Source organism: Brevibacterium pityocampae (assembly GCF_039541555.1).
Classification (GTDB): domain Bacteria; phylum Actinomycetota; class Actinomycetes; order Actinomycetales; family Brevibacteriaceae; genus Brevibacterium; species Brevibacterium pityocampae.
In genome coordinates this window covers 55,603-169,728 of sequence record NZ_BAABGL010000003.1, presented here as the reverse complement: position 1 = coordinate 169,728, position 114,126 = coordinate 55,603, and the positions used below count along the sequence as shown (strand labels likewise).

Annotated in this window: 106 protein-coding genes, 4 tRNA genes, 1 pseudogene and 1 riboswitch (2 of these 112 cut by a window edge); of the genes and pseudogenes, 86 read left to right on the top strand and 25 right to left on the bottom strand. The window is 70.4% G+C overall.

Features of this window, described 5'->3' with window-relative positions; all coding sequences use genetic code 11:
• Positions 1–143: the end of a class I SAM-dependent methyltransferase gene (locus tag ABD883_RS04080; protein WP_345030048.1), read on the top strand. Its footprint begins 679 nt before the window's first position; 143 of the gene's 822 nt are visible here — the last part of the coding sequence; the start codon falls outside the window, past its left edge; its stop codon occupies positions 141–143.
• Between the two features lie 200 nt (positions 144–343).
• Here the strand turns inward: ABD883_RS04080 and ABD883_RS04075 are convergent, their stop codons facing one another.
• From ABD883_RS04075 to ABD883_RS04060, 4 genes are all read right to left on the bottom strand, one after another.
• Positions 344–1,123 carry an energy-coupling factor transporter transmembrane component T family protein gene (locus tag ABD883_RS04075; protein ID WP_101652287.1) on the bottom strand — a complete coding sequence of 260 codons (780 nt, stop codon included), beginning with the start codon at positions 1,121–1,123 and terminating at the stop codon, positions 344–346.
• The gene (locus ABD883_RS04070) at positions 1,120–2,655 is read right to left on the bottom strand and encodes an ABC transporter ATP-binding protein (protein WP_345030044.1); all 1,536 of its coding nucleotides are present in this window, start codon (positions 2,653–2,655) and stop codon (positions 1,120–1,122) included. Before ABD883_RS04070 ends, ABD883_RS04075 begins: the two co-directional genes overlap by 4 nt.
• An 8-nt stretch (positions 2,656–2,663) precedes the next feature.
• Positions 2,664–3,410, bottom strand: a complete 747-nt coding sequence (locus ABD883_RS04065) for an ECF transporter S component (protein ID WP_295689885.1) — start codon at positions 3,408–3,410, stop codon at positions 2,664–2,666.
• Between the two features lie 28 nt (positions 3,411–3,438).
• Positions 3,439–3,543, bottom strand: a riboswitch (TPP riboswitch).
• Between the two features lie 315 nt (positions 3,544–3,858).
• Positions 3,859–4,404, bottom strand: coding sequence for a DUF4916 domain-containing protein (locus ABD883_RS04060; protein WP_137318037.1), 546 nt, complete (start codon positions 4,402–4,404; stop codon positions 3,859–3,861).
• A 224-nt stretch (positions 4,405–4,628) separates the two neighbouring features.
• Between ABD883_RS04060 and ABD883_RS04055 the strand changes: the two genes are divergently transcribed.
• The 8 genes from ABD883_RS04055 (at position 4,629) to proC (ending at position 12,807) form a co-directional block, all read left to right on the top strand.
• Positions 4,629–6,125, top strand: a complete 1,497-nt coding sequence (locus ABD883_RS04055) for an MmgE/PrpD family protein (RefSeq protein WP_247618263.1) — start codon at positions 4,629–4,631, stop codon at positions 6,123–6,125.
• Between the two features lies 1 nt (position 6,126).
• The gene (gene prpB, locus ABD883_RS04050; protein WP_247618264.1) at positions 6,127–7,032 is read left to right on the top strand and encodes a methylisocitrate lyase; all 906 of its coding nucleotides are present in this window, start codon (positions 6,127–6,129) and stop codon (positions 7,030–7,032) included.
• Positions 7,029–8,153, top strand: coding sequence for a bifunctional 2-methylcitrate synthase/citrate synthase (locus ABD883_RS04045; protein ID WP_247618265.1), 1,125 nt, complete (start codon positions 7,029–7,031; stop codon positions 8,151–8,153). The genes prpB and ABD883_RS04045 overlap by 4 nt, the downstream gene beginning before the upstream one ends.
• Before the next feature lie 5 nt (positions 8,154–8,158).
• Positions 8,159–8,929, top strand: a complete 771-nt coding sequence (locus tag ABD883_RS04040; protein WP_247618266.1) for an enoyl-CoA hydratase/isomerase family protein — start codon at positions 8,159–8,161, stop codon at positions 8,927–8,929.
• 291 nt (positions 8,930–9,220) lie between these two features.
• Positions 9,221–9,688, top strand: a complete 468-nt coding sequence (locus ABD883_RS04035) for a DUF3592 domain-containing protein (protein ID WP_345030035.1) — start codon at positions 9,221–9,223, stop codon at positions 9,686–9,688.
• Positions 9,689–9,892: 204 nt separating this feature from the next.
• Positions 9,893–10,873, top strand: a complete 981-nt coding sequence (locus tag ABD883_RS04030) for a Ppx/GppA family phosphatase (RefSeq protein WP_345030033.1) — start codon at positions 9,893–9,895, stop codon at positions 10,871–10,873.
• Between the two features lie 147 nt (positions 10,874–11,020).
• Positions 11,021–11,995 carry a sugar phosphate isomerase/epimerase family protein gene (locus ABD883_RS04025; RefSeq protein WP_345030031.1) on the top strand — a complete coding sequence of 325 codons (975 nt, stop codon included), beginning with the start codon at positions 11,021–11,023 and terminating at the stop codon, positions 11,993–11,995.
• Positions 11,992–12,807: a pyrroline-5-carboxylate reductase gene (proC, locus tag ABD883_RS04020; protein ID WP_345030029.1), complete on the top strand. Its 816-nt coding sequence runs from the start codon at positions 11,992–11,994 to the stop codon at positions 12,805–12,807. The genes ABD883_RS04025 and proC overlap by 4 nt, the downstream gene beginning before the upstream one ends.
• 175 nt (positions 12,808–12,982) lie before the next feature.
• On the opposite strand, the gene ABD883_RS04015 is transcribed toward proC, so the two are convergent.
• From ABD883_RS04015 to dctP, 4 genes are all read right to left on the bottom strand, one after another.
• Complete coding sequence (locus ABD883_RS04015) at positions 12,983–13,915, bottom strand: hypothetical protein (RefSeq protein ID WP_345030026.1); 933 nt, start codon at positions 13,913–13,915, stop codon at positions 12,983–12,985.
• Between the two features lie 366 nt (positions 13,916–14,281).
• A complete protein-coding gene (locus ABD883_RS04010; RefSeq protein ID WP_175406789.1) occupies positions 14,282–14,977 on the bottom strand; it encodes a potassium channel family protein in 696 nt (231 codons plus the stop codon).
• Positions 14,970–16,373: a TrkH family potassium uptake protein gene (locus ABD883_RS04005; RefSeq protein WP_254668845.1), complete on the bottom strand. Its 1,404-nt coding sequence runs from the start codon at positions 16,371–16,373 to the stop codon at positions 14,970–14,972. Before ABD883_RS04005 ends, ABD883_RS04010 begins: the two co-directional genes overlap by 8 nt.
• A gap of 131 nt (positions 16,374–16,504) precedes the next feature.
• On the bottom strand, positions 16,505–17,791 hold the full coding sequence (dctP, locus tag ABD883_RS04000; RefSeq protein WP_345030022.1) for a TRAP transporter substrate-binding protein DctP: 1,287 nt from the start codon (positions 17,789–17,791) through the stop codon (positions 16,505–16,507).
• 328 nt (positions 17,792–18,119) lie between these two features.
• Here dctP and ABD883_RS03995 point away from each other — a divergent pair, with 328 nt between their 5' ends.
• The 14 genes from ABD883_RS03995 (at position 18,120) to ccsB (ending at position 32,636) form a co-directional block, all read left to right on the top strand.
• Positions 18,120–19,322, top strand: a complete 1,203-nt coding sequence (locus tag ABD883_RS03995) for an acetoin utilization protein AcuC (protein WP_345030019.1) — start codon at positions 18,120–18,122, stop codon at positions 19,320–19,322.
• Positions 19,323–19,543: 221 nt separating this feature from the next.
• The gene (locus ABD883_RS03990; protein ID WP_003792170.1) at positions 19,544–19,642 is read left to right on the top strand and encodes a 30S ribosomal protein bS22; all 99 of its coding nucleotides are present in this window, start codon (positions 19,544–19,546) and stop codon (positions 19,640–19,642) included.
• 90 nt (positions 19,643–19,732) lie between these two features.
• A complete protein-coding gene (locus ABD883_RS03985) occupies positions 19,733–19,990 on the top strand; it encodes a glutaredoxin family protein (RefSeq protein ID WP_137318026.1) in 258 nt (85 codons plus the stop codon).
• Positions 19,991–20,069: 79 nt separating this feature from the next.
• Positions 20,070–20,789, top strand: coding sequence for a redox-sensing transcriptional repressor Rex (locus ABD883_RS03980; RefSeq protein ID WP_345030016.1), 720 nt, complete (start codon positions 20,070–20,072; stop codon positions 20,787–20,789).
• Positions 20,786–23,284: a glutamyl-tRNA reductase gene (hemA, locus tag ABD883_RS03975; protein WP_345030013.1), complete on the top strand. Its 2,499-nt coding sequence runs from the start codon at positions 20,786–20,788 to the stop codon at positions 23,282–23,284. Before ABD883_RS03980 ends, hemA begins: the two co-directional genes overlap by 4 nt.
• The gene (locus ABD883_RS03970) at positions 23,277–24,923 is read left to right on the top strand and encodes a bifunctional uroporphyrinogen-III C-methyltransferase/uroporphyrinogen-III synthase (RefSeq protein ID WP_345030010.1); all 1,647 of its coding nucleotides are present in this window, start codon (positions 23,277–23,279) and stop codon (positions 24,921–24,923) included. Before hemA ends, ABD883_RS03970 begins: the two co-directional genes overlap by 8 nt.
• A 1-nt stretch (position 24,924) precedes the next feature.
• Positions 24,925–25,923 (top strand): porphobilinogen synthase, encoded by a 999-nt coding sequence (gene hemB / locus ABD883_RS03965; RefSeq protein ID WP_345030007.1) that lies wholly within the window; start codon positions 24,925–24,927, stop codon positions 25,921–25,923.
• On the top strand, positions 25,920–26,414 hold the full coding sequence (locus ABD883_RS03960) for a MarR family winged helix-turn-helix transcriptional regulator (protein ID WP_265809117.1): 495 nt from the start codon (positions 25,920–25,922) through the stop codon (positions 26,412–26,414). The genes hemB and ABD883_RS03960 overlap by 4 nt, the downstream gene beginning before the upstream one ends.
• 28 nt (positions 26,415–26,442) lie before the next feature.
• Complete coding sequence (gene hemL / locus ABD883_RS03955) at positions 26,443–27,789, top strand: glutamate-1-semialdehyde 2,1-aminomutase (RefSeq protein ID WP_345030003.1); 1,347 nt, start codon at positions 26,443–26,445, stop codon at positions 27,787–27,789.
• Positions 27,786–28,445 (top strand): histidine phosphatase family protein, encoded by a 660-nt coding sequence (locus tag ABD883_RS03950; protein ID WP_247618277.1) that lies wholly within the window; start codon positions 27,786–27,788, stop codon positions 28,443–28,445. The genes hemL and ABD883_RS03950 overlap by 4 nt, the downstream gene beginning before the upstream one ends.
• Positions 28,442–29,026, top strand: a complete 585-nt coding sequence (locus ABD883_RS03945; RefSeq protein ID WP_137318019.1) for a TlpA family protein disulfide reductase — start codon at positions 28,442–28,444, stop codon at positions 29,024–29,026. The genes ABD883_RS03950 and ABD883_RS03945 overlap by 4 nt, the downstream gene beginning before the upstream one ends.
• A 3-nt stretch (positions 29,027–29,029) precedes the next feature.
• Positions 29,030–29,806, top strand: a complete 777-nt coding sequence (locus ABD883_RS03940) for a cytochrome c biogenesis CcdA family protein (protein ID WP_137318018.1) — start codon at positions 29,030–29,032, stop codon at positions 29,804–29,806.
• Positions 29,807–29,840: 34 nt separating this feature from the next.
• On the top strand, positions 29,841–31,415 hold the full coding sequence (gene resB, locus ABD883_RS03935) for a cytochrome c biogenesis protein ResB (RefSeq protein WP_247618278.1): 1,575 nt from the start codon (positions 29,841–29,843) through the stop codon (positions 31,413–31,415).
• 63 nt (positions 31,416–31,478) lie between these two features.
• Positions 31,479–32,636 (top strand): c-type cytochrome biogenesis protein CcsB, encoded by a 1,158-nt coding sequence (gene ccsB, locus ABD883_RS03930; RefSeq protein WP_137318017.1) that lies wholly within the window; start codon positions 31,479–31,481, stop codon positions 32,634–32,636.
• A gap of 412 nt (positions 32,637–33,048) precedes the next feature.
• Here ccsB and ABD883_RS03925 read toward each other — a convergent pair whose 3' ends face one another.
• On the bottom strand, positions 33,049–33,510 hold the full coding sequence (locus tag ABD883_RS03925; RefSeq protein ID WP_345029994.1) for a PLD nuclease N-terminal domain-containing protein: 462 nt from the start codon (positions 33,508–33,510) through the stop codon (positions 33,049–33,051).
• A gap of 51 nt (positions 33,511–33,561) precedes the next feature.
• On the opposite strand from ABD883_RS03925, the gene ABD883_RS03920 reads away from it, so the two are divergent.
• Positions 33,562–34,092, top strand: a complete 531-nt coding sequence (locus ABD883_RS03920; protein ID WP_345029992.1) for a DUF4229 domain-containing protein — start codon at positions 33,562–33,564, stop codon at positions 34,090–34,092.
• Here the strand turns inward: ABD883_RS03920 and ABD883_RS03915 are convergent.
• The 3 genes from ABD883_RS03915 to ABD883_RS03905 all read right to left on the bottom strand — a co-directional run bounded on the left by ABD883_RS03915 (position 34,060) and on the right by ABD883_RS03905 (position 37,668).
• Positions 34,060–34,995: a 1,4-dihydroxy-2-naphthoate polyprenyltransferase gene (locus ABD883_RS03915; RefSeq protein ID WP_345029989.1), complete on the bottom strand. Its 936-nt coding sequence runs from the start codon at positions 34,993–34,995 to the stop codon at positions 34,060–34,062. The genes ABD883_RS03920 and ABD883_RS03915 overlap by 33 nt on opposite strands.
• A 232-nt stretch (positions 34,996–35,227) precedes the next feature.
• Entirely contained in the window at positions 35,228–36,556 is a 1,329-nt protein-coding gene (locus ABD883_RS03910) for an AMP-binding protein (protein WP_345029987.1), read from the bottom strand.
• Positions 36,557–36,738: 182 nt separating this feature from the next.
• A complete protein-coding gene (locus ABD883_RS03905; protein WP_345029984.1) occupies positions 36,739–37,668 on the bottom strand; it encodes a 1,4-dihydroxy-2-naphthoyl-CoA synthase in 930 nt (309 codons plus the stop codon).
• A 70-nt stretch (positions 37,669–37,738) separates the two neighbouring features.
• Between ABD883_RS03905 and ABD883_RS03900 the strand changes: the two genes are divergently transcribed.
• Positions 37,739–38,884 carry an o-succinylbenzoate synthase gene (locus ABD883_RS03900; RefSeq protein WP_345029981.1) on the top strand — a complete coding sequence of 382 codons (1,146 nt, stop codon included), beginning with the start codon at positions 37,739–37,741 and terminating at the stop codon, positions 38,882–38,884.
• Here the strand turns inward: ABD883_RS03900 and ABD883_RS03895 are convergent.
• A complete protein-coding gene (locus ABD883_RS03895) occupies positions 38,793–40,442 on the bottom strand; it encodes an alpha/beta hydrolase (protein ID WP_345029978.1) in 1,650 nt (549 codons plus the stop codon). The genes ABD883_RS03900 and ABD883_RS03895 overlap by 92 nt on opposite strands.
• A 273-nt stretch (positions 40,443–40,715) precedes the next feature.
• On the opposite strand from ABD883_RS03895, the gene ABD883_RS03890 reads away from it, so the two are divergent.
• Positions 40,716–42,434 carry a thiamine pyrophosphate-binding protein gene (locus ABD883_RS03890; RefSeq protein ID WP_345029975.1) on the top strand — a complete coding sequence of 573 codons (1,719 nt, stop codon included), beginning with the start codon at positions 40,716–40,718 and terminating at the stop codon, positions 42,432–42,434.
• A 10-nt stretch (positions 42,435–42,444) separates the two neighbouring features.
• Here the strand turns inward: ABD883_RS03890 and ABD883_RS03885 are convergent, their stop codons facing one another.
• Positions 42,445–43,902: an isochorismate synthase gene (locus ABD883_RS03885; RefSeq protein ID WP_345029972.1), complete on the bottom strand. Its 1,458-nt coding sequence runs from the start codon at positions 43,900–43,902 to the stop codon at positions 42,445–42,447.
• Positions 43,903–43,983: 81 nt separating this feature from the next.
• Here ABD883_RS03885 and ABD883_RS03880 point away from each other — a divergent pair.
• The 3 genes and pseudogenes from ABD883_RS03880 to ABD883_RS03870 form a co-directional block, all read left to right on the top strand.
• A pseudogene (locus ABD883_RS03880) lies at positions 43,984–44,676 on the top strand (demethylmenaquinone methyltransferase); the annotation flags it as partial.
• A 224-nt stretch (positions 44,677–44,900) separates the two neighbouring features.
• Positions 44,901–46,208, top strand: a complete 1,308-nt coding sequence (locus ABD883_RS03875; protein ID WP_137318010.1) for a geranylgeranyl reductase family protein — start codon at positions 44,901–44,903, stop codon at positions 46,206–46,208.
• Between the two features lie 74 nt (positions 46,209–46,282).
• Positions 46,283–47,344, top strand: coding sequence for a polyprenyl synthetase family protein (locus tag ABD883_RS03870; protein ID WP_345029968.1), 1,062 nt, complete (start codon positions 46,283–46,285; stop codon positions 47,342–47,344).
• A 228-nt stretch (positions 47,345–47,572) separates the two neighbouring features.
• Here ABD883_RS03870 and rarD read toward each other — a convergent pair whose 3' ends face one another.
• Complete coding sequence (gene rarD, locus ABD883_RS03865) at positions 47,573–48,496, bottom strand: EamA family transporter RarD (RefSeq protein ID WP_254668840.1); 924 nt, start codon at positions 48,494–48,496, stop codon at positions 47,573–47,575.
• A 123-nt stretch (positions 48,497–48,619) separates the two neighbouring features.
• Here rarD and ABD883_RS03860 point away from each other — a divergent pair, with 123 nt between their 5' ends.
• Entirely contained in the window at positions 48,620–50,026 is a 1,407-nt protein-coding gene (locus ABD883_RS03860; RefSeq protein WP_137318009.1) for an FAD-dependent oxidoreductase, read from the top strand.
• Between the two features lie 109 nt (positions 50,027–50,135).
• On the opposite strand, the gene ABD883_RS03855 is transcribed toward ABD883_RS03860, so the two are convergent.
• Entirely contained in the window at positions 50,136–50,627 is a 492-nt protein-coding gene (locus tag ABD883_RS03855; RefSeq protein WP_247618288.1) for a YajQ family cyclic di-GMP-binding protein, read from the bottom strand.
• Positions 50,628–50,752: 125 nt separating this feature from the next.
• On the opposite strand from ABD883_RS03855, the gene ABD883_RS03850 reads away from it, so the two are divergent.
• The 9 genes from ABD883_RS03850 to ABD883_RS03810 all read left to right on the top strand — a co-directional run bounded on the left by ABD883_RS03850 (position 50,753) and on the right by ABD883_RS03810 (position 60,612).
• Positions 50,753–50,834, top strand: a tRNA-Tyr gene (locus tag ABD883_RS03850).
• Between the two features lie 182 nt (positions 50,835–51,016).
• Complete coding sequence (gene glsA / locus ABD883_RS03845) at positions 51,017–52,810, top strand: glutaminase A (protein WP_345029965.1); 1,794 nt, start codon at positions 51,017–51,019, stop codon at positions 52,808–52,810.
• Positions 52,807–53,604 carry a glycerophosphodiester phosphodiesterase gene (locus ABD883_RS03840; RefSeq protein WP_137318006.1) on the top strand — a complete coding sequence of 266 codons (798 nt, stop codon included), beginning with the start codon at positions 52,807–52,809 and terminating at the stop codon, positions 53,602–53,604. The genes glsA and ABD883_RS03840 overlap by 4 nt, the downstream gene beginning before the upstream one ends.
• 143 nt (positions 53,605–53,747) lie before the next feature.
• Positions 53,748–56,057 (top strand): hypothetical protein, encoded by a 2,310-nt coding sequence (locus ABD883_RS03835; RefSeq protein WP_345029962.1) that lies wholly within the window; start codon positions 53,748–53,750, stop codon positions 56,055–56,057.
• 7 nt (positions 56,058–56,064) lie between these two features.
• On the top strand, positions 56,065–57,396 hold the full coding sequence (locus ABD883_RS03830) for a hypothetical protein (protein ID WP_247618291.1): 1,332 nt from the start codon (positions 56,065–56,067) through the stop codon (positions 57,394–57,396).
• Positions 57,397–57,500: 104 nt separating this feature from the next.
• A tRNA-Thr gene (locus ABD883_RS03825) sits at positions 57,501–57,573 on the top strand.
• A gap of 26 nt (positions 57,574–57,599) precedes the next feature.
• Positions 57,600–57,673 (top strand) — tRNA-Met (locus ABD883_RS03820).
• 166 nt (positions 57,674–57,839) lie between these two features.
• Complete coding sequence (locus ABD883_RS03815) at positions 57,840–59,342, top strand: phosphotransferase (RefSeq protein ID WP_345029958.1); 1,503 nt, start codon at positions 57,840–57,842, stop codon at positions 59,340–59,342.
• Between the two features lies 1 nt (position 59,343).
• Entirely contained in the window at positions 59,344–60,612 is a 1,269-nt protein-coding gene (locus ABD883_RS03810; RefSeq protein WP_345029956.1) for an acyl-CoA dehydrogenase family protein, read from the top strand.
• Between the two features lie 89 nt (positions 60,613–60,701).
• Here the strand turns inward: ABD883_RS03810 and ABD883_RS03805 are convergent, their stop codons facing one another.
• On the bottom strand, positions 60,702–62,318 hold the full coding sequence (locus ABD883_RS03805; protein WP_345029954.1) for a class I adenylate-forming enzyme family protein: 1,617 nt from the start codon (positions 62,316–62,318) through the stop codon (positions 60,702–60,704).
• Positions 62,318–63,268 (bottom strand): cyclase family protein, encoded by a 951-nt coding sequence (locus ABD883_RS03800; RefSeq protein WP_345029952.1) that lies wholly within the window; start codon positions 63,266–63,268, stop codon positions 62,318–62,320. Before ABD883_RS03800 ends, ABD883_RS03805 begins: the two co-directional genes overlap by 1 nt.
• Positions 63,269–63,419: 151 nt before the next feature.
• On the opposite strand from ABD883_RS03800, the gene ABD883_RS03795 reads away from it, so the two are divergent.
• From ABD883_RS03795 to rplA, 10 genes are all read left to right on the top strand, one after another.
• Positions 63,420–64,277, top strand: a complete 858-nt coding sequence (locus tag ABD883_RS03795; protein ID WP_345029949.1) for a TetR-type transcription factor C-terminal domain-containing protein — start codon at positions 63,420–63,422, stop codon at positions 64,275–64,277.
• A 169-nt stretch (positions 64,278–64,446) separates the two neighbouring features.
• On the top strand, positions 64,447–64,899 hold the full coding sequence (locus ABD883_RS03790) for an FAS1-like dehydratase domain-containing protein (protein ID WP_137317998.1): 453 nt from the start codon (positions 64,447–64,449) through the stop codon (positions 64,897–64,899).
• Positions 64,896–65,396, top strand: a complete 501-nt coding sequence (locus ABD883_RS03785) for a MaoC/PaaZ C-terminal domain-containing protein (protein ID WP_345029945.1) — start codon at positions 64,896–64,898, stop codon at positions 65,394–65,396. Before ABD883_RS03790 ends, ABD883_RS03785 begins: the two co-directional genes overlap by 4 nt.
• On the top strand, positions 65,393–66,466 hold the full coding sequence (locus tag ABD883_RS03780; protein WP_217494873.1) for a UDP-N-acetylmuramate dehydrogenase: 1,074 nt from the start codon (positions 65,393–65,395) through the stop codon (positions 66,464–66,466). Before ABD883_RS03785 ends, ABD883_RS03780 begins: the two co-directional genes overlap by 4 nt.
• Entirely contained in the window at positions 66,463–68,139 is a 1,677-nt protein-coding gene (locus ABD883_RS03775; RefSeq protein WP_295689788.1) for a metallophosphoesterase family protein, read from the top strand. Before ABD883_RS03780 ends, ABD883_RS03775 begins: the two co-directional genes overlap by 4 nt.
• A 144-nt stretch (positions 68,140–68,283) precedes the next feature.
• A tRNA-Trp gene (locus ABD883_RS03770) sits at positions 68,284–68,356 on the top strand.
• Positions 68,357–68,432: 76 nt separating this feature from the next.
• The gene (gene secE, locus ABD883_RS03765; RefSeq protein WP_137317994.1) at positions 68,433–68,711 is read left to right on the top strand and encodes a preprotein translocase subunit SecE; all 279 of its coding nucleotides are present in this window, start codon (positions 68,433–68,435) and stop codon (positions 68,709–68,711) included.
• Between the two features lie 77 nt (positions 68,712–68,788).
• Positions 68,789–69,715: a transcription termination/antitermination protein NusG gene (gene nusG / locus ABD883_RS03760; RefSeq protein WP_425548415.1), complete on the top strand. Its 927-nt coding sequence runs from the start codon at positions 68,789–68,791 to the stop codon at positions 69,713–69,715.
• Between the two features lie 205 nt (positions 69,716–69,920).
• The gene (gene rplK / locus ABD883_RS03755; RefSeq protein ID WP_137317993.1) at positions 69,921–70,358 is read left to right on the top strand and encodes a 50S ribosomal protein L11; all 438 of its coding nucleotides are present in this window, start codon (positions 69,921–69,923) and stop codon (positions 70,356–70,358) included.
• A gap of 71 nt (positions 70,359–70,429) precedes the next feature.
• On the top strand, positions 70,430–71,125 hold the full coding sequence (gene rplA / locus ABD883_RS03750; protein ID WP_137317992.1) for a 50S ribosomal protein L1: 696 nt from the start codon (positions 70,430–70,432) through the stop codon (positions 71,123–71,125).
• 216 nt (positions 71,126–71,341) lie between these two features.
• On the opposite strand, the gene ABD883_RS03745 is transcribed toward rplA, so the two are convergent.
• Positions 71,342–71,947 (bottom strand): DedA family protein, encoded by a 606-nt coding sequence (locus tag ABD883_RS03745; protein ID WP_137317991.1) that lies wholly within the window; start codon positions 71,945–71,947, stop codon positions 71,342–71,344.
• A 311-nt stretch (positions 71,948–72,258) separates the two neighbouring features.
• Between ABD883_RS03745 and rplJ the strand changes: the two genes are divergently transcribed.
• The 3 genes from rplJ (at position 72,259) to ABD883_RS03730 (ending at position 74,270) form a co-directional block, all read left to right on the top strand.
• Complete coding sequence (gene rplJ, locus ABD883_RS03740) at positions 72,259–72,801, top strand: 50S ribosomal protein L10 (protein ID WP_137320282.1); 543 nt, start codon at positions 72,259–72,261, stop codon at positions 72,799–72,801.
• A 63-nt stretch (positions 72,802–72,864) separates the two neighbouring features.
• On the top strand, positions 72,865–73,254 hold the full coding sequence (gene rplL / locus ABD883_RS03735; protein ID WP_101652197.1) for a 50S ribosomal protein L7/L12: 390 nt from the start codon (positions 72,865–72,867) through the stop codon (positions 73,252–73,254).
• Between the two features lie 284 nt (positions 73,255–73,538).
• On the top strand, positions 73,539–74,270 hold the full coding sequence (locus ABD883_RS03730; protein ID WP_345029936.1) for a hypothetical protein: 732 nt from the start codon (positions 73,539–73,541) through the stop codon (positions 74,268–74,270).
• Positions 74,271–74,394: 124 nt separating this feature from the next.
• Here the strand turns inward: ABD883_RS03730 and ABD883_RS03725 are convergent, their stop codons facing one another.
• Entirely contained in the window at positions 74,395–75,153 is a 759-nt protein-coding gene (locus ABD883_RS03725; protein WP_345029934.1) for an MBL fold metallo-hydrolase, read from the bottom strand.
• Positions 75,146–78,394: a hypothetical protein gene (locus ABD883_RS03720; RefSeq protein ID WP_345029932.1), complete on the bottom strand. Its 3,249-nt coding sequence runs from the start codon at positions 78,392–78,394 to the stop codon at positions 75,146–75,148. The genes ABD883_RS03725 and ABD883_RS03720 overlap by 8 nt, the downstream gene beginning before the upstream one ends.
• Positions 78,395–79,019: 625 nt before the next feature.
• On the opposite strand from ABD883_RS03720, the gene ABD883_RS03715 reads away from it, so the two are divergent.
• The 3 genes from ABD883_RS03715 to ABD883_RS03705 all read left to right on the top strand — a co-directional run bounded on the left by ABD883_RS03715 (position 79,020) and on the right by ABD883_RS03705 (position 88,053).
• Positions 79,020–80,342 (top strand): GNAT family N-acetyltransferase, encoded by a 1,323-nt coding sequence (locus tag ABD883_RS03715; protein WP_345029930.1) that lies wholly within the window; start codon positions 79,020–79,022, stop codon positions 80,340–80,342.
• 295 nt (positions 80,343–80,637) lie between these two features.
• Positions 80,638–84,123 carry a DNA-directed RNA polymerase subunit beta gene (rpoB, locus tag ABD883_RS03710; RefSeq protein WP_345029927.1) on the top strand — a complete coding sequence of 1,162 codons (3,486 nt, stop codon included), beginning with the start codon at positions 80,638–80,640 and terminating at the stop codon, positions 84,121–84,123.
• A 57-nt stretch (positions 84,124–84,180) separates the two neighbouring features.
• Complete coding sequence (locus tag ABD883_RS03705; protein WP_345029925.1) at positions 84,181–88,053, top strand: DNA-directed RNA polymerase subunit beta'; 3,873 nt, start codon at positions 84,181–84,183, stop codon at positions 88,051–88,053.
• Positions 88,054–88,232: 179 nt separating this feature from the next.
• Here the strand turns inward: ABD883_RS03705 and ABD883_RS03700 are convergent, their stop codons facing one another.
• The 3 genes from ABD883_RS03700 to ABD883_RS03690 all read right to left on the bottom strand — a co-directional run bounded on the left by ABD883_RS03700 (position 88,233) and on the right by ABD883_RS03690 (position 91,314).
• Positions 88,233–88,997 (bottom strand): zinc-binding dehydrogenase, encoded by a 765-nt coding sequence (locus ABD883_RS03700; protein ID WP_425548417.1) that lies wholly within the window; start codon positions 88,995–88,997, stop codon positions 88,233–88,235.
• Positions 88,998–89,426: 429 nt separating this feature from the next.
• Positions 89,427–90,452, bottom strand: a complete 1,026-nt coding sequence (locus ABD883_RS03695) for an ATP-dependent 6-phosphofructokinase (protein WP_345029923.1) — start codon at positions 90,450–90,452, stop codon at positions 89,427–89,429.
• A gap of 163 nt (positions 90,453–90,615) precedes the next feature.
• A complete protein-coding gene (locus ABD883_RS03690) occupies positions 90,616–91,314 on the bottom strand; it encodes a DUF1707 SHOCT-like domain-containing protein (protein WP_295686742.1) in 699 nt (232 codons plus the stop codon).
• Positions 91,315–91,724: 410 nt separating this feature from the next.
• Between ABD883_RS03690 and rpsL the strand changes: the two genes are divergently transcribed.
• The 31 genes from rpsL (at position 91,725) to map (ending at position 113,830) form a co-directional block, all read left to right on the top strand.
• A complete protein-coding gene (rpsL, locus tag ABD883_RS03685; RefSeq protein ID WP_102161472.1) occupies positions 91,725–92,099 on the top strand; it encodes a 30S ribosomal protein S12 in 375 nt (124 codons plus the stop codon).
• A complete protein-coding gene (gene rpsG, locus ABD883_RS03680; RefSeq protein WP_137317982.1) occupies positions 92,099–92,569 on the top strand; it encodes a 30S ribosomal protein S7 in 471 nt (156 codons plus the stop codon). Before rpsL ends, rpsG begins: the two co-directional genes overlap by 1 nt.
• A gap of 69 nt (positions 92,570–92,638) precedes the next feature.
• The gene (gene fusA / locus ABD883_RS03675; protein WP_295686754.1) at positions 92,639–94,741 is read left to right on the top strand and encodes an elongation factor G; all 2,103 of its coding nucleotides are present in this window, start codon (positions 92,639–92,641) and stop codon (positions 94,739–94,741) included.
• Between the two features lie 108 nt (positions 94,742–94,849).
• Positions 94,850–96,043: an elongation factor Tu gene (gene tuf / locus ABD883_RS03670; RefSeq protein WP_247618314.1), complete on the top strand. Its 1,194-nt coding sequence runs from the start codon at positions 94,850–94,852 to the stop codon at positions 96,041–96,043.
• Between the two features lie 249 nt (positions 96,044–96,292).
• Positions 96,293–97,531: an extracellular solute-binding protein gene (locus tag ABD883_RS03665; RefSeq protein WP_345029915.1), complete on the top strand. Its 1,239-nt coding sequence runs from the start codon at positions 96,293–96,295 to the stop codon at positions 97,529–97,531.
• The gene (locus ABD883_RS03660; RefSeq protein WP_345029913.1) at positions 97,528–98,514 is read left to right on the top strand and encodes a carbohydrate ABC transporter permease; all 987 of its coding nucleotides are present in this window, start codon (positions 97,528–97,530) and stop codon (positions 98,512–98,514) included. The genes ABD883_RS03665 and ABD883_RS03660 overlap by 4 nt, the downstream gene beginning before the upstream one ends.
• A 3-nt stretch (positions 98,515–98,517) precedes the next feature.
• Positions 98,518–99,369 (top strand): carbohydrate ABC transporter permease, encoded by an 852-nt coding sequence (locus tag ABD883_RS03655; RefSeq protein ID WP_345029909.1) that lies wholly within the window; start codon positions 98,518–98,520, stop codon positions 99,367–99,369.
• Positions 99,370–99,420: 51 nt separating this feature from the next.
• Positions 99,421–100,809, top strand: coding sequence for an ABC transporter ATP-binding protein (locus tag ABD883_RS03650; RefSeq protein ID WP_345029907.1), 1,389 nt, complete (start codon positions 99,421–99,423; stop codon positions 100,807–100,809).
• 486 nt (positions 100,810–101,295) lie between these two features.
• Entirely contained in the window at positions 101,296–101,604 is a 309-nt protein-coding gene (gene rpsJ / locus ABD883_RS03645; protein WP_009379191.1) for a 30S ribosomal protein S10, read from the top strand.
• Positions 101,605–101,622: 18 nt separating this feature from the next.
• On the top strand, positions 101,623–102,288 hold the full coding sequence (gene rplC, locus ABD883_RS03640) for a 50S ribosomal protein L3 (protein WP_345030129.1): 666 nt from the start codon (positions 101,623–101,625) through the stop codon (positions 102,286–102,288).
• A gap of 5 nt (positions 102,289–102,293) precedes the next feature.
• Positions 102,294–102,980 (top strand): 50S ribosomal protein L4, encoded by a 687-nt coding sequence (gene rplD, locus ABD883_RS03635; protein ID WP_247618318.1) that lies wholly within the window; start codon positions 102,294–102,296, stop codon positions 102,978–102,980.
• Positions 102,977–103,276 carry a 50S ribosomal protein L23 gene (gene rplW / locus ABD883_RS03630; protein WP_101652159.1) on the top strand — a complete coding sequence of 100 codons (300 nt, stop codon included), beginning with the start codon at positions 102,977–102,979 and terminating at the stop codon, positions 103,274–103,276. Before rplD ends, rplW begins: the two co-directional genes overlap by 4 nt.
• A gap of 31 nt (positions 103,277–103,307) precedes the next feature.
• A complete protein-coding gene (gene rplB / locus ABD883_RS03625) occupies positions 103,308–104,144 on the top strand; it encodes a 50S ribosomal protein L2 (protein WP_137317975.1) in 837 nt (278 codons plus the stop codon).
• Positions 104,145–104,159: 15 nt separating this feature from the next.
• Positions 104,160–104,441: a 30S ribosomal protein S19 gene (gene rpsS, locus ABD883_RS03620; RefSeq protein ID WP_101652155.1), complete on the top strand. Its 282-nt coding sequence runs from the start codon at positions 104,160–104,162 to the stop codon at positions 104,439–104,441.
• A gap of 44 nt (positions 104,442–104,485) precedes the next feature.
• A complete protein-coding gene (rplV, locus tag ABD883_RS03615; RefSeq protein WP_137317974.1) occupies positions 104,486–104,872 on the top strand; it encodes a 50S ribosomal protein L22 in 387 nt (128 codons plus the stop codon).
• Positions 104,872–105,693 carry a 30S ribosomal protein S3 gene (rpsC, locus tag ABD883_RS03610; RefSeq protein WP_345029903.1) on the top strand — a complete coding sequence of 274 codons (822 nt, stop codon included), beginning with the start codon at positions 104,872–104,874 and terminating at the stop codon, positions 105,691–105,693. Before rplV ends, rpsC begins: the two co-directional genes overlap by 1 nt.
• A gap of 3 nt (positions 105,694–105,696) precedes the next feature.
• A complete protein-coding gene (gene rplP / locus ABD883_RS03605) occupies positions 105,697–106,113 on the top strand; it encodes a 50S ribosomal protein L16 (RefSeq protein WP_101652149.1) in 417 nt (138 codons plus the stop codon).
• A gap of 2 nt (positions 106,114–106,115) precedes the next feature.
• Entirely contained in the window at positions 106,116–106,367 is a 252-nt protein-coding gene (gene rpmC, locus ABD883_RS03600; protein ID WP_137320279.1) for a 50S ribosomal protein L29, read from the top strand.
• Complete coding sequence (gene rpsQ / locus ABD883_RS03595; RefSeq protein WP_345029901.1) at positions 106,367–106,657, top strand: 30S ribosomal protein S17; 291 nt, start codon at positions 106,367–106,369, stop codon at positions 106,655–106,657. The genes rpmC and rpsQ overlap by 1 nt, the downstream gene beginning before the upstream one ends.
• Positions 106,658–106,802: 145 nt before the next feature.
• On the top strand, positions 106,803–107,171 hold the full coding sequence (rplN, locus tag ABD883_RS03590) for a 50S ribosomal protein L14 (RefSeq protein ID WP_137317971.1): 369 nt from the start codon (positions 106,803–106,805) through the stop codon (positions 107,169–107,171).
• 2 nt (positions 107,172–107,173) lie between these two features.
• Positions 107,174–107,542 (top strand): 50S ribosomal protein L24, encoded by a 369-nt coding sequence (gene rplX / locus ABD883_RS03585; protein WP_101652141.1) that lies wholly within the window; start codon positions 107,174–107,176, stop codon positions 107,540–107,542.
• Positions 107,542–108,114: a 50S ribosomal protein L5 gene (rplE, locus tag ABD883_RS03580; protein WP_137317969.1), complete on the top strand. Its 573-nt coding sequence runs from the start codon at positions 107,542–107,544 to the stop codon at positions 108,112–108,114. Before rplX ends, rplE begins: the two co-directional genes overlap by 1 nt.
• Before the next feature lie 70 nt (positions 108,115–108,184).
• Entirely contained in the window at positions 108,185–108,583 is a 399-nt protein-coding gene (rpsH, locus tag ABD883_RS03575) for a 30S ribosomal protein S8 (protein ID WP_101652137.1), read from the top strand.
• Between the two features lie 17 nt (positions 108,584–108,600).
• Positions 108,601–109,137, top strand: a complete 537-nt coding sequence (gene rplF / locus ABD883_RS03570; protein WP_137317968.1) for a 50S ribosomal protein L6 — start codon at positions 108,601–108,603, stop codon at positions 109,135–109,137.
• Between the two features lie 2 nt (positions 109,138–109,139).
• The gene (rplR, locus tag ABD883_RS03565; protein ID WP_137320278.1) at positions 109,140–109,520 is read left to right on the top strand and encodes a 50S ribosomal protein L18; all 381 of its coding nucleotides are present in this window, start codon (positions 109,140–109,142) and stop codon (positions 109,518–109,520) included.
• The gene (rpsE, locus tag ABD883_RS03560) at positions 109,517–110,179 is read left to right on the top strand and encodes a 30S ribosomal protein S5 (protein ID WP_265809092.1); all 663 of its coding nucleotides are present in this window, start codon (positions 109,517–109,519) and stop codon (positions 110,177–110,179) included. Before rplR ends, rpsE begins: the two co-directional genes overlap by 4 nt.
• Complete coding sequence (gene rpmD, locus ABD883_RS03555) at positions 110,179–110,361, top strand: 50S ribosomal protein L30 (RefSeq protein ID WP_101652129.1); 183 nt, start codon at positions 110,179–110,181, stop codon at positions 110,359–110,361. Before rpsE ends, rpmD begins: the two co-directional genes overlap by 1 nt.
• Before the next feature lies 1 nt (position 110,362).
• Positions 110,363–110,815: a 50S ribosomal protein L15 gene (gene rplO / locus ABD883_RS03550; protein WP_137317966.1), complete on the top strand. Its 453-nt coding sequence runs from the start codon at positions 110,363–110,365 to the stop codon at positions 110,813–110,815.
• A gap of 242 nt (positions 110,816–111,057) precedes the next feature.
• Positions 111,058–112,359: a preprotein translocase subunit SecY gene (gene secY, locus ABD883_RS03545; protein WP_247618321.1), complete on the top strand. Its 1,302-nt coding sequence runs from the start codon at positions 111,058–111,060 to the stop codon at positions 112,357–112,359.
• Positions 112,360–112,429: 70 nt separating this feature from the next.
• Positions 112,430–112,999: an adenylate kinase gene (locus ABD883_RS03540; RefSeq protein ID WP_247618322.1), complete on the top strand. Its 570-nt coding sequence runs from the start codon at positions 112,430–112,432 to the stop codon at positions 112,997–112,999.
• Positions 113,000–113,830, top strand: a complete 831-nt coding sequence (gene map / locus ABD883_RS03535; RefSeq protein ID WP_345029893.1) for a type I methionyl aminopeptidase — start codon at positions 113,000–113,002, stop codon at positions 113,828–113,830. It begins immediately after the preceding gene.
• A 117-nt stretch (positions 113,831–113,947) separates the two neighbouring features.
• Here map and ABD883_RS03530 read toward each other — a convergent pair whose 3' ends face one another.
• Positions 113,948–114,126 carry the 3' portion of a hypothetical protein gene (locus tag ABD883_RS03530; protein WP_247618323.1) on the bottom strand. 88 nt of this gene lie beyond the right edge of the window, so 179 of the gene's 267 nt are visible here — the last part of the coding sequence; its start codon lies off the right edge, out of view — the gene reads right to left on this strand; the stop codon is at positions 113,948–113,950.

The following is a 114,126-nucleotide window of genomic DNA, read 5'->3' as shown; positions in this document are numbered from 1 at the left end:
CCGCGCTCGCCGAGGACATCGTGGCCTACGGGTTCGCCTCCCAGGAGGAGCTCGAGCGGATCGCCGACGGCTGGCGCAGCTGGTGCGAGGGCCCCGACGCCTGGTTCACCGTCGCCCACAGCGTCGCCCTCATCACCCGCTAGGTCGAACGCGCCCGCCACCCGGGGACCCGCGCCCTCACCTGGCCGCTCACTCGCGCGCCCTCACTGTCGAACTGCGGAGTATCCAGAGCGCAACGCGCAATTGCGCGCCTGTTTTCGGATACTCCGCAGTTCGGTCAGCCGCGCCGCACCGCCCGCGCCGCACCGCCCGCGCCCCCACGCCCCCGCGCCCCGGGCGCATCTCACACGATGAGGTTCCAGGAGCCCGTCGCGATCGCCGCGCCCACGGCGGTCGCGGCCATGAGCAGTGCCCCGGCGAGGAGCCCGAGGTCGCGCGCGGCGAAGCGCGAGGTCCTGGCCCAGGTGCGGCCCGGGGCCCCGAACGCGCGCCCCTCCATCGCCATCGCCAGGCGGGTGCCGCGACGGATCGCCTGGACCAGGAGGGCGAACATCACCGGGAAGAACGCGCCGAGGTGGGACAGCGGCCCGGAACCGCCGACCCCGCGCGCCCGCCGCGCCATCCGCAGCACCTGCCACTCCGCGATCCACAGGGAGACGAGCCGCCCGGCCGCGAGCGCCGCGAGCGCGAAGCGCTCCGACACGCGGAGCTTCTGGATGAGCCCGTCGGCCAGATCCGTGGGGTCGATCGTGGCGAGGAGCACGACCGCCGGCAGCGCGAGCGCCATGGTGCGCAGGCCGATCGCCGCCCCGGCCGTGAGCGAGTCCGCGGTGAGGAGCACCGGACCGAGGTCGACGACGGTCGCCCCGGTCTTCTCCGCCAACAGCGCAGTGCTCCAGCCGCCGGTGAGCGCGATGATCGGGAGGAACCACGTCCGGCCCACGACGGTGCGCCACGGCAGGCCGGCGAGCGGCAGGAGCGCGAGCTCGAGCAGGAGGAGCACCCCGGCGGACACGACGTCGACGCTGAGCAGGACGGCGAACATGAGGATGAACCCGGCCGCGAGCTTGGTTACCGGGTTGCAGCGCACGAGCGGCGTGGCCCGGGGTGCGAGTGTGCTCATGCCGCGCCCACCGCCGTGCGCGCCCTGACGGGGTGCTCGTGCGCCCCGAGCGCTGCGATGAACGGCTCGTCGTGGGACACGAGGAGGATCCCGGTCCCGCGGTCGAGCTCCGCGGTGAGCAGCAGGCGCAGCCCCTCCCAGGTCGCGGCATCCTGCCCGAACGTCGGCTCATCGAGGACGAGCAGGGGTGGGGAGCAGGCGAGCATGCACGCTACGGACAGCCGCCGCTTCTCCCCACCGGACAGGGTGTGGGGGTGGGCGCGGGCGAGGTGCGCGAGGCGCAGCACGCCGAGCAGCTCATCGACCCGGTCCCGGATCCGCGCCTCGGGGAGCCTGGCCCGGTGGAGTCCGAAGGCGAGCTCGGAGGCGACCGAGTCGGTGAGGAACTGGTGCTCGGGCTCCTGGAACACCGAGCCGATGCGGGTGACGAGCTCGCGCGAGCGCCACGCGGCCGGTTCCCGGCGGCGGGGGACCGGCCGGTGGGTGCGGAGCAGCGCGTCGGTCGCCCAGACCGCGCCGGCCGCCGGGCGCAGCAGCCCGCCGAGGGTGAGCGCGGTCGTCGACTTCCCCGCTCCGTTCGGCCCGACGAGCGCGGTCGCCGTGCCGGCGCAGAGCGTGAGGTCGATGCCGCCTGCGACGGGTTCCCGCCGGCCGGGACGGGTGACGGCCAGGTCGCGGGCGGTGAGCAGCGCCTCCCCTCCGGCGGCGGGCCGTCGTGCCGGTGGCGGGGGAGTGCCGGGGATGCGGACGCCTGCGGTGCGCAGCAGGTCGCGGAGCCCGGGGTCGGTGAGGAGGTCCGGGGTGCCATCGGCGACGATCCGCGACCGGTCGAGGACGACGACGCGGTCGACGTGATCGCACCACAGGTCCACCCGATGGTCGACGACGAGGAGCGTGGCCCCGGTGACCGCCTGCGCGCGGAGCGCGGCATCGCGCAGCACCGGAGCCGAGGCGGGGTCGATGTTCGCCGTCGGCTCGTCGAGTGCGATGAGCCCCGGTTCCATCGCGAGCACCCCGGCGAGCGCAAGGCGCTGCTTCTGCCCGCCGGACAGGGTGCGGGTGAGCCGGGCCCGCGCCTCGGCAGCGGCGGCCCCGCCCGGACCGAGGCCGACGGTGTGCAGCGCGGCGTCGACGCGCGGCCAGATGTCCTCGGGGTCGACCCCGAGGTTCTCCATCCCGAAGGCTGCGTCGTCCCCGGCCCGGGCGAGGATCACCTGGGATTCGGGGTCCTGGAGGACGAGCCCGGAGCGGCCGCGAGCCGGATCGGGGCGACGGCCGTCGACGAGCAGCTCCCCGGTGCGGTGCCCGGAGTCGGCCGGCAGCACTCCGGTGAGCGCGTGGAGGAGCGTCGACTTCCCCGAGCCCGATGCGCCGACGAGGAGCACCCGCTGACCGGCGGGCACGGCGAGGTCGATGTCGGTGAGGGCAGGCGCCTTCCGGCCGGCGTGCCGCCAGCCGTAGCCGCGGGCGGTGATGACCGCAGGCCCCCGAGCGGAGCTCACTGCCGGGGCCGGACGGCCGGTGGTGCGCATCGGCCGGCTCACACCTCGGCGGCGGTGCGGCCGGAGGCGAGCGGGGCGAGCACCCCGGTGCGGCGCAGCGCCCGGACCGCCAGCAGGGTGCCGCCCCCGGCGAGCACGAGCCCGGAGACGCCGGCCGCGGCGAGGTAGACGAGCTGCCAGGCCGGCTGCCATTCGGTGTTGTACATGAGGTTCTCGCCGAGGCCCAGGAACAGTCCGGCGCCGAGTCCGGAGAGCAGGGTGACGACCGGGCCGAAGCGGCGGTAGAGCAGGAGGAGGACGACGAGCTCGGCGCCGAGGCCCTGGAGCGCGCCGGAGATGAGGACCTGCATGCCCCACTGGGTGCCGAGCACGGCGGACACGGCGGCGGCGAGGATCTCGCAGTAGAGCGCGGCGCCGGGTCGGCGGATGATCATCGCGCCGAGCGGCCCGGCGAGCACCCACACGCCGGTGAGCAGGCCCGCGGCGGGCGGGAAGGCGAGGAACGGCAGCGAGAGCGTCGACCAGGCCGTCGACCACACCCAGAACACGACGCCCACCGCGACGCCGAGCACCGAGGCGACGACGATGTCGACGACCCGCCAGCGCAGACGGCTCGGCGGCGCGGGGTCCGGTTCCGGGGTGGGCGGATGCGCGTCTGCGCCCGAGGCCGAGGCCGGGGACGGAGCCGTGTCCGCGGGAACTCGGTCGGAGGAGACGGAGTCCGCGGGAGCAGTGTCCGCGGGAACCCGGTCCGCGGGTTCGGGGAATGACGATGACGGTGCCATGGTGGATCCTCCTGTGAATGGCAGGAGGGGATGAAGAGACTCGACTTCCTCCGGCGGTATGAACCGCGTCAGGTTCGAGGGTCTGCGATGCTCGCACTCTCAGCGCCCTGGTGGCGCTCCCCTGTCGTGAGGACGAGCATAGCGCAGAGGTGGGGTCCGTGCAGTCCGTGGGGGACTCGTGGACGGGGGGACCCGTGGACGAGAAGGCCCATGGACGGGAGGACCTATGTATGGGATGACGCATGGACGAACTGCGCGGTATCCGGAACGTGACGCGCAATTGCGCGCTCGGTCTCGGATACCGCGCAGTTCGAGGGGCGGGCTGCGCGCGAGGGCGCCGGGACCTCAGTGCTCAGGCCTCCAGACCACCAGACCTTCAGGCGTTCAAACCTTCAAGCCTTCAGGTCCAGGCGCCTCGGAACCCCAGGCTTCTCAGAACCTCAGAACCTCAGGGAAGGATTCCGAGGTGGGCCAGGGCGGCGCGCACGATGTGCTCCTGGCCGTGGCACATCTCTGCGACGACGTCCTCGCGGATCGCCTCGGCCGGGGTCAGCCAGTCGAGGCTGAGCGCATCGCGGCGCGGGGAGCACTCGCCCTGCACCGGCAGGATGTAGCACAGGGCGACCGCGTGCTGGCGCGGGTCCTGATAGGGCGAGGGCCCCATCTGCGTGGGGAAGTACTCCGCGACGTGGAACGGGGTCAGCGCCGGGGGGATCTGCGGCAGCGCGAGCGGGCCGAGGTCCTTCTCCACATGGCGAACGAGCGCCGAGCGGAGCGGCTCGTGGTAGCGCACCCGGCCGCCGACGATCTCCCGGCCGAGCGAGCCGTCGTCCTCGAGCGTGCGCAGCAGCAGGCCCACCTTCGTCACCTGACCGTGGTCGCCGAGCTGCACCGGCACCGCGTTGACATAGGTGATCGGCATGCGGCGGCGGATGCTCGCGAGCTCGTCCGGTTCGAGCCAGTTGTCGTCGTAGTCGAGTGCGGTGCGCGTCATGGTTTCATGCTGTCACACGCGACCGCCGCGGGGAAGGAAGGCGGTTCCCCTGGGCCCCGGCGGGGTTGCCGAGTCGCCCGCGCACCAAGTATCTTGATATCGAGATACATTGTTGCCCGGAGCACACCCGCCTGCACCCAGGGCATAGAGTGGAAGGGACGGCCGCTCGCCGAACACCCGCGCCCGCCCTGTCCGCGGTCGACGTCGACACGAGGAGAATCTCCATGATCAATCACGAAGTCCGGACCTACAAGAGCTCCGAGGACCTGCCGCGCGAAGAGCAGCTGGCCTGGAAGATCGCCGAGGTCGCCTCCGACCCGGTCGCGGTCGACGCAGACGTCACCGACATGGTCATCAACCGCATCATCGACAACGCCTCCGTCGCGGCCGCCTCGGTTCGGCGCGGTGCCCCCACCCACGCGCGCGAGCAGGCGCAGACTCACCCGACGAAGCCCGGTGCCCCGGTCTTCGGCCTGCAGCTGAGCGAGCGCGTTTCACCGGAGTGGGCCGCATGGGCCAATGGCGTGGCCGTGCGCGAGCTCGACTTCCACGACACCTTCCTCGCCAAGGAGTACTCGCACCCCGGCGACAACATCCCGCCGATCCTCGCCGTCGCCCAGCACGCGGGCATCGGCGGCAAGGACCTCATCAACGGCATCGCCACCGGCTACGAGATCCAGGTCGACCTCGCCAAGGGCATCTGCCTCCACGAGCACAAGATCGACCACGTCGCGCACCTCGGCCCGTCCGCCGCGGCCGGCATCGGCGCGCTCCTCCACCTGCCCACCGAGGTGACCTTCCAGGCCATCCAGCAGGCGCTCCACGTCACCACCGCCACCCGCCAGTCCCGCAAGGGCGAGATCTCGACCTGGAAGGCCCACGCCCCGGCGTTCGCCGGCAAGATGGCCGTCGAGGCCGTCGACCGGGCGATGCGCGGCGAAGGCGCCCCGAGCCCGATCTACGAGGGCGAGGACGGCTTCATCGCCTGGATCCTGTCCGGTCCCGAGGCCCGCTACACCGTGCCGCTGCCGGGCCAGGGCGAGGCCAAGCGCGCGATCCTCGACACCTACACCAAGGAGCACTCCGCGGAGTACCAGGCGCAGGCGCTCATCGACCTCGCCCGCCGGATGGGAGCGCAGATCGAGGACAAGTCGAAGATCCGCAAGATCACCATCCACACCTCGCACCACACCCACAACGTCATCGGCACCGGGGCGAACGACCCGCAGAAGATGGACCCGAAGGCCTCGCGCGAGACCCTCGACCACTCGATCATGTACATCTTCGCCGTCGCGATGGAGGACCAGGGCTGGCACCACGAGAAGTCCTACGCCCCCGAGCGCGCCGGCCGCCCGGAGACCGTCGAGCTGTGGCGCAAGATCGTCACCACCGAGGATCCCGAGTGGACCCGCCGCTACCACTCGACCGACCCGGACGAGATCGCCTTCGGCGGTCGTGTGGTCGTCGAGATGGAGGACGGCTCCGTGATCGAGGACCAGATCGCCGTCGCCGACGCCCACCCGCACGGTGCGCGTCCGTTCGCCCGGGCGAACTACGTCGAGAAGTTCCGCACCCTGGCCGACGGCATCGTGTCCGACGCCGAGCAGGACCGGTTCCTCGACCTCGCCCAGAACCTCGAGAACCTCGGCGCCGACGACGTCGCGCAGCTGAGCTTCGCGGTCGACGGCCTCGAGCACACCGGATCGAAGGGAATCTTCTGAGATGCTCGGAGCCACCACCACACCCGCCGACCGGCGCAGGCGGTTCCGCGAACTGCTCGCCGGCAGTGAGATCGTCCAGTTCCCGGGTGCGATCAACCCGATCAACGCCCAGATCATCGAGCAGATCGGCTTCGAGGGCATCTACATCTCCGGCGGCGCGTTCTCCGCGGCGCAGGGGCTGCCCGACATCGGCCTGACCACGCTCACCGAGGTCGCCGACCACGGCCGGGCGATCTCCCGGGTGACGAACCTGCCGACGTTCATCGACGCGGACACCGGCTGGGGCGAGGCGATGAACGTCGCGCGCACCGTGCAGGAGTTCGAGGACGCCGGCCTGGCCGGCATGCACCTCGAGGACCAGGTCAACCCCAAGCGGTGCGGCCACCTCGACGGCAAGGAGGTCGTGGGCACCGCGGAGATGGTCAAGCGGATCTCCGCGGCCGTCAAGGGTCGGCGGGATGAGAACTTCGTCATCTGCGCCCGCACCGACTCCCGCGCCGGCGAGGGCCTCGACGCCGCGATCGACCGGGCCAAGGCCTACATCGATGCCGGGGCGGACATGATCTTCCCCGAGGCGATGCGCGACCTCGGCGAGTTCGAGACCTTCGCGCAGGCCGTCGACGTGCCGATCCTGGCGAACATGACCGAGTTCGGCAAGAGCGAGCTGTTCACCACCGAGCAGCTCGCCGACGCCGGCGTGCGCCTGGTGATCTACCCGGTCACCACGCTGCGCCTGGCGATGGGCGCGATCAAGTCCGGACTGCAGACGATCCGCGACACCGGAACCCAGGTGACGCTGCTCGACGGCATGCAGACCCGGGCCGACCTCTACGAAACCATCGACTACGCGGCGTACAACGACTTCGACGCCGCCGTCTTCAACTTCTCTCAGGAGGGTCACCAGTGACCGATCAGGACATCAAGAAGGGCCTCGCCGGCGTCGTCGTCGACACGACGAAGGTCTCCAAGGTCGTGCAGGAGACCAACTCGCTGACCTACCGCGGCTACCCCGTGCAGGAGCTCGCCGCGAACTGCTCGTTCGAGGAGGTCGCCTACCTCATCTGGCACGGCGAGCTGCCGACGCCCGAGCAGCTCGCGGAGTTCACCGCCCGGGAGCGCGGCCAGCGCGCGATCGACCAGAAGCTCATCGATCTCATCCTCTCCCTGCCCACCGACTGCCACCCGATGCACGTCGTGCAGACCGCGGCGGCCTACCTCGGCGCCGTGGACCCGGAGGCCGATGTCGAGGGGCCGGAGGCGAACCTCGCCAAGGCCGAGCGGATGTACGCCCAGCTGCCGACGATCGTCGCCGTCGACCACCGCCGTCGCCACGGCCTCGACCCGGTCGCACCGACCGAGGACCTCGGCTACGCGGCCAACTTCTTCAAGATGGTCTTCGACGAGGTGCCGGCCGAGGAGGTCGTGCGCTGCTTCGACGTGTCGATGATCCTCTACGCCGAGCACTCCTTCAACGCCTCGACGTTCACCGCCCGCGTCATCACCTCGACGACCTCGGACATGTACTCCGCGGTCGCCGGTGCGATCGGCGCCCTCAAGGGACCGCTGCACGGCGGTGCCAACGAGGCCGTCATGGCGATGCTCGAGGAGGTCGGCACCGCCGACAAGGCCTCGGCGTGGATCGACAAGGCGCTCGAGAACAAAGAGAAGATCATGGGTTTCGGCCACCGCGTCTACAAGAACGGCGACTCGCGCGTGCCCACCATGCGCAAGGCCTTCGAGGACATGGTCGAGGCCAAGGGCGCGACCGATCTCCTCGACCTGTACAACGCCTTCGAGGAGGACTTCGTCGGGCGCAAGGGGATCTACCCGAACCTCGACTACCCGTCGGGCCCGGCCTACCACCTCATGGGCTTCGACACCCCGCAGTTCACGCCGATCTTCGTCATGGCCCGCATCACCGGCTGGACGGCGCACATCATGGAGCAACAGGCCTCCAATGCGCTGATCCGCCCGCTGTCGGCCTACGACGGCGAGGAGCAGCGCTCGGTCCCGACGAAGTCGGACTGAGCAGCGTGAACGATCACGCACTGGTCGAGGGTTTCGATCTCACCGTCTCCGGTGGGGTCGGGACCCTCGTCCTGTCCCGCCCGGCCAAGCGCAATGCGCTCTCGCGCGAGATGTGGCTGGCGCTGCCGGACATCATGGCCGCGATCGACGCCGACCCCGGGATCGAGGTGCTCATCCTCACCGGGGCCGGCGGGCACTTCTCCGCCGGGTCCGACATCGGGGATCTCGATGTGCCTCTGGCGGACTTCTGGGCGGCAAACGCCGAGGCCGAGGAGGCGCTCGCCGCCGTGGATGTCCCGACGATCGCCGCGATCGAGGGCAACTGCGTGGGCGGCGGCACCGAGCTCGCCGCGGCCTGCGACGTCCGGATCGCGGCACCCGGAACGATCTACGGGGTCACCGCCGCGAAGCTCGGACTCGTCTACCCGCCCGGACCCACTCGGCGGCTCGCCGGGATCATCGGGGATGCCTGGGCGACGTACTTCCTGCTCACGGCGGAGATCATCGATTTCGACCAGGCGCTCAACCTCGGGTTCATCCATCGGGTGAGCGACACCCCGCTCGATACGGCACGGGAGATGGCGGCGACGATCGCCGGCCGCTCCGCGCTGAGCCAGACCGGGGCCAAGCGGATCCTGCGCGGCGAGGACCCGGATCCCGCAGCCGGCGGATGGCTGGCCGAGGCGTATGCGAGCGAGATCGTCCGCGGACAGGAGGGCTTCTTCGCCAAGCAGCCCCCCGAGTTCACCTTCGCCCGCCACGACTGGCGCTCCTGAAGCCGGGATCCCGCAATACCATTCCAGACCTCAATTTTCGAAGGTTTCTGAGAGCGGATCCGCCAGAGTTCGCAAGGTCAGATTGCCGTGAGGGGCGCGTGCGCGGTGCGTACCGCAGTGCATCGCTGCAGACTCGCCGTACCGCGGGGTATCCGAAAGTCGACGCGCAATTGCGCGCCGCGAATCGGATACCCCGCGGTACAGTCGGGCGCTGATCCGCTTCGGCGACCCGCACCTCGGCGCCCGGCCCAGATGACCCGCACCTCGGCACCCGGTCCGTAGACTGACCGCATGATGCGCAGCAGTCCGTCGGACCGTCGCCGTGGGGCGAGCGTCGGCTTCATCCTCGCGTTCTACGGAATCGCCGCTGCGCTCACGCTCATCGCCGCCGCCATCACCTTCGCCGCGCTCAGCGCGCGGGAAGTGGGCGCCGTCGAAACCACCGGCACGATCACCGCGAGCGAGGAGCGCCGGGAGCACGACAGCGTCGGCCCGCCGCGCACCGTGCACCGACCGACCATCGAGTTCACCGACGAGTCCGGCACCCGCCGCACGATCCGCGGGGACGACCAGGGGCAACCCGCGGCCGTGGGCGACCCGGCGATCGTCCACTACCACCCCGACGATCCCGCCGACGCATGGCATGCGGACAAGCGCAACGAGATCGTGATCCCGTTCATCATCCTCCTCTTCACCGCCGGGTTCGTCGTCGCCGGCCTCGTCCACCTCATCAAAGTGCTCCTCCGGCGCAGTCGCTGAACCCGACCGCATCGAACTGCGCGGTATCCGATTCGAGCCGCGCAATTGCGCGCTTCGATTCGGATACTCCGCAGTACGATCACGAGGCGCGCCCATGCCCCCGTCCCGTCCGCGCTCCCGCCCCCGCTCCCGCTCCCGCCCCCGCTCCCGACCGCATCGCAGTCCGCGGTCCGTGCCCCCGCACCCTGCCAGTAGACTGACCTCGTGCGCCTCGCAGTCCTCGACATCGGATCCAACAGCGTCCACCTCCTCGTGGTCGACGCCCGGGTGGGAGCCCCACCCCTGCCCGCGACCTCCCACAAGGAGGTCCTCCGCCTCGCCGAGCACCTCAAGGACGACGGCTCGATCTCCGGCTACGGCCAGAACCGCCTCGTCGAGTTCTGCCGTGAGGCGATCACCGTCGCCGAGGAGCAGGGCTCCGAGCAGATCCTCGCCTTCGCCACCTCGGCGATCCGCGGTGCCCCCAACGGCGAGGAGACGATCGCTCGGATCCGCGAGGAGTCGGGGATCACCCTCAACGTCATGAGCGGCGAGGAGGAGGCACGCATCACCTTCCTCGCCGTCCGCCGCTGGTTCGGCTGGTCGGCCGGTAGCATCCAGCTCCTCGACATCGGCGGCGGCTCCCTCGAGATCGCCGCCGGCATGGACGAGTACCCCGACGCAGCGCTGTCCGTGCCGCTGGGCGCCGGCCGCATGCACTCGCGCTTCCTGTCCGCAGACACTCCGAGCGCCGACGACATCGACGCCCTGCGCCGGCACGCCCGCCACACGATCGGCCGCGTGGCCGGCGAGATCAACCGCGTGGGCCGGCCGGAGAAGGTCGTCGGCTCCTCGAAGACGTTCCGCTCGCTCGCCCGGATCGGCGGGGCGGCGGCGAGCAGCGAAGGCATCTATGCGCCGCGGATGCTGCGCCGCGCGGACCTGCCCGACATCATCGAGGCGCTCGCGAACCGTTCGCCCAAGGAGCGGGCCGAATTACCCGGCGTCTCCCTGGCGCGCGGCGGCCAGGTGCTCGCCGGAGCGATCGTCGCCGAGGCGGCCTTCACGATCTTCGGGATCGAGGAGATGCACATCTCGCCGTGGGCACTGCGCGAGGGCATCATCATGCGCAAGCTCGATCTGCTCGACACCTCGGAGGAGATCTCGCTCCCGGGCGTCCCCGCGACCGAGGTCCTCACCGACTGAACCCGGCCGTCGCCGAGGCGCGGGCGCGGTCCGCATCACGGAGTCGCCCGCGTGCCCCGGCGGGCGGGAACGGCGCTGGCGACTACCTGGACCCCCGTGCTCCGCCCGAGCCCTGCGCCGGCCGGTCCGGGGGCTAGACTCGGTGCCGTGAGTGCGAAGAAGCGATCCCCCAGCAAGGTGCTGACCAAGAAGAACTCGGCGCGCGCCGACTCGCGCCGGCACCGCGATCAGCTCGCGCGGAATCCGGTCTACGAGCACGACCGCACCCACGTCTCCGACCACCCGATCCGGGTGGGCCTCTCGACCTCGTCCGTCTACCCGATGACGGTGACCGAGGTGTTCGCCGCCGCTCAGCGCCTGGGCTACGACGGCGTCGAGGTGATGATCACGAACAACGCCGAGACTCAGGACGTCGATCTCATGCGCGGGCTCACCGCGGAGACCGGGCTGCCGGTGATGTCGCTCCACGCGCCCACCCTGCTGTTCATGCCGCGCGTGCTCGACAAGGACCACTGGGTCAAGCTCCGGCGCACCTGCGAGATGGCCAAGGAGGTGGGTGCCCGGTCCGTGGTCGTCCACCCGCCGTTCCGCTGGCAGGGCGAGTACGCCAAGGGGTTCGTCCCCGGCGTGCGCGAGCTGTCGAAGGAGACCGGCATGATCCTCGCGGTGGAGAACATGTATCCGTGGCGCGCCGGCGTGCGCGAGGTGCTCGTCTACTACCCGGACTGGAATCCGCTCGACGAGGACTACGACGCGATGACCTTCGACTTCTCCCATGCGGCGACCGCCGGGATGAACGCGCTCGAGACCGTCGCCGGCATCATCGACCGCCTCGCCCACGTCCACCTCACCGACGGCGCCGGCTCTCTCAAGGACGAGCACCTGGTGCCCGGCCGCGGCACGATGCCGGTCGCGGAGACCCTCCAGCACCTCGCCAAGCACAACTGGTCCGGCGACGTCGTCGTCGAGGTCAACACCCGGTTCGCCCGCAAGAAGTCCACGCGCGAGGAGATGCTCGCCGAATCCCTCGCGTTCGCCCGCAAGCACCTGGGCCTCGATGCCGCTCAGGCGGCTGCCGGGTCGGGAGAATCGGCCGTGACCGCAGACGAGGAGAACGCATGACCATCGCATTCATCGGCACCGGATCCATGGGCGGGGCGCTTCTCGCCGGCGTGCTCCGCAGCGACACCGACCCAGCCTCGATCATCGCCACCACCCGGTCCCGCGAATCCGCCCGGCGGCTCCACGACCGGCTCGGCGTGCGGACCGCTGCTCTCGAGGACGACGCGGATGCCAACCGCAGCGCAGTCACCGAGGCCGACTACGTGTTCCTCGGGGTCAAGCCCTGGCTCATGGCCGACACGCTCGCCGAGATCACCGACGCCCTGCGCCCGGGCACGATCCTCGTGTCCATGGCCGCCGGGGTGTCGCTCGCGCAGCTCGCCGAGGGGTCCGGCGGCGCGCCGGTCATCCGGGTCATGCCGAACACGCCGAGCGGGATCGGCCACGGGGTCATCGCGCTCGCCGCCACCGCAGACGTCCCGGAGGACGCCGTGACCGAGGTGTCGGAACTGCTCGCCGGGGCCGGTGACGTCGTGCCGATGACCGAGGACGAGCTGCAGACGATGATCGGGCTGTCCGGTTCCGGCGTGGCGTACTTCTTCCTCCTCGCCGAGGAGCTCGTCGCGGCCGGCATCGCCCAGGGGATGAGCCCGGACATGGCGCGGCGGATCGTCGTCGGCACCGCCAGCGGGGCCGGCCGTCTGCTCGAGGACACCCCGGATCCCCGGCAGCTGCGCACCGCGGTGACGAGCAAGGGCGGCACCACGCACGCCGCGATCACTTCGTTCGCCGCCGACGATTTCACAGCGATCGTCGAGCGCGCCGCCCGCGCCGCCTCCGCCCGGGCCCGGGAGATGGAAGCCGGCGACTGATCGCACGGCTGCGGCCGCGGCCCCGGCAACCCATCCACCTGACGCGTGTGCTCGAACCCTCCGTTGACCTGCCATGTGTGCTCGACGGAGGGCTCGATCATCGAGCGCATGTGCCAGGTCGATGATGCACAGGTGGCTGGTCGGCGTACCGGAGCATGACCTGTTCCAGGGCACCTCACACCGGGACTGCACGCAGTTCGAGAGCCTCCCGGACCTCCCGGCAGAATCGTGCAGCTGAAGTGCGCCGCGTGATCCGGATGACGATCCATCCGTGCCGGACGAGCGCGCCGTAGCGTTCGATGTCGCGATCCCACTGCGATTCGTCGAGCCGGTGCTGAGGGCCTTCGTACTCGATCGCGATCCGCGGCCCGACGTACGCCATGTCCGGGTGGATCACAGCGGGGAGGCTCGGCAGCCGTACTGCGGGTGCCACCTCGGGCTCGGGCAGGCCCGCGGCGACGATTGCGAGCCGTGTCCGCGTCTCTCCCGGGGACCGGACACCGGCACGCGCTCTCGCCAGGGCGTCGAGCGCGGTGCGCCGACCCCGGTAGCGGCGGCGACCGGTGAGCAGGGAACGCAGTTCATCCACGGTGAGATCCGGGGTGTCCTGCCAGGTGCCGAGCAGCGCGTCGAAGACCGCGACGAGGTCACCGGCGGGCAGGTGACCGGCGAGCTCGTGCACCACCAGGTCCCCGCGGTTGATGTGCACGCCGCAGTGCCCGCGCGGTTCGAGGTGCCGGCTCTCGTGTCCGACGACTCCGGGCCGGCGGAGAGGACGGGTGCCGTGCGGGACGGTGACGTGGAGGAGCGCCTCGGATCCATAGGGGGTCGGGAGACCGAGGAGGAGGGCGGCGGTCGTGTGGGATCCGATGGCATCGGGTCGCACGGTCTGCAGCGCGGCCAGCCGCTGCCGCACCTCAACCCATGTCGGGCCCGCCCACCGGGGAGCGTTGACGACGCTGGAGCGGCCTGCGTCCTCGTAGACTCCGCGGTGGATGCGCGAGGCGCCGCGCGAGTGCGTCAGCTGATATCGGGACAGACCGTGCTCGGCGCGGTCGGCGGAGCGGAACAGCGCCGGCAGTTCGATGCGCTTCGGTGAGGCGGACATGGCGACAATGATGTGCGGAACCAGCCCCTGACGCGCAGGGCGCGGCCGAGGTGTGGACGACGGTCGGCGATCCACAGCCTGCCACTCGCACCGGTCACCCTGCCATCCACAGCCGGCCCTCGCACCAGCCGATCGGCCCGCGGCCCGAGACTCAGTCCATTCGGTGCGCCATCGACCTGCCGTTTCTGCTCGATCCGGTCATCGACCTGTCACATATGCCCGTTCTCCGGGCCGTTCGTCGAGCACAACCGGCAGGTCGACGGAGGGTTCGAGCACAACTGGCAGGTCGACGGAGGGTTCGAGCACAAACGGCAGGTCGATGGGGACGTGTGCTCGAGGGATTCGGTTCCTGGGGCGCTTCAGCCCTCAGGGGCGGCCGGCGAAGCGGCCGAGGAGCTCGACGTGCCCGGCGACGATGAGCACGTCCTGGCTGCCCACCCGGCTCGAGGGCTCGGCATAGGTGAAGTCGCGGCCGGGGCTCTTGATGCCCACCACGGTGACGCCGTACGTGTCGCGGATCCCCGCCTCGGCCAGGGTGAACCCCTGGACCTCCTTGGGCGGGCGCATCTTGACGACGGCGAAGTGCCCGTCGTCGAACTCGATGAAGTCGAGCATCCGGGACGACACGAGGTGCGCCACGCGGGCGCCCGCCTCGGACTCCGGGTAGAGGACGTGCTCGGCGCCGATCCGTCGCAGGATCTTGCCGTGCGAGTTCGACATCGCCTTCGCCCACACCTGGTCGATCCCGAGGTCGACGAGGTTCGCGGTGGTGAGCACGCTCGCCTCGATCGAGGTGCCGATCCCCACGACCGCGGTGCTGAACTCCCCGGCGCCGATCTGCCGCAGCGCCTCGATGTTCGTCGAATCGGCCTCGACGACGTGGGTGAGGCGGCCCGACCACTCCTGCACGGCCTCGGGGTTCTTCTCGATCGCCATGACCTCGCGGCCGAGCTTCATGAGGTTCTCCGCCGTCGCTCCGCCGAACCGTCCGAGCCCGATGACGAGGATCGAGGCGCTCGACTCGATCGCTGACGCGCGGTCGGCGCGGGACTTCCTAGCCAATGATCGGCCTCTCTTCCGGATAGCGGAACAACCGGCGCGTGTTCTGCTGCGACAGCGCTGCGGCAAGCGTAATCGTACCGAGCCGCCCGAGGAACATGAGCACGCTGAGCACGTAGAGGCCGGAGTCCGGTGCCTCGGCGGTGACCCCCGAGCTCAGGCCGCACGTGCCGAAGGCGGAGATCACCTCGAACAGCACGAGGTCGAGCGGCATCCGGGTGAAGTGGAGCATCGCGAGGGTGCCGGCGAACACGAGCGCGCTGCCGGCGAGCGTCACCGAGATCGCGACCTTGATGACCGGCGGGTCGATCCGGCGATGGAACGCGGTGACCTCCTGGAGGCCGCGGGCCTCGGACAGCGCGGCGAGGGCGAGCACCGCGAGCGTGGTGACCTTGATGCCCCCGGCCGTCGACGAGGAGCCGCCGCCGATGAACATGAGCACGTCGAGGAGCAGATGGCTCGTCTGATTCATGTCCGCGATCTCCATCGTCGCGAACCCGCCCGAGCGCGGCATGACCGCCATGAAGAGTACCTCGAGGGCGGTGTGGCCCGGGCCCTCGGCGCCGAGGGTACGGGGGTTCGAGGCCTCGAAGAAGAGGAGCATGACGAAGCCGATGAACACGAGGATCGCCGAGGTCGCGAGCGTGAGCTTGGTGTGGAGGTCCCACGACCGCGGCCGGTTCCACGCGATGGTGATCATGAGGACGACGGGGAAGCCGAGCGAGCCAACGAACACCGAGACCATGATCACCGAGAGGAACCACGGGTCGTTCGTGAAGTGCTCCATCCCGCCGGGGTGGACGGTGAAGCCGGCGTTGTTGAACGAGGAGATCGCGTAGAACACCGAGTGCCAGATCGCGGTGCCGATCGACTCGCCCTTGCCGAGGAACGACGGCAGGAGGAGGCCGGCGACGATGACCTCGGCGATGAGGATCGTCGAGACCACGGTGCGCAGCAGGGTGCCGACCTGGCCGATCTGGAAGGTGTTCGTCGCCTGGGCGGCGATGAGGCGCTGCCGCACCCCGAGCTTCTTCGACACGGCCATGCCGAGCACCGAGGCGAGGGTGAGGATGCCGAGGCCGCCCACCTGGATGGCCGCGGTGATGACGCCGATGCCGAAATCCGACCAGTATTCCTCGGTCACCACGGGGGAGAGGCCGGTGACGCAGACCGCCGAGACCGCGACGAACAGGCTGACGGCGAAGCTGAAGTCCTCGGGGTTCCGATGGGCGACCGGCAGGCAGAGGAGCGCGGTGAAGATCGCGATCGCCCCGAGGAACGACACCATCGCCAGGCGCGCGGGCGAGGCGTCGGCGACCTCGTCGATGAAGTCGCGGAGGCGCCGGCCGGGGGAGAGCACCCGGTCGCGGAACGGGGAGGCCGGCCGGCGACCGTTCACGGGGACAGTCCATTCATAGGGACAGTGTAGACAGTGCCGACGCCCACCAGGAGCGATGGCGCTCCGGGTGGGCGTCGGCGGTTCGTGCGGACGGTCAACGGGCACGTGTCCGCCCGGCGGTCACCTCCCGATCACTGCGGGCGGTGGGGGAGTGCGGTCTCCTCGAACACGCGCTCGGCCATCGGGGCCATGTCGGCCTCGCCGCTCTCCCACCACTCGTCCATCTCCTCGAATGAGCCGCCGTCCTCGAAGCCGAGCTCCTCGACCGCGCCGCTCCAGGTCTCGATCGACTCGCTGACCCGGGCGTCGATGTCCTCGCCGAGGATGCCGCCGTCCACGACCTCCTGGCGCTGCCGGGCGTTCTCCTCCTTGATGAGCTCCTCGGTCGCCGGGTCGAAGACCGCGATCTCACCGCCGGCCTCCTTGGCCTGGCGCACGCTCTCCGCATTGCCGTCGGCCGTGATCCCGACGAAGCCGGAGTACGAGGTGGCCGCCGCGTCGAAGATGATCTGCTGGTAGGCCAGCGGGAGGTTCGCGAAGCTCGACCCGGCGAGCTCGGCGCCGACCGCGCGCGAGGACATGCTCGCCTCGTCCGTGCTGTAGGAGATGTTCGGGGCGACCTCGAGGATCCCCGATTCCGCCGAGGGGAGCAGCTGTGCGAAGGTGCAGTCCACGGTGCCGCGTTGGAGCGCCTCGAAGACCTCGACGTATTCCATCGACACCGGCGAGGCGCCGAGGGCGTTGGCGACGCCGTGATGCGAGGTGCTCGCGACGCGGATCTGCCGGCCCTTCCAGTCGTCGGGCTGCGAGCCCGGTTCGGCGCACACGGCGTAGTAGCCGCCCGAGGACACGATCGGGGTCAGGGGAGTGACGCCCTGCGCCTCGTACTCCTCGAGCAGCGATTCCGAGCTCCAGCCGATGTCCGCCGAGACCGCGGTCATCACCATCTCACCGGTCATCGGCGAGATCGGCACGCCGGAGAAGGACTTCGCCGCGGCGTCGAACGACGGGTAGTCGCTCGGGTTGTAGATCGGCAGATCGTAGGCGAGGTCGAGGCGGCCGTCGGCCAGCGCATCGTCGACCTCCGCGTACCCGGCGATGGCCTGGCCCCAGATGATCTCGATCTCGATCTTGCCGCCCGAGCGCTCCTCGATGTACTCCTTGTACCCGAGCGCGGCCGGAGCCATCACCGAGTTCTGCGAAGCTGCCGGCGGCTGGTACTTGAGCGTCACCGGTTCGAGGTCGGCGATCGCGGCGTCGACCTCCTCCTGCGAGGCGCCGTACTCGAATCCCTCGCCCCCGCCGGAGCCTGCGCCTCCGCCGCTGCCGGCGGAGCCCGCGCAGCCGCTGAGAACGAGTGCGCTCGAGGAGGCGAGTGCGAGGAGAGGAAGGGTTCTGGTCTTCGAGCGTGAGGACACCTTTGTCGTCGGAGTGGATCGGGTGGATCAGGGGGTGACTGAAGACTACTAAACATTCGGTTGGGTTTGAAGACGGAGCGACGGCATGGACTTCCTGCCCGCTCCGGCAGCGGCATCGCACCGCGGTGCCCGGGTGCCGCCCCGGTTCCGGGGAGCGCCCGCGTCGGCCGGACCGACGCCCCGCATCACCCCCGTCCCACCTCTCCCGCACCCCCGAACCGACACCGGCCACTGCCCCGAACCCACACCGGCCACCACTGTGAACCCACACCGGCCACTACCCCGAACCGACAGTGACCCGGCTCGCATTCGGCGCTACAGTGGGGGAATGAGCAGGCGCGAGACCGACGTTTTCGTCATCTGGGACGACTCCTTCACGGAGTACAATTTCGGGCCCGAGCACCCGATGAACCCGCTGCGCCTCGACCTCACGGCCAAGCTCGCCACCGATTTCGGGCTCTTCGACAACGCTCGCGTCCACATCTCCGGCGTCCCCGAGGTCGACGAGCCCACCCTGCTCCGCCTCCACTACCAGGAGTTCGTCGACGCGGTCAAGGATGCGGAGCGCTCGAGTGTGATCGACGACGCCGCCGCGCAGAAGTACGGCGTCGGCACCGAGGACGTGCCCCGCTTCGAGAAGATCCACGAGGCCTCCGGCCGCATCTTCCAGGGCAGCGTCGAAGCCGCCCGCGCGATCACCGGCGGGAACTACGAGCGCGCAGTGAACTTCTGCGGCGGCATGCACCACGCGATGCCGGGCCGCGCCGCCGGCTTCTGCGTCTACAACGACCTCGCCGGCGCGATCGACCACTTCCTCGCCGAGGGTTATGAGCGCATCGCCTACCTCGACCTCGACGCCCACCACGGCGACGGGGTGGAGAACTTCTACTGGGACGACCCCCGCGTGCTGACGATCTCGCTCCACGAGAACGGCCGCTTCCTGTTCCCGGGCACCGGCTTCGCCAACGACATCGGCGGGCTCTCCGCCTCCGCCTCGGCGGTCAACGTCGCCCTGCCCCCGCGCACCGACGACGCCGACTGGCTGCGCGCGATCGACTCCGTCGTGCCCGCCGTGATCCGCGAGTTCCGCCCGCAGGTGCTGATCTCCCAGCACGGCTGCGACGGTCACCGCCTCGACCCGCTCACCCACCTGCGGCTCAGCGTCGATGCGATGCGCCGCGCCGCCGAATGGGTGCGCGACCTCGCCGACGACTACGCCGAGGGCAGGTGGCTCGCGACCGGCGGCGGCGGGTACGCGCTCGTCGACGTCGTCCCGCGCGCCTGGGTCAACCTCGTCGCGATCGCCGCCGGGGCCGACATCGCCCCTTCGACCGCCCTGCCCGAGCGCTGGAAGGACTACGTCACCGCGATCGCCGGGGTCACCCCGCCGGAGGTCATGACCGACGGCCACGACGGGATGTTCGCCTCCTGGGCCGAGGGATTCGACCCCGAGTCCGACCTCGACCGCACGGTGATGTCGACGCGGAAGAACATCTTCCCCTTCTACGGCCTCGACGCTTACTACGACTGACGCCCGCCGCCGAGCCGCCCCGCTGCTCCGCCGCATCCCGCCGCCGAGGCGCCCCGTCCCACCGCTCGGGGCGCACCGAGCGCCCCGCCCGCCGCGTGGGGTGCGTCTCACCGGGACGGGGAACTTGGGGTTCGACGCCGGGAAGCGATAGAATCGAGCGGTTCAGTTCAGCAGGTGCGCACTGCGTGTTCACCTGGATTTCGACTCCGTGAGGAAACACTGTGGGTTCTGTCATCAAGAAGCGTCGCAAGCGTATGGCCAAGAAGAAGCACCGCAAGCTTCTCCGCAAGACCCGCCACCAGCGCCGCAACAAGAAGTAAGCCGCTGGTCCGCGGCTTCGGGCCCCCGTCGGAGACGCCGGCGGGGCTTCGTACTGCCGTCCGGGCCCAGCGCCGTCGAGGGAGCAGAGCATGAGCGTCGAGCTGACGTTCCTCACCCGCCGGGACTGCCATCTGTGCGAGACCGCGCGGGAGAACGTGCAGACCGCGATCGCCTCCCGCGACGTCACGCTCACCGAGGTCGACGTCGACACCGACGCCGATCTCCGCGACAAGTACGGCTGGGACGTGCCGGTGGTCCTCCTCGACGGCCGGCAGCACAGCTTCTACCGCGTCGATCCGCAGCGGCTCGCCCGCGCGATCGACGCGCTCATCGCCCGCCGGCCATGACCACGGCCGCCGGCGACCACATGGAACAGGAGTGAGCTCGGTGGTGGATACGGTGCCCCGGTCGGCATCCCGGCCCGGCATGCCCGCGCGCGCTGTCCCCGCCCCGGTGGTGGGTCGGCTGCCCGGCTACCTCCAGGCACTCGAGGCGCTCATCTCGGAGCGCGTCCCCACCGTGTCGAGCGAGGAGCTCGCCGGGATGTGCGGCGTCCGGTCCGCGATCCTGCGCCGCGACCTCAGCCACCTCGAGTCCGCCGGACGGCGCGGTGTCGGCTACGACTGCGCGGCGCTCGCCGCCACCATCCGCGAGTTCCTCGGCGTCGACCGGACGCGCCGGATCGGCATCATCGGCGCCGGCCGCCTGGGCTCCGCCCTCGCCGACTACGCCGGTATCCCCGACCGCGGCTTCGCCCTCCACGGCGTCTTCGACATCGACCCCGCGGTCATCGGCACGACCGTCGGCGGCGTCGCCGTCGCCCCGGTCGCCGAGATCCACCGCGTCGTCGCCGCCGAGCGCATCGAGCTCATCGTCATCGCCGTCCCCGCCTCCTCCGCCCAGGCCGCCGCGGATGCCGCGGTGGACGCCGGGGTGCGCGGGCTCATGAGCTTCGCCCCCGTCGTCCTCACCGTCCCCTCCGAGGTCAGCGTCCGGCACGTCGACCTCGCCACCGAGCTCCAGGTGCTGGCCTACTACACCTCCGTGGAGTCCCCGGACACCCGCCCGGCCGCACCGGGCACCGACCCGGCCGGAGCACGCACAGACACCGACGCACCAGCAGACACAACGGAGCAGCAGCAGTGACCCTTCTCGTCCTGGGAATCTCCCACCGGTCCGCGCCCATGTCGGTCCTCGACGCGCTGGCCCTCGATGCGACGGGGGTCGACGCCCTCCTCGGCCGTGCCCGGGAGGGGAAGTACGTCGGCGGGGCGACCGTTCTCGCCACGTGCAACCGGCTCGAGCTCATCGCCGATGTCGAGGCCTTCCACGGCGGTCTCGCCGACCTCGGCTCCGCGCTCGTCGAGGCGGTCGGACTGCCCTGGGACGAGCTCGCCCACCACGTCTACGTGTACTTCGACACCAAGGCGATGGAGCACCTCCTCACCCTCGCCGCCGGCCTCGACTCGATGGCGCTCGGCGAGGCGCAGATCCTCGGCCAGCTCCGCCAGTCGTTCACCTCCGCGCAGGAGTCCGGGGCGCTCACCGGCGACCTGTCCCGCGCCCTCCAGGAAGCGCTGCGCGTCGGCAAGCGCGCCCACTCCGAGACCGCCCTCGACAGCGTGTCCCAGTCGCTCCTCGACACCGCGCTCGCCGCTGCGGTGCCCCACATCGGCCCGCTCGAGCAGGCGAACGCGCTCGTCGTCGGGGCCGGTGCGATGTCCGGGCTCACCGTCGCCACCCTCCACCGCGCCGGGGTCGCACGCATCACCGTGATCAACCGGACGCTCGAGCGCGCCGAACGGCTCGTCGCCCCCGTGGGCGGCCGTGCGATCACCCTCGACGAGGAGTCCCTCGCCCGCGAGATCGCCGATGCGGACCTCGTCGTGTCCGTCACCGGCTCCCGCGGCACCGTGCTCGGCCAGGACCAGATCATCGCCGGCATGCAGCAGGACCTCGACGCCCAGCCCAACAAGTTCCTCATCGACCTCGCGCTGCCCCACGACATCGCCCCCGACGTCGAGGAGCTCCCGCACATCCGCCTGCTCGGCCTCGAGGACCTGTCCGCGATGTTCGCCGACACCGGCCACCGCACCGACTCCGACGTCGTGTCCGTCATCACCGAGGTGCGCGGAATCATCCGCACCGAGATGGAGAGCCTCGCCGCCCACCGCGAGGCCCGCCGCATCGCCCCGACGGTGAGCGCGCTGCGCTCCCAGGCCGAGGCGACCGTCGACTCCGAGTACGCGCGCCTGGAGAAGAAGCTCGCCGGGAAGGTCGACGAGAGGGCGCTCGCGGAGATCCGCAAGGCGATGGCCCGCGCGGTGGACAAAATCATCCACACGCCCACCGTCAAGGTCAAGGAGCTCTCCGCCGGCGACTCCGAGGTCGACTACGCCGCGGCGCTCACCACCCTGTTCGACCTCTCCGCCAAGCCCAAGGCCGACGGCATCGACCGCTCGAAGGTCGCCGTCAGCGCCCCCGGCGTGCCTCCGGTGACCGCGCGGAACAACCACTACATCCCCGCCGACGGCCTGCGCCCCGTCGCCGACCACACGCTCGACGTCATCGAACCGGCCAAGCCCACCGGGCGCACCCTGCGGCTCGGTACCCGCCGGTCGATGCTCGCCCGCTCCCAGTCCACTGCGATCGCCCAGCAGATCGCCGCGCAGACCGGCTGGCGGGTGGAGATCGTCGAGGTCGTCACCGAGGGCGACGTCAACATGAACCCGCTCGCCCAGATGGGCGGCACCGGGGTGTTCGTGTCCGGCGTCCGCACCGCGCTCCTCACCGGCAAGATCGACGTCGCCGTGCACTCGCTCAAGGATCTGCCGACAGCGCCGGCGCCGGGCATCGAGCTCGCCGCGGTGCCGCCGCGCGTCGACCCCTCCGACGTCCTCATCGCCCGCGACGGACTCGCTCTGTCCGAGCTGCCCGCCGGGTCGATCGTCGGCACCGGCTCGCCGCGCCGGGCCGCCCAGCTGCGCGCCGCCCGCCCCGACATCGAGGTGCGCGGGGTGCGCGGCAACGTCGACACCCGCATCCGCCACGTCACCGAGGGCCGGATCGACGGCGTCGTGCTCGCCGCCGCGGGCATCCGCCGGCTCGGCCGGCTCGCCGAGGTCACCGACGTCATCGATTCCTCCGTCATGCTCCCGGCCCCCGGCCAGGGCGCGCTCGCGATCGAGTGCCGCTCGGTCGACTCCGACCTCGGCGAGTTCGACGCCGAGGTGCGCCGCGCCCTCGATTCGATCCACGACGAGGCGACCGCGCTCGCGGTGATGTGCGAGCGCGCCGTGCTGTCCCGCGCCGAGGCCGGCTGCTCCGCCCCGATCGGCGCGCTCGCGCAGATCGACGGCCACTCGCTGAGCATCACCGGGGTCATGGCCGACGACGCCGGCCGCCTCCAGCGCGTCAGCCGGATGGCGGGCCTGCCCCGCCGCAGCGCCGAGGTCACCCGCGCCGAGGTGCGCCACGCCGCCCGCTCGCTGGGCGCCGACACTGCCGATGAGATGCTCTCCGCCCTCGGCATCACAATCGGCGGCTCGGCCGGCACCAACGCGCCGTCCGAGCACGTCGATCCGCGCACCCCGGCGAGCGTCGGCGCCGCCGGAGAGACCAGGGACGGCACCGATGACTGAGCCGAAGAACGCACAGACGAATGCGCCGACGGCCGCGGCCGCCGCGCTCTCCGCCCTGCACGGCGGAGAGCCCCGCCCGCTCGTCTACTTCCTCGGCGTGGGCCCCGGCGACCCCGGTCTCATGACCTACAAGGGTGCGGAGCTGCTCGAGCGCGCCGCGCTCGTCGTCCGCGACCCGGGCGTGCTCGACGAGATCGTCGAGGCCTTCGTCGACACCGAGGTGCCGCTCGTCGACGCCGAGGAGCTCGGCCAGGCCGCCTCGACCCGCGGCCGCCGACTCGCCGAGCTCGCCCGCGAGCACGGCACCGTCGTGCGCCTCGTCCCGCACGACGGCATCCTGTTCTCCACCACCACGGACGAGGCCGCCGCCTGCCGCCGCAACGAAGTCGAGTTCGAGATCGTCCCCGGCGTCGGCACGAGCTCGTCCATGTCGGCCTACACCGGCACCCCGATCACCACCAACCGGGTGCGCTCCGTGCGCTTCGTCGAGGCCGGCTCGCAGACCCACACCGACGTCTCCAAGCACCGCAACACCGGCCACGTCATCAGCGGCACCGTCGAGCAGATGATCGAGGCCCTGACCGCGCTGCTGTCCGATGGCTGGCCGGAGTCCACCCCGGTGCTGCTCGCCACCCAGATCTCCACCGTCCACCAGGTCACGATCGAGGCGACGATGTCGACGGCCGCCGCCCGGCTGCTCGACGAGGCCGCCGCGAGCGAGCCGGTCGTCATGCTCATGGGCCAGGGCATCGAGCAGCGCAGCGACCTGTCCTGGTTCGAGTCGAAGCCGCTGTTCGGCTGGCAGGTGCTCATCCCGCGCACCCGCGAGCAGGGCGCCTCGACCGCGGAGCTGCTCACCGAGCACGGCGCCGTCGGCACGATCGTGCCGACGATCGCGATCCAGCCGCCGCGCACCCCCAACCAGATGGAGAAGGCGATCCGCGCCCTCGTCACCGGCGACTACCAGTGGGTGGGCTTCACCTCGGTCAACGCCGTGCGCGCGGTGCGCGACTGGCTCGAGCAGTTCGGCCTCGACACCCGCTGCCTCGCCGGCGTCAAGGTCGCCGCGGTCGGCGGACCCACCGCCCAGGCGCTGCTCGACTGGGGCGTGGCACCGGACCTCGTGCCGAGCGAGGAGTGGTCGGCCCGCGGCCTGCTCGAGGACTGGCCGGAGTTCGAGGACTCCGCCGACCCCATCAACCGGGTGCTGCTGCCGCGCGCCGACATCGCCACCGAAGTGCTCGTCGACGGACTGCGCGAGGCCGGCTGGGACGTCGACGACGTCACCGCCTACCGCACCGTGCGCGCCGCCCCGCCCCCGGCGCCCATCCGCGAGAGCATCAAGCGCGGCGACTTCGACGCCGTCCTCTTCACCTCCTCGTCCACCGTGCGCAACCTCGTGGGGATCGCGGGCAAGCCGCATCCCTCGACCGTCGTCGCGTGCATCGGCCCGGCCACCGCGCAGACCGCGGAGGACCACGGGCTGACGGTCGACGTCATCGCCGCCGAGGCGCACCTCGGCTCCCTCATCGCCGGACTCGTCGACCACGCCCGGTCGCTGCGGGCCGCCGACAGCGCCGCCAACCGCACCCCGCGGCGCCCCTCGCAGCGACGCCGCACCGCTCGGAAGAAGAAGTGATATGAACGACTACACCCTGGCCCCCGGAGCCCCCCGACCCCGCCGCCTGCGCCGTTCGGCGGCCGTGCGCCGGCTGGTCCGGGAGCACCGGCTCAACCCCGCGGACCTCGTCCTGCCGATGTTCGTCAAGGAGAGCCTGCACGAACCCGCCGAGCTGCAGAGCATGCCCGGCGTCCACCAGCACACGCTCGACTCGCTCGTCGAGGCCGCGGTCGCCGCCGCCGACGCCGGGGTCGGCGGGCTCATGCTGTTCGGCATCCCCGCCGAGCGCGACGAGATCGGCTCGCAGGGGTGGGCGCCCGACGGCATCCTCAACCGGGCGATCGCCGCGGTCCGCGCCGCAGTGGGGGAGCGCACCGTCGTCATGGCCGATCTGTGCCTCGACGAGTTCACCTCCCACGGCCACTGCGGCGTGCTCGACGCCGTCGGCGCGGTCGACAACGACGCCACACTCGACGCCTACACCCGGATGGCGCTCGCCCAGGCGGAGGCCGGGGCCGAGGTGCTCGGCCTGTCGGGCATGATGGACGGCCAGGTCGCCGCCGTGCGCCACGCCCTCGACACCGCCGGTCGCACCGACGTCATCGTGCTCGCCTACGCCGCGAAGTACTCCTCGGCGTTCTACGGCCCGTTCCGCGAGGCCGTCGAGTCCCCGCTCCAGGGCGACCGCCGCACCTACCAGCAGGATCCGGCCAACGGCCGCGAAGCGCTGCGCGAGCTCGACCTCGACCTCGCCGAGGGCGCCGACATCGTCATGGTCAAGCCCGGTCTGCCCTACCTCGACGTGCTCGCCGACGTCGCCGCCGCCAGCCCCGTGCCGGTGTGGAGCTATCAGATCTCGGGGGAGTACGCGATGATCGAGTTCGCCGCCCGCGCCGGGGCGATCGACCGGATGCCCGCGATCCTCGAGAGCCTGCTGTCGTTCAAACGGGCCGGGGCGGACGCGATCCTCACCTACTGGGCCGCCGAGGTCGCCGTGGAGCTCGGAGCCGCCCGGTGAGCTCGGAGAAGCGCACCCGGCAGGATGCGAGCGGCGAGCCCCGCTGGCTCGACACCACCGAGCAGCACGCCTGGCGGAACCTCGTCGAGGCCTTCGAGCTCCTCATGCGCCGGCTCGACCAGGACCTGCGTGCGAACTTCCCGATCGGCATGCACGAGTACGAGCTCCTCGTCCGCCTCTCCGAGCAGCCCGAGCACACGATGCGCATGGCGGTGCTCGCCGACGAGGTCGGGATGTCCCGCTCCCGGCTCACCCACATCGTGACCCGGATGGAGAAGCGCGGGCTCGTGTCCCGCTGCTCGATCCCGGAGGACGGCCGCGGCGTCAACTGCACGATGACCGAGGACGGTCACGCCCTGCTCGTCGAGGCCGCCCCGATCCACGCCGCCGGTGTCCGGGAGCATCTCATCGACTTGCTGGACGAGCACGAGATCGAGACGATGAGGGACACCTTCCGCACCGTCAACGCCCACATGCGCACCCAGCGCTGAGACCCGAACCCCGATCCCGAGGAGCGACATGACCCCGCAGCCCACCGACCGGTCCCGGAGCCTGTTCGAGCGGGCCTCCGCCGTCATCCCCGGAGGCGTGAACTCCCCGGTGCGGGCGTTCGGCGCCGTGGGCGGCACCCCGCGCTTCATCGACCGCGCCGAGGGCGCGCTGCTCACCGACGTCGACGGCAACGAGTACGTCGATCTCATCGGCTCCTGGGGTCCGATGATCCTCGGCCACGCCCACCCGCAGGTGCTCGACGCCGTCCAGCAGGCCGCGGCCAGGGGGTTCTCCTTCGGCACCCCGAGCGAGAACGAGGTGCTGCTGGCCGAGGCGATCACCGCCCGGATCGACCCGGTCGACGAGGTGCGCCTCGTGTCCTCGGGCACCGAGGCGACGATGTCGGCGATCCGGCTGGCCCGCGGCTACACCGGCCGGCCCGTCGTCGTGAAGTTCGCCGGCTGCTACCACGGGCACGTCGACGCGCTGCTCGCCGAGGCCGGCTCCGGGCTCGCGACCTTCTCCCTGCCCGACACCCCGGGCGTGACCGGGGCGAGCGCGGCGGACACCATCGTCCTGCCCTACAACGATCAGGACGCGCTGCGCGCGGCCTTCGCCGAGCACGGCGACCGGATCGCCTGCGTCATCACCGAGGCCTGCCCGGGCAACATGGGCATCGTGCCGCCGCGCGACGGCTTCACCCAGCTCATGCAAGAACTCACCCACCAGCACGGGGCACTGCTGATCTCCGACGAGGTCATGACCGGCTTCCGGGTGTCGGCCACCGGCTGGTACGGCTGGGAGCACGAGCGCGCCGGCTACCCCGACGGACCCCCGGACCTCTTCACCTTCGGCAAGGTCATGGGCGGCGGCTTCCCGGCCGCGGCCTTCGGCGGCCGCCGCGAGGTCATGTCCCACCTCGCCCCGGCCGGACCCGTCTACCAGGCCGGCACGCTGTCGGGGAACCCCGTCGCCACCGCCGCCGGGCTCGCCACGCTGCGCCTGACCGAGGAGCTCGACGTGTACCCGACGCTCGAGGCCGCCGCGGACGCCCTGCGCCCGGAGATCTCCGCCGCGCTGACCGCCGCCGGGGTGCCCCACGTCATCCAGAGCGCGAACTCGATGTTCTCGGTGTTCTTCACCGACCGCGAGGTCGTCGACTACGCCGACTCCCGCAGCCAGGACAGCGCGGCCTACGCCGCGTTCTTCACCTCGATGCTCGAGCAGGGCATCCACCTGCCGCCGAGCGCCTTCGAGGTGTGGTTCCTCTCCCTCGCCCACACCGGGGACGTCCTCGACCGGATCGTGTCCGCCCTCCCGGCGGCCGCCCGCGCCGCGGCCGGCGCCCAGACCGGTGGGACGGGGTCGGCATGAGCCGCGTGACGATCCACCTCACCCGGCACGGCGAGGTCCACAACCCCGAGGGCATCCTCTACGGGCGGATCCCCGGCTACGGCCTGTCCGAGCGGGGCCGCGCGATGGCCGAGCGCCTCGGCGGGTTCTACGCGGAGGCCGGCCGGGACGTGCGGCTCCTCGTGAGCTCCCCGCTCCAGCGCGCCCAGGAGACCATCGCCCCGATCGCGTCCGCGCTCGCGCTCGAGCCGCGCATCGATGAGCGGGTGATCGAGGCGGGCAACGCGTTCGAGGGCATGCTCGTCGACCGCAGCAGCCTGTCCCGCCCGGAGAACCTCGCGAAGGTCTACAACCCGTTCCGCCCGTCCTGGGGCGAGGCCTACACCGACCAGGTCAAGCGCATGCGCGCTGCGATGGCGAGCCTGCGGGTGCGCCTCGAGGCCCGCGCCCGGGCCGACGGCGGGGAGCCCGAGGGCGTCATCGTGTCCCACCAGCTGCCGATCTGGGTCACCCGCCGCGCAGCCGAGGGCCGGCCGCTGTGGCACGACCCCCGGGACCGGGAGTGCGCGCTCGCCTCTGTCACCTCATTCACATTCGAGTCTGGCACACTGGTGGCCGTGGAATACCAGGACGTGTGCGTAGACCTCCAGCCGAACCGGGCGGTGCCCGGGGCATGACGAGCCGACGCCAGCTGCTGTCCCTCGCCGCCACCGCCGCCGTCGGCGTGCTCGCCGTCGGCTGCTCCGCGGAGTCCGATGCGCTCGCCGAGCAGGCCGGCTCCGACCAGGGCTACGTGTCCGGCACCGGCGTCATCACCCAGGTGCCGGCCGAGGAGCGCGGCGAGCCCCTCGAGCTCGAGTTCGAGCTGCTCGACGGGACCACCGCCTCGCTCGCGGAGTGGCGGCCGAAGGCCGTCGTCATCAACCTCTGGTACGCCGCCTGCCCGCCGTGCCGCAAGGAGGCCCCGGACCTCGCGAACGCCGCGCAGGCCTTCTCCGAGGAGACGATGTTCCTCGGCGTCAACGTCCGCGACCAGGCCGCCGCCGCGCAGGCGTTCGTCGACTCCTTCTCCGTGCCGTACCCGAACATGCTCGACACCGACGGCACCATGGTCGCCGCGCTGTCGACGATCCTGCCGCCGCAGGCCACCCCCTCGACGGTGATCCTCGACGCGCAGGGCCGCGCCGCCGCCCGCGTCGTCGGCGCCGTCGAGGAGTCGACGCTGCGCGGTCTCATCGAAGACGTGCTGGCGGAATGATCCGTGCCTGACGTCCTCGCCGGAATCGGATCGACCTTCGCCCAGACCGCGCTCGACGGCCCGCTGCTCGCCGCGATCGCGGTCGCCGCGCTCGCCGGGGCCGTGTCCTTCGCCTCGCCGTGCGTGCTCCCGCTCGTGCCCGGCTACGTCGGCTACGTCACCGGGCTGTCCGGCGATGCGCTGAGCGACCGGCGGACCGGCCGGGTGGTGCTCGGGATCAGCCTGTTCGTCCTCGGCTTCGCCGTCGTGTTCGTCGCGCTCGGCACCCTGTTCTCCGGCCTCGGGATGATCCTCGCGCCGTGGATCGACCTCGTCACCCGGATCATGGGTGTCGTCGTCATCATCGCCGGCATCGTGTTCCTCGGCGGCCTGCGGATCTTCCAGCGCGAGGCCCGCATCCACGCCCGGCCGCGCGCCGGCCTGTGGGGCGCCCCCGTGCTCGGGGCGACCTTCGCGCTCGGCTGGGCGCCGTGCATCGGCCCCACGCTCGCCGCCGTGCTCGCGCTGTCGACCGGTTTCGGGGCCGAGGGCGGCCTGTGGCGCGGCGCGCTCCTGACCTTCGTCTACTGCCTGGGTCTCGGCATCCCCTTCATCCTGCTCGCCGTCGCCCTCCACAAGGGGATGGGCCGGGTCGCCTGGCTGCGTCGGCACCAGCGGACCATCGTGCAGGTCGGCGGCGCCATGCTCATCCTGCTCGGCATCCTCCTCGTCACCGGCCTGTGGACGCGCTGGATCTACAGCCTGCAGGGACTCATCTCCGGGTTCGAGATGGTGATCTGAGACCGCCATGAAGCGAGAGGAGACGAACGCGCCCGTGACGCGCACGAACGAGACGGCCGACCGGCAGGGATCCGGGTCCGCTGCGAAGAAGTCCGGCGCCAAGGCCGCGCCGGCGGACATCGGCACGATCGGGATGCTGCGCTGGGCCTGGCGCCAGCTCACCACCATGCGGGTGGCGCTCATCCTCCTCCTCATCCTCGCGCTCGCCGCGATTCCCGGATCCCTGTTCCCGCAGCGCATCCAGGATCCGGGCCGAGTGACGCGCTTCATCGAGGAGAACGGCCGCTGGGGGGAGATCCTCGACAGCCTCCAGGTCTTCGACGTCTATTCCTCGTTCTGGTTCTCCGCCGTCTACATCCTGCTCATGATCTCGCTCGTGGGCTGCATCCTGCCGCGCACCGCGCAGCACTGGAGGGCGATGCGCGCCCGGCCGCCCAAGGCCCCGCGCCGGCTGACCCGGATGCCGGGCTACGCGACCTTCCCACTCGGCGACGACGACCCCGCGGACCTCCTCGACCTCGCCGAGGAGCGGCTGCGCAAGCACGGCTACCGGACCGCCCGCAACGCCGACCACATCGCCGCCGAGCGCGGCTATCTCAAGGAGACCGGCAACCTCGTCTTCCACGCCGCGGTGCTCGGCACCGTCATCACCATGGCGGTCGGCGCGCTGCTCGGCTACTCCGGCCAGCGGGTGCTCGTCGAGGGCGACACCTTCACGAACTCGCTCGTGTCCTACGACTCGTTCGAGCGCGGCACGTACTTCGACGCCGACCGGCTCGACGACTACCGGCTGCGGCTCAACTCCTTCACCTCGACCTTCGACGACGAGGCGATCGGCAACCAGTTCGGCCAGCCGCGCAGCTTCGAGGCGGACATCACCGCGTTCCACGACGGCGCGGAGACCCAGCACCGGGTGCGGGTCAACGAGCCGATCCGGATCGACGGCAGCCGCATCTACCTCACCGGCAACGGCTATGCCCCCGTCCTGACCACCCGCGACGCCGACGGCGACGTGACCTTCTCCGGGCCCGTCGTGTTCCTCCCGCAGGACGGCGTGTACACCTCGCGCGGGGTGCTCAAAGTGCCCGATGCTTCCCCGGAGCAGCTGGGCTTCGTCGGCATCCTGCTCCCCACCGCCGCGCTCAACGACGACGGGGAGCTCGTGTCCGAGTTCGCGGAGCTGCGGAACCCGTACCTGGTGATGAGCGCCTACGCCGGCGACCTCGGGCTCGACGACGGGGTGCCGCAGTCGGTGTACGAGCTCGAGGCGGAGAACATGGCCGAGGTGATCGACCCCGCGGGCGTCCCGGTCACCCTCCAGCTCGCCCCGGGGGAGACCACCGATCTCCCCGGCGGCCACGGGAGCGTGACCTTCGAGGGCGTGCAGACCTTCATCGCCCTCGACATCCGCCACGACCCCACGCAGGGGCTCCTGCTCCTCTTCTCCACCCTGCTGCTCGCCGGCCTCGGGCTCTCGCTCTTCATCCCCCGCCGCCGCGTGTGGGTGCGGGTGAACGGGGCCGAGGTCGAGGTCGCCGCGCTCGCCCGCGGCGAGGACCCCAGGGTGGAGCAGACCGTGGAGGACCTCGCAGTAGAATTGAACGACTGACCGCCGGAACCGCCGGGCGCTCCGTCAGCGGAGCGCCGCCAACCTCGTAGGGGATACGCACCCATGGATGTCGATTACGAACTCGCCAGCTGGTCGAACCTGCTGACCTATTCGGCGATGGCGGTGTACGCGATCGCGTTCATCGTCTACGCCTTCGACCTGTTCGGCGGGCAGCGGCTCCGCTCCACCGAGGCGGCCTCCGGCGACCGGAAGGCGACGGCGAGCGCGCGCGGGGCCGGGGCGGCAGATCGATCGGGTGCGCGGGCGGATGCCCGGACGAGCGCACGCAGCGGGGTGCGGCGCACCTCGCGCGGGGCATCCGTCGCCGTCCTCGACGAGGCCGACACGACGACCGCGGAGGCCCCGGCCTCCGGCGGCCCGGCGGGCGGCGCCGGTTCCGGTGGCCGCGGCGGCGTGAAGGGGCGCGCGAGCGGCGGCGATGCGGCGGAGGCGCTCGACCTCGGCCCGCGCTCGCGGAAGCTCGCGCGCATCGCGACCTCGCTCACCGTGCTCGCACTCGTGCTCCACGTGGGTGCGGTGCTCACGCGCGCGCTGTCGGTCATGCGGGTGCCGTGGGGCAACATGATGGAGTACGCGATGACCGCCGCGGCCATCGCCGGCATCGTCTACCTCGTGGCGCTGCGGTTCCGCGACATGCGCTACCTGGGCACCTTCGTCACCGGCGCGATCCTCGTCACCCTGGGTGTGTGCATCACCGTGTTCTACACCCCGGCCGCCCAGCTCGTGCCGGCGCTGCAGAACTACTGGATCTACATCCACGTGCCGATCGCGATCCTCTCCACCGCGCTGCTGTCGGTCTCTGCGGCACTGGCGCTGTTCCAGATCTGCAAGGCCTGGTCGGAGTCGCGCGGCTCGTCGCGCCGTCTGGCGTTCATGGACCGGGTGCCGAGCAGCGGCGACATCGAGCAGGTGTCCTACCGGATCGCCGCGGTCGGCTTCATCACCTGGACCTTCACCCTCATCGCCGGTGCGATCTGGGCCGAGCTCGCCTGGGGCCGGCCGTGGGGCTGGGACTCCAAGGAGATCTGGACCTTCGTCGTCTGGGTCATCTACGCCGCCTACCTCCACGCCCGGGCGACCCGCGGTTGGGGTCCGACGAAGGTCGCCGTCCTCAACCTCATCGGCATGGCCTCGCTCGTGTTCAACTTCGCGATCGTCAACGTCTACTTCGACGGCCTCCACTCCTACTCCGGCATCTGACCCAGCACTCAGTTCACGAAGCTTGAGCACTCAATTCACGAAGGTTCCTGAGAGCGAAACCGCAAGATTCTGCGATCTCACGGCGGGTGAGGAGGGCGGACCCTCCGGCGGAGTTCGGCCCCACCGCAGCGGAGTCCGAACCCTCTAGCGGAGTCCGGCCCCACCGCAACGAACTGCGCGGTATCCGAAACCAGGCGCGCAATTGCGCGCGTGAATCCGGATACTCCGCGGTTGGACGAAGCCCTGCCAGTGCGTGGTCGGGATCGGGGCGAAGTCGCGGGTCGATAGGGCGCCGCAGGCACGGTGACTGTTCCCGCAACGAACTGCGCGGTATCCGAAACCAGGCGCGCAATTGCGCGCATGATTCGGGATACCGCGCAGTCGGGTGAAGTGCTGCTTGCTGCTCCGGAGCTCAGCTGCCGGGCTTGGGATCCTGACCGTCGCCGGGCGCGGGACCGGTGGCACCGCTGCTCGGGCCGTTGTCCGGGTCGGCGTCCGTACTCTGCTCCTCGGTCCGCTTCTCGCTCCGGCCCGCGGCCGAGGTGCCGTGCTTCTCCGCACGGGCGCGCTCCTCGGCCTCGGCGCGGTGCCGGCGGCGGCGCTTCTCCGCCTCGACGTCGTCGGCGATCCGGCGCAGGAACTCGGGATCGTCGTCGGGGGCGACCGGGCCGGACTCCGCGCGCGGCTTGAACGAGGACCGTCCGAACACGTACCAGAGGACGACGCCGAACACCGGCACGAGCAGGATGACGAGCGCCCAGGCCCACTTGGGCATGATCCGGATGTGCTCGCGGTCGCGCAGCAGACAGTCGAACACCCCGTAGAGGGTGATGGCGGTCAACAGGACGATCGCTCCGACGAGGATTCTGGGCATGCCATCCAGCGTAATCGACCGACCTGGGAAGCCACTAAACTCGGAGGCATCATGCAGAACATCGTCGTGTACTCCCTCCTCCGCCTCGTCCTCCTCGCCGCCACCGTGGGCATCGTGTGGTGGATCGCCGGGATCTCGCTGCTGAGCACGCTCGCGGCGATCATCATCGCCACCCTGCTGAGCATCCTGCTGCTCGGCGGTGCACGGCGGAAGGCCACGTCGACGATGGAGAGCTGGGACGGCGAGCGGAAGCAGCGCCGGGCCGCCCGCCGCGGCGCCGCCGCCCCGGATTCCGACGAATCCGTCGAGGACGCCGCGCTCGAGGACATCTCCGGTCACGAGGGCACACCGAGCGAGGCCGCCGAGGCGCGCGCCGTGCAGGATGCGCAGGTCGAGGAGGGTGGATCGGCCCGCCCCGCTGCCGAGGGTCACGTCGCAGATCATCCCGCGGCCGACCGTCCGGAGACGAACCCTGCTGCTGCCGGCCGCCCGGTCACCGATCTGCCTGTCTCCGGCCAGCCCGGCACCGATCGCCCGGCAACCGACCCGTCAGAGAGCGAGACCGAGCGCGAGGAGCGCTGAGTACGTCAGGGCCGTGAGCCCGGTGTTCTTGATCGGCGGGATGAGCGCGGTGCCCTGGGATCCGCTGAGCACCGTCTGCAGCGGGCCGATCGCGAGCACGAGCGAGAGCGCGGCGAGGACCGCCGCCGGGTGGCCGGACAGGATCGGCACGAGGAGCAGCAGGTACGGGACAGCGACGAGCAGGGTGTAGGCCGCCCGCGCCCGCTCATCGCCGAGCAGCACCGCGAGCGTCGTCTTGCTGGCCTCGGAGTCGGTGGGGATGTCGCGGAGGTTGTTCACCATGAGCACGGCGCACGAGAACAGGCCGATCGCCACCGCTCCCGCCCATGCTGCCGGGGGCAGCTGCTGGATCATGACGTAGGTGGTGCCGAGCGTGGCGACGAGCCCGAAGAAGATGAAGACGAACACCTCTCCGAGCGCGTAGTAGCCATAGGGGTGGCTGCCGCCGGTGTAGAACCACGCGGCGAGCACCGCGAGGATCCCCACCGGGACGAACCACCAGGACTGCGACACGAGGACGAGCACGATGCCGGCGAGCGCGGCGACTCCGAAGGAGATGAACGCCGCCCGCTTGACGGCTCCGGGCGGGGCCGCGCCCGAGGCGGTGAGCCGCTGCGGGCCCACCCGGACGTCGTCGGTGCCGCGGATCCCGTCGGAGTAGTCGTTGGCGAAGTTCGAGCCGATCTGCAGGCCGAGGGAGACGATGACGGCGAGCAGCGCCCGGAACAGCAGGGTGCCGATCCCGAGCTCGGGCCGGTCGGCCGGATCCACGGAGCCGATGATGAGCGAGGAGAACCCGCCGATCGCCCCGAATGCGGCGCCGGTGCCGATGAGCACCGGTGCGATCGCGAGCGGCAGGGTGCGCAGCCGCGCGCCTTCCGCCCACTGGGCGATGGTGGCCATCGCACCTCTTTCCTCACAGCTGACGAAAACCGACGTCCTCATGGTACCGACGTGCAGGTGAGGGACCTCGGGCGGGTGGGTTTCAGGTTGATAACCATTGACCCGCGCATGTGCTCCCCGGCCGATCGCCGTCGACCTGCCGGTTCCGATCGACGACACGCCGGGCGCGCGTGCAGGAGCGGCAGGTCGACGGTCGGGAGGTGACCGCTGGTGCCGGTCGACCGTGGATCGCTCAGGTGGGGCCGAGGAGCTCGCCGGCGAGGCGACGGGCCGCGGCACGATCCGGCTTGCCGATCGAACGCACCGGCAGACTGTCGACCGCGTACACGTGGCGCGGCAGTGCATGACGGGGGAGGGTGCCCGCCGCGAGGTCGCGCACCTGCTCGGTGAGCTGTTCCGCCGCCGAGGCGCCCACCCCGGACACGGCTCCCGTGCCGGGCCCCGGCGTGGCCTCGGGAGCCGTCCCGGCGTCCACCCCGGTCCCAGCACCTCCCGTTCTGCGGTCACCGCTCCTGGCACCGGCGGCCGGGCTCAGCAGCGCGACGAGTGCTTCGCCCCACTCCGGGTCCGGGACGGAGGTGACGAGCACCTCCGCGATGCCGTGCGGCTCGAGCAGGGCGAGCAGGGTGTTCTCCACCGCGTGCGGGGAGACGTTCTCCCCGCCGGTGATGATGACGTCGTCGGCGCGGCCGAGGATCTCGAGGACGCCCGCGTCGAGTCGGCCGAGGTCGCTCGTGAGGAAGGACCGGGCGCCGGTCGCGGTGTGCCCGAACCCGGTGCCCGAATCCGGCAGAGCGATGAGCCGCAGCCCGTGGTCGGAGTCCTCGACCCGCAGGTATCCGTCGGCGACGACGGGGCCGGCGAGCGCGACCCGCCCGTCCTCGATCGTCACGGCGACCTCGTCGAAGGGGTGCCCGTCGTACACGCAGCCACCGCAGGTCTCGCTCATCCCGTAGGTCCGCACGATCCGCAGCCCGGCGGCCTGCGCGGCGGTGAGCAGCGCCGGCGAGATCGCCGAGCCGCCGAGCAGGATCGCGTCGAAGGCGCGGGCGGCGTCCTGCGCGCGCGGGTCGGCCATGATCCGCGCGAGCTGGGTGGGGACGAGCGAGGTGTAGAGCGGGGTGCGCGCCGCGGGGCTCCTGCGCCCGCCGGATTCCTCGCTTCCCGCAGCCTCTTCGGCCCGCACCGTCATCCGGCCGACATCGGCGGCGAACGCCTCGGCGGTGAACCGCCTCTGCGCCACCACCGGCTCGGTGCCGGCGAGGATCGAGCGCAGGAGCACCTGCACCCCGGCGATGTGGTTGTCCGGCAGCGTGAGGTACCAGCGACCGGGCCCGGCGAGGAACCGCTCGGTCGCCCGGGCCGAGGCGGTGAGGGCCGCCGCGGAGAGCGCCACGGCCTTGGGAGTGCCTGTGGAGCCGGAGGTGAAGAGCACGAGCGCGGGGTGCTCGCGCCCGGTGCCGGCGGGATCGTAGCTCGCCGGGTCGACGACGCGGAGCTCTCCGCCGCGGTCACGGGGGAGGACGACGGCGACCTCGCCGGCGAGGGCACGCCGGAGCACGGCCAGGGTGGCCTGCGGCGAGGGTGCGTTCCGCTCACCAGATGCGTCCGCCGCCGGCCCCGTGCTGGCCGGCCCCGTGCTGGCCGGCCCCGCGTCCGCTGCCGGCCCCGCGCTCGATGTTCCCGTGCTCCGAGCCTCGGCTGCGTCCGGGGCCCCGGCTCCGCTCAACCCGCCCACCGGGCTCAGTAGTACCAGGGGTAGGGCGACCAGTCGGGGTCGCGCTTCTCGAGGAAGGCGTCGCGGCCCTCGACCGCCTCGTCGGTCATGTAGCCCAGGCGGGTCGCCTCGCCGGCGAACACCTGCTGGCCGACGAGCCCGTCGTCGACGAGGTTGAACGCGAACTTGAGCATGCGCTGCGCATTGGGCGACTTGCCGAGGATCTCGCGCGCCATGGTCAGGGCCGCGGTCTCGAGCTCGGCGTGGTCGACGACCTCGTTGACCGCCCCCATGTCCGCCATGTCCTGAGCGGAGTAGGTGCGGCCGAGGAAGAAGATCTCTCGCGCCTTCTTCTGCCCCACCATCTTCGCGAGATAGGCGGAGCCGTAGCCGGCGTCGTAGGATCCGACGTCCGCATCGGTCTGCTTGAAGCGCGCGTGCTCGCGGGAGGCGATCGTCATGTCGCACACGACGTGGAGGCTGTGTCCGCCGCCGGCCGCCCAGCCGGGCACCACCGCGATGACGACCTTGGGCATCATCCGGATGAGCCGCTGCACCTCGAGGATGTGGAGGCGGCCGGCGCGCGCCGGGTCGACGGTCTCCGCGGTGTCACCGCTCGCGTACTGGTACCCGGAGCGGCCGCGGATCCGCTGGTCCCCGCCGGAGCAGAACGCCCAGCCGCCGTCCTTGGGGCTGGGCCCGTTGCCGGTGAGGAGCACGCAGCCGACGTCCGGGGTCTGGCGCGCGTGGTCGAGCGCGCGGTAGAGCTCGTCGACGGTGTGCGGTCGGAAGGCGTTGCGCACCTCGGGCCGGTCGAAGGCGATCCGGACGCATCCCAGATCGCTGCCGTCGGGGTCGAGGGCACGGTGGTAGGTGATGTCCGTGAAGTCGAATCCGGGCACCTCCCGCCAGGCGCTCGGGTCGAAGATCTCGGACACGGTGCTGGTCTCGGTCATGGGCCCCAGCATATCGGCGGCTCGCCGGGCCGTGAGACAGTGTCCCACCGGTGCGCCCTAGCATGGGGGCATGACCACACGCGACGGCAGCGCTGGACACCCCGGTCGAAGTGTGGGGGATTCGGCGATCGGTGGTGGTGCTGTTGCCACCACTCGAAGCCGAAAGTCCCACACTCCGGGGGCGAACATCGCCTTCGCCGCGCTGCCCGCGGACCCGCGCGAGGTGTTCTCCCGGATCGCCGTCCTGTCCCTGCCGATGGTCACCCGCTTCCGCGGCATCACCACCCGTGAGGCGATGCTCGTCGAGGGCCCGGCCGGCTGGGCGGAGTTCTCCCCGTTCGTGGAGTACGCGGTGCCCGAGGCGTCCCGCTGGCTCGCCGCCGCCCTCGAGCACGCCTGCACCGAGCCGCCGCCCCCGCAGGTCGACGCGGTGCCCGTCAACGGCACGATCCCCGCCTGCCCACCGGGATCCGTCGCCGAGGTCGCCGCCCGCTACTCCGGTGTCTGCACCTTCAAGATCAAGGTCGCCGAGCACGGCCTCGACTCGCTGGCCGAGGACTGTGCCCGCATCGAGGCGCTGCGCACCGCGGCTCCCGGAGCGCAGGTGCGCCTCGACGCCAACGGCCGCTACACCGTGGCCGAGGCGCGCACCGCGCTGCGGACGTTCTCCCGGTTCGAGCTCGACTACATCGAGCAGCCGGTGATGGACGTCGAGGACCTGGCCCGGGTCCGCGCGGACGTGGACCGCGCGGGCCTGGGGATCCGGATCGCTGCGGACGAATCGATCCGCAAGGCCTCGGATCCGCTGCGGGTCGCAGCGCTCGGCGCCGCCGACGTCATCATCGTCAAGGTCCAGCCGCTCGGCGGCGTGCGCGCCGCGCTCAACGTCATCGGGGCTTCGGGGCTGCCGGCGGTGGTGTCGTCGGCGCTCGACACCTCGGTGGGGCTGAGCGCCGGAGTCGCGCTCGCCGCGAGCCTGCCCGCGAGCGCCCGGCCGGGAGAGGGCATCCCCGCGTGCGGGCTGGGAACGAGCGCCCTGTTCCGCTCCGACGTCGCGGACCCGCCGCTGCGCGCCGCGGGCGGGGTGCTGCCGGTCGGCCGGGTGACGCCCGCGGAGGAGCGGCTCAGCGCGCTCGCCGCGGCTCCGGACCGGGTGCGCTGGTGGACGGATCGGCTGCAGCGCTGCTGGGACCATCTGCGGACCTCTCCGCACTGACCGGACCCGGGAACGCCTCCGCGCCGGAGCGCGAGCCCGTGCCCATGCCGGAGCCCGTACCGGCTGCCGCATCGGCGCCCGTCGCGTCCTCGGGCGAGTCCAGCGGGGTGATGCTCACCGTGGTGAGTGCGTCCTGGCCCCAGGTGCGGAAGTGGCGGGTGCGCTTGCCGGGGACGATCGGGTCGTGGAGCGCGCCGGCCATCCGGCCGGTGAGCTCGAGGCGCCCGTCCGCGTCGGCGGCGAGATCGTAGACGTTCTCCGCCAGCGGCGAGGAGATCGCGATCCGGTAGCGCTGCCCGGGGTGGTAGAGCGCCGGCGTGCGCACGCGGAAGGTGCCCGCGCCGTTGAGCGTGAAGGACGCCGGGGTGACCTCGGCGAAGGTGACGAGCTGGGCGCGCCGCCGCGAGATCGCCACATCCCAGCCGTGCACGGCGAACACCGGCTCCCCGGTGACGTAGGTGAAGGCCGCGCCGTCGTGCACGCCCCGCGCGCCCGCAGCCACCGGCTGCTCGTCGCGCAGCCCCGGCAGCCCGCCGCCCGCCGCCGAGGTGCCCCGCCGGCTGGGATCGTCGAGCGCGGCGAGCCATTCGGCGAGCTCCCGCTGCCAGGCGAACCAGTTGTGGAGGCCGGTGGCGCGCGGCGACCAGGTGTGGTCGATCCCGAGCGCGGTGAGGCGCTCGTGGAACTTCAGCCCGTGCTGGTTGACCGTGGCCTCGAGGACGTCGACGTGATCCTCGTCCTCGTCGTCCGCATGCGGAGTGCCGGAGCCGGCGGTGAACCACAGGTCGGTGCCGGCGAGGTTGGGCGCCAGGCTCATCGGCGAGTTCGCCTGCCATTCGGCGAGATCCCGCTTGGGGTCGCCGAACAGCGACTTCGCGGCCCCGCCTTCGCGCAGCGCGATGATGTCGAACAGCGGCACCGCGGAGAGCGGGTCGAGCGGGGAGGAGAACGCGGCGGCCGCGCAGTAGCGGTCGGGGTGCTGGGCGGCGTACTTCATCGCCCCGTACCCGCCCATCGACAGGCCGGCGAGCAGCGCCCCGGAGCGCTCCGAGTTCACCGAGTAGCGGTCGGCGATGAAGGCGGGCAGCTCCGCGGTGTGGAAGGTCGGCCAGTCGAGGGTGGTCTCCGTGCGCTCGCCGCCGCCGATCGTGTGGCGGGAGTACGAGGCGGCGCCGGCATCGGGCATGACGACGAGGTACGGGCTGTCCGCCGTGAGCTGCTCGGCGGCGCCGAGGTCGGTCCACGACCGGAAGTCGTCCCCGCCGCCGTGGAACAGGTAGATGACGTCGGCGACCTCGCTCGGCCGGCCGGGCAGGAGCACGCGCACGCCCACGGTGCGCCCGAGCGCCGGAGAGTAGACGAAGAACTCGCGCAGCCGGGCCGACAGCTTGCGCTTCTCCCGCACATGGAAGGTCGCCGCCGCCTCGCCCGTGGGCTCGGGTCCGAGGAAGCTCAGGGTCTGGTTGCGGCCGGGGAATTCCCCGGCGCGGGTGCGGGCAGCGGTGAGTACCCGCACGAAGCGGGCGCCGACGGAGAGCATGAGGGAGCGGGAGTTCATGGAGGATCCTCGAGGTGGAACGTGGGGTTCTGAGTTCTGGGTTCTGGGTTCTGCCGGTCGGAGGGTGCGGGGCGGCGCACGGCCGGCAGGTGCGCGGCCGACCAAGCGCGCGGTCCGCAGCGCTTCGCGCGGGAGATCGGGGGAATCGGAGGGCGGAGATGGACGCGGGGTTGCGAATATACCTCCCGAAGGTGAACGGACCACCCGGAGAATCCGGAGAGCACGCTCGGAATCCGCCGCATGATCGCTGCGCCCCATGATTGAATCGAGGCGATGAACACCTCCACCGCGACCGCCCGCGCCCTCGTCTCAGCCCTGCTCGCCGCCGGGGTGCGCGACGTCGTCGTCTCCCCGGGTTCGCGGTCCGCCCCGCTCACCTACGCCGTCGCCGAGGCGGCCGCCGCCGGGCTCCTCGACGTCCGGGTGCGCATCGATGAGCGCGAGGCCGGCTTCCTCGCCCTCGGCATCGCCAAGGGCCGGCGGGCCGCCGGGACCGACCGGCCGGTCGCCGTGGTGACGACCTCCGGCAGCGCCGTCGCCAACCTCCACCCCGCCGTGCTCGAGGCGTCCTACGGCTGCCTCCCGCTGCTCGCCCTCACCGCCGACCGGCCTGCCCGCCTCCGCGCGACCGGCGCCAACCAGACGATCGACGACCAGTCGCTCGTACTCAGCGACGTGCGCGAGCGCTTCGACCTCACCGCCGGCCCGGATGCCGCGGCGCTCGCCGCGGACGTCGCGGCCACCGCAGTGCGGCTGAGCATGGGCGAGGGATTCGCCGGGGGCCGCCCGCCCGGCCCCGTCCAGCTCAACGTCCAGTTCGACGTGCCGCTGGTCCCGGACGCCGCGGATCCGGACGCCTGGTGGGGATCGAAGGCGCGCCTCGAGCGCGAGCCGGTGCCGCTCGACTCCGCCTTCGTCCGCACGGTCCTGCCCGCGCTCGCCGGTGAGGTCGCGGCGCTCGGCGGGGATGCCTTCGGGCTGTCGGCGGAGCGCCTCGGCGGGCTCCTCGCGGAGTTCCGGGTGCCGGTGCTCGCCGAACCGTCCTCCCCGCTCCTGCGCTCGCCGCACCTCGTCACGGATCACACGCGCGTCCTCGATGCCCGCGGCGACCTCGTCGAGCGCATCACCGATCTCATCGTGCTCGGCAAGCCGACGCTGTCCCGCCAGGACCAGCGGCTCCTCGCCCGCCCCGGGCTGCGGGTGCACCGCGTGCAGCCCGACCTCGACCAGGTGGCCGCAGAGGAATGGCAGGCCGCACTCGCCCAGGCCCTGCCCGAGGTGCCCACCGGCCGCGACGCCTGGACCGCCGCCTGGCTCGACGCGGCACGCACGGTCCAGCCCGATGAGCACTCCGCCCCGCCGGCGGCTCGGGGCGGCACACCGCACGCAGACCTCGACGACGGCCCCGCCCACCTGGACGATCCCGCCCACCTGGACGACCCTGCCCACCTCGACGGCTCGGCCCCGCTCACCGGCGAGGCCGCCGCCGCGGCGGTCGCAGGTGCCCCGGGCACGGTGTACATCGGGAGCTCGAACGCGGTGCGCTACCTCGACCGGGTGCTGGCCCCCGGAGCGCCGGTGGAGGTGTTCGCCTCCCGTGGGCTCGCGGGGATCGACGGGCTCGTCTCCACCGCGATCGGCTTCGCCGCCGGCAGCGGACGCCCGGTGCGGCTGCTGCTCGGCGACGTGTCGCTCCTCCACGGCATCGGCGGTCTGCTCCGCGAGTCCGAGGAGCCGCTGCCGCCGGTGCAGATCTTCGTCCTCAACGATGACGGGGGCGCGATCTTCGCCGGCCTCGAGCACGGCCGGCCGCACCTCGCGGTGCACTTCCCGCGCTTCTTCGCCACCGCGCACGGCCGGACCTTCGCCGAGCTCGCCCGCGGCTACGGGTGGCCCTACGCGGTGTGCCGGACGACAGCGGAGGTCGGTGCGGCTGTGGCGGCCGGCGAGCCGGGGGTCTACGAGATCCCGATCGTCCCGGTGCTGGGCTGAGCCGGCGCCCTCAGCGCTCGACCCCGAGCGCGCGCTTCATCGGGGCGAGCTTCGCCTCGGTCTCGGCGAGCTCGGAGGCCGGGTCGGAATCGGGCATGATCCCGGCGCCGGCGAACAGCCTGATCCGGTTCGGCGCCTCGAGCTGACCGCAGCGCAGAGCGATCCCGAACTGGCCGTTGCCGCGCTCGTCGATCCAGCCCACGGGCCCGGCGAAGCGGCCCCGGTCCGCGTCCTCGAGCTCTTCGATGACCTCGATCGCCCGGTCCTTGGGGAAGCCGCCGACCGCCGCGGTCGGGTGGACCGCCCGGGCGACCTCGAGCGCGGTCGGGCAGCCGTGATCGCCCCGGCGCAGCGTGCCGTGGGCGTCGGAGGCGAGGTGGATGACGGTGGCGAGCTGGAGCAGATGGGGCTCGGCGTCGACGTGGAGGTCCTCGCTCACCGTCGACAGGCTCGCGGCGAGCGAATCGATCGCGAAGGCGTGCTCGCTCGAGTCCTTCGCGGAGCCCAGCTGGGCGCGGGCGGCGGCGATCTCCTCAGCCGGATCGCCCTGCACCTGATAGGTGCCGGCGAGCACCCGGGAGGTCACCTGCCCGTCGGTGACGCCGATGAGGAGCTCCGGCGTGGCGCCCACGAGCCCGGCGACGTCGAACGTCCAGCAGGTCGGGTAGGCGGAGTTGAGGCGGCCGAGCACGGCGCGCACATCGATCTCCTCGTCGGTCTCGACGACCTCGTCGCGCGCGAGCACGACCTTGCCGAGCGGCTCCCCGGCCGCGGGCCCGGCTCCGGCGGACGTGCCGCCCCCGGTCGAGGCGCCCGCCCCGGCCGGTGTGCCCGGTGCGCCGGCCGCTCCCGCCTCGGCTCCGGCTCCCGTGCCCGCCTCGGCGCGGAGGCGCTCGACGGCCCGGGCGACGATCTCGACGTAGTCCTCCGGGGTGACATGGCCCGGCCGGGTCCGCGGAGCGCGCGGGGGAGCGAGCGGCGTGTGGGAGAGCGCGAGGCCGCCGGCGTCCTCGGGATCCCCGGGCGTGGTCACGGCGGTCAGCCACACCCGGCCGTCGCGGCGGCCCATGACGAAGCGCGGGATGTCGATGACCGAGGCGGTCGCCGAGTGTGCGGAGAAGGCGAGCGCGGCGAACCCGATGAGCCCGGAGCCCGGCAGCCCGACCTCGTTGTCGACCTCGGCCGCGGCGGCGATCTCCTGCCAGGCCGCGGACAGCGCATCGAAGCGGTCCGGCCCGGCGGCGCGCATGCGCAGCGCCCGGCCGATCCCCACGAGACCCGCGGTGCCGCGCACCCAGCAGCTGAAGCCCGATGGCGGGAGCTGGGCGAGGAACTCCTGGGGGCTCGCCGGCAGGCCCTGCACGAACGGTCGGGGAGCCTGCGGGCTCACGCCGTCGATGAACCACGAGCGCACCGCGAACCCGGGTGCCGGGGCCGGCATGCCGGCGGTGACGTCGAAGGTCTTCATCGCCCTCGATCCTAACCGGGACGCCGATCGGCCGGGACGCCGATTGGCGCGCGGGTGCGCTCCCTTGAGACCATGGGACGCATGACTCGCGCGCGGCTCGACAAGCAGAAGACCGATATGGCGTCGATGTTCGACGGCGTCGCTCGGCGCTACGACATCACCAACGATGCGATGACCTTCGGTCTCGCCCGACTGTGGCGACGGGAGATCACGAAGTCCGTGGACCCGCGGCCCGGCGACCGGATCCTCGACCTCGCCGCCGGCACCGGGGTGTCCTCCGTGCCGCTCCGGCGCGCCGGCGCCCAGGTGGTCGCCGGGGACATCTCCGAGGGGATGCTCGACGTCGGCCGGCAGAAGCACCCGGGGATCGAGTTCGTCTACGCCGACGCCACCGACCTGCCGTTCGACGACGGTTCCTTCGACGCCGTGACGATCACCTACGGCCTGCGCAACGTGCAGCACCCGGAGCTCGCCCTCCACGAGATGCTCCGCGTCCTCAAGCCCGGCGGCCGCCTCGTCATCGCCGAGTTCTCCACCCTCGAGTCCGCGCCGCTGCACACCGTGTACTCGGAATACATCATGGCCGCGCTGCCGGCGATCGCCCGCGCCGTGAGCTCGAACCCCGACGCCTACGTCTACCTCGCCGAGAGCATCCGCGAGTGGCCCGACCAGGTGACGCTGGCCCATCTCATCCGCGACGCCGGATTCGACCAGGTGAAGTACCGCAACCTCACCGGCGGGATCGTCGCCGTCCACCACGCGCTCAAGCCGCAGACCGGGGCCGAGGCGCCCGCCGCACCGTCCGCTGCCCGCGGCGACTCCGACGGATCCCGCACCGACGCCGGCGCACCATCCGCCTCCCGCACCGACGCCGGCGATACCGGCACCCGCGGCGGTTCCGACGACGCCCCTGCCCGCGACAGCGCCTCCGACGGCGACCACGACGTCGAGGTCCGGCTCGCAGTCGAGGCCGCGGACGCCCGCCCGGAGCCGGGTGCATGACCACCACCATCGACGCCGACGTCATCGTCGTCGGCGCCGGACCGGCTGGCTCGACGGCCGCGGCGCACCTCGCCCGCGCCGGGCTCGAGGTCGTCGTCCTCGAGAAGTCGTCCTTCCCGCGCGACAAGGTGTGCGGCGACGCCCTGACCCCGCGCGCCGTCCAGGAGCTCGATCACCTGGGATTCGCGACCCCGGAGGCGTCCGGCTGGCACCGCAACCGGGGGCTGCGGCTCATCGGCGGCGGCCACCGGCTCGAGATCGACTGGCCCGAGGTCCAGGGAGTCCCGTCCTACGGGCTCACCCGCGCCCGCTCGCGCCTCGACGAGGAGCTCGCCCGCCACGCCCAGGCCTGCGGCGCGCGTCTGTTCGAGCAGGTCCACGCCTCGGAGCCGGTGTTCGGCGCCGACGGCTGGGTGCGCGGGATCAAGGCGACCGGGACTGACCACCGCGGTCGCAAGGTCGGGCCCGAGGCGCTGTTCCGGGCGCCCACCGTGATCGCCGCCGACGGGGTGTCCGCGCGGATGGCGATCGCGCTCGGCATCGAGAAGCGCGACGACCGGCCGATCGGCGTGGCCGTGCGCACCTACCACTCCTCCCCGCGGCACTCCGAGGCCTACCTCGAGAGCTGGCTCGAGCTGCGCGCCCGCACCGACGCCGGTGCGCTCGGCGAGCCGATGCCCGGCTACGGCTGGCTGTTCCCCATGGGCGACGGCACCGTCAACGTGGGCCTCGGCATCCTCGACACCTCGCCCCAGTTCGGGAAGGTCGACTACCGGGCGGTGCTCCGCGACTGGATCGCCGCGATGGGCGAGGAGTGGTCGATCGGGGAGGAGACGCGGCTCGAGCCCGTGCGCAGCGCCGCCCTGCCGATGGCCTTCAACCGCACCCCGCACCTCAAGCAGGGCGTGCTGCTCGTCGGGGACGCCGCCGGGATGGTCAACCCGTTCAACGGGGAGGGCATCGACTACGCGATGCTCAGCTCCCGGCTCGCCGCCGAGGTCGTCGCCACCTACGCCCGGTACCCGGAGCGGATCCGGCGGGAGAAGCTCGCGGAGTACCCGGCGCTCGTGCGCGGACACCTCGGGAGCTATTTCACGCTCGGCCGGGTGTTCGCCGCGCTCATCGGCAGGCCCGAGATCATGGCGCTGGGGATCAAGTACGGTATGAGTGTCGACACCCTGATGCGTTTCGTCGTCAAGCTCTTGGCCAATCTGTATCAGGACTCGGCGGTGCGCGAGCGCGATCTGTACGATCGCCTCATCACCGCTCTGACGACCGTGGTCCCCGCGACCAGCAATGACTGAGCAGCGAAGCGATGACTGAGCGCCGCGCCCCACAGCGCGCGGCGCCCGAGCCCCTGAGGACGATTGAAGAGGACATGACGAACGCCGCCGAGACCTCGCCCACCCCGGTGGAGCACGGCACGCGCGAGGCGCGGCCGCTGACCCCGGCGGCGTTCGTGCAGGCCGACTCCGCGCTCGCGGAGCGGCTGGCGGACCGACTGGTGCGGATCGAATCGCTCCTCGACGCGGTCGTCGAGCAGGCGAGCGCGCTGCCCGACGAGGCCTGCCACCACCTGCTGCGCGCCGGCGGCAAGCGGGTGCGCCCGCTGCTCGTGCTGCTCGCCGCGGAGTTCGGGGAGTCCGACCGGGTCGACATCGACCGGGCCGCGGCCGCCGTCGAGCTCATCCACCTCGCCACCCTCTACCACGACGACGTCATGGACGATGCGCCGATGCGCCGCGGAGCGCCCGCCGCCCACACGGTGTGGGGCAACAGCGTCGCGATCCTCACCGGCGACCTGCTGTTCGCCCGCGCCTCCCTGCTGACCTCGCAGATGGGGACGGCCGCGGTGCGGCTGCAGGCGGAGACCTTCGAGCGCCTCGTGCTCGGCCAGCTCCACGAGTTCACCGGGCCCGCCGACGGCATCGACCCGATCGACCACTACCTCGAGGTGCTCGGCGACAAGACCGGGTCCCTCATCGCGGCCGCCGGCGAGTTCGGGCTGCGCTACTCCGACGCCCCGGGCGAGCTCATCGCCCCGCTGCGGGAGTACGGGGAGAAGGTCGGGGTGGCGTTCCAGCTCGCCGACGACCTCATCGACCTCGTGTCCGACGGTGCGAAGTCCGGCAAGACTCCGGGCACCGACCTGCGCGAGGGCGTGGCGACCCTGCCCGTCCTCTACGTCCGGCAGGACGCCCGGGCCGGTGACGCCTTCGCCCGTGAGGTCGTCGCGCTGCTCGAGGAGGACCTGGGCTCGGACGCCGCGCTCGAGCGCGCCCGGCAGGCCCTCGTCGCGCACCCCGCCACTGCCCGGGCCCGGCGCGCCGCCGAGGCGTGGGCCGAGGACGCGGTGGCCGCGCTCGCCCCGGTGCCCGACGGCGAGGTCAAGGACGGGCTCGTCGAGTTCGCCCGCTCCGCCGTCACCCGCGTCGCCTGATCCCGCAGGGGTGCACCCGGCCCTGCGCTTCACTCGGCTCTGCTTTCCCAGGTCGATCCAGTGCGGTTACCCTCGGGTATCCGCACTGAGGTGACCGCGGAACGCCCGCGACCACACTGGAGTGTCCCCGGAACGCCCGAGGCCCCTGTCGTCGCGCCTGTCCGCCGACCCGGCGCCTGATCCCGGCCTGCGCTTCAGCCGGCTCCGCGCCTCGGCTGGCCCCGCGCTTCAGCGGCGGGGGCGGCGGCGGGAGGCGCGGACCATGTCCACGGTGAGGATCGCGACCGCGGACCAGATGATGAAGAAGCCGATCCAGCGGGCGGTCGACATCTCCTCCCCGAGCACGGTGACGCCGAGGATGAACTGCATCGTCGGGGTGATGTACTGCATCATCCCCACCCAGGACAGCGGCACCCGGCGGGTCGCCGCCCCGAACAGGATGAGCGGGATCGCGGTCACCGGCCCGAGCGAGAGCATGATGAGCGTGTGGCCCACCCCCTCGGTGCCGAAGTGCGAGTTCCCGCTGAGCACGAACCAGGCGATGGCGGCGAGCGCGAACGGGGTGAGCACGGTGGACTCGACGGTGAGCCCCTCGAGCGCGCCGACCCGCCCGCCGACCTTGTTCTTGATGAGTCCGTAGAGGCCGAAGGAGAACGACACAAGCAGCGCCAGCCACGGCACCTGGCCGTAGCCCACCGCGATGACGACGACGGCGATCGTGCCCACGGCCATCGCGACCCACTGGAGAGGTCGGAGCTTCTCGCCGAGGAACACCACACCGAGGAACACGGTGACGAGCGGATTGAAGAAGTAGCCGAGCGAGATCTCGATGACGCGTTCGAGCTGCACGCCGAGCAGGAACCCGAACCAGTTGATCGCGACGACGAAGCTCGCCAGCGCCAGCGTCCAGAACACACCGCGGTTCCGGAACGCCGTGAGGACCCGGCCGTAGCCGCGGGCGGCGGTGAGGAGGAGGACGCAGGTGACGAGCGACCACACGATCCGGTGGGCGAGGATCTCGACCGGGCCGGCCGGCTGGGCGGCGGCGAAGATCAGCGGCATCCCGCCCCAGAACAGGTACCCCGAGAGTCCGAGGATGAGGCCCGCTCTGCGCCGTGCGGACTCGTCGTCCGGGATCTCTGGGTCATTCACATCGGCAGTCTAGTGACTATCTGCACAGTGTGCTGTGACTTCGGTGATTTCGGACACTTCGGTTCGCCCCGATTCCGCGCCCTCACTAGACTGGGTGGCTGACCGAAACGAAAGGTTGTGAGAATGACACGTCCCCTCCGGGTGGCCATCATCGGCGCAGGTCCAGCAGGGATCTACGCGGCCGACCTCCTCACCAAGGCCGAACGGGACTTCGACGTCAGCATCGATCTCTTCGAACGGCTCCCGGCCCCCTTCGGACTCGTGCGCTACGGCGTGGCACCCGACCACCCGCGCATCAAAGGCATCATCAACGCACTCATCAAGGTCCTCGACCGCGGCGACATCCGGCTGTTCGCGAACGTCGAGTACGGCACGGACATCACGCGCGAGGAGCTCCAGCGCCACTACGACGCGGTGATCTTCTCGACCGGGTGCTTCATCGACGCCAAGCTCGACATCCCGGGCGTCGACCTCGACCGGTCCTACGGGGCGGCGGACTTCGTCAACTGGTACGACGCGCACCCCGACGTGCCGCAGACCTGGCCGCTCGACGCCGAGCGCGTCGCGGTGATCGGCAACGGCAACGTCGCCCTCGACGTCGCGCGCGTGCTCGCCAAGCAGGCCGACGACATGCTCAGCACCGAGATCCCGGACCACGTGTACGAAGGTCTCAAGCAGTCGCGGGTCACCGATGTCCACGTGTTCGGCCGGCGCGGTCCCGCGCAGGCGAAGTTCACGCCGCTCGAGCTCCGCGAGCTCGGTCACGTCAAGGACGTCGACATCATCGTGTACCCGGAGGACTTCGAGTTCGACGAGGCCTCGATGGCGACGATCCATTCGAACAATCAGGTCAAGCAGGTGACGAAGACGCTCACCGACTTCACCCTGCGCGAACCCACCGGCGCCCCGCGCCGTCTCCACCTGCACTTCCTCCACGCGCCCGTCGCGGTGCTCGGCGACACGGGCGTGACCGGCCTGCGCACCGAGCGCCAGGAGCTCGACGGCAGCGGCGGCGTGACCGGCACCGGCGAGTTCACCGACTGGCCGATGGACGCCGTCTACCGGGCGGTCGGCTACTTCGGCACCGCCCTGCCCCAGCTGCCGTTCGACGACCGGCGCGGCGTCATCCCCAACCACGAGGGACGGGTCGCGGACACCCTGCGCCAGGCCGACGCCGCCGAGGCCCCCGTGCTGCCCGGCGTCTACGCCACCGGGTGGATCAAGCGCGGGCCCGTCGGCCTCATCGGCCACACCAAGGGCGACGCGCTCGAGACGATCACCCACCTCATCGCCGACCGCGCCGCCGGCGGCCTGCCCGAGCCCGAGGCGCCCACCGAGGACGCGATCATCGAGCTGCTCCGCTCGAAGTCTGTCGACTTCGTCGACTGGGAGGGCTACCACCTCCTCGAGGCGGCGGAGAAGGCGCTCGGCGAGCCCCACGGGCGCGAGCGCATCAAGATCGCCACGCGCGAGGCGATGCTCGCCGAGGCGCGCCGGGCCGTCGTCGCCGCCGACGAGACCGTCGGCTGAGTCGGACTCAGCACCGCACGGCACCGCACCGGAACATGACAGGGCCGGGACGAGGAATCCTCGTCCCGGCCCCGACGGGTCCGAGCCCGCGCCTCGGCGGCGGTCCGGCTCAGCGGTAGTTGGTGAACTGGAGATCGACGTCGAGGTCCTTGCCCTTGAGGAGGGCGATGACGGCCTGGAGGTCGTCGCGCTTCTTCGAGCTCACGCGCAGCTCGTCGCCCTGGATCTGGGCCTTGACGCCCTTGGGCCCCTCGTCGCGGATCGTCTTGGAGATCTTCTTCGCGTTCTCCTGGTCGATGCCCTCCTTGAGGCTCCCCTCGATCCGGAACTCCTTGCCGGAGGGGAACGGCTCGCCGGTGTCGAGCGACTTGAGCGAGATGCCGCGCTTGACGAGCTTCGACTGGAAGACGTCGAGGACGGCCTTGACGCGGTCCTCGCTCACCGCCTTCATGAGGACCTTCTCGCCGGACCACTCGATCGAGGCCTCGGTGCCCTTGAAGTCGTAGCGGGAACCGATCTCCTTGGCCGCCTGGTTGAGCGCGTTGTCGGCCTCCTGCCGGTCCACCTTGGACACGATGTCGAACGATGAATCACTGGCCATTGCTGCTCCTCGCGATGGGGGATGTCGGTCGACGGCCAGTCTAGTGGGCGCGGTTTGGCGTTTTCCGGGAGGGCCTAGTATTCTTCCATAGGTGCTCGGCGAGGAATCGGCGGGCGCGCAGCATTGGCAGGTTGCCCGAGCGGCCAAAGGGATCTGACTGTAAATCAGACGGCTTCGCCTTCATAGGTTCGAATCCTATACCTGCCACAGCTCGGACGGCCCCGGCCCGGTGGAGACACCGGACCGGGGCCGTCGTCGTCCGCCGCCGAGGGGCGGCCCGGCCCCCTCACCCGCCCGCACGGCCACGCCCGCAGCGCCCCGCTCGCGTGCGGTCCGCGCCCGGCCGGACGCCGACTCGCGCCCGCGCGCGATTCCGATAGTGTGGCCGTATGCACGCACCCATCCAGAGATACCTCGACACCGTCCACGAGAGCCTCCTCGACATCCGCGGCGGGTCCACGAAATCGCCGAACGCCGTGCTCGCCTCCCAGGACCCCAACCTGTGCGGGCTGGCGATGACGACGTCCGACGGCTTCACCTACACGGCCGGCGATGCCGAGGTGCCCTTCGCGATCCAGTCGATCTCGAAGGTCTTCTGCTACGCGATCGCGCTGCAGGACCGGGGCTTCGCCTACATGGACTCGAAGATCGACGTCGAGCCCTCCGGCTCGTCCTTCGCGGACCTGTCCTCGGAGTCCGGCAGCGGCCGGCCGAAGAACGCGCTCATCAACATCGGCGCGATCGCCGCGACCGGCCAGATCCTCCCCGAGCGCGGCAGGACCGTGTTCGACAAGATCCTCACCGTGATGTCCGCGTGCGCCGGCCGCGAGCTCGAGATGGACGAGGACGTCCACTCGCAGGACAGCCAGGGCAGCGCCCACAACCGCGGCCTCACCTGGTTCCTCTCCTCCTGGGGCATCCTCGAGGGCGATCCGAACCCGGCGCACGACGACTACACCAAGCAGTGCGCGATCGCGGTGACCGCCCGGGACCTCTCCGTCATGGCCGCCACGCTGGCCAATCTCGGCGTCAACCCGGTGACCCAGGAGCGGGTGTTCGACACCCGTGTCGTGGAGCGGGTGCTCTCCGTCATGCTCACCTGCGGCATGTACGACGACTCCGGCGACTGGGTGGCGAGCGTCGGCCTGCCCGCCAAGAGCGGCGTGGGCGGCGGCATCATCTCCGTGCTCCCCGGCCAGCTGGGCCTCGCCTCCTTCTCCCCTCCGCTCGACGAGCACGGCTCGAGCGTGCGCGGGCTCGCCGCGCACCGGCAGATCTCGAGCGATCTCGAGCTCCACTTCGTCCGCACCTCGAAGGCCGGGCTGTCGACCATCCGCTCGAACGAGACGATCGACAAGACCCCGTCGACCACCCGTCGCCCCGAGGCCGCTGAGAAGGTGCTCGCCGAGCACGGCCACCAGGCGCACGTCGTCGAGGTCATGGGTGACCTGCTGTTCTCCGGTGCGGAGGTGCTCTCCCGCGAGGTCGCGAAGTTCGGCGACGACACCGAGTGCATCGTCCTCGACCTCAGCCGCGCCGACGACATCGCCGAGGTGTCCGTGCGCCAGCTGTCGCGCATGGCGCGCGCGCTCGACGAGGTCGGGGTCGCCCTCGGCCTCGTCGACCCCGACGACCGGCTCAGCGAGCTCATGGTCCCGGTGGAGATGGACGTCGAGATCTTCGGCTCCCGCAACGAGGCGCTGACCTGGGCGGAGAACCGGATCCTCGAGGAGTACGGCGACGCGGACTGCTTCCCCGACGAGGAGGCCGACCGCCCCACCCTCATCGGCTCGATCGACCCCGAGTTCCGGGAGAAGATCGCCGAGCACCTCGTCGACGAGGAGTACGCCGCCGGCGACGTCATCCGCCGGATCGGGCAGAAGTTCGACGGGATCCGCTTCATCACCTCGGGCACGGTCCACACCCTCTCCCCGGCCGACCGCGGCCGGGAGGTCGTGTCGATCCTCACCGCGGGCATGTCGTTCGGGGAGCTCTCCCTCAACGACCACTTCAAGCAGCCCTTCACCGTCAAGGCCGTGACCGACACGGAGATCAAGCTCCTGCCCAAGGACGCGATCGAGAAGATGATGGAGACCGACCCGATCACGGCCTCGCACCTGTGGCGGGCCATCGCGGTGGAGGGCTACGCGCGGCTCGGCCAGGTGCTCCGGGGCCACAGTTGAGATTCGCCGAGTACCTCCGCGCACAGCGGGTGGCCGCGGCACCGGGCCGGGACGACCGGCCCTGGGTCATCGCCCACCGCGGCTACTCGGGTGCCGCGCCGGAGAACACCCTGGCCGCGGTCGACGCGGCTCGGGCGATCGGCTGCGACTTCATCGAGGTCGACCTCGGGATCAGCGGGGACGGCACCCCGATGGTGCTCCACGACTCGACCCTCAACCGCACGACGACCGCCACCGGCACGATCGCGCAGATGAGCGACGAGCGGATCTCGCTCGCCGATGCCGGGTCCTGGCTGGGGCCCGGTTTCGCCGGCCAGCGGGTGCCGAAGCTGCGGACCCTGCTCGCCGACCTCGCCGAGCACGGCGGCAGGCTCCTCCTCGAATTCAAGGACGACTGGTCCCCGGGGGCGGTGTCCCAGGTCGCCGCGGACATCATTGAGACCGGGATGGCCGACCGGATCATCATCCAGAGCTTCTCCGTGCGCACCCTCGAGGCCGCCCGTGACCTCATCCCCATGGTCCCGCGCTGCCTGCTGCGCCTCATGCCGCGCGACGGCGACGTCGAGCTCGCGCACGCCCTCGAAGTCATCGGCTACAACCCCTCCGAGCGCGGCTTCTTCGCCCGCCGTCAGCTCGCCGAGGAGTTCATGGAGCTCGGCTTCGGGATGTTCGTGTGGACCGTCGACGCGCCTGCGGTGTGGGAGCGGCTGCTGGGCTCGGGGATCTCCGCGATCATCACCAACCACCCGGGACGACTCCAGGGCTACCTCGCCGCCAAGTACGACGCGGTGTGACAGCGGGGCGAGCGCGCGGAGCCGTCGGCGGTCGGGACCGGTGACGTCGGCGCACCGACCCGGTGACGCTCTCGCCGCAGCTGTGCCGGAACCGGAACACCCCGGCCCGGCCATGGACCGCCCCGCGTCATAGAGTGCTCAGTATGCTCATCCGACCGCTGTCCTCCGTGGAGCCCGCCCACCGCGGCGCGCGCCGTGCCCCGGTGCTCCGGAGGCTCCTCGTGACGGCTGCGTGCGCCGTCCTCGGGGCCGGATCCGTCATCTCCGCCGTGCCCGTGACGCCGACCGTCGCAGCCCCGGCCCCCACCGCCGAGGCGCCCGCCCCGAGCCGGACACCCGCCCCGGACGAGGGACCCGACGAACAGGCCGCCGGCGCCTCGGATGAGACCGAGCTCGCTGAGTCCGCCCGGCAGTGGTACATCGACGGCTACGTCGAGCGCATGGGGGAGGCCTGGGACGACGGCGAAGTTTTCACCGACAGCGCCACCGCTGCGTTCTGGGACGAGAGGCAGCGCGGGATCGTCGACGATGCGCTCGCCGAGCTCGAATCAGATGTCCCCCCGGTGTACATCGGGCTGATGAATCGCTTCCCGTCCCGCGATCGCACCGGAGAGCAACTCAGTGGGGACACGTCGGAACGGATGCTCGAGGAGATCCTCCTCGCCGACTCCGAAGCGCGTGCCATCGAGACCGCCTACTACGTCCTGTGGAACTCGGATGCTGAGCTCTACACGATGGGATTCTCCGAGGGGGTCCTCACCCGCTCTCTCACGAAGGAGAGGGTCCCCGAGCTCAATGCGGAGGTTCCGGGCCCGGCGATCCACTACGCGATCCGCACCGGGCTCGATCACGCAGAGGACCCCGCTGCGAACGACATTGAGAGGCTGACCTCCGCGGCCCAGGATGTGCGACCCGAGCACGCCGCCGTCGATCGGGTTCCGCTGTTCCCCGTCTTCCACACCATCGTGCTCATCGGGGTGGGCGGACTCCTCGGTGCCGGCTACCTCGTGCTCGGCGGGATGATCCGCTCCGGCGCCGAGGTCCTCGGCTCCCTGCTGTTCGGGCGCCGGGAGAAGCGGCGCGCCCGCGCGGCGGCGGACTCCGTCGAGCAGCTGCGCGACCTCAATCGGATGCGTGACCGCGCCATCGGAGCACGCCTGAGCTTGCGCCGGCGCGAGCCGCTGCCGGGCGATCTCGGCGCGGCCGTCGACCGGCTGCCCGCACCGGGCGACACGACCAACCCGCTCGTATGGACCGCATGGACGGTCCTCGACGACGAGGCGCGCGGGCGCCGTCGTGAGCGGTGTTTCTTCCTCCCGCACCTCGAGGCCCAGGAGCGGCGGACCTGGGACGGCTTCGGCGGCGACATCGAGGTGCCGGTCTCGACCGTCATCGCCCAGGAGCTCGCGGCCGGGGAGGCGCCCGACTTCCTCTCGGACAGGGGAATCGCGCAGGGCCGTCCCTACTGGCAGGACGAGGATTCGCCGTTCGCGCTCAGCGGCTTCGGCGCGTTCGGTCCGCTGAGCACGGCGCTCGCCTCGGCGTCCGAGGGCTGGGAGCCCTCGCCGGGATTGTTCGAGAGCCCGTCCGAGTTCGAGGCGGCGCTGAGCGCGGCCGACGAACAGGATCGTGCCCGGAAGGGTCATCGAACAGGCGGTCGCAAGACGGCTCCGAGGAGCGCACCGGTGCGTCCCTGGCTGCCTGCGTGGATCCACATCACAGCCGTCTCGCTCGTCATCCCGGTTCTCGTCACGGGGCTCGGGTGCCTGTACGAGCAGAATCGGCGTGCGGGCATCGCTTCCGTCGCCTCGCCGGCCCACCTGCCGCTCGTCGCCCTCGAGGGCGAGGTCGACACGACACGGGTCGATGCCGCGGCCCGGGCCGTCGAGGAGGACGGTGTGTACATCGATCCCACCCAGCGGCTCGGGTACGCTCCCGAGGACGAAGAGCGCTTCGCCCGCCTCGTCGCCGAAGCCGAGGACCCGGTCGCCGTCGTGGTGATCGACTTCGAGAGCACCGACGCGTACCGCGGCGGGTCCACAGGCTTCGAGCTCGCACTGCACGACCGGATCCCGGAGGACACCACCCTCGTGATCGCGAGCAGCGGCTTCGTGCAGCTCAGCCGCTACGAGGCGATCCCGCGCTACGACGGCGGGGAGGCCGAGCTCCGTGAACGCACCGCCGACCTGCCGGTGCGCGACGTGGTGAAGGAGTACATCACTGCGCTGCCCGGCATCGGGTGGTCGGAGACGCGGGACCCGGAGACCGAGCACCGGAACTTCTACGACTATCAGGCCGAGGAATACGAACCGGGGCCGTTCCCGGGTACCCCGGAGTACTTCGACCGGGTGCGGACCTCGGTGATCAGCTCCGGCGCCGTCGCGCTCGTCCTGCTCATCATCGGCGGTCTGGTGTTCGGCCGCGCATACCTCGACAACACGAGAAGGAAGTGAGGATCCGGTGGGACGCTTGCTTGCAGCCGCGGTGCTGACCGGAGCACTGCTCGGAGGCGGCCCTGTGCTCGCGGCGGCGGTGGAGGCCCCGGACCGTGCCGCAGTGGTCGCTTCCGCGGGGAGCGCGGAAGCGGCGGAGGGCACGGCCGAGGATTCCGGAGCCCCCGAGCCGACCGATGCGGAGAGGGTCGAAGAGCTCTTCGAGGGCACCGAGACGACACTCGAGGCCGCGGTGCGGATCGCCGCGGAACTCGACGAATCCCCGCTCTACGTCGATGAGGCCGCGGCGGATCGCTATCCGCAGGCCACCCTGGACGTGTTCGAGGAGAAGGTCGCCGCGACCGAGCACCCGACCTATCTCGTTCTGCTCGGGGTGACCGATTACGCCGATTCCCGCGACCTTCCCATGCTCATCGCGCAGGCGCACGGCGGCGAGGGCGCCTTCATCGTCGTGCCCGCCGACGGGATCCTCCGGCACACCGTCGAACTCGCGGACCTCGACGCGCATCTGGCCGTCGAGCAGCAGTTCGACCGATGGCATCACGATCCCGACTCTCGGGTGTCGAGCGTCGAATGGCTCAACGATGTGCTCGATCGGCTGGCTGACCCGCAGTACGAGGAGTACGAGCCGCCGCTGTCGGACCGGATCCGCCAGGCGATCACCTACCACCCGGTGCGCTCCGCCGTCATCGCCGGGGTGGTGCTCGTCGGGCTCGTGGGCGGGGTCTGGTTCCTCGCCCGGAGGCGTCCGGTGCGCACCCGCAAGTACCGGATCCCCGACAGCGTCATGGCCGCGGCCAGGGACTCCGACCGCAGCAGGATGCGTCGCGTGCTCGGCCAGGACGCGCTGCGGATCGCGGAGAAGCTCGAAGCGCTGCAGACGGAGGGGCTCAGCGCCGAGCAGTCGGCGACCGTGCAACGCGGGCTCGACGCCTTCGGCCTGGCACGGCGCATCGCCGAGGACGAATCCGCGGCCGAGGACGACCTCGTGGGCTCGCTCGTCCTGTTCGACATCGCAGAGCGGTCTCTCGAATCGGTCGAGCGCCAGCGCTCGGCGCGGCTCACCGGCGGCCGGCCGCTGCGCGGGCCGTGCACGGTGAACCCGCGCCACGGCGAGGCGCACAAGGTGGGGAAGGTCACCGCCGGCGGCGGTCGCGGACTCACCGTGCCGATGTGCGCCAAGTGTGCGCTCGAGCAGCGCCGCGGCCACCCGCTCCAGTGGCTGCGCGTGGACGGCGCCCCCTACCCGGACCGCGACACGGTGTGGGCGCGCACCCTCTACGGTGCGACCGAGGCCGACCTCGTCGAGGAGGTCATCCGCTCCCGCGCCATGCGCTGAGCCGGTGCGAATACGGTGCATCCGGGCCTCCGGATCGCGGTGCGAGACCCCGGTTCAGCCGATTTTGCGTTCACGGAAGCGGGTGTGTAGAGTATCTTCTCGTTGCCCCAATAGCTCAGTCGGCAGAGCGTTTCCATGGTAAGGAAAAGGTCAAGGGTTCGATTCCCTTTTGGGGCTCTCGTACGAATCACGATTCGTGCCGGGGCGGGGTAGCTCAGCTGGTTAGAGCGCACGACTCATAATCGTGAGGTCGCGGGATCGAGTCCCGCTCCCGCTACAGAACAGAAGGCCCATCGGCATCATGCCGATGGGCCTTCGTCGTCCCCTCTTGACCTCGCGCCGTCGTCCGGGCAGACTAAAGTCACTATCCTGAACGTTCGCTCGGTGGATTGAATCCGACGCGGAGGTGCACCGCAGCGCATCGATCTCGAGGAGGAGACGCGATGGGAGCCGACGGCCCGACCGCAGCCCACCCGCCGCAGGCGGACAGCAGCCGGCCGACTGCCAGCACGCACCTCGCCCGCGCCCTGTCCCGGATCCTCGGCACCCCGGTCCACGAGGTCGCGGTGAGCACACTGGCCGGGGGAGCGAGCCGGGAGATCCTCCGGTTCGACGCACGCACCGCCGACGGCACCCTCACCTGCGTGCTCCGGGCGGACCACCGCGGGAACGAGGCGCCGGAGGCGAACGCCGCCGAGGCGGCCGTGCTCGCCGCCGCCGGCCACGCCGAGGTGCCCTGCGCGCGCCTGATCCACGACGACACCGCCGGAGAGCTCATCGGCACGCCGGCCCTCCTCCTCGAGCACGTCACCGGGGAGGCGATCGCCCGTCGGATCCTCCGCGACGAGCGGTTCGCCGCCGCCCGCACCGCGCTGCCCGACGACCTCGCCCGCGCCGCAGCCCGGATCCACGCGATCGACCCGGCCGCAGTCGCCCGGGCTGAGCTGACCCGCCTGAGCGATCCCGTCGAACGGCTCGCCGCGGACTACCGGGAGATCGGCATCGTCCGCCCCGTCATCGAGGTCTCGCTGCGCCGGCTCGCGGAGACCCGGCCCCCGGCCGGGGGCGAATCCCTGGTCCACGGCGACTTCCGGCTCGGGAACCTCATGGTCGACGAGTCCGGACTCGCCGCGGTCCTCGACTGGGAGCTCGCCCACCTCGGCGATCCGGACGAGGACCTCGGCTACCTCTGCATGCGGGCCTGGCGGTTCGGCGGACCCGGAGAGGTCGCCGGCCTCGGCGACCTCGATGCCTTCCTCGACGCCTACGCCGAGGCATCCGGTCGCCGCCCCGACACCGCCGCGGTCCGCTGGTGGCAGGCCCGCGCCACCCTGTGGTGGGCGATCGGCACGCTGCGGCAGATGCAGCGCGCCCATGAGGAGCACCCCAACGAGCTCGAGCTGCTCGCGATCGGCCGGCGCTGTGCCGAGCAGGAGCACGACCTCCTCCGCCTCCTCTTCGCCGATCACCTCGCTCCCGCTCCCGAGGCGCACCCAGCAGCGGAGTCCATCCCGACCGGATCCGGGGGGCCGGCCCCGGCCGTCACCGCGGACGCCGCTCACGGGGCGCACGCCGCGCCGAGCGGCCCGGCGCTCACCGCCGATGACCTGTTCTCCGCGCCCACCGCCGACGAGCTCCTCGGCGCGCTGTCCCGCTGGCTCACCCGCGACGTCGTCGCTGGCGACGGCTCCGTCACCGCGTTCCGCGGCCGGGTGGCACGCAACGTCGTCGACCTCGTGCGCCGGCAGCGCAGCCTCGAGCCCGCGGCGCTGGCCGAGGTCTCCGCCGGCCTGGCACGTCTCGGCGTCGCCGGCGAGCACGGACTCGCCCAGCTGATCCGGGAGGGTGCGGACCCTGCCGATCTCGCCGCCCTGATCCCCGTCCTCGACACCGCCACCCGCTGGCGCCTGCGCACTTCCAACCCCGCTCACCTCCAGGAGACCTGACATGGACTACCGCCTGCCCGACCACCTGACGACGCTCATGGGAGAGCTCGACACCTTCATCGAGACCACGCTGCGCCAGCTCGAGCAGACCGACGACAACATCCGGTTCTTCGACCACCGCCGGGAATGGGCGCGCACCGACTGGGACCGGGGCGGCATCCCGCGCACCGACTGGGAGGACCTCCTCGGCACCGCGCGGCGACTGGCCGACGAGGCCGGCTTCTACCGCTATCACCTGCCGAAGGACGCCGGCGGCTCCGGCGGCACGAACTACGACATGGCGGTGCTCCGCGACTTCCTCGCCGCCAAGGGCCTCGGGCTCCACTGCGACCTGCAGAACGAGCACTGCATCATCGGCAACAACGTGGGGCTTCTCCTCATGCACGCCTACGGCTCGCCGGAGCAGCAGGCGGAGTGGAACGCCGGCCTCGCCGACGGCAGTCGCCATCTGGCCTTCGGCATCACCGAGCCCGACCACGGGTCCGACGCCACCCACATGGAGACCACTGCGACCCGCACCGCCGACGGCTGGCGCATCAGCGGGGAGAAGATGTGGAACACCGGAGTCCACACCGCCGAGCGCGACATCATCTTCGCCCGCACGAGCGGTGAGCCCGGCGACGCCCGCGGCATCACCGCGTTCCTCGTGCCCACCGACGCGCCCGGCTTCGAGGTGCTCGAATACGTGTGGACCTTCAACATGCCCTCCGACCACGCCCACATCCGTCTCACCGATGTCGAGGTGGGCGACGCCGACATCCTCGGCGAGGAGGGCCGCGGGCTGCAGATCGTGCAGCACTTCTTCAACGAGAACCGGATCCGGCAGGCCGCCTCGAGCCTGGGCGCGGCGACGTACTGCATCGAGGAGTCGGTGCAGTATGCCCAGGAGCGGGCCCCGTTCGGCAAGCCGCTGGCCTCGAACCAGGCGATCCAGTTCCCGCTCGCCGAGCTCCACGCCCGGGCGTCCTCGCTGCGGTCGTTCATCCGCGAGACCGCGTGGCTCATGGACACCGACGGCGCGTTCTCGGTCTCCGACCGGGTGTCGATGGCGAACTACCTCGCCAACCGGCTGTGCTGCGAGGCCGCCGACCGGGCGATCCAGGTGCACGGCGGCATGGGGTACTCGCGGAAGAAGCCCTTCGAGCACATCTACCGCCACCACCGCCGCTACCGCATCACCGAAGGCTCCGACGAGATCCAGCTCCGCCGGGTCGCCGGCTACCTGTTCGGGTTCATGAAGACGAAGGCGCCCAAGGGCGTCGACGCCTGAGCGCGTCCGCGGCCGGGTGCCGGCGCAGGATGAGTCGAGGGGGCGCCCCCTGTCAGCGCATCGGCGCCTCGGACGGGTGGGGCGGCGGATCACTCCCGCAGCTGTCGCCGGAGGATCTTGCCGGTGGCCGTCTTGGGCATCTCCTCCCTGATCTCCACCTGGCGCGGGTACTTGTACGCCGCCATGTTCGACCTGCAGTGCTCGATGAGCTCGTCCGCATCCGTGGAGTGGCCGGCCTTCAGGGTGACGAAGGCCTTGACGGTCTCTCCGCGGTACGGGTCGGGGACGCCGACCACGGCGGCCTCGCTGACGGCCGGATGGCCGTAGAGGACGTCCTCGACCTCCCGGGGCCACACCTTGTACCCCGAGGCGTTGATCATGTCCTTCTTCCGGTCGACGAGGTAGAACCAGCCGTCCTCGTCGACGAAGCCGACGTCCCCGGTGCGCAGGAACTCCCCGTCGAAGGCCTGCTCCGTCGCATCCGGATTCTCCCAGTAGCCGGAGGTGATCTGGGGCCCGGCGCTGAGGATCTCGCCGTAGGATCCCGTCGCGCACTCCTCCCCGGTCTCGTCGACGATCCGGGACCGGGTGCGGTAGATCGGCTGACCGACGGACAGGGCTCCCGAGGTGGGGTCGACGGGTGCCTTCTGCCCCCGCGGGACGCTGTGCGTCGGGGACGCCGTCTCGCTCATCCCGTAGATGTTGTGGACGTAGGCCCCGAAGATCTCCTCGAGACGGTCCGCGAGCACCGGGGCGATCGGGGCCCCTCCGGAGAAGATCGTGATGAGGGAGTCGAAGTCGCCGTCCTCCCGGGCCGGGCTGTCGGCCAGCGCCATGAGCGCGGTGATCGCGCCGACGGCGAAGACCGGTCGCCAGGTGCGGATCGACCGGAGCATGACCTCGGGGTGGAACCGGTGGCTCAGGACGATCGGGCTGCGGGCGCGGATGGCGACCATGATGTGCCCGACCATCCCCGTGATGTGGAACAGCGGAGCGATCCCGAGCACCGGCTGCCCGGGCTCGAGCCCGGTGATCTCGAGGTAGCTCTCGGCGTTGAACACGAGGTTCCGATGAGTGTTCTGCGCACCCTTCGGCTTGCCGGTCGTCCCGGAGGTGTACGTCAGGATTGCGATGTCGTCGGTGGAGACCTCAGGCGGCGCGAGCTCCGCAGGCGGTTCCTGCGAGAAGATCGATCCGGCCGCCACGACGTCCGGTCCGAGCCCGTCCTCGGCCCGGACGGCGACGACCTCGACGTCCTCGCCCTGCTGCGACCACTTCGTGTGATCGCCGATCACGGTGAGCGCGACCGCGGTGTCGCCGACGACGTCCTGGGCCACCGCGCGGTGCAGCTCGGGGATCGTCACCAGGGCGCGCGCACCGGAGTTCTCGAGCTGGTACCGCAGCTCGCGGGCCGTGTTCATCGGGTTGATCGGGACGGCGATCGCGCCGAGCTCGAACGCCGCGACGAGACCGATGACGAAGATCGGATCGTTCTGCGTGTACAGCGCGACCCGGTCACCGCGCCCGACTCCCGCGCGCCCCAGCGCGGCGGCGAGCTTCCGTGCGCGATCGTCGACCTCCGCGAACGTCCACGAGGCGTCGAAGCTGTGGATGAACGGTCGATCGCCGGCCTCGTCCACGGCGGCCCGCCACATCTCGCCGACGGTGCCGTAGGGCGAATCGATCGGGGTGGAGAACGGCTTCATCAGAGCACCGCCAGCGGATTCACCGGGGCACCGGTCGCGCCGTGCACGCGCAGCGGGGCCGCGGCGTAGAGGAAGTCCCACTGCTCGAGCTCCCGGCACGCGGCGACGAGGTCGGTGAAATCGCAGAGCTCCGTGAACACCACCCCGAGGTTGCGCATGAGCGCGTTGTGGAGAGTGAGGGAGAACCCGGTGTGCGGATCCACGGTGATCTCGTTGCCGATCGTGTCGGTGACGAGATTGGGGACGCCCCGTTCCGCGAACCAGGCGACGAGCTCGGGGGAGTAGACGAGGCCCGGCTCGCAGAAGTCGTCGTAGAACCCCTCCCGGTCCGCCTCGAACAGCGCGAGGTGGTTCGTCCGGAGCAGGAGGACGTCGTGCTCCTCGATCGTCAGGCCCTGCGCCTCGGCGCAGGCGAGCAGGTCCTCGAGTCCGAATGCGGTACCGGCCGGGACCGCTTCGACGCCGAGGTGCCCGGCGAGGTCGAGGAGCACGCCGCGCCCCACGACACCCCGCCGTGCGATCGGGTCGACCCCGGCGAAACGCATCTCCCCGATCGTGGACGAGGCCGGTCGATCGTTCCAGATCCGCCCGTCGTGCCAGACATGGCCGAGCGCATCGTACTGGGTCGAGCCCTGGAGAGACATCCTGATCGAGTCGTCGGAGCTGTGCGCCCCGCCCGGCATCTCCGGGAACCCCGCCTCATAGGTCGACTCGTCGAGATGCATGCGTCGGCTCGCCTGCTTGCGGCCGGGCCACACCGGGTCGCCTGCCGGGTCGCCGATGAGGCGCTGCAGGGTGCAGACGCGGCCGCTGCGCACAGCTGCCACGCCGCGCAGCACCTGCGCGGCATCGAGGTGGTTGAGTGCGCCGACCTCGTCGTCGGTGCCCCACCGTCCCCAGTTCTGCGGTGAGCCGGCGAGCAGCTCGGCGATGTCCTGCGGATCCGTCATGGCGGCACTGCCTTTCTCGATCGACTTCTCTCGGTCAGCTTCGACGATCGTGGCACCGAACGAACAGTCGGTGCCGCGTGCTCCCGATCGTAGCGTCACGAGTGAGGGAACATCACCCGTCGATCGATGACGAGGTGTTAGGGTTTTTAGCATGACTAAAGACACTGCGGCTCCGGCGGACAGCGGCGAGCTCGGGCGACGCGTCCGGGCGGCGCGCAACACCGCCGGCCTGACCCTCGAACAGGTGAGCACGCGGATCGGGGTGAGCCCGGCGACGCTGTCCCTCATCGAGCGCGACAAGGTGTCCATCACCGTCGACCGGCTCACCGACATCGCCGCGGCCCTCGACATCGAGCTCGACGCCCTGGTCTCCGGCTCCGCCGTGTCCGCCGGCGGCGGATCCCGCACGAGCAGCAGGCACGACGACACCCTGCCCAAGGTGCTCGAGGCCGCCATCACCTGCTTCAACCGCTGGGGCTACCACGGCACCTCGATGCGGCAGATCGCGCAGGAGGCCGGGGTGAGCGTCGCCGGCGTCTACCACTACTACGAGAGCAAGCAGCAGATGCTCGTCGCGATCCTCGACACGACGATGTCGAACCTCATCGAGGGTGTGGACGGGGTGCGTGCGAAGGTCGCGGACCGCCCGCCGGAGGAGCGCTTCGCCGCCGTCGTCGAGGCGCTCGCCTACTACCATGCGACCGCGCGGAGCAAGGCGTTCATCGGTGCGAGCGAGATGCGCAGCGTCGAGGAGCCGCACCGCACCCGGATCGCCGAGCTGCGCCGGTCCGTCCAGCACGTCATCGACGAGGAGGCCGCGGCCGGGGTGGAATCGGGCGTGTTCTCCGTCCCCGACCTCAAGATCGCCTGCCGCGTCGTGGCGAACATGTGCACCTCCCTCGCCCAGTGGTACGACCCGAGCGGCCCGGTAAGCCCGGAGACCGCCGCCGCCGACCTCGCCGACTACGCCGTCGCGATCATGCAGGTGGGCCCGCGCCGCTCCGGCTGATCGGACTCCACGCCGAGCTGCGGCGCCGCGGAGTGACGCGGCTCGCACCATCCCGGACCCGTCCGGCATGAAGGCGGGGCCGTCCGCCGATAGACTGCCAGGACCGACACCGTCGGCCGGCAGGGCGCACCTGCCCGGCGCGGCGGGCCAGACCCCCAGGAGGAGCAGCATGGCAGTGAACACGGAGCTGCAGGGCTCGAGCTATCCGCTCGCGCAGCCGTTCGAGGTCACCCGCGAGGCGATCGCCCAGTTCGCCCGCGCCACCGGTGCGAACAGCCGGTCCCACTTCGATCCGGAGTCCGCGGCCCAGTTCGGCTACTCCGACGTCGTCGCCCCGCCCACCTTCGCGGTGATCCCCGCCCAGCGCACCGAGGCTCTCTACATCACCCGGCCCGACGCCGGCATCGACTTCGCCCGGGTGGTCCACGGCTCGGAGCAGTTCACCTACACCCGTCCGATCGTCGCCGGGGACGTGCTCGCGGCGACCTGCCACGTCGACGGCATCCGCGAGGCCGGCGGCCACGCGATGATCACCACCCGCACCGAGCTCACCACCGCGGACGGCGACGAACCCGTCGCCACCGTGGTCTCGACCATCGTCGTGAGAGGAGAGGACGCATGAGCGACCAGCCCACCGGAGTCCCGCGCGAGGAGTACCGCCCCTCGCCGTCCGACATCGCCCCCAAGCTCGCCGACCTCCAGGTCGGGCGCACCGTCGTCACCGCGAGCATCCCGCTGTCCCGCGCGGACCTCGTCCGCTACGCCGGCGCCTCGGGCGACTACAACCACATCCACTGGAACGAGCGCTTCGCCCGCGAGGTCGGCCTCGAGAACGTCATCGCCCACGGCATGCTCACCATGGGCTCCGTGGTCTCCCGGATCGCCGAATGGGCGGTGGACCCCGGTGCCATCGTCGACTACCGCACCCGGTTCACCTCCCCGGTCGTCGTGCCCGATGCGGAATCCGGCGCGCCGGACACCCCGACGACCTCGCTGGAGATGACGGCCTCCGTCGGCGCCGTCGACACCGAGGCCGGCATCGCCCACCTCGACGTCGAGGTGACCTCCGGCGGCACGAAGGTGCTCGGCCGGACCCAGGTCAAGGTCCGCCTCTCGTGAACCTCGCCGAGCTCACGACCTTCCGCGTGGGTGGGCCGGCCGACACCGTCACCGAGGCGCCCACCCGGGGCGCGCTGGCCGAGTTCTGCGCCGCCCACCCGCTGCAGGCCGGCGGGCCGCGCCCGGACGTGCTGTTCGTCGCCGGCGGCTCGAACCTCCTCATCGGCGACGCGGGGTTCTCCGGACCCGTCTGCCTCATCCGCTCCACCGGGGTGCAGATGCACGAGGTCACCCCCGACGAACGGCTCCTCACCGTCGAGGCGGGCGAGAACTGGGACGCGTTCGTCGCCGACACCCTCGCTCGGGGCCTCACCGGTCTCGAGGCGCTCTCCGGGATCCCCGGCACCGTCGGCGCCACCCCGGTGCAGAACGTCGGCGCCTACGGGGCGGAGGTCGCCGAGTCGATCGAATCGGTGCTCGTGTTCGACCGGATGAGCGGCGACGAGCTGCGCCTCGACCGCACCGACCTCGAGTTCGGCTATCGCACCTCGCGCCTCAAGCGCACCGCGGCGAACACCGGGGCGGTGCAGTTCGTCGTGCTCGCCGTGACCTTCCGGCTCGGCGTGTCCCGGCTGTCCGCCCCGGTGCGCTACACGCAGCTCGCCCGCGCGCTCGAGGTCGACCTCGGTGAGCAGGTCGACACCCGCGAGGTGCGCGAGGCGGTCCTCGCGCTGCGCGCCTCCAAGGGCATGGTGCTCGACGACGCCGACCACGACACCTGGTCCGCCGGCTCCTTCTTCACCAATCCGATCCTGCCGGCCGACGCCGCACTCCCCGCCGAGGCCCCCGTGTACCCCGTCACCGACCCGGTGACCGGCGCCCGCGACCCGCGCCTGGTCAAGACCTCGGCGGCATGGCTCATCGACCGGGCCGGGTTCGGCCGCGGATTCGGGCTGGGGGAGCGGTCCACCCTGTCGCAGAAGCACACGCTCGCCCTCACCAACCGCGGCGATGCCCGCGCCGCGGACATCCTCGAGCTCGCCCGGCACATCCGCGCCGGAGTGCGCGAGGCGTACGGGATCACGCTGGAGCCGGAGCCCAACCTCATCGGGTGCAGCCTGGACGCATGAGCCCTCTCCTCACCCGGACCCCTCCCGGTGGGCGCCCGGGGCGGCGGACGCACCGATTCGACGAGCCGCGCGCACTCGCCCGCACCCTGTTCCGCGTGCTGCCGGGCCTCGGGGTCGTCCTCGCCTGCCTGCTGCTCGTCGCGCCGTGGGCCGTGCTCACCGCCCGGACCGAGGCGAACTTCGGCCCGCACATGGCCGAGTACTCGCTCACCACGGATGCTGCGGTGACGATCGACCTCGGGGCGCTCGGCAGCGTGCGGATGCCGGCGGCCGAGCTGCTCCCGTTCGGCCTCGGCGCGCGCATCGACGTCGGCGAGATCCCGGCGGAGTCCGCGCTCGGCGGCACCACCCTCGACGCGCTCGGGGAGGACGTGTCCGCATACGCGACGTTCTTCTCCTCACCCGAGGGGCAGTTCCGGATCGTCGCCCGGGGACTCGCCGCCGACGCCCTCGCCAGGGAGGCCGGGGCCGGGCTCGGGCTCGCCGCCCTCATCGGCGTCGTCGTCGTGATGCGCGGGCCGCCGGACCGCAGCACGCCGCGCTCGCGGCGCCGCACCACCATCGGACTCGCCTCCGGCACCGCGCTCGCGTGCCTGCTCGCCGTGCTCCTCGTGCCGATCCAGCGCCCGCAGCCGATCACCGCCAACCCCGCCTTCGCCGGCACCCCGCTCGCCGGGGCGGAGGTCACCGGTCGGCTGTCCGGGGTGATCGACGAGGCGGTGGGGCTGGTCGACGGATTCATCGAGGACAACGACGCGTTCTACGACCAGGCGCTGGCCGCGCTCGACACCGCCTGGACCGAGCGCCCGTTCGACGCCCGCTGGTCGGCGGCCGCCGCGCTCGTCCCGCCGCCGGACCCGCGGACCGGCGGACACAGCGGCGAGGTCGTCACCGCGGTGCTCGGCTCCGACCTCCACTGCAACGTCGGCATGGCCCGGGTCGTCGGGGACGTGGTCGTGCGCACCGGGGCCGACCTCTACCTCGACGGCGGCGACATCACCATGACGGGCACCCCGGCGGAGAACTACTGCGTCGACGCGCTCGCCCACCAGCTGCCGGACCGGCTGCCGCGCGTCCTCATCAAGGGCAACCACGACTCCCTCGACACCGCTCGGCACGCGGCGAGCACCGGCTGGACGGTGCTCGCCGACGGCACCGTCGAGGTCGCGGGGCTGCGGATCCACGGCGGTCCGGACCCGCGGCGGACGGTGTTCGGCGTCTCCGAGCCGGTGCTCGAGACCGGGGAGACCGCCGCGGAGTTCGGCGCACGGATGGCCGCCGAGGCGTGCGGGGCCGAGGCCGACATCACCCTCATCCACGACCCCCGGCACGCCCAGCCGGCGCTCGAGACCGGGTGCGTGCCGTTCGCGCTCAGCGGCCACTGGCACCGCCGGGTCGGCCCCGAGCCCTTTGCGCGGGGCATCCGCTACGTCAGCTCGACGACCGGTGGGGCGCTCGCCGACGCTCTCACCCCCGGCCCGCTCAAGATGCCCGCCGAGCTCAGCATCATCCGCTTCGACGCGGACACCGGGGCGCCGCTCGATCTCCAGGTCGTCACCGTGGACATGGATGCCGGGGTGACCTTCTCCGCCCGCGAGACCGTGCCCCGGCCCGGCCCCTGGGCGCCGGCCGAGGATCCCGAGGCCGGGGCGCAGGCGGACGGCGGGCCGTGAGGAGGGTGCCGACGGGCAGCGACCGACCGGCGGCGGGCGCCTCGGCCTCGGGACCGGCCCGGTTCGACGGCGAGGCGGCGGAGACTGTATGCTCGTGCCTTGGCGGTGGGCCCTCCGCTTCACGCGGGTGCCCCTCCACTCCGAAGGGGTGTGGCGCAATTGGTAGCGCAACGGTCTCCAAAACCGTAGGTTGCAGGTTCGAGTCCTGTCACCCCTGCTCAGGCTTCGCCGGTCGGTTCGACGATCCGGCTCGGCGGCACAGGACCATTTCAACGACGACCGAGTGAGGATGCGTGGCAGACACACCTGCAGAGGCCTCGGGGGCTCGGAGAGAGCGCTCCGCGGACCAGAAGAAGCGCGGGCTGTTCGGCGGCCTGCTCCAATTCTTCCGCGAGGTCGTGGCCGAGCTCAAGAAGGTCGTCACCCCGACCCGCAAAGAACTCATCAACTACACCCTCGTGGTGCTCGCCTTCGTCGTCGTGATGATGCTGCTGGTGACGGCACTCGATTTCATCTTCGGCAAGCTCGCCGGGACCGTCTTCGCAGGAAGCCCCCTCTGGCCGCTCTGGTGAGCCGCCCACCGCACCTCAACAGCGCGCGGACCGCGCAGCCCTGGCGCACGCCAACCACTCACTCACAAGGAGAACTGGTGTCGGACAACACCCCGGAAACCGAGAACGTCGAAGCAGTCGAGCCGCAGGCGGCCCCTGCCGAGGAGCAGACCGCCGCGGTCGACCCCGCAGAGACCCCTGAGACCGCCGACGCCGCGACCGAGGGTGCTGAGACCGTCGACCCCGTCGATCCCGTGCAGGACGCCCCCGCCGAGGCGACCGCCGATTCCGCGGACGCCCCTGCCGATGCGACCGAGGCACCTGCCGACGGCGCAGCCGAGACCGGCGAGCAGGCCGGTGAGGAACAGGCCGCCGAGTCCGAGGGCGCGGATGCCCCGGACGAGGACGAGGTCGACCCGGCCGAGGAGTTCAAGGCCGAGCTGCGGATGAAAGAGGGTGACTGGTACGTCATCCACTCCTACGCCGGCTACGAGAACCGGGTGAAGGCCAACCTCGAGAACCGGATCGTCAGCCTCGACATGGAGGCGCACATCTTCGAGATCCAGGTCCCCATGGAAGACGTCGTGGAGATCAAGAACGGCCAGCGCAAGCAGATCCGCCGCGTCCGGATCCCCGGCTACGTGCTCGTCCGCATGGACCTCACCGACGAGAGCTGGGGCGTGGTGCGCCACACCCCGGGCGTCACCGGATTCGTCGGCAACGCCTACGACCCGGTCCCGCTGCGCCTCGACGAGGTGTTCTCCATGCTCGCCCCGGTGTTCGAGGAGCAGCAGGCGAAGGCCCAGGCCGAGGCGGGCGCCGGCGGCGGCTCCCAGGCCGGCACCCCGATCTCCGTCGAGTTCGAGGTCGGCGAGTCCGTCATGGTCAAGGAGGGCTCCTTCGAGGGCCACCCCGCCACCGTGCAGGAGATCCGCCCCGAATCGCAGAAGCTCACCGTGCTGCTCTCGATCTTCGAGCGCGACGTGCCCGTCGAGCTCGGCTTCGAGCAGGTCGCCAAGATCTGATCAGCACCCCACAGCACTCACCGCGGCAGGCGCTCGGCACGGTCCGGGCGCCTGCCGCGTTCCAGGACCCGGAGGCGCGGATTCGCGCCGGCGGGCGTTCCGTGGAACAATGGTGTGGTTTGATTGCCGTTTCTCATCGGCTTCGGCGATCACCCGCCCTGCAGCACTCGGCTGCGGGGCCGACGAAACAGAAAAGGACCGAAACATGCCTCCCAAGAAGAAGGTCACCGGTCTGATCAAGCTCCAGATCCAGGCAGGTGCCGCCAACCCGGCGCCTCCGATCGGCCCGGCGCTTGGTCAGCACGGCGTCAACATCATGGAGTTCTGCAAGGCGTACAACGCCGCGACGGAGAACCAGCGCGGGAACGTGGTCCCGGTGGAGATCACGGTGTACGAGGATCGCTCGTTCACCTTCATCACCAAGACCCCGCCGGCCGCAGAGCTCATCAAGAAGGCTGCGGGCGTCAAGTCCGGTTCGGCCACCCCGCACACCGACAAGGTCGCTCACCTGAGCGCCGACCAGGTGCGCGAGATCGCCGAGACCAAGATGCCCGACCTCAACGCCAACGACATCGAGGCCGCCTCGAAGATCATCGCGGGCACCGCTCGTTCGATGGGCATCACCACCGACATCAAGGCCTGATCCTCTCGGATCGGACCCCACCAGTGGCAGGGCCTGCGCGGCCCGGACCACGACTGCAAGGAGAGAAGCAGATGGCACAGCGCTCGAAGGCCTACAGGGCCGCCGCGGAGAAGATCGCGGCAGACACGTTCTACGATCCGGCACAGGCGATCGCCCTGGCCAAGGACACCTCGGTGTCGAAGTTCGACGCGACCGTCGAGGTCGCGTTCCGCCTGGGCGTCGACCCGCGCAAGGCGGACCAGATGGTGCGCGGCACCGTCAACCTCCCGCACGGCACCGGCAAGACCGCCACGGTCCTGGTGTTCGCCGCCGGCGACCGTGCAGAGGCTGCCCGTGAAGCAGGTGCCGATTACGTCGGCTCCGATGACCTGCTCGAGAAGGTGGCCGGCGGGTTCACCGCGTTCGACGCGGCCGTCGCCACCCCGGACATGATGGGCAAGGTCGGACGCCTGGGCAAGGTGCTCGGTCCCCGCGGCCTCATGCCGAACCCCAAGACCGGCACGGTGACCATGGACGTGGCCAAGGCCGTCCAGGACATCAAGGGCGGAAAGATCGAGTTCCGGGTGGACAAGCACTCGAACCTCCACTTCATCATCGGCAAGGCGTCGTTCGACCAGGAGAAGCTCCAGGAGAACTTCGACGCCGCGCTCGAAGAGGTGCTCCGTCTCAAGCCGTCCTCCTCGAAGGGCCGCTACATCTCGAAGGCCACGATCTCGACCACCAACGGTCCGGGCGTGCCCGTCGACGCGAACGCCCTGCGCCCCTGACGCAGCGCTGAACCGCCGCCACCGGCGGGGTGCGGATCCGTCCGCACCCCGCCGGTGGCGTATTCACACACCAGTGATCGTTCTGCGCTCGATGGTGCGCGTCCGATGCACTGGAAGGGTCCGCCGAGGTGCGGCCAGCCGTCGGCGAGGCCGTGACCGTGGGCGCGGTACGGGCCGGCCCGCTGCCCTGACCGGGGTGGTGAGGCGGCGCGGCGCTCAGTCGTCGGCGCGGCGCTCGATCCACCAGTCGCCGAGGCGCGAGATCGCGAACCCGAGCACGATCGACAGCACGATCGCGATGATCACCGCGACGATCGTCGGGACCGGGATCCACCGTGCGGTGACCCAGCCGAAGCCCACGGAGTACAGGGCCCAGAGGACCGAGGCAGTCGTCAACGCACCGGTGAAGTCGCGCAGCGGCATCCGGCCGGCGCCGGCGAGCAGCGACACGGCGGTGCGCCCGAGGGGGATGAATCGGGAGATGACGAGCACCTCGAGCGCTTCGTCGGTGAGCCGGTCCTCGATCCGGTCGAGCCTGCGCTGCGCGCGGGGGGAGGACAGGAGCGGCCACCGCCGGAAGTCGAAGCGGGAGGCGACCGCATAGAGGACGAGGTCCCCGGCGATCGAACCGGCGATCATCGCGAGGACGAGTCCCAGGAAGGACGGCTCGCCGTTCGTGGCGTTGAGCGCGCCGAGGCCCACGAACAGAGCCGTCGAGGGGATCGGCGGGACGATGCCGGCGATCGCATTGACGAATGCGGCGATGGGGTACACCGCGAGCGTTCCGGCGAAGCCCGCCACCCATGCACCGATCTCCTCCACCGCCCCAGGCTACAGGTCTCCCCGGGCGGCCCGGCCGCGGCCCCGTCGCGGCCCCGGCCCAGCCGCGGATTTGGAGTCCGGGGCCGCGTGCACTAGCATGAAGACTGCCCAAGACCGTCGGTCCCCGTGGGAATCACCTCATCCGGAATCGGATGATCGTGCCCACTGGCGAAGACTCGCAGAGAGTGACCAGCGCAGGTGTCATGAGAACGATGATCAGGATGTTCGCATCCGCAGTCGCAGCGTTCCGTGCATTCTGCGCGGAGCGCTTTTTCGTGTTCTCGGCACCGACATCGTACGAAAGGAATACCATGGCGAGGCCTGACAAGGCAGCGGCAGTTGCGGAGCTCAAGCAGTTGCTCGAGAACTCCCCGGCTGCAGTGCTGACCGAGTACCGCGGTCTCACCGTCGCGCAGATGAAAGACCTGCGCGTAGCACTCGGTGAGACGGCAAGCTACGCCGTGGTGAAGAATACGCTCACCGCTATCGCTGCCAAGGAAGCCGGCATCGAGGCATTCGACGGACTCCTCAACGGACCCTCCGCCATTGCCTTCATCACCGGCGAACCGTCCGAGGCCGCGAAGGCGCTGCGTGACTTCGCCAAGGCGAATCCGCAGCTGGTCATCAAGGCAGGCTACCTCGAGGGGAAGCCGCTGACCGCTGACGAGATCACGAAACTCGCCGACCTCGAATCCCGCGAGGTGCTGCTTGCGAAGGCAGCCGGTGCCATGAAGGGCAGCCTCTACAAGGCCGCCTACATGTTCACCGCCCCGCTGGTCAAGACCGTCCGGACCGTCGACGCTCTTCGCGAGAAGAACGCCGGCTCCGAGGCCGCCGCGACCGAGGACGCCTGAGTTTCACCCCTGTAAACCACCCCGGCTGCGATCGTCAGCCATGTAAGGAAGGACATAGCCACCATGGCTAAGCTCACCCCCGAAGAGCTCATCGAAGCGTTCAAAGAGCTCTCCCTGATCGAACTCTCCGACTTCGTCAAGCAGTTCGAAGAGACCTTCGAGGTCGAGGCCGCCGCTCCGGTCGCCGCTGCCGCCGCCCCTGCTGCCGGCGGTGCCGGTGGCGAGGCCGCCGCTGAGGAGAAGGATGAGTTCGACGTCATCCTCGAGTCCGGCGGCGAGAAGAAGGTCCCGGTCATCAAGGAGGTCCGCGGACTGACCTCGCTCGGCCTCAAGGAGGCCAAGGAGCTCGTCGACGGCGCTCCCAAGGCCGTCCTCGAGGGCGTCAACAAGGAGACCGCGGAGAAGGCCAAGGAGGCCCTCGAGGCCGCCGGCGCCACCGTCTCCCTCAAGTGATCCGATCCGCCGCGGTCCGAGCGATCGGACCGTGAGCGGAGCGTATCCAGCACCGGACCCCGCTGCCCCCGTGGCAGCGGGGTCCCGTGCATTCACCCCTCAATTTTTGTAGGTTCCTGAGAGCGATTCCGCGAGAATCTGCAATCTCAACGCCGCGGCGGCCGCTCTGCAGGACCCGGTGCGCGTGGAATCCGGAGTGCGGGGTCCGGTGCGCGGTATCCGGTGTGTCCGGACCGGCACGCGCCCGCCACATCCGGGATCGCCGCGGGCTCTACCGTGATCGTATGAACCGATCCCGTGCTCGCAGAAGCTCCCGCGGCTGTGGTGCCGCTGCCCCCTCGGGTGCCCTCGCTCACCGCGGCGCCGCAGCCGGCCGAGGTGCCACGGTCTCGCGCGGCCACCGCCGCCGGGGCGCCCCCGCCCTCGGCACGGTGGCGCTCGCCATCCTCTGCCTCAGTGCCTGCGGATTCGTCCCCGACCCTCGCCCCACTCCGGACCCCACGGTCGGCCCGTCGACGGAGTCGGACGCCCCGCAGCCGGCCCCGTCGCCGCTCGACCCCGCGGAGACAGCGCTGCGGATCATCCACCGCGACTCCTCGGTCCCGCCCCGTTACCACCGGAGCTACCGGCTCGACGCGGATCCGAGCGCCGCAGGCATCACCGTCTCCGCCTATGGGTCCCACATCGGGCAGTCGCGCGTGGAGATGGATCCCGACACCTGGGCGGACGCGATCGCCGCCGCCGAGCACGCAATGCTCAGCGATCAGACCTGTGGCGGCGAACCGCCCCCGGCCGGAACGAAGTCGACCACGCTCGAGGTGTGGGTCGGGGACGATCGCCTCCACGTGATCGAGGGTCGGAACAGCTGCAGTCGCGACGGGCAGGCGTACCCGGTGGTCGAGGAGGTCGCAGCGTCGCTGCGCGGCCTGTTCGACGAGCAGGCGGTGTTCCGCCCGGACGAGGAGCCGGGCAGCGCGTCCGCGTTCCCGCCGGAAACCGGGGCGCCGCGCCCGTGACCCTGCAGGACCCCGGCCGGCCCGGGCTCACCCCGAGGATCCCTGGAGTACTCGATCGGGGTCCGGTGCCTGCGACCATCAGCGGATCGAAGCGCGCTGACGAAGCGACCGGCACACCGCTGCTTCAGCGCAGCCGGCACACCCCGGCCGGCAGGTGGGAGCCTGCCCCGGTGTCCACCCAGGTGAACGGGGGAGCGGTCCGGGATGGCACCTCGGCAGTGGAGTCGCTCTCTGCCACCGCTGCGATGTCCCCGAGTTGGGCGGCGAGGAACGTACGGTCGACGGGCTGACCGTGCCCGGGCGCGAATACCTGCGGCTGCGGGAGAGCGAGCAGGGTCTCGAGCGATTCGGCCCACCGCGCCGGGAGCGCATCGTCGCCGAACTGAGGCGGCGCACCCTCTTCGACGAGATCCCCGACGAGTGCGACGTCCTCGCACAGGATGACGAGGTCGGACTCGGTGTGCCCGCCGAGCGGGAGGAACTCGACCGTGCAGTCGCCCAGCGGCAGCGTCTCACCGGTGTCGACCGCCGTCACGGGGACGAGGAGGTCCTCCGGCGTGGGCAGGTCCGGTTCGTGCTCGAGGGGGACGGCTTCGAGCTGGATCCACGCCGAGGCCCGGTGATCGCGGACGAATCCGGGGGAGGCGAGGAAATCGTCGACCCCGTCCGCGGCGAATGCGGCATTGCCGAAGAAGTGGTCCCAGTGGTCGTGGGTGTTGACCACGGTGAGCGGCAGATCGGTGAGGGCACGGAACGCCGCGAGGATGGATCCTGCCTGGGCAGGTCCGGCGCCGGTATCGACGACGAGTGCCCGCTCGGTGCCGACGACGAGGTACGAGTTGAGCTGCACCGGGTCCGAGGTGAACACGTAGATCTCAACCATGCGGGCTCCTGTTCGGTGGGGGAGGCCCGGGTGGGGCCGGTGGGCCGGGTGGAGGGGGTTCGGAGCTGTGCGGAGGTCCTGGAGTGTGCGGCGGCCCGGGCGGGCGGGGCTGCTGCGGCCGTGGCGACCACTGCTCATCGGGCCGACCGGCCCAACCCGGAGGCCCCCACGGAGACGGCTGCTCCGGGCGTCCGCCGGAACCGGGGTACGGCGTCTGGGCCGGACCGTTCGGGGCAGGGCCGCCCGGGCTCGTTCCGGGTATGCCGCCGGGTCGGGCGTGCGGCGGAACCGGTGGACGTGGTGCCGCTTCCGCAGCGCTGCGCGGTCCCGGCACCCCCGGCCCTGCCTGCGGCACCCCCGGCCCTGCCTGCGGCACCCCCGGCCCTGCCTGCGAGACCCGAGGCTCTGTCTGCCGGAATCCCGGTCCCGGCGCCCCAGGCGCTCGCGAGTATCCCGGACCCCGCGGGTACCCCGGCCCCTCCGGACCGACAGACCCGCCCGGCCTCGGCGCCTGCTGCCCGCCCCGGGTCTGGTCCTGCGGCTTGCGGAGCAGGAGCCACACCACGACGCCGATGAGCACGAGCGCGAGGACGATGAGAGCGAGCCAGACGAGATCGCGGAGGAACCACACGATCGCCGCGACCGAGGCGCCGAGACCCCACCACAGTGCCCAGGCCCGCGAGCGGACCGCACCGTAGACGAGCAGCGCGACGTGGTCGACGAGGAACAGCACCGTGTACCAGCCTCCGTCGACGAGCCCGGCGTACACGCCGGTGAGGCTCACCGCGGCCGCGGAGATCACCCGGCGCAGGGTGCCGCCGACGGGTGCGTCGCCGCGCCGGTCGGCCAGCCACGCCCAGAGCCAGGCGACCGCGGCGAGGAAGTGGAGATTGACGACGAGAGCGGTGGACACGACGCCGTGGGCGGCGATCATGAGGCCGATGGCGCCGACGAACGAAGCGCATTCGGGCAGGATCCGGCGGATGGTCGTGTCCCTGACCCGTGCGGTGAGGAGGGCGAGCATGAGCGCGGGGATCGTCACCGAGACGCCGACGGCGAGCTGCGTGACGGAGTTGAGCCAGGGGACCTCGACGTCGAGCAGCGGGGTCGCGACGATCGCGGTGACAGCGGCCGCGAACGCGACCGCCAGCGGAGCCGTCGCCGGCTTCCCGGCCGAGGTGAGCGCCCAGTAGCACCCGTACCACAGGGCCCAGACGACCCAGGCGGAGACGACGGTCCGGAGCGCCCCGTCGTCGAACGGCAGACCGGAGAGCTTGATGACTGCGATGGCCGAGGCCGCGGCGACCGGGAGCAGCAGCCACTGGTTCCGGTGCACGAGGGTCGCGTGTGCCCCGGCGGCGGCGAGCAGCACACAGGTGATCACGGCGAACAGCGTGGACGCCTGGCCGGCCCGGAACACGGTGAGGACGGTGAGCGCACCGAGGCCCACCCAGACTGCGGTCGAACCGAGACCGGGAGGCGCGTGTCGGCTGCCCGGGGCGCGGGGCCGCATCCGGTGGCCGAAGACCACCACCGCGTGGAGCAGGAGCAGGCCGCCGACGGCGCCGAGGGCGAGCACCCCGAGGCCGAGGTCGCTGTCCGGAGCGGGGAACACGGGGACGAGGACGTCGAGGGCGACGGCACCGGCGAGGAGCAGGGCCATGGTCCCGGCGTAGCGGGCGCGCCAGCGGCGTCCGGCCCGCAGCAGCAGGACCTCCGCGACGACGACTCCGCCGAGCAGCGCGACGGTGAGCCCCAGGCGCACGACGTCGTTCGGGACCGGGGCGGTCATGCGCAGGCCGTCCGCCCCGTACGACGAGGCCACGGTGAGTGCTGCTGCGGTGACGAGCGGGATCGCGCCGGTGAGGAGGAGCGCGGAGCGCACCGCCCAGGCGGCGGCGCACAGCGCCAGGAGCAGGACGAGGTAGCCGCCGAACGCGAGGAGCGGGTGTCCGGCATCGGGCGCGCCGAACGCGGGGGCGAGCAGAGTGCCGCTCGTCACCGCCGACAGCAGCGGGGCGGAGCGGCGGAGGTGGAGCAGATGCCGCCCGCGCTTCGAGGTGATCCACGCCGCGCCCGCGCCGTCCGCGGCGAGCACGAGGACGAGACCCACCATGAGGAAGAGGTACGGAGCCCCGCTCGAGGGGGACACCTCGGCGTCGCTCACGCCGAGTGCGGCGGCTGCCCAGGGGCCCAGGGTGCAGCCGAGCGCCACCGCTCCGGCACGCGCCGGGGGGAGGTCGAAACGCAGCGCGCAGACGACGAGCAGCACCACGAGGAGCACGGTGAGGGCGATCGTGCCGCCGGCGAGCGGCCGCACCAGGGGCGAGGCCAGTGAGAACGGCGAGACGAGCGTGGCGATGAGCCCGATTCCGGCGGCGACTCCGAGGACGAACCAGGTGGCGAGGGTGCGACGGCGGTGGAGCAGGGCCTCCCCGAGGAACCCGGCGGACAGGGCCAGGGCGGTGAGCACCATGGCGCCTGCCTGGGTCGCCGGGGGCTGGTCCGGCCAGAGGCTGCCGATGGTCGCGCCGACGGCCCAGATGAGGGAGGTCGAGAGCGCCAGCCGGGCGATCGGACCGCGGACCGTCGAGCCCAGGCACCACGCCCCGACGAGGTAGTGGACGCCGAGCACAGCGAACAGTGCGGCCCAGGCCCACGCGCTCGGGAACGGATCGATGAAGACGGAGGCGACCACCGCCGCCGGCGCGACGACCTCCCCGAGCACGAGGTGCGGCAGGACGAACGCAGGGTGGACCCGGCCGGTGAGCAGCCGGGCGGCGACGGCGAATGCCGTGGCGGCGAGCACGAGAGCGCAGAAGTACCAGACCGTCGGGGCGGGCGTCAGGGCCATCATCGACAGCACGAGGGAGAGGACGAAGAGCAGTCCGAACCAGGTGATGAGCGCCGAGCGCAGCCGGAAGGCGGCGAAGCCGTAGCAGAGCGCCCCGACGGCGGAGGAGATGAACCACGCCAGCGACGGGCTCGTCAGCGACAGCCCGCCGAGCAGCCCGCCGGCGATCGGGACGAGCGCGAGGCCGAGCCCGGTGAGCGCGATGCCGATCGGGCGCAGGCGCGGTGCCAGGCCGTGGAGGAGCAGACCCGCACCGTAGGCGAGGAGCGCGACGGCCCAGATGCTCACGGCCCGCAGCACCGCCGACTGGCTGATCCCGGCGAACACGACCGCGGCCGCGAGGACGAAGAGGCAGGCGACGCCGAGGAGGAGATTGGGGTACAGCACGCTCCGGTCGGTGCGGGCCGGAGAGGGAGCCGGTCGGCCGCCCTGCGATCGACCGAGTACCGGATGGCCGGGCGCAAGATGCCCGGCAACCGGTTGACCCGGCGTCGGAGCCGCCGTGCGAGGGGCCTGCATCCCGGGTGCGTGCATGCCGGGGGACTGGTTCCCGGGCGCGTGCATGCCGGGGTGCGCAGCGGAGCGCGGTATCGGGGGGCCGGCGACCTGCGCGTCCGCCTGCGGCACCCAGGGCGGGCGCGGAGGCATCGTGCCAGGGCGGGGGGAACGGTACCCGGGGCGACCAGCCGCACGAGTGGCCCGCGGCCGGGGCGCCTCGGCGGCTCCCCGCCCCGCGCCGAGGCTGATGAGGGTGGCGATCCCCGCGGCGAGGAGCACCGGCAGGGCGACGGCCCAGGAGATCCACAGCCACACGATGAGATATCCGGGATCGGCCCCAGTGTCCATGTCTCCTCCGGTCCAGGCAAGGGCGCGGCGATGCGCGACCGCGCCGTCAGCCCGAACCTACCAGCCGCCGATGCCGCGCCTGCGGTTGTCCACAGTCAACCGCACCCGCGTGGCGACGGCCCCGCCAGGCATCGCTCCGGACGATCGGCGGTGGTAGAAGTGGACCATGAGCGCATCCCCGGCACCCTCATCCGCCGCGCTGCTCGCTCATGCCCGTCCGGCGCCGGACGACGGCACCCGGCCCGCCGAGTCGGGGGACCCCGCGCGGCCGACCCCGGCCACCGGCCCGGGCTCGGCCGACCTGCGCCTCCTCCGGGCCGCCGACGTCGCCGCCGACCCGCAGCTCTTCGGCGAGTTCCTCGACCACGTGCAGGCGATCGAGGAGGAGGTGCTCATGGAGAGCATCGGCCTCCCCGAACTCGTCACCACCGCCGCGGAGCGCCGTGCGGGCTGGGAATCGGACCCCCACCACCTGCGCGATCTCGCTCTCGCCGTCGGCGGGGACGCGTGCCTCGGCTGCGCCGTCGTCGTCGCCCCGCTCCGGGACAACCTCGACTCCGCCGACGTCGCGGTCGATGTCCTCCCCGGCCTCGCGCCGGAGACTGCCGCCGCGGTCGACGATCTGCTCTGGGCCCACGTCGACGCGGTCGTCTCGGAGGTCGGCCGCACCGTCCTCTACGCCGACGAGCAGCACCCCGACCACCCGGACGACAACTACTCCGCAACCGCACTCGGGCGGCCCGCCGCCCATTTCGATGGTGCCCGTCCCGAGGGCGGCTCCGACTCCGGTACCGCCCGTCCGGACCCCGGGGCGGCTCGCCTCGACCCCGATCGCGGGCCGAACGGCACCCGGCCGCTGCGCCGCCTCGCGCCCGGCCACGGCGCCCTGTTCGCCGGCGACCCGGCGGTCCTCCGGCTCGAGTCCCGCGGGTTCCGCCTCGTGCAGATCGAGCGCTTCGCCGTCCTCCCCGTGAGCGACGTCCCCGCGCCCGAGGTGCCGGCCGGCCTCCGCGCGCACAGCTGGGTGGGCGATGTCCCCGCCCACCTCCTCGACGCGCTCGCCCACCTCCTCACCGTGTTCGAGGCGACGATCCCGGTGGGGGAGGCCGATTTCGAGCCCGTCGTGCACACCCCGGAGCGCGTCCGCGACGAGGACCGGCTCACCCGGGCCCGCGGCATCACGGCCTACGGGACGGTGCTGCTGCGGGCGGACGACGGCGCGCCGCTGGGCGCCACCGTCTACCACGTCGGCGAAGGCCGCGAGTTCGGGTTCCAGGAATCCACGGTGACGGTGCCGGAGGCCCGCGGGCGCGGATACGCGGTGCTCCTCAAGCGGCTCAATGCCGGCCACCTGCGCGCGAGCGTCCCGGAGGTCGAGCGGGTGTACACGTGGAACGCCGCGGAGAACACGCCGATGCTCGCGATCAACGACCGGGTCGGCTTCCGGGCGCTGGGGATGACCGGCATCTGGCAGCGCGGCGGCCGGTGACCCGTCGTCCCGGAACAGTCCTCACGGGGCCTCTGACCAGGACCGGGACGGGATCGCACGGGAAAAAGTGAGAGCCTACCACATCCGCACTTGCGTTCCGGGCATTACAGGTCTAGTGTGGATATTTGCGTTGCTTCGCCTTCGTGGTGCCTTCATATAGCGGTGGGCACATCGGAAATCCCGGCCTGAGCAGACCGTGGAACCCGGATGTGTACGTCACACCTGGTCCCTGCGGTCCTCGACGCCGGCTCAGGTGAAGCCGGACTCAACAGGTGACCCACTCGGAAGGATCCCATTGGCCGCCGCCAACGAAAACACCAGGACCGCTAACCCGCCCCAGCGCATCTCCTTCGCGAAGATCCACGAGCCGCTCGAGGTACCCAATCTGCTCGGACTGCAGACCGACAGCTTCGACTGGCTGATCGGCAACGAGCGGTGGCAGGACCGCGTCATCGATGCCACCGAGCGCGGGGACGACTCCGTCGCCACGACCGCCGGTCTCGAGGACATCTTCGAGGAGATCTCGCCGATCGAGGACTTCTCCGGATCGATGTCGCTGTCGTTCCGCGAGCACCGCTTCGAGCCTCCCAAGTACTCGATCGACGACTGCAAGGAGAAGGACATCACCTACTCCGCTCCGCTGTTCGTCACCGCGGAGTTCATGAACAACAACACCGGCGAGATCAAGAGCCAGACGGTCTTCATGGGCGACTTCCCGCTCATGACCGAGCAGGGCACCTTCGTCATCAACGGCACCGAGCGCGTCGTCGTCTCGCAGCTCGTCCGGTCCCCGGGCGCCTACTTCGAGTCGACCCCGGACAAGACCTCCGACAAGGACATCTTCACCGCGAAGATCATCCCCTCGCGCGGCGCCTGGCTCGAGTTCGAGATCGACAAGCGCGACCAGGTCGGCGTCCGCCTCGACCGCAAGCGCAAGCAGTCGGTCACCGTGCTGCTCAAGGCCCTGGGCTGGACCGAATCGAAGATCCTCGAGGAGTTCGGCGACTTCGAGTCGATCCGCGAGACCCTCGCGAAGGACACCGTGTCCACGCGCGAGGAAGCCCTCATCGACATCTACAAGAAGCTCCGCCCGGCCGAGCCCGCGACCGTCGAGGCCGCCGAGGGGCTGCTCAACAACCTCTACTTCAACCCGAAGCGCTACGACCTCGCCAAGGTCGGCCGCTACAAGGTCAACCGGAAGCTCGGCATCGACCGGCCGCTCTCCGACTCCGTCCTCACCACCGAGGACATCGTCGCGACGATCCGCTACATCGTGTCCCTCCACGCCGGGGCGGACACCATGCCCGGCGTCCGCGACGGCGAGGAGATCGACCTGCGCGTCGCGCTCGACGACATCGACCACTTCGGCAACCGCCGCATCCGCGCGGTCGGCGAGCTCATCGAGAACCAGGTGCGCACCGGCCTGTCCCGCATGGAGCGCGTCGTCCGCGAGCGCATGACCACGCAGGACGTCGAGGCGATCACCCCGCAGTCGCTCATCAACATCCGTCCCGTCGTGGCCGCGATCAAGGAGTTCTTCGGAACCTCCCAGCTCAGCCAGTTCATGGACCAGAACAATCCGCTGGCCGGGCTCACCCACAAGCGCCGCCTGTCGGCGCTCGGCCCCGGCGGCCTGTCGCGCGACCGCGCCGGCATGGAGGTCCGCGACGTCCACCCCTCGCACTACGGGCGCATGTGCCCGATCGAGACCCCGGAGGGCCCGAACATCGGCCTCATCGGCTCGCTCGCCTCGTACGCGCGGATCAACCCGTTCGGGTTCATCGAGACGCCGTACCGCAAGGTCGTCGACGGTGTCGTCACCGACTCCACCGAGTACCTCACCGCCGACGACGAGCTCGAGTACTCGATCGCCCAGGCGAACGCCCCGCTCACCGACGACCAGAAGTTCGCCGAGGAGTTCGTCCTCGCGCGTCCCAAGGGCGGCGGCGGCGAGGCCGAGCTGCTCCCGGCCGACGAGATCGACTTCATGGACGTCTCCGCCCGCCAGATGGTGTCGGTGGCGACCGCGCTCATCCCGTTCCTCGAGCACGACGACGCCAACCGCGCGCTCATGGGTGCGAACATGCAGCGCCAGGCCGTGCCGCTGGTGCGCAGCGAGGCCCCGCTCGTCGGCACCGGCATGGAGTACCGCGCCGCGGTCGACGCCGGCGACGTCATGGTCGCGACGAAGGCCGGCGTCGTCACCGACGTCTGCGCCGACTACGCCACCGTCCTCAACGACGACGGCACGACCATCACGTACCGGGCGGAGAAGTTCCGCCGCTCGAACCACGGCACCTCGTACAACCAGCGCATCCTCGTCGACGAGGGCGACCGCGTCGAGGTCGGCGCCGTGATCGGCGACGGCCCGTCGACCGAGAACGGCGAGATGGCGCTCGGCAAGAACCTCCTTGTGGCGTTCATGTCCTGGGAGGGCCACAACTTCGAGGACGCCATCATCCTGTCCCAGCGCATGGTGCAGGAGGACGTCCTGTCCTCGATCCACATCGAGGAGCACGAGGTCGACGCGCGCGACACCAAGCTCGGCGCCGAGGAGATCACCCGGGACATCCCGAACATCTCCCCGGAGGCGCTGGCGGACCTCGACGAGCGCGGCATCATCCGGATCGGCGCGGAGGTCACCGACGGCGACATCCTCGTCGGCAAGGTCACCCCCAAGGGCGAGACCGAGCTCACCCCGGAGGAGCGCCTGCTCCGTGCGATCTTCGGCGAGAAGTCGCGCGAGGTGCGCGACACCTCGCTCAAGGTGCCCCACGGCGAGTCCGGCACCGTCATCGCGGTCAAGGAGTTCGACCGCGAGGACGACGACGAGCTCGCTCCCGGCGTCAACCAGCTCGTGCGCGTCTACGTGGCGCAGCGCCGCAAGATCACCATCGGCGACAAGATGGCCGGCCGCCACGGCAACAAGGGCGTGATCTCGAAGATCCTGCCGATCGAGGACATGCCGTTCCTCGAGGACGGCACCCCGATCGACATCATCCTCAACCCGCACGGCGTGCCGCGCCGCATGAACATCGGACAGGTTTTCGAGATCCACCTCGGGTGGGTCGCCAAGCAGGGCTGGAAGATCGAGGGCAACCCCGACTGGGCCAAGGAGCTCAAGCACTTCCACTTCTCCCGCGAGGCGGAGCCCGGCACGAACGTCGCCACCCCGGTGTTCGACGGCGCCCACGAGGAGGAGTTGCGCGGACTGCTCGACTCGACGCACCCCAACCGCGACGGCGACCGGCTGATCAACAGCTCGGGCAAGGCGCGGCTGTACGACGGCCGCTCCGGCGAGCCGTTCCCGTACCCGGTGTCGGTGGGCTACATGTACATCCTCAAGCTCCACCACCTCGTCGACGACAAGATCCACGCGCGCTCGACCGGACCGTACTCGATGATCACCCAGCAGCCGCTGGGCGGTAAGGCGCAGTTCGGCGGTCAGCGATTCGGCGAGATGGAGGTGTGGGCGCTCGAGGCGTACGGCGCCGCGTACACCCTCCAGGAGCTGCTGACGATCAAGTCCGACGACATCCCGGGCCGCGTCAAGGTCTACGAGGCGATCGTCAAGGGCGAGAACCTGCCGGATCCGGGCATCCCGGAGTCCTTCAAGGTGCTCATCAAGGAAATGCAGTCTCTGTGTCTCGACATCGAGGTCCTGTCCTCGGACGGCATGCAGGTGGAGATGCGCGACTCCGACGAGGAGGTCTTCCGCGCGGCCGAGGAGCTCGGCATCAACCTGTCCCGTCACGAAGCCAACACCGTCGAAGAAGTCTGATACTTACGAACGCGAACCGACGATCGTGCGCGATCGTCACCGAGAAAGAGGATTTACGTGCCTGACGTCAATTTCTTCGATGAGCTGCGGATCGGCCTGGCCACTGCCGACGACATCCGCCGCTGGTCGCACGGCGAGGTCAAGAAGCCCGAGACCATCAACTACCGCACCCTGAAGCCGGAGAAGGACGGCCTGTTCTGCGAGAAGATCTTCGGACCGACCCGCGATTGGGAGTGCTACTGCGGCAAGTACAAGCGCGTGCGCTTCAAGGGCATCATCTGCGAGCGCTGCGGGGTCGAGGTCACGCGGGCCAAGGTCCGCCGTGAGCGGATGGGCCACATCGAGCTCGCCGCGCCGGTCACCCACATCTGGTACTTCAAGGGTGTGCCCTCCCGCCTGGGCTACCTGCTCGACCTGGCGCCGAAGGATCTCGAGAAGATCATCTACTTCGCCGCGTACATGATCACCTGGGTCGACGAGGACTCCCGGCACCGGGACCTGCCGACCCTGCAGAACCAGATCGACGTGGAGAAGAAGCAGCTCGTCGACCGTCGCGACGCCGACATCGACCGGCGTGCCCGGAAGCTCGAGGAGGACCTCGCCGCGCTCGAGTCCGAGGGAGGCACCGCCCAGGCCAAGAAGAAGCTCCGCGACCAGGCGGAGCGCGAGATGGCGAACCTCCGCAAGCACTCCGAGCGCGACATCGACCGCATCGAGAAGGTCTGGGACCGGTTCAAGAACCTCGCCGTGTCCGACCTCGAGGGCGACGAGTCGCTCTACCGCGAGATGGTCGAGCGCTTCGGCATCTACTTCTCCGGCGCGATGGGCGCCGAGGCGATCCAGAAGCGGCTCCAGGACTTCGACCTGGAGGCGGAGTCGGATGCGCTGCGCGAGCTCATCAAGACCGGCAAGGGGCAGCGCAAGACTCGTGCACTCAAGCGCCTCAAGGTCGTCAACGCGTTCCTCACCACCGACAACACACCTGAGGGCATGGTCCTCGACGCGATCCCGGTGATCCCGCCGGAGCTCCGCCCGATGGTGCAGCTCGACGGCGGCCGGTTCGCGACCTCGGACCTCAACGACCTCTACCGTCGGGTGATCAACCGCAACAACCGGCTCAAGCGCCTGCTCGACCTCGGCGCCCCGGAGATCATCGTCAACAACGAGAAGCGGATGCTCCAGGAGGCCGTCGACTCGCTGTTCGACAACGGCCGCCGCGGCCGTCCGGTCACCGGGCCGGGCAATCGCCCGCTCAAGTCGCTGTCGGACATGCTCAAGGGCAAGCAGGGCCGGTTCCGCCAGAACCTGCTCGGCAAGCGCGTCGACTACTCCGGCCGCTCGGTCATCGTCGTCGGCCCGACCCTCAAGCTCCACCAGTGCGGTCTGCCCAAGACGATGGCGCTCGAGCTGTTCAAGCCCTTCGTCATGAAGCGGCTCGTCGACCTCAACCACGCGCAGAACATCAAGTCCGCCAAGCGCATGGTCGAGCGTCAGCACCCGCAGGTCTGGGACGTCCTCGAAGAGGCCATCACCGAGCACCCGGTGCTGCTCAACCGCGCCCCCACCCTGCACCGCCTGGGCATCCAGGCCTTCGAGCCGCAGCTCGTCGAGGGCAAGGCCATCCAGATCCACCCGCTCGTCTGCTCGGCGTTCAACGCCGACTTCGACGGCGACCAGATGGCCGTGCACCTGCCGCTGTCCGCGGAGGCGCAGGCCGAGGCCCGCGTGCTCATGCTGTCGGCGAACAACATCCTCAAGCCCTCCGACGGCAAGCCGGTCACCATGCCCAGCCAGGACATGATCATCGGCATCTACCACCTGACGAGCGAGCAGTCCGGCGCCGAGGGCACCGGACGCGAGTTCTCCTCGATCGCCGAGGCCATCATGGCCTTCGATCGCAGCGAGCTCGACCTCGGTGCGAAGATCCGCGTGCGGATCGACGACATCGTCCCGGACGACTCGATGACCATGCCCGAGGGCTGGGGGCCGGGGAAGCCGGCGGTCGTCGAGACGACGCTGGGCCGCGCGCTCTTCAACGAGACGCTGCCGGCGGACTACCGCTTCATCAACGCCACGGTCGACAAGAAGATGCTGTCGAAGATCGTCAACCGGCTCGCCGACGTCTACCCCAAGGTGGAGGTCGCCGCGACGCTCGACAACTTCAAGTCCACCGGCTTCTACTGGGCCACCCGCTCGGGTCTGACGGTCGCGATGTCCGACATCGTGTCCCCGGACGCCAAGGAGGGCATGCTCGCCAAGGCGGAGGACCTCGCGGCCAAGGTGCAGGAGCAGTACGACTTCGGTGCCCTGACCGACGACGAGCGCCGCAACGAGCTCGTCAAGATCTGGTCGGAGACCACCGACGAGGTCGATGATGCGATGCAGAAGAACTTCCCGGAGAACAACTCCGTGCTGCGCCTCGTCGAGTCCGGCGCCTCGGGCAACTGGACGCAGGTCCGGCAGCTCGCGGGTATGCGAGGCCTGGTGACGAACCCCAAGGGTGAGATCATCCCGCGTCCGATCAAGTCGAACTACCGCGAGGGCCTGTCGGTGCTCGAGTACTTCATCGCGAGCCACGGAGCCCGCAAGGGACTCGCCGACACCGCGCTGCGGACGGCGGACTCGGGCTACCTCACCCGTCGCCTCGTCGACGTGTCCCAGGACGTCATCGTGCGCACCGAGGACACCGACACGACGAAGGGCCTCACCCTGCCGATCGCGCAGGAGGGGCCGACCGGGGAGCTCGAGGTCCACGAGTTCGCGGAGACGAGCCTGCACGGCCGCCTCACGGTGTCCGACATCACCGACTCCGACGGCACCGTGCTGTACCCGGCGAAGACCGATGTCACCGTCGAGGTCGTCGAGAACCTCGTCGCCCACGGCATCCGTGAGATCAAGGTGCACTCCGTGCTCACCGCCGACTCCGACGTGCAGATCTCGGCCGTCCACTACGGACGGTCGATGGCCACCGGCCAGCTCGTCGACATCGGCGAGGCGATCGGCACGGTCGCGGCGCAGTCGATCGGCGAGCCCGGCACCCAGCTGACGATGCGCACCTTCCACACCGGTGGCGTGGCCGCCGGCGGCGGAGGAGACATCACGCAGGGTCTGCCGCGTGTGACCGAGCTGTTCGAGGCGCGCACGCCCAAGGGATTCGCGCCGATCGCCGAGGCCACCGGCCGGGTCAAGATCGATGACTCGCGCAAGACGCGCTACGTCATCATCGTGCCCGACGACGGGGCCGAGGAGATCGAGCACGCCGTGGGCCGCCGCTCGCAGCTGCTCGTCGAGGACGGCCAGCACATCACCGCCGGTGAGAAGCTCGTCCAGGGTGCTGTCGACCCCAAGCAGGTGCTCCGCATCCGCGGTCGCCGGGAGGCCGAGCGCTTCCTCGTCGACGAGGTGCAGAAGGTGTACCGCTCGCAGGGCGTGGGCATCCACGACAAGCACATCGAGGTCATCGTGCGCCAGATGCTCCGGCGCGTCACCGTCATCGAGTCCGGCGACACGACGCTGCTGCCCGGCGAGCTCGTGGACCGCGGGCGGTACCAGGCGGAGAACCGGCGGATCGTCGCCGAGGGCGGCACCCCCGCCTCGGCCCGCGACGAGCTCATGGGCATCACCAAGGCCTCGCTCGCGACCGAGTCGTGGCTGTCGGCGGCCTCCTTCCAGGAGACCACCCGTGTGCTCACCGAGGCGGCCCTCGAGGGCAAGTCGGATCCGCTGCTCGGCCTCAAGGAGAACGTCATCCTCGGTAAGCTCATCCCGGCCGGAACCGGAATGCACAAGTTCCGCGACATGGTCGTCGAGCCCACCGAGGAGGCCAAGCAGGAGATGTTCAACAACTCCTACGGCGACTTCTACCCGAGCCTGACCGGGGAGGGCGCGGCCATCCCGCTCGAGGACTACGACTTCGGAGCGTTCAGCTGAGCTGAGCCCCCGCGGTCATAGGACCCGCAGAGACGCGCAGGGCCCGGAGAGGATCTCTCCGGGCCCTGCGGTCATTCACGGGTCCTGCCGACCCCGATCATCGAGTGGTCAGTTTCCTTCGAATACTCGCGGGAATCCGAAAGAACCTGACCACTCGACGGGTGCTGCGGCGGCGCGGCTCAGTAGAGCGCGACGAGGCGCCCGACGACCTCGCCCTTGGCGAGCTTGTCGAGGCCCTCGGGGATGTCCTCGAAGCCGATCGTGGTGAGGGTGGGCTCGAGCTCGCCGGTGGCGAGGTACTCGTACACCCCGGCGATGTCCTCCTTGGTGCCGCCCTGCGAACCGATGAGGGTGACCTCGGAGAGGATGAGGGCCCTGGTCGAGATCGTCGCCTCGAGCCGGCCCATGCCGACCTGCACGACGATGCCGCCGCGGCGCACGGTCTCGATCGCCTCGGCGGTGGTGGTGCCGAAGCCGGCGTAGTCGATGATCGCGTCGAACTCGACGTCGGAGAACTCGCTGATCGACTTCGCGACGCCCTTGGCGCCGTTCTTCTTCGCGGCGTCCCAGACCTTCTCGTTCACCTCGGCGACGTAGACCTCGGCGCCGGCGAGGATCGCCACGCGCGCACCGATCTGGCCGAGCCCGCCGAAGCCGATGACGCCGATCTTCTCGCCGGGGCCGGCCTGGCCGTTGGTGATGATCGCGTGGTACGAGGTCATGCCCGCATCCGTCGCGGCCGCGCCCTGCTCCCAGGACACGCCGTCGGGGATCGGCACGAGCGCATTCGCGTCGAAGGCGATCTTCGGCTGGAAGCCGCCGTCGGCGACGTAGCCGGGAGCGCCGGCCGGGGTGGTCGGGCAGACGCCCACCCGGTCACCGACCTTGACGTTCGTCACGCCCTCGCCGAGCTCGGCGACGACGCCGGCGTTCTCGTGGCCGATGGTGATGGGCTGCTTGGGCAGGGTGGACAGCCACCCCTCGTCCTCGAGCAGACCGACATCGGAGTTGGCAGAGGCCCGCGGCCTTCATCTCGATGACGACCTGGCCGGGTCCGGCCTCCGGCTCCTCGACCTCGTTGAGGACGAGGGGCTCGTGGGTGTTCGTGAACTGCCATGCCTTCATGGGGCACCGCCTTCCTGTGCAGATGTCCCGGCGGACCGGTAGGTGCACCGGGAATCGGATGATTCAACCATGAACCTCAACGCATACGAGGGCGATGGGGTTCACGGAGTGACCCTCGTCGTATCAGTCAGCGGCGGAATCGACCGCTGAGGTGCCCCGTGGTCCGCTCGGGCAGGTGCCCCACGGCCTGCTCGGGCAGGTGCCGCACGGCTCGAGCGGGCAGGGGAGGGACCTCTGCCTCGGGGCCCTCAGCCCAGCAGCACCTGCACCTCGTCCCAGCGGTTCCGGGGGACGAGCTTGAGGTTGTCGACGGCGTCGGCCATCCGGACGCGGGTGATGTCCGTGCCGTCGAGCGCGGCCATCTGGCCCCAGCCCTCGTTGAGCACGATATCGACGGCCGCCATCCCCAGACGGGTCGCGAGCACCCGGTCGTAGGCGGTGGGAGAGCCGCCGCGCTGCAGGTGGCCGAGGATCATCGCCCGGGTCTCGATCCCCGTGGCCTCCTCGATGAGCGGGGCGAGGTGGTCGCCGATCCCGCCGAGGCGCACCCGGCCGTGCTTGTCGGTGCCGCGGTCGGCGACCTGGTCCTCGACGCCCTCGGGCACGAACCCCTCGGCGACGACGACGAGCGGTGCGCGCCCGCGGTCCCAGGCCGAGCGCACCCAGTCGAAGATCTGCTCGTAGCTCACCGGGAACTCGGGGATGAGGATCGCATGGGCGCCGCCGGCCATCCCCGCCTGCAGGGCGATCCAGCCGACGTTGCGGCCCATCACCTCGAGGACCATGCAGCGGTGGTGGGAGTCGGCGGTGGTGCGCAGTCGGTCGATCGCCTCGGTGGCGATCGACTGGGCGGTGTCGAAGCCGAAGGTGTAGTCGGTGCCGTCGAGGTCGTTGTCGATGGTCTTCGGCACGCCGACGACGGGCATCCCCTCGTCGTCGGCGAGCCGGGCGGCGCCGGCCAGCGTGCCCTCGCCGCCGATCGCGATGATGGCATCGATCCCGCGGCGCTCCATCACGGTGCGCATCTGCTCAGGGCCGCCCTGGGAGTACGGGTGGGTCCGCGAGGTGCCGAGGATCGTGCCGCCGCGGCCGGACAGGCCGCGCACGTCGACCATGTGGAGCGGGTGGGTGTCGTCCTCGAGGAGCCCGCGCCAGCCGTCGCGGATCCCGGTGAAGGAGAAGCCGTGGGCCCGGATCCCCTTGCGCACCGCGCCGCGGATGACGGCGTTGAGGCCGGGGCCGTCGCCTCCCGAGGTCATGATTCCGATGTTCATCTGTTCTCCTTCGGTCGTGCGCGGATCGGTGCTGTCGTGCGCGGATCGGTGCTGGACGGGCGTCGGTGGTGCCGGCCCGGGCCCGGTCATGTGCCGTTCGGCTCCCATGCGGGTCCGGGTCGGGGATCCGGCTGCAGACTATCGACGCCGGATGAGCAGGAGGTTACGAGCGGGAGATCGCGCGCGCCCAGCCCGGGTCGATCTTGACGTCGTGGCCGGCCATGAGGCTGAAGCCGGTGAGCACGAGCGTGCCGTTCGAGCCGTCGCCGCGCGCGCCCTTCTTGATGTCGTTGCCGGCCAGGACGTTGATCGTGCGGTCGATGATCCGGACCCCGCCGGGGACGTAGATCGTGTTGCCGCCCATGAGCGCGTAGCAGTCGACCGTGATCTCCACCCCGGGTCCGAGCGAGTCGGTGAGGTAGAGATCGTCGCCGCCCATGACGCAGTAGCTGCGGACGGCGGGCGTGCCCGGGGCGACCTCGATCTCGCGGCCGCTGAGGATCGCCACGGAGTTCTCCTCCGGGCCGGACCCGGCACGCGCGGGGACCACCTCGCCCGCGCCCGAGGTGCGGGCCGGGACGATCGTGCCCGCACCGGACGCCCCGGGGCCGTCGGGGCCCGTGCCGAGCTGCCGCTGGATCCGCAGGGTGAGCTCGGCGCCCTCCGGCAGGTCGGCGATCGGCTCGAGGAGCTCGTCGAGGAACTTCGACCCCACGACGACCGTCTGCCGCTCGTCGACCTCGAGGGGATCGAGGCGCCCGGAGGCGTGCGCGGCGGCGAGCACGTCGAGGACGGCGTCGCGGTCCTGGTCGCCGGCCCGGATCCGCCGCGGTGCGGGCTCGATGGGGGAGTCGGGGGTCATGGACCCAACTCTAGGGCAGGACCCGGCGGCCCACCACAGACGGGGTGCGCCCGTGTTTTGACCGATGGAACCCGCACCGTCTACGCTTGACCGTGTCTGATTTCTTTCAGGCATGTCCGCACGCCCGCGTGTGGGCCGGGCCGTCGGGACCGTACTCCGGCGGCGCACACCGGACCACCGCATGGGCGAGCAGGCCGCACAGTCCACCTGCACCACCGGTCGGGCGCGGAGCCGTGAGCTCACGACACACCCGACCTCGGGGTGGGAGGGGCCGTGCGTGGACTGGGATCGAGCAGGTCGCTTCACTCGATTCCGGTGGGACATGTGCGAGGGGTACGGGCAGGGTCCGCACCGGCGGCACCCGCGCCCTCGGACTTAGGAACAGCGAGAAGCAAACGGAGAAGAACTCAGTGCCGACAATCCAGCAGCTCGTCCGCAAGGGACGGCATGACAAGGCCGCGAAGAACGCAACGCCTGCCCTCAAGGGCAGCCCGCAGCGCCGCGGTGTGTGCACGCGTGTGTACACCACCACCCCCAAGAAGCCCAACTCGGCGCTCCGCAAGGTCGCCCGCGTGAAGCTCTCCAGCCAGATCGAGGTCACCGCCTACATCCCCGGCGAGGGCCACAACCTGCAGGAGCACTCGATCGTGCTCGTCCGCGGCGGTCGTGTGAAGGACCTCCCCGGCGTCCGCTACAAGATCGTGCGCGGCTCGCTCGACACCCAGGGAGTCAAGGGTCGTCAGCAGGCCCGCAGCCGCTACGGAGCCAAGAGGGAGAAGAAGTAATGCCACGTAAGGGCCCCGCACCCAAGCGCCCGGTCGTCATCGACCCGGTCTACAGCTCGCCGCTGGTCACCCAGCTCATCAACAAGATCCTGCTCGACGGCAAGCGCTCCACCGCCGAGCGCATCGTCTACGGCGCGCTCGCCGGCGCCGGCGAGAAGACGAACACGGATCCCGTCGTGCTGCTGAAGAAGGCGCTCGACAACATCCGTCCCTCGCTCGAGGTCCGGTCCCGCCGCGTCGGCGGTGCGACCTACCAGGTGCCGGTCGACGTGCGCCCCGTGCGCGCCACGACCCTCGCCCTGCGCTGGCTCGTGGGCTACTCGCGGCAGCGCCGCGAGAAGACCATGACCGAGCGTCTGCAGAACGAGATCATGGATGCCAGCAACGGCCTCGGCGCCGCAGTCAAGCGTCGCGAGGACACCCACAAGATGGCCGAGTCCAACAAGGCCTTCGCCCATTACCGCTGGTGACCTCCGGGCCGGGCGGACCACCGTCCGCCCGGCCGGTACACCCAGTCATCGAGACGAGAGAGAGACACCGTGGCACTCGACGTGCTGACCGACCTCAACAAGGTCCGCAACATCGGCATCATGGCCCACATCGACGCCGGTAAGACCACCACCACCGAACGCATCCTCTTCTACACCGGTGTGAACTACAAGATCGGCGAGACCCACGACGGCGCCTCGACGATGGACTGGATGGAGCAGGAGCAGGAGCGCGGCATCACCATCACCTCGGCTGCCACGACCTGCTACTGGGAGGGCAACCAGATCAACATCATCGACACCCCGGGGCACGTCGACTTCACCGTCGAGGTGGAGCGCTCCCTGCGCGTGCTCGATGGCGCCGTCGCCGTGTTCGACGGCAAGGAGGGCGTGGAGCCCCAGTCGGAGACCGTGTGGCGCCAGGCCGACAAGTACAACGTCCCGCGCGTGTGCTTCGTCAACAAGATGGACAAGCTCGGTGCGGACTTCTACTTCACCGTCTCCACCATCAAGGACCGTCTCGGTGCGAAGCCGCTGGTCATCCAGCTGCCGATCGGGGCGGAGAACGACTTCGCCGGAATCGTCGACCTCGTCGAGATGAAGGCCTGGATCTGGCCGGACGAATCCCAGAAGGGTCAGGACATGACCGAGACGGAGATTCCCGCCGACCTGGTCGAGCGCGCCGAGGAGTACCGCAACCAGCTCATCGAGGACGTCGCCGAGGCGGACGAGGAGCTCATGGAGAAGTACCTCGACGACGGTGAGCTCACCGTCGACGAGATCAAGTCCGGTATCCGCAAGCTCACCATCGCCTCCGAGGCGTTCCCGGTGATGTGCGGTTCGGCGTTCAAGAACAAGGGCGTCCAGCCCATGCTCAACGCCGTCATCGACTACCTCCCGACCCCGCTCGACGTCGAGGCCGTCGAGGGCCACCCGGTGGGCGACGAGGAGACCGTCGTCACCCGCGAGCCCTCGACCAGCCAGCCCTTCTCGGCTCTCGCGTTCAAGGTCGCGACCCACCCGTTCTTCGGCTCGCTGACCTACGTCCGCGTGTACTCGGGCAAGGTCGCCTCCGGCGCCCCGGTGCTCAACACCACCACGGGCAAGAAGGAGCGCATCGGCAAGCTCTTCCAGATGCACTCCAACAAGGAGAACCCGGTGGAGGAGGCCGTCGCCGGCCACATCTACGCGTTCATCGGCCTCAAGGACACCACCACCGGTGACACCCTGAGCGACCCGAACGATCCCGTCGTGCTCGAGTCGATGAGCTTCCCCGATCCCGTGATCTTCGTGGCGATCGAGCCCAAGACCAAGGGCGACCAGGAGAAGCTGTCGACCGCGATCCAGAAGCTGGCCAAGGAGGATCCCACCTTCACGGTCAACCTCAACGACGAGACCGGTCAGACCGAGATCGGCGGCATGGGCGAGCTGCACCTCGACATCCTCGTCGACCGCATGAAGCGGGAGTTCAAGGTCGAGGCGAACGTCGGCAAGCCGCAGGTGGCCTACCGCGAGACCATCCGCCGCAAGGTGGAGAAGGTCGACTACACCCACAAGAAGCAGACGGGTGGATCCGGCCAATTCGCGAAGGTCCAGGTCACCTTCGAGCCGCTCGAGGTCACCGGTGAGACGATCTACGAGTTCGAGAACGCCATCACCGGCGGCCGCGTGCCCCGTGAGTACATCCCGAGCGTCGACGCCGGCATCCAGGACGCCATGCAGATGGGCGTGCTCGCCGGCTACCCGCTGGTGGGAGTCAAGGCCATCCTGGTCGACGGCGCCTACCACGACGTCGACTCCTCGGAGATGGCGTTCAAGATCGCCGGCTCGATGGTACTCAAGGAGGGCGTCAAGAAGGCGAACCCGGTTCTGCTCGAACCGCTCATGGACGTCGAGGTCCGTACGCCCGAGGAGTACATGGGCGACGTCATCGGCGACCTGAACTCGCGGCGCGGACAGATCCAGTCGATGGAGGATGCATCGGGCGTCAAGGTCGTCCGCGCGTTCGTCCCGCTCTCGGAGATGTTCGGCTACATCGGCGACCTGCGGTCGAAGACCCAGGGCCGCGCCGTGTACTCGATGCAGTTCGAGAGCTACTCGGAGGTCCCGAAGGCTGTTGCCGAGGAGATCATCCAGAAGGTCCGCGGAGAGTAATCTCCGCCCCCAGTCTGCGCGGGCTGCCCGGCCCGACGGCTTATGAATATCCAACCCAGGCGTAGGATGTGAACCGCACATCCTGCACCACCCACGAGGAGGAACCCAGTGGCAAAGGCTAGCTTCGACAGGACCAAGCCGCACGTCAACATCGGCACGATCGGTCACGTCGACCACGGCAAGACCACGCTGACCGCGGCGATCACCAAGGTCCTGGCCGACAAGTACCCGGATCTCAACGAGGCGCGCGCCTTCGACCAGGTCGACAACGCGCCCGAGGAGAAGCAGCGCGGCATCACGATCAACGTGTCGCACGTCGAGTACCAGACCGAGAAGCGTCACTACGCTCACGTCGACGCCCCCGGTCACGCCGACTACATCAAGAACATGATCACCGGTGCGGCCCAGATGGACGGCGCGATCCTCGTGGTCGCCGCCACCGACGGCCCCATGCCCCAGACCCGTGAGCACGTGCTGCTCGCGCGTCAGGTCGGCGTGCCGTACATCGTGGTCGCGCTCAACAAGTCGGACATGGTCGACGACGAGGAGCTCCTCGAGCTCGTCGAGATGGAGGTGCGCGAGCTCCTCTCCGATCAGGAGTTCGACGGCGACAACGCCCCCGTCGTCAAGGTCTCGGCGCTCAAGGCGCTCGAGGGCGACGCCGAATGGGTCAAGACGGTCGAAGAGCTCATGGACCAGGTCGACGAGTACGTCCCGGAGCCGGAGCGCGACATCGACAAGCCGTTCCTCATGCCCGTCGAGGACGTCTTCACCATCACCGGCCGCGGCACCGTCGTGACCGGTCGTGTGGAGCGCGGTGTGCTCCTCCCCAACGAGGAGATCGAGATCGTCGGCATCAAGCCGACCTCCTCGAAGACCACCGTCACCGCCATCGAGATGTTCCGCAAGACCCTGCCGGACGCTCGCGCCGGTGAGAACGTCGGCCTCCTGCTGCGCGGCACCAAGCGCGAAGAGGTCGAGCGCGGTCAGGTCATCGTGAAGCCGGGTTCGATCACCCCGCACACCAAGTTCGAGGGCCAGGTCTACATCCTGTCCAAGGACGAGGGCGGCCGTCACAACCCGTTCTACTCGAACTACCGTCCGCAGTTCTACTTCCGGACCACCGACGTCACCGGCGTCATCACGCTGCCCGAGGGCACCGAGATGGTCATGCCGGGCGACAACACCGACATGTCGGTCGAGCTCATCCAGCCGATCGCCATGGAGGAGGGCCTCCGCTTCGCCATCCGCGAGGGCGGACGCACCGTCGGCGCCGGTCGTGTCACCAAGATCGTCGAGTGATCTGAAGCGCGACTGAGCAGAGGCCCCGGAGAGCGATCTCCGGGGCCTCTGTCGTGCTCGGGCGCCGTTCCCGACATCGCAGGGTGTGCCGCTCGAACTCGGGAATCTGCTCTGCACACCCGCGCTGCCGGGGTTATGGTGGGGGCTGACAGGACATATCGACGGCGACACGGAGGCTCGATGATGAGGCGGAGACGGCGGAGATCCAGGCGCCTGCTGCCCCTGGCGGCGGCCGCGGGAGCAGCGGTGATGGCACTCTCCGGCTGCCAGACCGACCCGGGCGGGAACACGATCACGTGGTACATCAACCCGGACAACGGCGGGCAGGATGCACTCGCGGAGAAGTGCAGCGCGGACTCCGGCGGCGAGTACCGGATCAGCACCTCGGTGCTGCCGAACGACGCGGAGAGCCAGCGCGAGCAGCTCATCCGGCGCCTCGCCTCGAACGACTCCTCGATCGACATCATGAGCCTCGACACCGTCTACGTTCCCGAGTTCGCCAATGCCGGCTACCTCGAGCCGGTGCCCGAGGAGTACACGGAGTCCTTCACCGAGGACGTCATCGAGGCCGCCGCGGAGTCCTCCTACTGGGAGGACGAGCTCGTCTCCGCCCCGCTCCAGGCCAACACCCAGATCCTGTGGTACCGCAAGTCCGTCGCCGAGGCCGCCGGGCTCGACATGTCGCAGCCGGTGACCTGGGACCAGATCATCGAGGCCGCGCAGAGCCAGGAGAAGGAGATCGGCGCACAGGGCATCCGCGCCGAGTCCCTCACCGTGTGGCTCAACGCCCTCATCGAATCCCAGGGTGGGCAGATCGTCGCCGATCCCGAGGCGGATCCGGAGGAGACCGAGCTCGGCCTCGACACCCCGGAGGGGGAGAAGGCCGCGGAGATCATGTCGACGATCGGGAAGGAGGGCCTCGGCGGGCCCTCGTTCTCCAACCTCGACGAGAACGGCGCGCTGCTGCGTTTCCAGGGCGAGAACGGCGGCTTCATGGTCAACTGGCCGTTCGTCTACTCGGCCCTCGTCGCGGGCGTCGAGGACGGCTCGATCGACCAGGCGGTCCTCGACGACGTCGGCTGGGCGCCGTACCCCGCCGTCGAGGAGGGCACCCCGGGCGCTGCTCCGTTCGGCGGCGTCAAGCTCGCCGTCGGCGCCTTCTCCTCGAACCCCGAGGCCGCGTTCGCCGCCGTCGACTGCATCCGCCAGCCGGAGAACCAGGCGGAGTACTTCATCACCGACGGTCTGCCCCCGGCGACCCGCGCGGCGTTCGACGATCAGGCGGTGCAGGACGAGCTGCCGTACGCGCAGGCGATCCTCGACTCCCTCGAGACCGCCGCCTCCCGTCCGATCTCGCCCTACTACTCGACAATCACCGGCGGCATCCAGCGGTCCTGGCACCCGCCGGCCGACATCGACCCGGCCACCACCCCGGCCGAGTCCACCGCACTCGTCCTGGAGATCATGCGCGGGGAGGCACTGCTGTGAGCGAATCGACCGAACTCCGCGGCCCCGGCGGCGCCTCCGCCCAGTCCCCGGGCACGACGCGCGCCCGCGAGAAGCCGGGCCGGACCGGGAAGCGGAAGCGCTACACCTCGGAGCGCAGCCGGGCCGAGGCGAAGCTCGGGCTCATGCTCGCCGCGCCGGCGGCGATCGTGCTCCTCCTCGTCACCGGATATCCGATCCTCCAGGCCGTCTACCAGTCGTTCTTCAACCTCCGGCTCACCGACCGGGAGAACGCGTACTTCAACTGGGGGGCGAACTACGTCACGGTGCTGTCCGACCCGCTGTGGTGGCAGACGCTGGGCTTCACGCTCCTCATCACCGTCGTCACCGTCGCCGTCGAGCTCGTCCTCGGCTTCTTCTTCGCGATGGTCATGCTCAACGCGATGAAGGGTGTGCGGGGGCCGATCCGCACGATCATCCTCGTGCCCTACGGCATCATCACCGTCGTCGCGGCGTTCTCGTGGAAGTACGCCTTCGACCTCGGCACCGGCTTCGTCGGCACGTGGTTCGGGATCGAGGGCTTCGACTGGTTCGGCAACTTCTGGTCCTCGTTCGCAGTCATCTCGCTCGCCGAGATCTGGAAGACCACGCCGTTCATCTCGCTCCTCATGCTCGCCGGGCTCGCGCAGATCCCCGGTGACATGGTCGAGGCCGCGACCGTCGACGGCGCGAGCTGGTGGCAGCGCCTCACCCGCGTCATCCTGCCGAACATGAAATCCGCGATCATGGTCGCCCTGATGTTCCGCACCCTCGAGGCGTTCCGGATCTTCGACTCCGTGTTCGTCATGACGCAGGGAGCCAACGGCACCGCGACGGTGTCCTCGCTCGCCTACGACCAGACGATCTCGCAGCTCCAGACGGGCCTCGGCTCCGCGGTCTCGGTGCTCCTGTTCCTCTGCGTGGGCCTCATCTGTCTCCTGTTCATCAAGGGGTTCCGCGTGAACCTCGGCGATTCGAGAGGTTGAGCCATGGCCGCCACCCGCACCACCTCGCCGCTGACGAAGACCCTGTGGATCGTCGCCTTCGTGCTCATCGCACTGTGGGCGCTGTTCCCCGTCGTCTGGATCCTGTCCCTGTCGCTCAAGAGCCCCTCGGACATCGCCAACCGGCAGTTCTGGCCGACGGAGCTGTCCTGGGAGAACTACGACCTCATCCTGTTCGGCGGCGCCCAGGAGCTGTTCCTGCCGGCGCTGCGGAACTCGATCGGGATCTGCCTCATCGCCACGCTCGTCGCCGTCGTCCTCTCCACCCTCGCCGCGTACGCGATCGCCCGGCTCGACTTCCCGGGCAAGAACGTCGTGCTCTACATGTCGCTGGCGATCACGGTGTTCCCGGTGATCTCGATCGTCACCCCGCTGTTCAACCTGTGGTCGAGGATCGGCCTCTACGACACGTGGCTCGGCCTCATCATCCCGTACCTCTCGCTCACCCTGCCGATCTCCATCTGGACGCTCACCTCGTTCTTCAAGGAGATCCCCTGGGAGCTCGAGCAGGCCGCGCAGGTCGACGGGGCGACTGCCTTCCAGGCGTTCCGCAAGGTCATCGTGCCGCTCGCCGCACCGGGCGTCTTCACCACCGCGATCATCGCCTTCTTCATCGCGTGGAACGACTTCCTCTACGGCATCTCGCTGACCTCGACCTCGGCGGCCCGCCCCGTGCCGGCGGCGCTGTCGTTCTTCACCGGCGCCTCGCAGTTCGAGGAGCCGGCCGGCTCGATCGCCGCCGCCTCGATCGTCGTGACGATCCCGGTGATCATCATCGTCCTCCTGTTCCAGCGCCAGATCGTCTCCGGCCTGACCTCGGGCGCGGTGAAGGGATGACCCGCGCGCTCGTCACACCGACCTCCGTTCGCCCCCGTCAAGGAGCACACCATGGCTGAAATCGAACTCCGGAATCTCGTCAAGCGCTACGGCGACGGGTTCCCCGCCGTCAACGACGTCAGCCTGCGGATCGAAGACGGCGAGTTCGTCATCCTCGTCGGGCCCTCGGGTTCGGGCAAGTCCACCGTCCTGCGGATGATCGTCGGTCTCGAGGACATCACCGACGGCGACCTCCTCATCGACGGCGAGCGGGTCAACGACAAGGCGCCGCGCGACCGCGACCTGTCGATGGTGTTCCAGAACTACGCGCTCTACCCGCACCTCACGGTGTACGAGAACATCGCGTTCCCGCTGCGCCTCGACAAGACCTCGTACCCGGAGGACGAGGTGAAGGCGCGCGTCGACCGGGCGGCGACGATGCTCGAGCTCGGCGAGCACCTCGAGCGCAAGCCGGCGAACCTGTCCGGCGGCCAGCGCCAGCGCGTGGCCATGGGGCGCGCGATCGTCCGTGACGCCAAGGCGTTCCTGTTCGACGAGCCGCTGTCGAACCTCGACGCCAAGCTCCGCGGGCAGATGCGCACGGAGATCGCCCGGATGCAGCGCAACCTCGGCGTCACCACCGTCTACGTCACCCACGACCAGACCGAGGCGATGACGCTCGGGGACAAGGTCGCCGTCCTCAAGCGCGGCGCGCTGCAGCAGTATGCGAGCCCGCAGGAGCTCTACCGGGAGCCGGTGAACATCTTCGTCGCCGGCTTCATCGGATCCCCGTCGATGAACTTCCTGCCGGTGACCAATCGCGGCAACGGCGAGCTCGAGTCGCCCTTCGGCACCTTCCGGCTGCCGGAGGAGCGGGCCCGGGGGCTGGCCTCGGCGCCCGAGCTGCTCATCGCCGGCCTGCGCCCCGAGGCGTTCCAGGACGCCGACCTGCTCGAGGAGTCCGAGGTCGAGCGGGGCGCCGTGATCACCGCCGAGGTCGATGTCACCGAGTGGCTCGGCAACGAGATCTACGCCTACCTCCCCTTCGAGGCCACCCCCGAGGTGCAGGAGTCGCTCGACGAGCTCGACCGCGACCTCGACGGCGAGGGCATGCGCACCCAGGTCGTCGCCGCGCTCGACCCGCAGTCGCGAGTGCGCGAGGGCGACACCGTGCGCCTGTTCTTCGACCCTGCCGACGTCATGGTGTTCGACCCCGCGACCGGGGACAACCTCACCCGCGACGAGGAGCGCGCCGCGGAGATCACCCGGAAGTCGGAGGAGGCCCGGAGGCGGGCCCTCGAGCGCGCCCGCAGCGAGCAGGGCGCCGGAGGGCAGAAGCGCGGCAGCGGGAACGGTGCTGCGGGCGCGGGCCAGGGCGCGAGCGGCCGGACTGACGCCGGCACGGGCGACCGCACTGCGGACGGCGGCTCCACCACGGGGTCCACCTCGACCGGGCGCTGAGCAGCCACCGGCGAACTGCGCGGTATCCGAAACGCGACGCGCAATTGCGCGACAGGTTCCGGATACCGCGCAGTCCATGAGACGATCCGGAGACCGGAGACCGGAGACCGGAGACCGGCAGGGGCGGTGGGACCGTACCGCCCCGCCCCCCTCCACCGCACGGTGCGGTGAAGGTCACAGACCGTCGTGCGCCCCGGATTTGCGGTGCCTTGGCGGCTGTGACAAGATGGACAAGTTGCATTTCGGCCTCATGACCCCTGCACAGCGGCACTCAGCCGCGAACAGGCCGGAATCCACCGGGAGAATCTGCCGCAGGCGGGTTCGTCAGCACCGGGCAGCCGATTGATGAAGTGTCAGCTTCGCCCGCAAGGGAGTGGCGACACGCCCGACCTCGGGGGTCGGTCACACCAAGCCGGAGCAGACCGCGCGATCCGTACAGGACGGCGGTTGATGTCCGGGAAGACCAAGAGAAAGAGTTACGACGCCATGGCGGGACAGAAGATCCGCATCCGGCTCAAGTCGTACGACCACGCGGTCATTGACAGTGCAGCACGCAAGATCGTGGACACTGTCACCCGCGCGGGCGCTACGGTCGTGGGCCCCGTGCCGTTGCCGACGGAGAAGAACGTGTACTGCGTCATCCGTTCGCCGCACAAGTACAAGGACAGCCGCGAGCACTTCGAGATGCGCACCCACAAGCGGCTCATCGATATCGTCGACCCGACGCCGAAGGCCGTCGACTCGCTCATGCGACTCGACCTCGCCGACGACGTCAACATCGAGATCAAGCTCTAAGGGGGAGTAATGGCCAACATGCGTTCCAAGGCTCTCCCGACCACCCGCACCGTCAAGGGACTGCTGGGCACCAAGCTCGGCATGACCCAGGTGTGGGACGAGCAGAGCAACCTGGTCCCGGTCACCGTGATCGCCGCCGGGTCGAATGTCGTCACGCAGGTCCGCAACGAAGAGGTCGACGGCTACACCGCCGTGCAGATCGCCTTCGGCGAGATCGATCCCCGCAAGGTCGACAAGCCCACCGCCGGACACTTCGAGAAGGCCGGGGTCGCCCCCCGCCGCCACCTCGTCGAGCTGCGCACCGCCGATGCCGGTGAGTACGAGCTCGGCCAGGAGCTCGGCGCAGATGTGTTCGAGGCCGGCACCAAGATCGACGTGACCGCCAAGAGCAAGGGCAAGGGCACCGCCGGCGTCATGAAGCGTCACGGCTTCGCCGGCGTGGGCGCCTCGCACGGCGCGCACCGCAACCACCGCAAGGCGGGCTCGATCGGTGGGGCTTCGACCCCCGGTCGCGTCTTCAAGGGCCTGCGGATGGCCGGTCGGATGGGCGCCGTCAAGCACACCACCCAGAACCTCACCGTCCACGCTGTCGACGCTGAGAACAATCTGCTCCTCATCAAGGGCGCCGTCCCCGGCCCCAAGGGCGCGGTCGTTCTCGTTCGCTCCGCCGCGAAGGAGGCCTGAGAGAGATGACTGAAACCACGACTATCGACGTCCTCGACGCCGCCGGCAAGAAGTCCGGCACCGCGCAGCTGCCCGCCGACGTGTTCGGGGTGGCGACCAACGTGCCGCTCATCCACCAGGTCGTCGTCGCCCAGCTCGCCGCGGCGCGCCAGGGCACCCACAAGACCAAGACCCGGTCCGAGGTCCGCGGCGGCGGGCGCAAGCCGTACCGCCAGAAGGGCACCGGCAACGCACGCCAGGGCTCGATCCGCGCTCCGCAGTACGCCGGCGGCGGGATCGTCCACGGCCCGGTGCCGCGCGACTACTCGCAGCGGACCCCCAAGAAGATGAAGGCCGCTGCGCTCCGCGGCGCCCTGTCCGACCGCGCGCGCCTCGACCGCGTGTTCGTGGTCAGCGCACTCGTCGACGGGGACGCCCCGTCGACGAAGCAGGCCCGTGCGGCGCTGTCGAACCTCAGCGACCGGGCGAACAAGCTCGTCGTCGTCGAGCGCGCCGATGAGCTCACCTATCTCAGCGTCCGCAACCTCCCGAAGGTGCACGTGCTGCCCGCCGACCAGCTCAACACGTACGACGTGCTGATGGCCGACGACATCGTGTTCACCGAGGGCGCGCTGGCGACCTTCCTCGACGGTGCCGCCCGCGGCCGCGTCAAGGCAGGCGGACGCGACACCCGCGAGGAGGACGCAGAATGAGCGTGACGTTCAAGGACCCGCGCGACATCATCATCGCCCCGGTCGTCTCGGAGAAGACCTACAACCTGATGGACGAGGGCAAGTACACCTTCCTCGTCGATCCGCGGTCGAACAAGACCGAGATCAAGTACGCAATCGAATCCATCTTCGGTGTGAAGGTCGCGTCGGTGAATACCCTGAATCGCCAGGGGAAGCGCCGTAGGACCCGCTCCGGCTGGGGCAAGCGCAATGACACCAAGCGTGCCATCGTCGCCCTCAAGGAAGGTTCGATCGACATTTTCGGCGGATCGCTCTAAGCGATACCCCTCGTAAGAAGGATCAAGACTCATGGGAATCCGTAAGCACAAGCCGACGACCCCGGGCCGACGCGGCTCCTCGGTCGCCGACTTTGTCGAAGTGACCCGGTCTACGCCGGAGAAGTCACTTCTGCGCCCGCTGTCCAAGAGCGGCGGCCGCAACAGCCAGGGACGCGTGACCACCCGCCATCACGGCGGCGGACACAAGCGCCAGTACCGTGTCATCGACTTCCGTCGCCATGACAAGGACGGTGTGCCCGCACGCGTCGCACACATCGAGTACGACCCGAACCGCACGGCGCGCATCGCCCTGCTGCACTACGCGGACGGCGAGAAGCGCTACATCCTCGCGCCGAACCGCCTCAAGCAGGACGACCGCATCGAGGCCGGCCCGACGGCCGACATCAAGCCGGGCAACAGCCTGGCCCTGCGGAACATCCCGGTCGGCACCGTCGTCCACGCAGTCGAGCTGCGTCCGGGCGGCGGCGCCAAGATCGCCCGTTCCGCCGGCTCCTCGGTGCAGCTCGTCGCGAAGTACGGCCCTTACGCGCAGCTGCGCATGCCGTCCGGCGAGATCCGCAACGTCGACGTGCGCTGCCGCGCCACGGTCGGCGAGGTCGGCAACGCCGAGCAGTCGAACATCGACTGGGGCAAGGCTGGACGCATGCGCTGGAAGGGCAAGCGCCCGACCGTCCGCGGCGTCGTGATGAACCCCGTCGACCACCCGCACGGCGGTGGCGAGGGCAAGACCTCCGGTGGACGCCACCCGGTCAGCCCGTGGGGTCAGAAGGAAGGCCGCACCCGCAAGCCCAACAAGGAAAGCGACAAGCTCATCGTGCGTCGCCGCCGCACCGGCAAGAAGCGTTGATAGGGAGCCTGAAGAATGCCTCGTAGCCTCAAGAAGGGCCCCTTCGTTGACGAGCACCTGTACCAGAAGGTCGCTGCTCAGAACGAAAAGGGCACCAAGAACGTTATCAAGACCTGGTCCCGACGCTCGATGATCATCCCGGACTTCCTGGGACACACCATCGCGGTGCACGACGGACGCAAGCATGTCCCGGTGTTCATCACCGAGGCCATGGTCGGGCACAAGCTCGGCGAATTCGCCCAGACGCGGACGTTCCGCGGCCACGACAAGGACGATCGCAAGGGCCGCCGCCGCTGAGGCGGGCAGCTCGAAGCGATCTTCGACAAGGAAAGAAGGAAGCGATGGAAGCCAAGGCGAAGGCGCGTTATCTGCGCGTCACGCCCCAGAAGGCTCGGCGCGTCGTTGACCTCATTCGTGGTCAGCAGGCAACCGAAGCTCTGGCGGTGCTGAAATTTGCAGAACAGTCGGCGTCCGATCCGATCTACAAGCTCGTCGCCTCGGGCATCGCGAATGCGCGTGTCCAGGCCGACAAGCTCGGTGAGGCGTTCGACGAGAACGAACTGGTCATCTCGGAAGCATTCGTGGACGAGGGACCGACCATGAAGCGGTTCCGGCCTCGTGCCCAGGGACGTGCCTACCGCATCAACAAGCGCACCAGCCACATCACCGTCGTGCTGGCATCGGGAGACGACCTCCCGGTGGGCGCTTCACGGAAGGGGAACCGCTGATGGGACAGAAGATCAATCCCAACGGATTCCGTCTCGGAATCACCACCGACCACAAGTCGAAGTGGTACGCCGACTCGACCAAGGCCGGGCAGCGCTACAGCGACTACGTGGGCGAGGACGTCAAGATCCGCCGTCTGCTGAGCACCGGCCTCGAGCGGGCCGGCATCTCGAAGGTCAACATCGAGCGGACCCGTGACCGGGTGCGCGTCGACATCCGCACCGCGCGTCCCGGCATCGTCATCGGTCGCCGCGGCGCCGAGGCCGACCGCATCCGCGGGCAGCTCGAGAAGCTCACCGGGAAGCAGATCCAGCTCAACATCCTCGAGGTCAAGAACCCCGAGACCGATGCACAGCTGGTGGCGCAGGGTGTGGCCGAGCAGCTCGCGAGCCGCGTGGCCTTCCGCCGTGCGATGCGCAAGGCGATCCAGTCCGCGCAGCGGGCCGGTGCCAAGGGCATCCGCGTGCAGTGCGCCGGCCGTCTGGGCGGCGCCGAGATGAGACGCTCGGAGTTCTACCGCGAGGGACGCGTGCCGCTGCACACCCTCCGGGCGAACATCGACTACGGCTTCTACGAGGCCCAGACGACCTTCGGCCGGATCGGCGTCAAGGTGTGGATCTACAAGGGCGACTTCACCGACAAGGAGATCGCCGCCCAGGAGGCCGCACAGCCGAACGCACGGGGCCCGCGCGGCGGCGGTGCCCGCGGTCGCGGTCGCGGAGGACGGGGTCGGGGCACCGACCGTCGTCCCGAGGTCGGCCAGAGGAAGACTGACAACACTGCCGAGGCGGCTCCGGCCGCAGCGGCCGGATCGGAGGGCTGACACATGCTGATCCCTCGTCGAGTCAAGCACCGCAAGCAGCACCACCCCAAGCGCGGCGGCATGTCCAAGGGCGGCAACGAGGTCACGTTCGGTGACTGGGGAGTCCAGGCTCTCGAGCCGGCCTACGTGACCAACCGGCAGATCGAGGCGGCTCGTATCGCGATGACCCGCCACATCAAGCGCGGCGGCAAGGTGTGGATCAACATCTACCCCGACCGCCCGCTGACCAAGAAGCCCGCCGAGACCCGCATGGGCTCCGGCAAGGGCTCACCCGAGTGGTGGGTGGCGAACGTCAAGCCCGGTCGAGTTCTGTTCGAGCTCGCCGGTGTCCCCGAGGAAGTCGCTCGCGAGGCCCTGCGCCTGGCGATCCACAAGCTTCCTCTCAAGGCCCGCATCGTGCGGCGCGAAGGTGGTGAATGACAATGGCGATCGGTTCCAAGGACCTGTCCATGGACGCCCTCGACGGCTTCGACAACGACCGTCTTGTCGAGGAGCTGAAGAAGGCCAAGGCCGAGCTGTTCAACCTCCGGTTCCAGTCGGCCACCGGTCAGCTCGAGAGCCACGGTCGACTCAAGGCCGTGCGCCGCGACATCGCCCGGATCTACACCGTGCTCCGTGAGCGCGAGCTGTCGATCCGGACGAACCCGGCCGATGCCAAGGAAGAGGATAAGTGATGGCCGAGCAGACCCAGGCAGCCGCAGCACAGGAGTCGGAGCGCAATTCGCGCAAGACCGCGCGCGGGTACGTCGTCTCCGACAAGATGGACAAGACCATCGTGGTGGAGGTCGAGGACCGCAAGAAGCACCGTCTCTACGGCAAGATCATGCGGAAGACCAGCAAGATCAAGGTCCACGACGAGCAGAACACGGCAGGCATCGGCGACCTCGTCGTCGTGTCCGAGACCCGTCCGCTGTCGGCGACCAAGCGCTGGCGGCTCGTCGAGATCGTCGAGCGCGCCAAGTAAGAGGCCCGCACACGCCCCGGGTTCCCCCCGGTCCCGCCCCTTCCGCGGCGGCCACCGGGACTCCCGGGGCAGGGCACACACGTCAATCATCCGTTCCGTCAGGCTCGCCACCGGTGAGAACCGACGAGACGACAGGAGATAAGCAGTGATCCAGCAGGAGTCGCGACTCAAGGTCGCCGACAACACGGGCGCGAAGGAGATCCTCGCGATCCGGATCCTCGGCGGTTCCGGCCGACGCTATGCCGGCATCGGCGACACGATCGTCGCCACCGTCAAGGACGCCATCCCCGGCGGCAACGTCAAGAAGGGCGACGTCGTCAAGGCGGTCGTCGTCCGCACCGTCAAGGAGCGCCGTCGCGCCGACGGCTCGTACATCAAGTTCGACGAGAACGCAGCGGTCATCCTCAAGACCGACGGCGAGCCTCGTGGAACCCGCATCTTCGGACCCGTCGGGCGCGAGCTGCGCGACAAGAAGTTCATGAAGATCATCTCGCTGGCGCCGGAGGTGTTGTGAGCATGGCAGCAAAGCTCAAGATCAAGAAGGGTGACCTCGTGCAGGTCATCGCCGGTGCCCGCGCCTCGCGCGGGGGCGACCGCGGCAAGCAGGGCAAGGTCCTCGAGGTGTTCCCCGAGACCAACCGCGTCCTCGTCGAGGGCGTCAACCGGGTGACCAAGCACCGCAAGGCCGGCCAGACCGCCTCGGGCGCCACCGCGGGCGGCATCGAGATCCACGAGGCACCGATCCACGTGGCCAAGGTGATGCTCGTCGATCCCAAGGACAACAAGCCGACCCGCGTGGGCTACCGCACCGAGGAAGTCGAGCGCGACGGCCGCACCCGCACCGTGCGGGTCCGCGTCTCGCGTCGTACCGGGGAGGACATCTGATGACCGACAGCACCGTGCAGACCCGCCCGGCACCGCGCCTCAAGCAGGTCTACCGTGAAGACATCGTGCCGAAGCTCCAGGAGGAGTTCGGCTACGGCAACCCGATGCAGGTCCCTGGCCTCGTCAAGGTCGTCGTGAACATGGGTGTCGGAGACGCCGCGCGCGACTCCAAGCTCATCGAGGGCGCGATCCGCGACCTCACCCTCATCACCGGCCAGAAGCCCGTGGTGACGAAGGCCCGGAAGTCGATCGCGCAGTTCAAGCTGCGCGAGGGACAGCCGATCGGCGCCCACGTCACCATGCGCGGGGCCCGGATGTGGGAGTTCCTCGACCGCGTCGTCTCGCTCGCGCTGCCGCGCATCCGCGACTTCCGCGGACTGTCGGACCGCCAGTTCGACGGCAACGGGAACTACACCTTCGGTCTGACCGAGCAGTCGATGTTCCACGAGATCGACCAGGACGCGATCGACCGCGTCCGCGGCATGGACATCACCGTGGTGACCACCGCCAAGACCGACGACGAAGGCCGGGCGCTGCTGCGCCACCTGGGCTTCCCGTTCAAGACCAACTGAATCTCTACGTTGTAGGTCCGACGCGGCGCACGCCGCCGACGAAACCCCAACGAGGAAGGGCAACAGCCCAATGACAATGACTGATCCCGTCGCAGACATGCTCACGCGTCTGCGCAACGCCAACTCGGCGTACCACGAGGATGTCAGCATGCCCTACAGCAAGCTGAAGTCGAACATCGCCGAGATCCTCAAGACCGAGGGCTTCATCTCCGACTGGCGCGTCGCTGACGCCGAGGTCGGCAAGAAGCTCGAGCTCGACCTCAAGTTCGGCCCCAACCGCGAGCGCTCGATCGCCGGCATCCGCCGCGTGTCGAAGCCCGGTCTGCGGGTCTATGCGAAGAGCACGAACCTGCCCAAGGTGCTCGGCGGACTCGGAATCGCGATCCTGTCGACCTCCTCGGGTCTGCTCACCGACAAGCAAGCATCGAAGAAGGGCGTGGGTGGGGAAGTCCTCGCCTACGTCTGGTAAGGAAGGGGGAGAGCACAATGTCACGTATTGGCAAGCAGCCGATCTCCGTTCCCTCCGGTGTCGAGGTGAAGATCGACGGTCGCCGCGTCTCCGTCAAGGGACCGAAGGGCGAGCTCGGACTCACCGTCGCCGAGCCCATCGAGGTCACCCTCGAGGACGGCGCCGTGAGCGTCACCCGTCCGAACGACGAGCGCGAATCGCGTTCGCTCCACGGACTCACCCGCACCCTGATCAACAACCAGATCGTCGGCGTCACCGAGGGCTACTCGAAGTCGCTCGAGATCGTCGGCACCGGTTACCGCGTGCAGGCCAAGGGCTCGAACCTCGAGTTCGCCCTCGGCTACAGCCACTCGATCACCGTCGAGCCGCCGGCCGGGATCACCTTCTCGGTCGAGGGCCAGAACAAGCTGACCGTCTCCGGCATCGACAAGCAGCTCGTCGGCGAGGTGGCGGCAAACATCCGCAAGCTGCGCAAGCCCGAGCCCTACAAGGGCAAGGGTGTGCGCTACGCCGGCGAGAACGTTCGCCGCAAGGTCGGAAAGGCTGGTAAGTGACCATGGCCTTCGGAAAGAAGCAGAGCTACGGCAAGGGCAAGGGCGCTGCACGCGCTCGCCGCCACGTCCGTCTGCGCAAGCACATCAACGGCACTGCCGAGCGTCCCCGTCTCGTCGTCAAGCGATCGAGCCGCCACGTGTTCGTGCAGGTCATCGACGACAGCGTCGGGAAGACCCTGGCATCGGCCTCCACCATGGAAGCCGATCTCCGGTCCGCCGGCGACGACAAGACCACGAAGGCACGCCGGGTCGGCGAGCTCGTCGCCGAGCGCGCCAAGGCCGCGGGCATCGAGTCCGTGGTGTTCGACCGCGGCGGCAACACCTACCACGGTCGTGTCGCCGCGATCGCCGAAGGTGCACGCGAAGGAGGACTGTCCCTGTGAGCACTGAAGAGAACAAGGACCAGCAGGTGGCCCAGACCGAGACCCCGCAGACCGATGACCGCAACCGCGGTCGCGGCCGGGGCCGCGGCGAGGGCGGCGGCCGCGACGGCCGTCGCGGCAACCGGCAGGACCGCGACGACAAGAACCAGTTCATCGAGCACGTCGTCACCATCAACCGCGTGTCGAAGGTGGTCAAGGGCGGACGCCGGTTCTCCTTCACCGCGCTCGTCGTCGTCGGTGACGGCAACGGCATGGTGGGCATGGGCTACGGCAAGGCCAAGGAAGTTCCCGCGGCCATCGCCAAGGGTGTCGAGGAGGCGAAGAAGAACTTCTTCCGCGTCCCCCGCATCCAGAAGACCATCCCGCACCCGGTGCAGGGTGAGGCCGCCGCAGGCGTCGTCCTGCTGCGTCCGGCCGCCCCGGGTACCGGCGTGATCGCCGGCGGTCCGGTCCGCGCCGTCCTCGACTGCGCCGGCGTCCACGACATCCTGTCGAAGTCGCTGGGCTCCTCGAACGCCATCAACATCGTGCACGCCACGATCGCGGCGCTCAAGGGCCTCGAGCGTCCCGAGGAGGTCGCGGCCCGCCGCGGCCTGCCGGTCGACGAAGTCGCGCCGTACGCGATGCTGCGCGCACAGGAGAGCGGAGCGAACGCCTGATGGCACAGCTGAAGATCACGCAGATCAAGTCCGAAATCGGTGGCAAGCAGAACCAGCGCGAAACCCTCCGGAGCCTCGGTCTCAAGAAGATCAACGACGTCGTCGTGAAAGAGGACCGGCCGGAGTTCCGCGGCATGGTGAACACCGTGCGCCACCTGGTGAAGTGCGAAGAGGTGGATTGAGATGGCAGAAGAGAATGTGCTGAAGCTGCACCACCTGCGTCCTGCCCCCGGCGCCAAGACCGCGAAGACCCGTGTGGGTCGCGGTGAGGCGTCGAAGGGCAAGACCGCCGGTCGCGGCACCAAGGGAACGAAGGCTCGTTACCAGGTTCCGCACGGCTTCGAGGGCGGGCAGACCCCGCTCCACATGCGGCTCCCGAAGCTGCGCGGGTTCAAGAACCCGAACAAGGTGACCTTCCAGGTCGTCAACCTCGACAAGCTCTCGTCGCTGTTCCCCGAGGGCGGCACCGTGGGCGTCGAGGACCTGGTCGCCAAGGGCGCCGTGCGCCCCAAGCAGCCGGTCAAGGTGCTGGGCACCGGAGAGATCTCCGTCAAGCTCGACATCACCGCCGACAAGTTCTCCGCGTCCGCGATCGAGAAGATCGAAGCGGCCGGAGGGAAGACGACGACCGCCTGAGGGTGACCCCTCGGCCCGGTCGCTGGGAGGGAGGTCGCCTGCGGGCGGCCTCCCTCCTGTCGCGTCCGCACCCCTGAGCGTGCACCGGGGACCCCCGTCCGGGGCCGGCCGTTCGGTTTCAGGGGCGCGGAACCACCCTGCTACAGTTCAACAGGTACTCTCAACGACTCATCATCCGAGGATCGCCGGCCCCTGCGCACGCGCGCGGCCGCCCGCCTTGGTGGACACCCCCAGGAGGACGCTTGCTCGGCGCAATTGGGCGGGCTTTCAAAACGCCCGATCTGAGGAACAAACTCCTCTTCACACTCGGCGTGATCGTGCTCTACCGGCTCGGCTCGTACATCCCCGCCCCCGGCATCGACTACGCGCAGGTCCAGCAGTGCGTCGCCAACCCGCAGCTCAACCAGGGTGCGTTCGGGCTCGTCAACCTGTTCAGCGGCGGAGCGCTGCTCCAGCTGTCGATCTTCGCGCTCGGCATCATGCCCTACATCACGGCGAGCATCATCACCCAGCTCCTGCGCGTGGTGATCCCGCGCTTCGAGGCCCTCCACAAGGAGGGCGCCTCCGGCCAGGCGAAGCTCACCCAGTACACCCGGTACATGACGATCGGATTGGGCATCCTCAATGCCACGACCCTCGTCTCCACGGTGCGCACCGGTGCGCTGTTCGGCAATGTCGAAGGCTGCCAGGACCTCATCGTCAACGACACCTGGTGGGGCGTCCTCATCATCGTCATCACCCTGACCGCCGGCACCGGCCTCATCATGTGGCTCGGCGAGCAGATCACCGAGCGGGGCGTCGGCAACGGCATGTCGCTGCTGATCTTCACCGCCGTCGCCGCCGGGTTCCCGGCCGCCTTCGGCGCGATCCTCACCTCGCAGGGCATCGACATCTTCCTCATCGTCGTCGCCGTCGGCCTCGCGATCGTCGCGCTCGTGGTGTTCGTCGAGCAGTCCCAGCGCCGCATCCCGGTGCAGTACGCCAAGCGCATGGTCGGCCGTCGGATGTTCGGCGGGACCTCGACCTACATCCCGATCAAGGTCAACCAGGCCGGTGTGATCCCGGTGATCTTCGCCTCCTCGGTCCTGTACCTGCCGAGCCTGATCGCGCAGTTCGGCGACCCCGAGGCGCAGTGGGTGCAGTGGATCACCGAGTACCTCACGACGGGCGACCACCCGGTCTACATGCTCGTGTACTTCCTGCTGACGATCTTCTTCACGTACTTCTACGTCGCGATCACCTTCAACCCGGAGGAGGTCGCGGACAACATGAAGAAGTACGGCGGCTTCATCCCCGGCATCCGCGCCGGACGGCCGACGGAGCAGTACCTGAGCTACGTGCTCACCCGGATCACCTTCCCGGGCTCGCTGTACCTCGCGTTCGTCGCGATGATCCCGCTCATCGCGCTGGTGCTCATCGATGCCAACCAGAACTTCCCGTTCGGCGGCACCTCGCTCCTCATCATCGTCGGTGTGGGCCTGGAGACCGTCAAGCAGATCGATTCGCAGATGCAGCAGCGCCACTACGAGGGGCTGCTGCGCTGACCACGACCGCATCGACCGCGCCCGTCCCGGGCGCCGGCCGTGGGCGGCACCATCCTGAAAGGAACACACCATGAGCGAACGGATCATCCTCATCGGCCCGCCGGGGGCGGGCAAGGGCACCCAGGCCGCCCGCCTCGCGGAGAAGCTCGGCATCCCGGCGATCTCCACCGGGGACATCTTCCGTGCGAACGTCGCCGGGGAGACCGAACTCGGGAAGACCGCGAAGCGCTACATGGACTCCGGCGAGTACGTGCCGGACGAGGTCACCAACTCGATGGTCAAGGACCGCCTCGCCCAGGACGACGCCCAGCCCGGGTTCCTGCTCGACGGCTACCCGCGCACCGAGGCGCAGGTCGCCGAGCTCGACTCGATGCTGTCCGACCTCGGCGAGTCGCTCGACCACGTCGTCGAGCTCACCGCCGACACCGACGAGGTCGTCGAGCGCCTGCTCGCCCGCGCGCAGCTCCAGGGCCGCTCCGACGACACCGAGGAGGTCATCCGCCACCGCCTCGACGTCTATGCCGAGCAGACGCAGCCGCTGACCCGGGTCTACGCCGACCGCGGTCTGCTGCGCCAGGTCGACGGGCTCGGTGAGATCGATGCGATCACCGACCGCATCCTCGCGCAGATCGGGCACTGAGTGTTCGGATCCAAGCTGGAGCTCAAGACCGAGGCGCAGATCCGCACGATGCGCCGCGCCGGTCTCGTCACACGGGCGGCCCTCGCGGCCGCCCGTGCCGCGTCCGTGCCCGGGGCCACCACCGCCGAGGTCGACGCAGCCGCGGCCGCCGTCATCGCCGAGGCCGGTGCGCGCTCGAACTTCAAGGGCTATCACGGGTTCCCCGCTGTGGCCTGCATCTCCGTGAACGAGGAGATCGTCCACGGCATCCCCGGCGCGCGCGTCCTCGAGGCCGGCGACCTCGTGTCGATCGACTGCGGAGCGATCGTCGACGGCTATCACGGCGACTCCGCCTTCACCCTCTGCGTCGGCGGCTGGGAGCACGCGAGTGCGGCCGACCGGCGTCTCTCCGACATCACCGAGGAATCGATGTGGGCCGGCATCGCGGCCTTCGCCCGCGCCAAGCGGGTCGGCGAGATCGGTGCGGCGATCGAGGAGTTCGCGCTGGCCGAGGCTCCGGACCTCGGGCTGCTCGAGGACTACACCGGGCACGGCATCGGCACGCAGATGCACATGGAGCCCGAGGTGCTCAACTACCGGGCCAGGAACCTGGGGCCGAAGATCCGGCCCGGGCTGTGCCTGGCGATCGAGCCGATGCTCGTCGCCGGTGACATCGCCTCGCGCACCCTCGACGACGACTGGACCGTCGTCACCGTCGACGGGGCGCGGGCCGCCCACTGGGAGCACACAGTGGCTCGCCACGAGCGCGGGATCTGGGTGCTCACCGCGGAGGACGGCGGGGCCGAGCGCCTCGCCGCCTACGGCGTGACCCCGGTGCCGCTCGAGGACTGACGCGGCACCGGCGGGCCACCGGGCCCGCCGAACGGACCGGCCGGAGTGCGTGTGCACTTCGGCCGTCGTCGTATCCAGCGGTGAAGCGGGCGCGGGCGTCACGTGGACGCGCCCGGATCAGACCTGTGCGGCAGCGGCCCGGGTGTCCGGCACCTCCCTCATCTTCCCGCGGACTCCCAGGAAGGTTCCCAGATAGGTCCCGCCTGCTGCCAGGAGACCGAGTGCGAACATCCATGTCGCGGTGGTGGTGATGCCTGCACCGACGATCATGAATGCTGCGAAGGCGATGACTACGG

Excerpts from the sequence above, each read along its gene's own strand:
- ABD883_RS03690 (WP_295686742.1), bottom strand. The coding sequence starts at position 91,314 with ATGACCCCCGACTCCCCCATCGAGCCCGCACCGCGGCGGATCCGGGCC.
- ABD883_RS03725 (WP_345029934.1), bottom strand. The coding sequence starts at position 75,153 with ATGGTTGAGATCTACGTGTTCACCTCGGACCCGGTGCAGCTCAACTCG.
- rplB (WP_137317975.1), top strand. The coding sequence starts at position 103,308 with ATGGGAATCCGTAAGCACAAGCCGACGACCCCGGGCCGACGCGGCTCC.
- rplP (WP_101652149.1), top strand. The coding sequence starts at position 105,697 with ATGCTGATCCCTCGTCGAGTCAAGCACCGCAAGCAGCACCACCCCAAG.
- rplW (WP_101652159.1), top strand. The coding sequence starts at position 102,977 with ATGAGCGTGACGTTCAAGGACCCGCGCGACATCATCATCGCCCCGGTC.
- rplE (WP_137317969.1), top strand. The coding sequence starts at position 107,542 with ATGACCGACAGCACCGTGCAGACCCGCCCGGCACCGCGCCTCAAGCAG.
- glsA (WP_345029965.1), top strand. The coding sequence starts at position 51,017 with ATGCACGCACCCATCCAGAGATACCTCGACACCGTCCACGAGAGCCTC.
- ABD883_RS03855 (WP_247618288.1), bottom strand. The coding sequence starts at position 50,627 with ATGGCCAGTGATTCATCGTTCGACATCGTGTCCAAGGTGGACCGGCAG.
- rplV (WP_137317974.1), top strand. The coding sequence starts at position 104,486 with ATGGAAGCCAAGGCGAAGGCGCGTTATCTGCGCGTCACGCCCCAGAAG.
- ABD883_RS04070 (WP_345030044.1), bottom strand. The coding sequence starts at position 2,655 with ATGCGCACCACCGGCCGTCCGGCCCCGGCAGTGAGCTCCGCTCGGGGG.
- ABD883_RS03925 (WP_345029994.1), bottom strand. The coding sequence starts at position 33,510 with ATGCCCAGAATCCTCGTCGGAGCGATCGTCCTGTTGACCGCCATCACC.
- rplO (WP_137317966.1), top strand. The coding sequence starts at position 110,363 with ATGGCAGAAGAGAATGTGCTGAAGCTGCACCACCTGCGTCCTGCCCCC.
- ABD883_RS03905 (WP_345029984.1), bottom strand. The coding sequence starts at position 37,668 with ATGACCGAGACCAGCACCGTGTCCGAGATCTTCGACCCGAGCGCCTGG.
- rpsH (WP_101652137.1), top strand. The coding sequence starts at position 108,185 with ATGACAATGACTGATCCCGTCGCAGACATGCTCACGCGTCTGCGCAAC.
- ABD883_RS03920 (WP_345029992.1), top strand. The coding sequence starts at position 33,562 with ATGCAGAACATCGTCGTGTACTCCCTCCTCCGCCTCGTCCTCCTCGCC.
- ABD883_RS03790 (WP_137317998.1), top strand. The coding sequence starts at position 64,447 with ATGGCAGTGAACACGGAGCTGCAGGGCTCGAGCTATCCGCTCGCGCAG.
- hemL (WP_345030003.1), top strand. The coding sequence starts at position 26,443 with ATGACCCCGCAGCCCACCGACCGGTCCCGGAGCCTGTTCGAGCGGGCC.
- ABD883_RS03950 (WP_247618277.1), top strand. The coding sequence starts at position 27,786 with ATGAGCCGCGTGACGATCCACCTCACCCGGCACGGCGAGGTCCACAAC.
- ABD883_RS03800 (WP_345029952.1), bottom strand. The coding sequence starts at position 63,268 with ATGACGGATCCGCAGGACATCGCCGAGCTGCTCGCCGGCTCACCGCAG.
- ABD883_RS03795 (WP_345029949.1), top strand. The coding sequence starts at position 63,420 with ATGACTAAAGACACTGCGGCTCCGGCGGACAGCGGCGAGCTCGGGCGA.
- ABD883_RS03810 (WP_345029956.1), top strand. The coding sequence starts at position 59,344 with ATGGACTACCGCCTGCCCGACCACCTGACGACGCTCATGGGAGAGCTC.
- rpsQ (WP_345029901.1), top strand. The coding sequence starts at position 106,367 with ATGGCCGAGCAGACCCAGGCAGCCGCAGCACAGGAGTCGGAGCGCAAT.
- rplF (WP_137317968.1), top strand. The coding sequence starts at position 108,601 with ATGTCACGTATTGGCAAGCAGCCGATCTCCGTTCCCTCCGGTGTCGAG.
- ABD883_RS03665 (WP_345029915.1), top strand. The coding sequence starts at position 96,293 with ATGGCACTCTCCGGCTGCCAGACCGACCCGGGCGGGAACACGATCACG.
- proC (WP_345030029.1), top strand. The coding sequence starts at position 11,992 with ATGACCATCGCATTCATCGGCACCGGATCCATGGGCGGGGCGCTTCTC.
- ABD883_RS03815 (WP_345029958.1), top strand. The coding sequence starts at position 57,840 with ATGGGAGCCGACGGCCCGACCGCAGCCCACCCGCCGCAGGCGGACAGC.
- ABD883_RS03785 (WP_345029945.1), top strand. The coding sequence starts at position 64,896 with ATGAGCGACCAGCCCACCGGAGTCCCGCGCGAGGAGTACCGCCCCTCG.
- ABD883_RS03875 (WP_137318010.1), top strand. The coding sequence starts at position 44,901 with ATGACCACCACCATCGACGCCGACGTCATCGTCGTCGGCGCCGGACCG.
- ABD883_RS03540 (WP_247618322.1), top strand. The coding sequence starts at position 112,430 with ATGAGCGAACGGATCATCCTCATCGGCCCGCCGGGGGCGGGCAAGGGC.
- ABD883_RS03900 (WP_345029981.1), top strand. The coding sequence starts at position 37,739 with ATGACCACACGCGACGGCAGCGCTGGACACCCCGGTCGAAGTGTGGGG.
- ABD883_RS03885 (WP_345029972.1), bottom strand. The coding sequence starts at position 43,902 with ATGAAGACCTTCGACGTCACCGCCGGCATGCCGGCCCCGGCACCCGGG.
- rplA (WP_137317992.1), top strand. The coding sequence starts at position 70,430 with ATGGCACAGCGCTCGAAGGCCTACAGGGCCGCCGCGGAGAAGATCGCG.
- rpmC (WP_137320279.1), top strand. The coding sequence starts at position 106,116 with ATGGCGATCGGTTCCAAGGACCTGTCCATGGACGCCCTCGACGGCTTC.
- ABD883_RS03860 (WP_137318009.1), top strand. The coding sequence starts at position 48,620 with ATGACACGTCCCCTCCGGGTGGCCATCATCGGCGCAGGTCCAGCAGGG.
- rplK (WP_137317993.1), top strand. The coding sequence starts at position 69,921 with ATGCCTCCCAAGAAGAAGGTCACCGGTCTGATCAAGCTCCAGATCCAG.
- rplR (WP_137320278.1), top strand. The coding sequence starts at position 109,140 with ATGGCCTTCGGAAAGAAGCAGAGCTACGGCAAGGGCAAGGGCGCTGCA.
- ABD883_RS03985 (WP_137318026.1), top strand. The coding sequence starts at position 19,733 with ATGAGCGTCGAGCTGACGTTCCTCACCCGCCGGGACTGCCATCTGTGC.
- rpsS (WP_101652155.1), top strand. The coding sequence starts at position 104,160 with ATGCCTCGTAGCCTCAAGAAGGGCCCCTTCGTTGACGAGCACCTGTAC.
- rpsC (WP_345029903.1), top strand. The coding sequence starts at position 104,872 with ATGGGACAGAAGATCAATCCCAACGGATTCCGTCTCGGAATCACCACC.
- ABD883_RS03870 (WP_345029968.1), top strand. The coding sequence starts at position 46,283 with ATGACGAACGCCGCCGAGACCTCGCCCACCCCGGTGGAGCACGGCACG.
- ABD883_RS03650 (WP_345029907.1), top strand. The coding sequence starts at position 99,421 with ATGGCTGAAATCGAACTCCGGAATCTCGTCAAGCGCTACGGCGACGGG.
- ABD883_RS03895 (WP_345029978.1), bottom strand. The coding sequence starts at position 40,442 with ATGAACTCCCGCTCCCTCATGCTCTCCGTCGGCGCCCGCTTCGTGCGG.
- hemB (WP_345030007.1), top strand. The coding sequence starts at position 24,925 with ATGAACGACTACACCCTGGCCCCCGGAGCCCCCCGACCCCGCCGCCTG.
- ABD883_RS03915 (WP_345029989.1), bottom strand. The coding sequence starts at position 34,995 with ATGGCCACCATCGCCCAGTGGGCGGAAGGCGCGCGGCTGCGCACCCTG.
- ABD883_RS04015 (WP_345030026.1), bottom strand. The coding sequence starts at position 13,915 with ATGTCCGCCTCACCGAAGCGCATCGAACTGCCGGCGCTGTTCCGCTCC.
- ABD883_RS03945 (WP_137318019.1), top strand. The coding sequence starts at position 28,442 with ATGACGAGCCGACGCCAGCTGCTGTCCCTCGCCGCCACCGCCGCCGTC.
- ABD883_RS04035 (WP_345030035.1), top strand. The coding sequence starts at position 9,221 with ATGATGCGCAGCAGTCCGTCGGACCGTCGCCGTGGGGCGAGCGTCGGC.
- prpB (WP_247618264.1), top strand. The coding sequence starts at position 6,127 with ATGCTCGGAGCCACCACCACACCCGCCGACCGGCGCAGGCGGTTCCGC.
- ABD883_RS03970 (WP_345030010.1), top strand. The coding sequence starts at position 23,277 with ATGACTGAGCCGAAGAACGCACAGACGAATGCGCCGACGGCCGCGGCC.
- ABD883_RS03980 (WP_345030016.1), top strand. The coding sequence starts at position 20,070 with ATGCCCGCGCGCGCTGTCCCCGCCCCGGTGGTGGGTCGGCTGCCCGGC.
- rplX (WP_101652141.1), top strand. The coding sequence starts at position 107,174 with ATGGCAGCAAAGCTCAAGATCAAGAAGGGTGACCTCGTGCAGGTCATC.
- rplJ (WP_137320282.1), top strand. The coding sequence starts at position 72,259 with ATGGCGAGGCCTGACAAGGCAGCGGCAGTTGCGGAGCTCAAGCAGTTG.
- ABD883_RS03835 (WP_345029962.1), top strand. The coding sequence starts at position 53,748 with ATGCTCATCCGACCGCTGTCCTCCGTGGAGCCCGCCCACCGCGGCGCG.
- ABD883_RS03995 (WP_345030019.1), top strand. The coding sequence starts at position 18,120 with ATGAGCAGGCGCGAGACCGACGTTTTCGTCATCTGGGACGACTCCTTC.
- ABD883_RS03775 (WP_295689788.1), top strand. The coding sequence starts at position 66,463 with ATGAGCCCTCTCCTCACCCGGACCCCTCCCGGTGGGCGCCCGGGGCGG.
- ABD883_RS04075 (WP_101652287.1), bottom strand. The coding sequence starts at position 1,123 with ATGAGCACACTCGCACCCCGGGCCACGCCGCTCGTGCGCTGCAACCCG.
- ABD883_RS03805 (WP_345029954.1), bottom strand. The coding sequence starts at position 62,318 with ATGAAGCCGTTCTCCACCCCGATCGATTCGCCCTACGGCACCGTCGGC.
- ABD883_RS04065 (WP_295689885.1), bottom strand. The coding sequence starts at position 3,410 with ATGGCACCGTCATCGTCATTCCCCGAACCCGCGGACCGGGTTCCCGCG.
- ABD883_RS03695 (WP_345029923.1), bottom strand. The coding sequence starts at position 90,452 with ATGAACATCGGAATCATGACCTCGGGAGGCGACGGCCCCGGCCTCAAC.
- rplC (WP_345030129.1), top strand. The coding sequence starts at position 101,623 with ATGCGTTCCAAGGCTCTCCCGACCACCCGCACCGTCAAGGGACTGCTG.
- rplL (WP_101652197.1), top strand. The coding sequence starts at position 72,865 with ATGGCTAAGCTCACCCCCGAAGAGCTCATCGAAGCGTTCAAAGAGCTC.
- rpsG (WP_137317982.1), top strand. The coding sequence starts at position 92,099 with ATGCCACGTAAGGGCCCCGCACCCAAGCGCCCGGTCGTCATCGACCCG.
- ABD883_RS03730 (WP_345029936.1), top strand. The coding sequence starts at position 73,539 with ATGAACCGATCCCGTGCTCGCAGAAGCTCCCGCGGCTGTGGTGCCGCT.
- ccsB (WP_137318017.1), top strand. The coding sequence starts at position 31,479 with ATGGATGTCGATTACGAACTCGCCAGCTGGTCGAACCTGCTGACCTAT.
- ABD883_RS03655 (WP_345029909.1), top strand. The coding sequence starts at position 98,518 with ATGGCCGCCACCCGCACCACCTCGCCGCTGACGAAGACCCTGTGGATC.
- rpsJ (WP_009379191.1), top strand. The coding sequence starts at position 101,296 with ATGGCGGGACAGAAGATCCGCATCCGGCTCAAGTCGTACGACCACGCG.
- rpmD (WP_101652129.1), top strand. The coding sequence starts at position 110,179 with ATGGCACAGCTGAAGATCACGCAGATCAAGTCCGAAATCGGTGGCAAG.
- ABD883_RS03890 (WP_345029975.1), top strand. The coding sequence starts at position 40,716 with ATGAACACCTCCACCGCGACCGCCCGCGCCCTCGTCTCAGCCCTGCTC.
- ABD883_RS04055 (WP_247618263.1), top strand. The coding sequence starts at position 4,629 with ATGATCAATCACGAAGTCCGGACCTACAAGAGCTCCGAGGACCTGCCG.
- ABD883_RS03715 (WP_345029930.1), top strand. The coding sequence starts at position 79,020 with ATGAGCGCATCCCCGGCACCCTCATCCGCCGCGCTGCTCGCTCATGCC.
- rplD (WP_247618318.1), top strand. The coding sequence starts at position 102,294 with ATGACTGAAACCACGACTATCGACGTCCTCGACGCCGCCGGCAAGAAG.
- ABD883_RS04060 (WP_137318037.1), bottom strand. The coding sequence starts at position 4,404 with ATGACGCGCACCGCACTCGACTACGACGACAACTGGCTCGAACCGGAC.